This window comes from Paenibacillus whitsoniae (assembly GCF_003955665.1).
In the GTDB taxonomy this organism is placed as follows: Bacteria; Bacillota; Bacilli; order Paenibacillales; family NBRC-103111; genus Paenibacillus_E; species Paenibacillus_E whitsoniae.
The window spans coordinates 1-115,343 of record NZ_RXHU01000056.1 but is presented as its reverse complement, the minus strand read 5'-3'; the positions used below and the strand labels follow the sequence as shown (position 1 = coordinate 115,343).

Below are 115,343 nucleotides of genomic sequence, written 5' to 3'. Positions count from 1 at the left end.
GAGAGAACCAGTTGGAGAATAGCTTTCGGGATGTTGGCAAAAGCTATCGGAGCAAGAAAATACAGGAAGCGGCGAACGCGGCGCAGATGGGGAGGGAAACACATTGATTTGGCTTGCATCATTGCTGCTTTTGTTCATCCTGCAGGCGGCCGCTATTTTGCTCAGCGAGTACAAGAGACCTGCCAAGAGTGTGGCGTGGCTTTCTATTCTATATGTTTTTCCAATTATTGGATTTGTTATGTATTACTTTATGGCACGGGAGTATGTCAGGCGGAAGCGAGTTTACCGGGATCATCGCGGGGAACGCGAGCGGTTTGTGCGTGAGGAAGGGCCGGAGACCTGGCCAGCCAGCATGGATAAAAGGCTCTGCGAGTGGCTGCGGCGGATACCTGGCGCACCGCTGACGGTCCGCAACAGGGTCGCGGTCCTGACGAATGCAGCTGCGACTTATGACGCTTTGCTGGAAGATTTGGAGCTTGCGCAGCGGCATATTCATTTTGAATTTTATACGATTCGCGATGATGAGACGGGGCGGCGGTTCCAGGATGTGCTCATCCGCAAGGCGCGGGAAGGCATTCAGGTACGAGTGATCTACGACGGTATGGGCTCGTACCAGCTGCCCAAGGCCTACGTAGATAAGTTGAGGGCGGCTGGCTGCGAGGTGTATCCGTTCTTGAAACCGCTCATCGCCTTTTTCGAGAAACGGCTGAATTACCGGAATCACCGCAAGATTGTGGTGGTGGATGGCAAGGTTGGTTTTGTCGGCGGCATTAATATTGGTGACGAGTATTTGGGGGGAGACCCGAAGCTCGGCTTCTGGCGGGATACGCATTTGAAAATGGAAGGCGAGGCGGTTGCAGATTTGCAGCGCACGTTTCTGACGGACTGGGCTTTTGTCAGCGGCCGGCAGCTCCGGAATAAAGACCTGTTTCCTAAGCCGGATGTGGAGGAAGAAGCGCATGTGCAGATCTTCTCCAGCGGCCCGGACCGGTACTGGGATACGATTCAGGAGATGTTCTTCACCGGCATGATTGCGGCGCGCAGGCGCATTTATGTGACGACGCCGTATTTCATCCCGGACCCGAGCATTACGATGGCGTTGAAAACCGCAGCGAGCAGCGGCGCAGATGTGCGGGTCATCCTTCCGTACAAGGGCGATTCCCGCATTGTTCGGTATGCCTCACAATCTTATATGCAGGAACTGCTGCAGGCGGGCGTCCGGTTCTATCTGTACCGAAAGGGCTTTATCCATGCCAAGGTCATCTTGTTTGATGACTTCATGGCAACGGCGGGGACCGCAAATATGGATATGCGCAGCTTCTTCAGCAACTTCGAGCTGAATGCGGTCCTCTTCAGCCAGTCGGCGATTCGGCGGCTGGAACAGGATTTTACCATGGACCTGCAGGAGTGCGAAGAAGTGGAGCTAGCCGCTTTCCTGCAAAGGCCGAAGTCCGTCAAATGTAAAGAAGCCATCGCCCGGCTGCTGTCGCCTTTATTCTAGGGCGAGTCTGAATGCTCCTAGCGGACTTACAGTCGGGACAGGATGGCGTCAAGGTTTTGCAGGGGGACTCGCTCAATGAGATCCCCATAGGTGCGCAGACGTGGCATGATCGTCAGCAAATTGAATTCACGTGGGCTGGGACGCTGAGCCACTTCCTTCCAGAGGAGGGGAGTGGAGACGGAGGCGTCCTTTTTGGCACGCGGTGTGTAGGGAGCGGACAGCGTTTTGCCATACCAATGCTGGAGGTAGTCAATGTAGATCTTGTCGCCTCGATTTTTCTTGAAACGCTCGATGGTGAACAGATTCGGATGCTTGTGGACAGCGAATTCCGCAATAAAATGCCCGATCTTTCTCAGCTCTTCAAACGTATATTTCGGCTGAATCGGAATATAGATCTGCACGCCGGTGGCGCCGGACGTCTTGGGCACTGACTGAATCCGGAGCGAATCCAGTACTTCCCCGATGATTTCCGTTGCCTCCATAATGCGAGGCTCCTCTTCCAGCGACGGATCGATGTCGATCACCCACTCCGCTGGTGTCGTCTGCCCGATATGGTGAAAGGAAGGGTGAAACTCCAGACAAGCGAGATTGCCAAGCCAGATGAGCGTTGACAGGGAATCCAAATTCACATAATTAATGCCGTCCAATGGAGCAAGATTTACGAAATCGGGCGTCGGTTCGGGCGCATTTTTCTGATAAAAAGATTTGTCGTCGTACCCATGGGGATACCGGATGGTCGTCAAATGCCGATCGCGGCAATATCGCAGCAAATAGGGAGCCAGCTCACTCAACTTGGTGAGATAGTCGGCTTTCGTAATGCCAAGCTCCGGCCATAGCGGCTTGTTCGGATTCGTAATCGTGAGCTCGTTGCCTTCGATCAGCAGCGTGCCTTTCTCGTGTTTGTATGCCAAATAACCCGCCTCCCGGATTGTACTGTGTAAACGTTCGGTCTAACACAAGTATCACCCGGTAGGGGGATTCTCAAACTTAATGCGGCTTAGGCGACGACATGGAGCCAGAGGTAAAGGCCGATTAGGGTGATCAAAAGCGTAGGCACCGTCAGCACGATACCGGTTTTGAAATAGTCGCCCCACGTGATTTTGACGCCTTTCTTAGCTAGCACATGCAGCCAAATTAACGTGGCGAGCGAGCCGATCGGTGTCATCTTCGGACCGAGGTCCGAGCCGATGACATTCGCATAGACGAGCGCTTCATGGATGATGCCCTCCGCATGCGCCTCATGCACGGCAAGGGAGCCGATCAGGACTGTCGGCAAATTGTTCATAACCGAGGACAGTATAGCGGAGAGGAAGCCCATACCGACGGTCGCAGCGAACAATCCTTGGCTGGCCATCCATGCGATGAAATCCCCGAGGGCATCGGTCAGCCCTGCATTCTTGAGCCCATATACGACAACATACATGCTAATGGAGAAAATCACGATGGTCCAAGGCGCTTCCTTTAAAATTTTCCGTGTGTTGACCGCAGGGCTCGTCCTTGCGGCCAAAAGAAAGCTCAGCGCCGCTGCGCATACGAGGAACGACACCCGAATATGCACAAACCCGCTAGCAATGTAGGCCGCCAGCAAAATGCCGAGAATCCACCACGAGAAGCTAAATAGCTTTCGGTCTTTGATCGCATCGCTCGGATTCATAGCCTGGGCAATATCATACGTCTGAGGAATCTGTTTGCGGTAATACAAGTAAAGGACGAGAAGGCTTGCGCCCAGTGAAACCAGTCCCGTTACGAACATTCGGCTGGCATAGGTGACGAATCCGATTCCGAAGAAATCCGCCGCGATGATATTCACAAGATTGCTGATGACAAAAGGAATCGATGTGGTGTCAGCAATAAAGCCGCTTGCCATAATAAAAGGCAGCACCATCAGTTCCGGCAATTTCAGCGCTCTGACCATCGCCAGGACGATCGGAGTCAGAATCAATGCAGCCCCATCATTGGCGAAAAAGGCGGAAACCGCCGCTCCCAGCAGAATGACGTAGACGAACATGCGCTTGCCGTCGCCTTTGGCGAGGCGGGCCATATGGAGTGCTGACCATTCGAAGAAGCCGATGCTGTCCAGCACGATCGAGATCAGGATGATGCCGATAAAGGCGAGTGTGGCATTCCAGACGATGCCTGTGACTTCGGCGACGTCCCCGAAGGTGACGGCTCCGCAGAGCAGCGCGAGCACCGCGCCAGCCGACGCGGACCAGGCGATATTGAGGCCCTTCGGCTGCCAGATGACGAACGTCATCGTAAGTAAAAAAATCAAGCTTGCGACATAAATCATGATGAATTCCCTCCTGCACCAATTGACAGTATCTCAGATTTTGAAACATCTGTATACGGTTTTGTGCAGAGGTAACACTAGGAAGCAACACTCGTTGAAATGGGAGATTGCAAGCATGGTCTTAGAACCGATCATACCTTTTGAACCGATCCGGTCGGAGAAAATTCCGGCAGGACCGGATTGGATCGCACAGATTAAATGGGACGGCGTTCGCATGCTGACCTACTTCGACGGCCAGTCGACCCGATTGTGGAATCGGCGCCGCAATGAGCGCACGCTCCAGTATCCGGAGCTGCTGGATGTTCGCGCTTACTGCACGGCATCCTCCGTCATTCTGGACGGAGAAGTGATTGCGATGGACGACGCCAAGCCGTCGTTTCATCAGATTATGAAGCGCGAGTCGCTGCGCAAGGAGGCCAACATCGTCAAGGCCCGGCACCAGACGCCGGTCACGTATATGCTGTTCGATCTGCTGATGCTGAACGGCGAGTGGGTGACGGACAAGCCGCTCGCCGAGCGGCAGCGGCTGCTTGAGCGCGTGATTCGTCCGCAGCCTTCGGTTCAGTTGACACCGAGCATGCCTGACGGGCAGCAGCTCTTCGAGGTGATGAAGGCGCATCGAATGGAAGGGATCGTGTGCAAGGATCTGAGGAGCACGTATGCCGTGGGCGGCAAGGATGCCCGTTGGATCAAGCGTAAAATTTTCCACGATCTTTATGCGGTCATCGGCGGCGTAACCTATCGGGCTGGGACGGTGAATGCGATTATGCTCGGATTGTATGATCGCGAAGGACGGTTCGTCTACATCGGCCACGCAGGCACGGGGCTCGTAAGCCGGGAGGAATGGCGGCAGCTCACGGCGCTGGTGGAAGGAATGAAGATACCGCAGCAACCGTTCGTCAATGAGCCGGAGCGCAACAGCAAGGAGTTTGCCTGGCTCGCACCGCAGCTCACGGCGAAAATCCAGTACATGGAATGGACGCCCCACGGCACGATGCGGCACCCGAGCATTCAGGCGTTCGGCGGGGCGGAGCCGGCGGCGTGCACGTTTGCACAGCTGTGAGGGGAGTGCCGGTATTGGCTGCTGCTAGCTTAAAGTAGATCGTCTGTAATCGGACGCAGGCATACAAAAAGCCGGTCTCAAGTGACCGGCTCTTGGGCTTTTTCCTTTTTGGCGCGGGGCTTTGCCGCAGCACGGGGCTTCTTCTCGACCGTGACGGAGGCATCCGGTGCAAGGGTAACTTTCGATTCGTCGCCACCTTTGGTTGCATCGAGGCTTGCCTGCAGCGCAGCCATCAGGTCGATGACGCTCGTCTTTTGAACTTCCGGTGCCGACCGGATCTCTTCGCCAGCCACCTTCTTTTGAATCGCATCGAGCATGCGCGCTCGGTACTCATCCTGGTACTTGTCCGGCTCAAATGGAGTGGACAACTGGCTGATCAGCATTTTCGCCATCTCCATTTCCCGCTCGTTGACGGTCACCTTGTCGGGTAGACCCGGCACTTGCGCGATCGGCCGAATTTCATCGGGATAAAAAATCGTCTCCATCGCCAAGCAATTATCGATCACGCGGATTGCGGCGAGTGAGCTCTTGGAGCGGATCGATACTTTGGAGATGCCGATTTTCCCCGTCTGTCGCATTGCCTCGAGCAGCAAGCTGTAAGCACCGGCGCCGGTTCCGTCAGGCCCTAAGTAATATGTTTTCTGAAAATACACAGGATCAATATCCGTCAAGTTGACAAAATCCAAAATTTTGATTTCCTTGTTGGCCTCGCCTGAAATCGTCTCGAGCTCGTCTTTTTCAAACAAAACAAAACGCCCCGGCTCGTACTCGTAGCCCTTTGCAATTTCCTCCCACTCGACTTCCTTCTCGCAGGTCTGGCACTTGCGGACATAAGACAGCGGCGTGATGCAAGCTTTGTGAATGTAGCGCATGGAGATGTCTTTGTCCTCCGTAGCCGAAAACATTTTGACCGGAACATGGACTAATCCGAAGCTGATGGCACCTTTCCAAACGGTATGCACGGCTGCTCCTCCTCCAAACAAACATAATTGTACTAGTATTCGCGGAAAAGGCTGCCTTTATACGGCGGCGCATGAAAAGAATGGTTCCGCGGTCCGCTGGGGAGATTATAAAAGCAGGCAAGCAGCCTGCCTATTGCGAAGCGAAGGAGGGTTCACGGATGGCAGAGGACTTTTCCCAGGATAACGACCACGAAGGAAAAGACGATCACTTCATGGACATTGACAGGATGATTAATGAAGGCTTGGGGGGCGGCAACGTCACCATGCACAATGGCCTTATCGAAGCCACCACCACCGACACGATGGATCATCCGGAATCCGTCTTGGATGAGCCATGAACGTTCACCGCGCGCAAGAGATTCTGGCCGCCGACGAGAAAATTGAGGTCAGCCTGAATGGCTTGTCGGTCTGGATTGATAGCGTGGACGCCGCCAAATCGATGGTGAAAGTGCATGTGGAGGAGAATCCGTCCGATGCGCGCATCGTGCCGGCGCAAGAGCTGGAAGAGGTTCACTAGCCTTTACCGAGCAAGCCAAGCAGCCCTCTCTGCCACGTGCAGAGAGGGCTGTTTGCCGCTCACGGAGATCCCAGTTGATGCTGCTGCGGGCGAAGACTATAATAGAGGGAGTAAAAAGGAGCAGCGGAGGACGGAAATGAGCGCACAGCAAGTCACTTATACATTTGAATCCCGCAAGGAAGCGGACACGGATCGTCTCGGTCAGCTATTGTCCGGCTACTTGCAGCCCGGCACAGTCATTACGCTCGACGGGGATCTGGGGGCAGGCAAAACGCGGTTCTCGCAAGGCTTCGCCCGTGCCATCGGCATTGCGGAGCACGTCAACTCCCCCACATTCACAATTATCAAGGAATATGAGGGGGATCATCTCCCTTTTTACCATATGGATATGTATCGCATTTCGCAGGAGGAGGCGGACGAGCTCGGGCTGGAGGATTATTTCTACGGCACGGGCGTATCACTCATTGAATGGTCCAGCTTGATTGCGGATTTGCTGCCGCCGGACCGGCTTGCGATTACAATTAGCCTCATGGAGGATCAATCCCGCGTATTTCACCTGACGCCTTACGGCCTGCCGTATGAGATCTGGTGCTTGCAGATGAAGGAGAACGGACACCTACAATGACAGAACGGACAGAGTCAATAACTGAACGGGAACAGACCATGACAAAGGCGGAAAGATTACCGTCAACGGGGCGATGCCTGGCCATCGATACCTCGACATCAGCAATGACCGTGGCGCTGCTCGAAGAGGGCAAGCTGCTGGGGGAGATCAGCTCACATGCGGAGCGCAATCATTCGATTGGGCTTATGCCGCATATTAATGACTTGCTTGCGCGTTTTCAGATGACACCGCGCGATCTTCAGTCGATAGCGGTAGGACAAGGCCCAGGCTCGTATACTGGCGTGCGGATTGCAGTCTCCGTAGGCAAAACGTACGCTTGGGCGCTAGGACTAGATCTGATAGGGGTATCCAGTTTGGAAGCGATGGCTCTTGGTGGTTCTGTACGGAACGACGCCGGATTGAACGGCGGTCTGACATGGGTTGTTCCGCTGATGGATGGGCGGCGCAAGCAGGCCTTTACGGCGGTTTACGGGTTTCAAGGCGCGGGGGCGGAGACTGGCCTTGGCCGTGCCGGTTGGCATGAAGTATTGCCGGATGGCATCCGTGTCATCGGCGGCTGGTTGGAGCAAATCCGCGATCAAGCGGAGCAGACGGGGGTAAAAAGCTTGCTGTTTGTCGGTGAAACGGAAGGATTCGCCCAGGAATTGGAGGAATTTGCAGCGACAATTTCCGCGGGCGTTCTTGTGCGTCCTTATGGGATCGAAGCGGAATTTATCGGTCGGCTGGCTTACCCTCGGCTGCTGCAAGGCGAGAAAGCCGACGTGCATGCGTTCGTGCCGAACTATACGCGTCTGCCGGAAGCGGAGGCGAATTTACTGGCAGGTATCCAGGTGAAGAAAGGGGATCGATGAACGTGGAACAGTGTAACCCTCGTGCGCTCGAAGATCAGCTTGTTTTTCGCTCGATGACCATGGCGGATATTCCGCATATTTGCGAGATTGAGCAGGAAGCCTTTACGACACCTTGGACTCAGGGCGCTTTTGAAAATGAACTGAACAACAATCAGTTTGCGCATTATATGATCATGGACATTGGCGGCGAAGTCGCCGGTTATGGCGGCATGTGGCTCATTATGGAGGAGGCGCATGTCACGAATATTGCCGTCAAGCACTCGTATCGGGGGCGCAAGCTCGGAGAGCGTTTGCTGCGCGAGCTGATGAGAACGTCCGCGTTTCTGGGCGCGATCCGGATGACGCTGGAAGTGCGCACCTCAAATTATGTGGCGCAAAATTTATATGAGAAGCTCGGCTTCCGCGCCGTCGGCGTGCGCCGAGGCTATTATACCGACAATCGGGAGGATGCGGTCGTCATGTGGGCGGACTTGCCCAAGCGCAGAGATCTGGGCAGTGACGGCGGCTTTCGGACAGGGGAATAAGTGTGAGTAGGACAGAAGATCAGCTGGGACAGTTGGACAACGAGACAATGAGCAAGACGACAAGAGATACCTCAGAAGCAGACCAGATCACGACAGGCACCCCGGCAACCAAGCCGGTTTATATTTTGGCCATTGAAACGAGCTGTGACGAAACCTCGGTAGCCATCATCGAAAATGGCACAATCATCCGCTCGAACAAAATCTCCTCGCAGATCGACACGCACCAGCGCTTCGGCGGCGTGGTGCCGGAAGTGGCGTCGCGAAAGCACGTGGAGTCGATTACGCGGATGCTGGAGCAGGCCGTCGACGAGGCAGGCGTCAGCCTGCACGAGCTGTCGGCGATCGCCGTCACGGAAGGCCCCGGTCTGATCGGGGCCCTGCTCGTCGGCGTCGTCGCGGGCAAAGCGCTGGCCAGCGCGCTTGGCCTGCCGCTGATCGGCGTGCATCACATCGCCGGTCATATTTATGCCAACCAGCTCGTGCATGAGCTGGTCTATCCTTGCCTCTCGCTCGTGGTGTCCGGCGGACACACCGAGCTTGTGCTGCTCGAAGGCCCCGGCAGCTTCAAGATCATCGGGCGTACGCGCGATGATGCGGCCGGCGAGGCCTACGACAAAGTCGCCCGGGCGATGGGCCTGCCCTACCCGGGCGGTCCGCACGTGGATCGGCTTGCGCAGGAAGCCGATACCGAAGTGAAGCTGCCTCGGTCCTGGCTCGAGGCGGATTCCTACGACTTCAGCTTCAGCGGATTGAAATCCGCGGTGCTGAACGTCGTCAACCAGAGCAAGATGCGCGGTGAGACCGTCCAGGTCGCGCAGATTGCCAAGGGCTTCCAAGCATCCGTCATCGACGTGCTTGTGGAGAAGGCGAGCCGCGCCGTGCGGGCGTACGGCGCGAAGCAATTGCTGCTCGCGGGCGGGGTCGCCGCGAACAAGGGATTGCGCAGCGCGCTCGCGGTGCGCTGCGAGGAGCTCGGCGTGCCGCTGCTGGTGCCGCCGCACAGCCTTTGCACCGATAACGCAGCGATGATCGGCGCAGCCGCATTCCTCAAGTGGGAACGCGGTGAGTTCGACACAATGGAGCTCAAGGCAGAGGCGCAGCTTGACCTGGAAACGTGGTAGCGCGGCATCTTGCCGGCAAGCTCGGACTGCTTGAACACTCGGTGAGGGAATCCCGGTGCTGACGAGGGGAGCAGCTTGGGCTCCGCGCGCCGCCGGAAAAATTTTTCCACAGCCGGTATTGACTTTGCCAAATTCGCATACTATAATCACAATCAATACTTTCAAACGCATTGAACGGGAGTAGTAAGGCACTTGAAGTTTCGCTCAGAGAGCTGTGCGCTTGGTGAAAGCACAGACGAAACGCAGCCTGAACTCGCCCGGGAGCGGTAAGACTGAAGAATGCTGGATCCGGCATTCGCAGTAGGTCTTGACGGTTGACCCCCGTGATCGGGTACATGAGTGGTTTCGAGCTGTTGACAGCTCGGATCAATGAGAGTGGTACCGCGGAAGGCTACAGCCTGTCGTCTCTTTATATAGAGATGGCAGGCTTTTTTGGTTGTCCGGACAGCCAAAAGACGGAGCTGGAACGCATGAAAAGGCCGCTCGCAATCAGTCATACAATCGAAATGGGGAAGACATGCACGAAGACGCAACGAAGAGTCCCCTGTCCACATAACCATATCGCAAACAACGCAATGAACAAGAATAGTAAGGGCCACCTCAACGGTACAGAAAGCTGCGGGATGCTGCGACGCAGACCTTGAACGCCCCGAACTCGCTTGGAAGCGGCCATCCTGAACAGCCTGCGCTGCTAGGGATGGACGGATAACCTCCGTGATCGGGTGATGCAGCGCGGATCGCCGGTTAAAAGCCGGTCCCCGTCGCTGGATCTGAGGTGGGCTCCCATGCGGAGCCAACAAGAGTGGTACCGCGCCGGGTGAAGACCTGTCGTCTCTTTAATAGAGACGGCGGGTCTTTTTGTTTTGGCTGTGGGTCCAGGCGAGAACCTGCATTTTGTACAGCAAAATGGGCATCTCTTGCGCCATTTGGAGCAAAATCCTGTATTTTATACATGTAAATGGGGGCAAAAAGCCTAAAAACTGCTCTAAATCCGGCAATTCCTCGAAATTTATTGCACGTTTTGCAGGTACTTTCGTGAAATGAACGATTTTGGGCAAATTTGATGTAGTTTTTGCAGGTCTTCGGGGAATTGGTCGACGAAGCAGAGGCCACGGGGGAGTTGCAGTGGTGGGTAGAAGCGGTAGCAGTAGCAGTAGTAGCGAGCAGCGGAGGTAGCCGTAGTACCGTGATAGTGGTGGCAGTAGTGGCAGTAGAATCAGTAAAGGCAGCAGCAACAAAGGCAGAGAGAAATCACACGAGCACTATCAGTAAATTAGCGCTAGACAGCATACATCAAAATGAAACCAATCCAACAACCGGTAAGACCGGTCAATCTAAGGAGGAACCAACCATGGAAAAAAAAGCAAACACAAACCGTCGCATTCGCATTTTTGATACAACACTGCGTGATGGGGAGCAGGCGCCGGGCGCGTCCCTGTACCCGGACGAAAAAATCCGCATCGCCCGCCAACTGGCGAAGATGGGCGTTGACACGATTGAGCCGGGCTTCCCGATCTCAAGCCCTGGCGACTTCCAGGCGGTGCAGCAAATTTCCCGCGAGCTGCAAACCGTGGAAATCTGCGGCTTCGCCCGCGCGGTTCAGGCGGACATCGATGCCGCTGTCAAAGCTACGCAAGATGCGGGCTTCCGCCGGATTCACATGTTCCTGTCCTCGTCGGACATTCACCTGGATTTCCAGCTGCGCAAGTCGCGCCAGCAGGTTGTCGAGATCGCGCGGTCGATGGTCGCCTACGCGAAGCAGTTCGTAGACCGCATCGAATTTTCGCCGATGGATGCGACACGGACCGGCGATGAGTTCCTTTTTGAAGTGCTGGAGGCGGTCATCGCCGAAGGCGCAACGATCCTGAACATCCCGGACACCGTGGGCTATGCGCTTCCGGAAGAGTACGGCGCGATGTTCCGTAGAGTTCGCCAAAACGTGCGCGGCGGCGACACTGTCGAGTACAGCGCGCACTGCCATAACGATCTCGGGCTGGCGGTCGCGAACAGCCTGGCTGCGATTGCCGCGGGCGTTACGCACGTGGAAGTGAGCGTAAACGGTGTGGGCGAACGTGCCGGCAACTGCTCGCTCGAAGAGCTGGTCATGGCGATTGAGACGCGGAAGCATACGATGGGCGTGGAAACGGGCATTGTGACGAGCGAGATTTTCAACACGTCCAAAATGGTCAGCCGCATCATGGGCTTCCCGATCGCGTACAACAAGCCGATTGTCGGCCGCAACGCGTTCCAGCACGAGGCGGGCATTCACCAGGACGGCCTGCTGAAAAACCGCTCCACGTACGAAATCATGGATCCGGAAAAACTGGGCGTGCCGCGCTCGATGATCATTCTCGGCAAACACTCCGGCCGCCATGCGCTGAAGCACCGTGTAGGACAATTCGGCGTCGAACTGACGGGTGAAGAGTTGGAGACGCTGTACACCAAGTTTAAAGAGAAAGCTGACGAGCAAAAGATCGTCACCGACGATCAGCTCATGGAACTGGTCGGATCAACGGTCGACGGTCAGATGGAGCCGTTCTCCCTGGTGCACATGCAAGTGGTTTCGAACAGCGACCAAGATCGCGTCGCTTCGGTTGCCGTGCGCAACAACATCACCGGCGTGGAGGAAGTTTACAGCGGAACCGGCGAAGGACCGATCGAAGCGATTATCCATGGGCTGCAGCAAGCAATGCCGATGGTTGTGGATTTCTCCGACCTGGAGCTGCATTCGTTATCCACAGGTGAAAAAGCGACAGGAGAGGCGGAGGTCACTATTGCGGTGAACGGTGAGACCTATAAAAATACCGCCATCGATCAAGACGTGCTTGTCGCCGTGGCGAAAGCGTTTGTCTCCGCGTGCAACCAGGCAATGCGCATGCAAAACCAAACAGCGGCACCATCCACAGCGACATCCGCGTCGTAAGTTAGGAACGATTCAAGGTTGTGCACAAAATTGTGAGAAAACTTAGATATATACACGCCTTGTGAGCAAGGTTATACACACACCCTGTGTACAATGTGAATAAATAAAGAAAAGATTGTCCCATCAACGTTTTCTAAGCCTGATGAAATCGAATAACTTTTTCACAAGAAAATGTGGATGATGTGGATAATGTGGATAAAATTGTGGAAATCAAAAGAAAATCCAAAAGGGACGCGGGATTCGCGTCTCTTTTTCTGTGGATAAGGATGTGGATAGTGGAGATCGAAAAATGTCGAATCCAGTTAATTGTCTTAACAATTCGAAATTCCTGAAATCTCAGCTCGGTGGACGTTTAGCAACCGGAGTGAATGCGGCGTGTACGGTGCTCATATGAATTTCACCCGTTGTGCCACAAGTGAACCAAACACGACAACAAAAAGCCCGCACAGCGACCTATGCGGGTTTCTTCATCCCTATTTTTAAGCCAAAAGTGTTTCCCATTCTTCATAGCAAGCGGAGAGCGCTTCTTTGCGGTTATCCACTTCCGCGTTCTTCTCTTGCACGAGGACGTAATTGTTATACACAGCCGGATCGGCGAGCTCCGCCTCCAAGGCTGCAATCTCTTCTTCCAGCCGCGCGATGTCCTGCTCGAGCTGCTCGAGTCTGCGCTGGCGGTTGCGCTCCTCGCGCTTCGCCTGCTTGTCGGCTTCATAGCTGCCGCCACCAGATGCATCGGACTTCGCGCCAGCTGAAGCATCAACTTTTCCGCCGGAGCCGCCGGACGCCGCTTTCTTCGCTGCTTCTGCCGCCAGTCGCTGCGCCTCCATCTCGGCGATCTCCGCTTTTTTCTCCATATAATCGTCGTAGTTGCCGAGGTAAGCGGTCAGGCCATCCTTTTGCAAATCGAGCATGCTTTCCGCCATCTTGTTCAAAAAGTAACGGTCATGCGAGATAAACAGCAGCGTGCCTTCGTAATCCATGAGCGCGGACTCCAGCACTTCTTTGCTGTAGAGGTCCAAATGGTTCGTAGGCTCGTCGAGAATAAGCACGTTCGCCTTCTGCAGCATGAGCTTGGCGAGCGCAACGCGAGCTTTTTCGCCGCCGCTGAGAGCTGCGATCTTCTTGAACACTTCTTCCCCGCTAAACAGGAAGTTCCCCAGCACTGTGCGAATCCTCGCCTCCTCGAGATGCGGGTAGGTGTTCCACACCTCTTCGAGGACGGTGTTGTCTTTATTCAGCCCGGTCTGCTCCTGATCGTAATAGCCGATCGTCACGCCGGTGCCCCACTTGAACGAGCCGGCATCGGGTTGGTGTTGGCCGATTAAGGTTTTGAGCAGCGTCGACTTGCCGATTCCGTTCGGCCCGATTAAAGCCGCCGTCTCGGAGCGGCGAAGACCGAAGGACACGCCGTCGAGCAGACGGTTCTTCCCGTCATAGGAGATGCTCAGCCGGTCGACTTGCAGCACTTCTTTGCCAGACGTTTGTTCAATCTCAAAAGAAAACGACGCGCGCTTCAGATCGCCTAACGGCTTGTCCAGGCGGTCCATTTTCTCGAGCTGCTTGCGGCGGGACTGCGCCCGCTTGGTCGTGGAGGCACGCACAATGTTGCGCTGCACGAAATCCTCCAGCTTCGAAATCTCTTCTTGCTGTTTCTCATACTGCTTCAGCTCGATGTCGTAGTTCGCTTCTTTAATCTCGACAAAACGCGTGTAATTGCCGGTATACCGTCTCGAGGCGTGCCGTTCAATTTCATAAATCGCGGTGACCAACGCATCAAGGAAGTAGCGGTCGTGCGATACAACGAGTATCGCGCCGGGATAGCCGCGCAGATAGCCCTCGAGCCACGTGAGTGTAGCGATGTCGAGATGGTTCGTCGGTTCGTCGAGCATGAGCAGATCGGGCTCTTCGAGCAGCATTTTGGCGAGGGCGAGTCTCGTCTTCTGCCCGCCGCTCAGCGTGTTCACCGGCGTGTCCGGCGGAAAACTGCCGAAGCCCATGCCGTGCAGGATGCCGCGGATTTTGGCTTCGATTTCGTAGCCACCCTGCTCGCGGAACCATTCAGAGCGCTGAGCATAGCGGTTCATCGTGGTTTCATATTTTTTCTCATCCTCAATCAGCGCCGGATCGGCCATCTGCGCCTCCAACGCGCGGAGCTCTTTCTCCGCGTCCAGCAAAGAGCTGAACACGCTCAACAGCTCGTCCCAAATTGTTTTATCCGTATGAAGGCCGCTGTTTTGTTTGAGGTAGCCGATCTTCGTTTCTTTGGCCTTGAAAATATCGCCGCTATCGTACGACATCTCGCCCGCGATAATTTGCAGCAGCGTCGATTTGCCTGCGCCGTTGACGCCGACGAGGCCGATGCGCTCCTTATTTTCGATTTGAAGCGTTATATTAGAAAGAACAGAGCGGACTCCGTAGCTTTTCGAAACGTTTGAAACCTGTAATAACATGATTGGAAGGCCTCCTGCGCAGCTGCATTTTAATGAAAGAACCCAGTGAAATTTCACGAATTGACCATTTTCATGATACCATCAATTTATTAGTATACACTAGGAAAGAGCGCAATGCCCTGTTAATTTCCGTGAACGAGGGCGAGCGGCGGGCGCAGTATCGTTTTTTACTTTTTTTATGTTAAAATGGGGGAAACCACTCCTAGGCAGGAAGGGCTGTAACGATGATGAACATTAGAGAGAGGAAAATTGCTCTACGCAAAGAAATGGAACAAAAGCGCGCTTCCATCGTGAACAATGTGCGGGATGAGAAGCAGATACGCATAAATGAACGATTGATCAAGCTGTGTAAGGACAGGCTTCTTAAAGCTGATGAACAGGCGGCGGGCCGTAAGCCCACACTGCTCAGCTATATGCCGTTTCGAACCGAGCCGGACGTTGCGCCGCTGATGGAATGGTGCTGGCAGCAGGGAATTCGGGTGCTCATCCCGAAAGTAGTAGAGAATACGAAAACGATGAATCTGCATATCATCTCCCGGTATGAAGATCTGGAAAGCGGAGCGTACGGGATTCGCGAGCCGCGCGGGGATGTGCCGATCGAGGAGGATCTGTCGACCATTTCGATGATTCTCGTACCCGGACTTGCTTTTGATATGGATTTCGGGCGGCTGGGGTACGGCGGAGGTTTCTATGACCGGTTTATGCAGTTGTTCGCGGCACGAGGGCTGGAACGTCCGTTTGCGATTGCGGCTGCGTTCGATAAGCAGTTGATTCCTTCGGTGCCTTCGTCCTGGCATGATTTTCGGGTGGACGGGATTGTGACCGAGAGTAAGCTGATTTTTAAGAAAGAAACTTAAGACTGGGGAGATTGTATGGCAGAATCGTCACCGCTGACGCATTTTAATGAGCAGGGCCGGGCGCGTATGGTGGATGTTTCGGACAAAAGCGAGACCAAGCGTACCGCAACGGCGCGAGCTGCGCTGATCATGAAGGCAGCAACCTTGACCCTGATCAAGGAAGGCAAAATGAAAAAAGGCGACGTTCTCGCGGTCGCGCAGGTCGCCGGCATTATGGCCGCCAAGAAGACGTCTGACTGGATTCCGATGTGTCATCCGATTGCGCTGACCGGCATTGACATTCAGTTCTCGGACAATGGCGTAAATGAGCTCTACATTGAAGCGACGGTTCGGACAACAGGTCCGACTGGTGTGGAGATGGAGGCGCTGACGGCCGTTTCCGCCGCGGCGCTGACGGTGTACGATATGTGCAAGGCGGCCGAGAAGGATATGATCATTGCCTCGACGATGCTCGTGAGTAAAACGGGCGGGAAAAACGGGGATTTTCATAGGCAAGACGTGTAACCAACGAAGGGGATTCCATTCGGTTCAAAAGGGAGAGGTGACGAAGGATGCACTGGAAAGTTGCGATTCTGACAGCCAGTGACCGCGGTTACCGAGGAGAACGAGAAGATACCAGCGCTCAGGTAATCCGCGAGTTGATTGAAGAGGAAATGCAAGGCGAAATCATTGAGTACCGGGTCGTGCCGGACGAGATGGACGAAATTATGGCGTCTCTCATTGAAATGACCGATTATTATCAAGCCGACTTGATCCTCACGACGGGAGGAACGGGACTCGCGGCGCGGGACGTAACGCCGGAGGCGACGCTGAACGTCATCGACCGGGTCGCGCCGGGTTTCGCGGAAGCGATGCGGATGACGTCGATGCAGAAGACGCGCAAGGCGATGCTTTCGCGGGCGGTTTCCGGCATACGCGGGCGCACACTCATCATTAATTTGCCTGGCAGCCCCAAAGGCGTTCAGGAAAATCTGATGGCCATCATTGATCAGCTTCCGCATGCGCTTGGCATTCTGACCGGCAAAGAAGGCGATCACGGGTGAGCTACAAAGACACGATGCTGCGTGAGGTCAAGGTGGAGGATGCGATCGGCATGATTCTGCCGCATGATTTGACGCAAATATTGCCCGGGGAATTCAAAGGCCGCCTCTTCCGCAAAGGGCATCAGGTCACGGAAGCGGACATCCCGGCGCTGCTGAGCATCGGCAAGGAGCACATCTATGCGATGGAGCTGCAGCCGGGCTATCTCCATGAAGACGAAGCGGCGCTGCGCATGGCGCGCGCAATTGTGGGCGACAGCGCCTCGCTGGAGCTGACCGAGCCGCACGAGGGCAAAGTGAACGTGAAATCGCCGATCCACGGCTTGGTCAAAATCGATAAGGCGTTCGTGGACAGCGTGAACGCGATCGATGAGATCGTGTTGTCGACGATTCGAACCAACACGGTCGTGAAGGCAGGCGCTTCCTTGATCGGCACGCGGGTCATCCCGCTCATTGTGGAGGAAGCGAAGGTTGTGGAGGTCGAGCGCTTGGCGCAGGCTCGTCGTGAAGCGGGCTTCACCTTGCTCGAGGTGAAGCCGTTTCGCTCGCTGCGCGTCGGCGTGATCACGACGGGCAGCGAGGTGTTCAAGGGCCGGATCCAGGATAAATTCGGCCCGGTCGTGAAGGAGAAGCTGGCACAGCTCGGCTCCTCGGTGGTGGAGCAGCGTTTCGCGCCGGACGACAGCGAAACGATTGTAGGCGAGATCCACGCGCTGCAGGCGCTTGGCGTGGATCTGATCCTGGTCACGGGCGGCATGTCCGTGGACCCGGACGACCGCACGCCGGGCGCGATCAAGCTGGCCGGCGCCCGCGTGGTCAGCTACGGCACGCCGATGCTGCCGGGCTCGATGCTCTTGATGGCGTATCTGGGCGATACGCCGATCATGGGGCTGCCGGGTTGTGTGATGCACGACCCGTACACGTCGTTTGATGTGCTGCTGCCGCGTATCTGCGCAGGTGAAGAAATCGTGCGCAGCGACATTACGGAGATGGGGTACGGCGGTTTTTATCAGTGTTAGTCCAAAGGTAAATGGAGTTGAAGTCCATGTTTCAAAATATTGGTTTTTCGGAGCTGCTGCTGATCGCCGTCGTGGCATTGGTCATTTTCGGGCCGCAGAAGCTCCCCGAGATCGGACGTATGCTCGGCAAGACGCTCCGCGAGTTCAAGCAAGTCACGAACGGGTTGCTGCAAGAGGTGAAGCAGCCGATCGAGGAGGCGAAGCCGTCTACGGCTCCTGCGGTGAAGGTGGAGACCGCTGCTCCGGTAGCGGCTTCTGTCGTGAAAGCGGCGGCTGAGACATCAGCGGCTGCAGTCGTTGAGGTGCCGGCTGAAGGTGCCGGCGAGGCTGTGCTACCGGCAACGAATCCGACGCCGATCGTTGTTGCCGCAGCGGAAACCGTGGTGCCCGCGCCTGACCCGGTGACCCCGGTCACGGTGGAAGCGCCAAAGGCGGCTGCGGTCGCTTTTGTCACGAAGAAAAGCGTCGTTCGGGTGCAAGGGGAGGCCGGCGGGGAGGCAAAGCCGACCGTTGCTGCAGCATCATCTTCGCAGCCAGACGAGAGTGCTTCAATCAAGCGTCTGCCGGATTAATTTTTACCATTATCCTCCCGTAAAGTAGGTGTAGCATGTCAACGACCGAAGAAATGTCGCTTGTCGAGCATCTGACCGAGCTGCGCAAGCGAATTATGTGGGTGCTGCTCGTATTGGTCATCGGAATGGTCGCGGGTCTCGTTGCCGCAAGGCCGATCATCCGGTATTTGAAGAGCATCCCCCCGGCGAACGGCATCAGCTGGAACGTGTTCTCACCTTGGGATGCGCTGCGGCTGTATATGAATTTTGGGCTTGCCGTCGGCCTTTTAATTACGCTGCCTGTCATCATGTACCATGTGTGGGCGTTCGTGAAGCCGGGCCTTCGGGAAGAAGAGCAAAGGGCGTCGGTCCTGTATGTGCCGTACGCGTTCGGTCTTTTTATTCTTGGTCTCGCGTTCGGCTATTTTGTCGTATTTCCTATGGCCTTCTACTTCACATCTTCGATCAGCAAGAGCCTCGATATTAATGAGATGTACGGTGCCGCGCAATATTTTACCTTCATGTTCAATATTGTTCTCCCGCTCGCGTGTGTGTTTGAAATGCCGATCGTCGTGATGTTCCTGACGAAAATCCGGCTGTTGAATCCGAAACGGCTGCACAAAATGAGACGTTATGCCTATATGCTAATGGTTATTTTGGCGACGGTCATCACACCACCGGATGCCATCTCGGCGATCCTGGTCTCGATTCCACTGATCATCTTGTATGAGTTCAGCGTCTTCATGTCGAGGCTGATCTATCGCAAGCAGCTGGCGAAGGATGCGGCATGGGAACTGGAATACGGCGCGAAATAAGCGCAGGTTGGGCTAAAATGGTCTGTTCGTTCGAACAGGCTATTTTTTATGCATACGGGAATATTTGCCATTCGTTTGGATAGAATGAGGGGGTGTCCGGAATCAATGAAAATTGTGTAAAAGGACTTGCAAATTACTCCCAGAATGAGTATCATTAGAGATGTTGTTAGCACTAAACACATTCGAGTGCTAATAAAACGAAAATACCCGAACAATTTTCTAAAGGAGGCTATTTTTCCATGATCAGACCGTTAGGTGATCGAGTTATCATTGAAGCCGTTGCGAAAGAGGAGACTACTGCAAGTGGCATCGTGCTGCCAGATACAGCGAAAGAAAAACCACAAGAAGGTAAAGTTGTCGCTGTCGGCTCCGGCGCGTTGAAAGATGGCGTTCGTGTTCCTCTTGAAGTGAAGGAAGGCGACCGCATCATTTTCTCCAAATACGCAGGAACTGAAGTGAAATACGACGGCCGTGAACTGTTGATCTTGCGCGAGAGCGACATCCTCGCTGTTTTAGCCTAATTTTAGAGCAGCATATAGATCGGCAACACATTAACATCATACTTACAGGTTCATATTAGAGGAGGTTTCCTATCATGGCAAAAGAGATTAAATTTAGCGAAGAAGCCCGTCGCTCCATGCTTCGCGGGGTTGACGCTTTGGCGAACGCAGTTAAAGTAACTTTGGGTCCAAAAGGCCGCAACGTTGTTCTTGAGAAAAAATTCGGTTCCCCGTTGATCACAAACGACGGTGTAACCATTGCTAAAGAAATCGAACTGGAAGATGCATTCGAGAACATGGGTGCTCAACTGGTTAAAGAAGTTGCGACTAAAACCAACGATATCGCTGGTGACGGTACGACAACAGCTACAGTGCTTGCTCAAGCGATGATTCGCGAAGGCTTGAAAAACGTAACAGCTGGCGCGAACCCAATGGTTATCCGCAAAGGGATCGAAAAAGCGGTTAAAGCAGCGGTTGAAGAACTGCAAGCGATCGCGAAACCAATCGAAGGCAAACAATCCATCGCTCAAGTTGCGGCTATTTCCGCAGCTGACGAAGAAGTTGGCCAACTGATTGCTGAAGCGATGGAAAAAGTCGGCAAAGACGGCGTTATCACTGTCGAAGAATCCAAAGGCTTCAACACGGACCTTGAAGTTGTAGAAGGTATGCAGTTCGACCGTGGCTACACGTCCCACTACATGGTTACTGACACTGACAAAATGGAAGCTGTCCTTGACAATCCTTACATTTTGATTACAGATAAAAAGATCTCCAACATCCAAGAAATTCTGCCTGTGCTTGAGAAAGTCGTTCAATCCGGCAAACAGCTTCTGATCATCGCAGAAGACGTTGAAGGTGAAGCGCAAGCGACACTGGTACTGAACAAACTTCGCGGTACATTCACTTGCGTAGCGGTTAAAGCTCCTGGCTTCGGCGACCGTCGTAAAGCTATGCTGGGCGACATCGCAGCTCTGACTGGTGGTCAAGTGATCACGGAAGAGCTTGGTTTGGAACTGAAAGGCACAACGCCTGATCAACTGGGCAGCGCGCGTCAAGTTCGCATCACCAAAGAAAACACAATCATCGTTGACGGTGCAGGCAACCCTGCCGACATCAACTCCCGTGTTACCCAAATCCGTGCACAATTGGAAGAAACAACTTCCGATTTCGATAAAGAAAAACTGCAAGAGCGTTTGGCTAAACTGTCCGGCGGCGTAGCGGTTATCAAAGTAGGCGCAGCGACTGAGACTGAGCTGAAAGAGCGCAAGCTTCGCATCGAAGACGCTTTGAACGCAACTCGCGCAGCCGTTGAAGAAGGTATCGTATCCGGTGGCGGTACAGCCCTCGTGAACGTATACAACGCAGTTGCTAAAGTTCAAGCGGCATCCGCTGACGAGCAAACAGGCGTGAACATCATCCTGCGTTCCCTGGAAGAGCCAGTTCGCACCATCGCAGCTAACGCTGGTCAAGAAGGCTCCGTCATCGTTGAGCGCTTGAAAAACGAAGCGATCGGCATCGGCTACAACGCCGCTTCCGGTGAGTGGGTGAACATGTTCGACGCAGGTATCGTTGACCCTGCGAAAGTAACGCGTTCCGCGCTTCAAAACGCAGCTTCCGTAGCAGCAATGTTCCTGACAACTGAAGCGGTAATCGCTGATAAGCCAGAACCAAACAAACCAGGTATGCCTGATATGGGCGGCATGGGTGGTATGGGTGGCATGATGTAAGAGGCTGAAAAGCCTTTAGCATTAAGGTTTCCTGTAAGGGAAACACCGTTTGCCCACATTGTGGCTATATGAATGAAAATAGGCTTCTCATGAGTTCAAGATGAACTCTGTGAGAAGCCTATTTTATTTATTAAGCATTCTGTAGTTCATCAAGCAAATGAGGTTGATGAGAAGGGCAAATCCGAGAAGGGGCTGTACAGATGAGGAAGCTCGATCAGACTAGGGTTATTTAATACGGCGAAGCTCCGCAATGTCGGCTTCTTGTGACACGGAACGATAGGACAGGCGCTCTAGAATCTTTTGTTGCTCTTGCTGGAGATTTTTCATTGTTAGAATATCACTGTGGGTTTCCAACGCGGCTCTCTGTACGAACGGGATTAATGAGGTGTCTTTTTTGATATCGGCAATGTCGGTTTCCATGCGATCGAGTCGCACGCCCATATTTTGTTGCTCGGTTTTAAGTCCAGCAACGTCAGTTTTAAGCTCAGCGACATCAGTTTTAAGCTCAGCAACGTCAGTTTTAAGTCCAACTACTTCCGTTTTAATTTCTTGCAATTCGGAAATAATTTGTTTCAAAAGTTGTTCGCTCACTTTGATTCTCCTTCGTTACGGAATTTGTTTTTCGCTACATCATTATAACCGATCATGGGACAACTGGATACAGATGCTGTGCAAAAATGTCTTAATGCCGGCAAACCGTCGATCCGGTATGGTAAGAGGAGCGATAGCATACAGCGATTTCTTTTACAGGCAGGAGGACAAACAGATGAAGACAGGAGAAGGGAAGCTGCACGAGCGCGTGACGCAAGCTGCTAAGCAGTTGGAATATTTGGACCGCGGACTGGTGGCGGCGTCGACGTCAGAGGGAATTTTTTTGAGTTGGCGGCTGTTGGGGACGGAAGTGACGGGGGCTGCTGCGCACGGAATGGCGGGTGTGGATTTCCATGTGTACCGGGACGACGTTCGGGTTGCGATGGTGGAGGACAGTACGAATTATTTGGATCGCAACGGAAGCTCTGGCTCTGTTTATTATGTCTGTGCGGTTAAGCAGGGGCAGGAGATCGACCGCAGCCCTGAAGTGACGCCCTGGGAGAGCGATTATATCGAGCTTCCGCTGCGCAAGCCGGCTGACGGCGTGACGCCAAGCGGTGAGCGTTACACGTACTCCGCCAACGATATGAGTGTTGGGGATGTGGATGGGGACGGTCAGTATGAGTTTTTTGTCAAGTGGGATCCTTCCAACTCCAAGGATGTTTCGCACGTCGGCTACACGGGGCCGGTATACCTTGATTGCTACAAGCTGGACGGCACGCTGCTGTACCGGATTGACCTCGGGGTCAACATTCGCGCAGGCGCTCATTATACGCAGTTCCTCGTGTATGATTGGGATGGGGACGGGAAAGCCGAAGTTATGCTCAAGACAGCGCCTGGAACGAAAACGATCACTTACGATTCCGATGGCATGATGGTTGCCGAGCGATATATTACGATGCCCGAGGAGGATCTGGCGGTGGGCTGCAGCCATGAGGATGATTATCGGATGAGCAGCTCGGATTATTACGAGCATGTGGTGCAGATGTTCATGGGCTGGCATGCGCATGAGGAAGTAACGGTGGGCCATTGGCCGGCAACGCTGGAGGCCTGTTTTGGCATAGAGCCCGCCTATGCATATCCGCTGTCCCGGGAGGACGCTGTGCGTCTGGCGGATCACTTCTTCGACGTCTATGCGCCAAGCCGAAGCAGCCGAAACAAGCTGCGCGCGTTCGAGGGGTTTATTCTCACGGGGCCGGAATATTTGACGGTGTTCGAGGGGGAAACGGGCGAGGAGCTTCAAACGGTCAGGTATAAGCCGGGACGCCACGACGACGGGCTGATGTGGGGCGATTATGCATGGAACCGCATCGAGCCGGGCAACCGCGTGGATCGGTTCCTCGCGGGCGTTGGCTACCTTGATGGCTGCAAGCCGCATGCGATTTTTGCGCGCGGGTACTACACGCGGGCTGCGGTGGCGGCCTATACGTGGAATGGGGTGCAGGTCCAAGAGATCTGGTACACGGACAGCGGCTGGGTGCCGATGAACAATCCGTTTAACGATACGCTGAAGGGGGAAGATGGACGCAGCGAGCTGTATGGCAGCCTTGCGAAGCAGGGGGCGCATTCCCTCAGCATTGCGGATGTCGATGGGGATGGCTGCGATGAAATCATTTACGGGGCGGCAACGATCGACCACGACGGCACGATCCTGTACAGCTCCAAAGGCGATCTCCCGGAAGGCAGCGCAGCGCCAGGCCGCTCCGCCAAGCTCGGCCACGGCGACGCACTTCATGTCGCGAATATCGACCCGGATCGGCCGGGACTGGAGATTTTTATGGTGCATGAGAGCGGCATCTGGGGCCCTTTCGGATACACGCTGAGGGATGCGGCAACCGGTGAGGTGCTTTTCGGCGGATTCGCCACGGAGGACGTCGGGCGCGGTATGGTCGGTCAGGTAGACCGTGCGCAGCGCGGGCTGCAGGTCTGGGCCAGCGAGAGCTACACGAGCGACGACGCTTTCGGTTTGCTGACGGCCGCAGGGGAACGAATCTCCCGGCAGGTGCCCGGTACGAACATGAGCATCAAATGGTCGGGCGACATGACGACGCAGATCGTCTCAGGCAGCTTCGAGCAGTCTGTGACGATTGCGGATTGGCAGCGCGGCGTTCTGTTGACGGCGGAAGGCACGCGCAGCAATAACGGCACGAAGGGCAATCCGTGCCTTGTTGCCGACGTGTTCGGCGATTGGCGGGAGGAATTGCTGGTTCGCACGGCAGACAGCTCGGCGATTCGCATTTACCTCAGCACGGAGCTGACAGACCGAAAGCTGTATACGCTCATGCACGATGCGCAGTACCGGACGGGAGTCGCCTGGCAAAATGTCGTGTACAATCAGCCGTGTTACACCAGCTTTTATATGGCTTCGGATATGGACTGGTCGAAGGTGCCGATTCCGAAGCTGCATGTACCGCGTGCGAAGGCGTAAGCGGCTTATCAACAAAGAACGACCGGATTCTACTTGCGTAGGATCCGGTCGCTTTGGCATTTTAGCAAAAGCATTCGGGCGTCTTGTCGTGGCCGCTCTTATGTTCTGAACGCTGGAAAGCGGCCAACGCCTGCGCGGCATGGCTCAGTACGGCTCCAGCCCGCGTAGAAGCTGCGACAAGCACGGCCTCCATGATTTCTTCGGGCGTGCCGCCTAAGGCTTTGTACCGCTGCACGTGCGTGTCGATACAGTACGGACAGCCTGTTACATGGGCAACTGCGATGGCAATCAGTTCCTTGGTTTTAAGCGGGACGGTGCCATCTGTGTGATAGATTTCTTTTTCAAAGGCAAAAAAAGAACTTGCCGCCTGTGGAGCTAGCTTGACGAGCTCCGGAATAGCAGCGAGATCTTCACGGCTGTAGTAATGGCTCATTGAACGAGTCCTCCCTTAACGTGTAATTGTATGAACAACTACAGTGTACTGCGAGAGCGGGAGGCTTTCCGTGATAAAGTCACAGAGGGGAGCAATAGCGGTGAAGCTGCGCTTGATCCAGCACGTTGATTTTACCCCGTTGGAGGGAGATCGCGCCTGTTACGGCCATTTCTTTTAAAATGCGGCTGACGACTTCGCGTGCTGTACCGAGCTCCACGGCGAGCTGTTCGTGTGTGACTCGGATTTCTGTGGCACCTTCGCTCTTGGGAAGCCGCTGTAAGAGATACGATGCGACGCGTTCAGGCAAGGAGCCGAAGGCGATCTGCTCGAGCAGGCTTGTGACGCGAATGAAGCGTTCTGTAAACTGGCGATAGATCGAGCGCCGCAAGGAAGGATAAGCATGCATCCACTTCCGGAAAGCCGTCACGGGAAAAAGGAGCACCTCTGTCTCCGTCTCGATCTGCACGGATGCTTCGTATTCCGTTTCCCCCAGAATGCTGGCGATCATGAGCACGCAGCATTCGCCGGGGCCGACGCGATATAAGGTGACTTCCCGGCCGCCAGGGCTGATTTTATAAATACGGACAGAACCGGACACGACAAAAAGCGCATGGCTCAGCCTGTGCCCTTCTGCAATTTCATGCGGAGTTGAGGGGGAGACGCGAACCTTTTGCGCGAGCAGCCAATCTTGCTCGGACAGCTCCCCAAAGCAGGGGAACAGGCTCGTGATGGACGTCATGTCTTGCAAAGGCTGCAGGATGGCGCGGTCGCGGGATACCGGAAGCTTTTTCATACAAACCTCCTTTATCAACGATGCTTATAGTATATCATGCCTGAGTCGGTGGAGCTGCCCTCTAAGCCGAAATAGCATGTGTGCACACCTAAGAGCCTGGCCTTTCTTCAGTGGTGTGGACATCTACCTGCTTGGCCCATCCGCATCCGCCTAATTATTGAGAGAATGGGCGGACGTACACGCTGAGCCCCCTAGTTAAACGTATACTATCTCAAACCTAACGAGGAGTTGACTTCCATAATGGCTTTTCAACCACAACCAACCCAAGGTAAACAATTTCAGTGTCCACCTGCTGATCCCATAATGACGGATCCGGAAAGAGTGGTCAGAGACTTCTATCACCCGCAAAAAGTGCAAGTCATCCACCCGATTCAAATTGTGAATCGTCACCACTGCGTACCGGTGTATGAGCATGTCTATACGTGTACGGAAGTGGATGAGTACTGCGGCACACACCCGCATCCGCACCAAGGCATGATGCGCAAATAAGCGCAGGTGAGCCCCAGACAGCCCCCGGCGAATCGAATGATTCGTTTGGGGCTTTTTAAGTCAAAGTGGAACGCGTGTGCCCATTCTGTATTTTTCTAGTATAATAAGGGAAAGAATTTGTCGAAAGTCAGAGGAACTTGTGTATGCTTGATGTGGAGATCGATTGGCCGCTTTGGAACCGGCGTTTTCGCAGTTATTTTGACAGTACGATTTCGTCCCGAGGTTGGAAGTATTATAAAGAAGGCAGGGTTAGGGACCTCTCGACGGAAGGGGCATCCCTTGTAAAAGCAATGGTGGCCGGGTCCAGCAGCTGGTACCGGGTCACCTTGGATATGCAGAGCTTTCAGCGCAGTACATGCAGTTGTCCCTATGGTCTGGACTGCAAGCACATGGCAGCGGTGCTCTTTGAGTTGGCCGAGCAGTCCGGTGTGGAGCCTGGGGCGCTTCGCGATGGAACCATTGGTGCAGCGAAAGCGGAAAAGCGTCGATCCGCAGCTGCAGGGGCTGCGATTGCCCGTCCGCAGCCATCGGAGCCGAGTGAGAAATGGCAGGCATATTTTGAACAGCAGTACGGGCAGACGAGGATCCTCAGCATGTTCAGCGTGATCGAAGTTTGTGAACGCGCGTGGCGTGAGCTGCATGCCGAAGCGGATAGCTGGCCGCCTGTCGTTCGGGGGCTTTACGATAGTCAGGTGGCTTTGTACATCGTACAGCTGTGCGGCAAGCTGGCCGGTGATCGGGCGAACACCTATGATTACGATTATAATGCCGGTTACTACGTGTACCGGGTGCTGAGTCATGCGCAAAACCAACTGGAAGCTGCGCTGAACGGTCTTGATGTGGAACAGGCGCAAGCTTCGTATCCCGGGCATTTGAAGGCTCTGGCAGCAATGACGGCGGGCTTGTTTGAGAACGGGCCGGAACGATATTGGAAAAGCCGATTTGCTTGCTATAAGCTGGTTTGGTCGCGTTTTTTCATCGTGACAGAACTGGCGGATCTGGAGAGAGAGCGGCTTCGGGCGGCAGCTGCCGCAGCTTCCGAGTCGAGCGCAGCGCAGGCATGGGCGGTACTGGGCCTTGCGCATTTGGACATGCTGGTCGGGGAAGATGAGAATGTATGGGAGCGGATTGAAACTTCGGGGGTTGCCATTGAGCCAGAAGATTGGTTAGAAGACTTAAGCGGGTTCGCCGATGGGGGAGATTGGGACCGTCTGGTGAAATGGCTGAGATGGCTGCTTCCGGAGATGAGGGAGACAGGCGGGAGTTACCTCGACCAATATTTGGATTTATGGGAGGAAGCTGCCCATCATCGGCAGTTAGACCGAGAAATGAATGACATCTACGTGTCGATGCTGCCTGCCAGCTATTCGCATTATGCGGTGTATTTGCTCGATAAACAGGATTATCTGCGATGGGCGGATCTGGCTCTGTTGCTTCGCCTGCTTCCTGATCAGCTCGATGCCAAAGCGATGAAGCAGGTTGAACAGGCGGATGCGAGTGCGCTGCTTCCCATTTATCATCACGCTGTCGAGACGTTGATCCAAGGAAAGAATCGTACCGATTACAAGCAAGCGGTCAAATATCTAAAAAAAATGCAAGCAGCATATAAAAAACAGAGAAAAAATTCTCGTTTTCAAGTTTATCTGGAACAGCTGAATCATCGGTATGCCCGGTATCGAGCCTTCCAGGAAGAATTGCAGAAAGGAAAGTTGATTCAATGATCCAAATTGCCTTTCATACACGTGTGATGCAGTTGCCCGACGGCAGTTTTGCGATCTACGGAGAAACGGAACAGGCCAACAGTGTACCTGAAGCTATGCTGAGAAAAGGGCTGTTTGCTTGGCACGAGCGGTCGTTTTACGGTACCAGATTGGAAGTCGGCACGGCGGACTATTGCCCTGCAATTATTCTGTCGCCGCTGATGGCCGTTGATTATCTGGCCGCTCCCGCTTTTCTTCTGCACAGCAAAATTACGTGGGACGAGCAGGCGCTGGACTTGCAAAAAGGGGCCGGACTGCTCCAGCAAGCCTTGGCGTCCGGGTGGTATATCCCTTCCTATGAGCACTGGCTAGAGGGGAAAAATGGCTGGAAGCTGCGGCTGCCCGAAGACAAGCAGGGGTTGTTCGCGACGCTAAGTGCAGGCGCTTTCCCGGAAAGCTTCTGGCAGGCGTGGTTCAGTGCTGCGCTGAGTGAGCTGCTCGATTCAGGTACAAGCAGCCTTGCTGAGCGTTGGGCAAGCCTCCGGCATACGTATGCGCTGCTTCGCGTAGACGATCCGGATTTTGAAAGAATGAAGCAGGAATGCGCCTGGATGCAAGAGGAGGACTGGCTCCAGGCGATCGGTCTTAGCAGCCGGGATGCGCTTCCTTATCAAATCAGCCTGCAATTGGTTGAACCTTATGCAGAAACCTATCTGGACGGCACAACCCTGGAGCGCGATAACGCGGCAGATTGGCGGCTGCGCTATGTCGTGCAAGATCGGACAGATGCCGGCCGCATCGTCGAATTCACCGCCGGCGGCAAGCTGCTTACAGGCCAGCTGCCTCCTGCTTGGCAAGAGGACATTTATGATAGGCTGCATGCGCAGACACAGCGGATTGTAAGGATGATTCCTGAGTTGGAGAGCGGATTTCAACCGGGAAAACTGAGTGAGGAACTCGGGGACGAGCTGGCGTGGCAGTTCCTATCGGAATGGAGTCTGCGGCTTGTGACGGCAGGGTTTTCCGTGTATTTGCCGCACTGGTGGGAGGACGTCAAGCGCGCGATCCGGCCTCAGCTCAAAGCGAAGCTAAGAAATTCCGTCGGACAGTCGCGCAAGACGATGCTCGGGCTCGATCAGCTGATGCAGTTCGACTGGCGAGTCGCGATCGGAGGTACGGAGCTGTCCGAAGAGGAATTCCAGCAACTGACCGAGCAGAAGAAACGCTTGATTTATCTTCGCGGCAGATGGGTACAACTGGACCCGGCGATGCTGGAGGAGATTCGGGCCGCCATGCAGCAGATCGAGCAAAAGAAAGGGCTGTCGTTCCGGGAGGTGCTGGAGCTTCATTTGAGCGGGACGGAGGAGGATGAGGATGAGGCGGCTGCCGAGGTCAAGGAAGTGCGCGACAACGCGGTACAGGTGCAGGTTGAACTGAATCAGCATCTGCGCGGCGTCATGAAGCAGCTTCAGCATAAAAAATCAATACCTCTTCAATCCGAGTTCCCGGATTTGCACGCCGAGCTTCGCCCCTATCAAGTTGAGGGGACATCTTGGCTGCTCTTTTTGCGCGAGCTTGGGCTGGGCGGCTGTCTGGCGGACGATATGGGGCTGGGCAAAACGATTCAGTTCATCGCCTATTTGCTTCAGGTTAAGGCAGGCCGCGGTGATAGGAGGGAGCGGATTCCTGCAGGAAAGCGTAAGAAGGGAGAAGGTGAGCTGGGCAGGCTGCTCCCTGGCCCTGCATTGCTTATCTGTCCGACATCCGTACTCGGCAACTGGCAAAAGGAGCTCGAGCGCTTTGCACCGTCGCTGCACGTTCATCTGCACTACGGACCCCAGCGTGCCAAAGGGGAGGCGTTTCCCGCCTCCTTGGAGGGTGTGGACGTGGTCTTGACCACGTATACCATCGCGCAGCTGGATGAAGAGGAGTTGGCGGGCGTTTCGTGGCACGCGCTGTGTCTGGACGAGGCGCAAAATATTAAGAACGCCTACACGAAGCAGGCGCAAGCGATTCGCAAACTGACTGCGGATCAGCGCATCGCTTTGACCGGCACGCCGATTGAGAATCGATTGACGGAGTTATGGTCGATCTTTGATTTTATCAATCCCGGGTATCTCGGTTCTCTGCGCCGCTTCACACAGGCTTATGTGGGGCCGATCGAGCGGGGAGGCGAGGGGGCAGTCGAGTTGTCTGCACGGGTGCAGCGGCTGATTCGCCCTTTCCTGCTGCGGCGGGTGAAGAAAGAGCCGGCGATTCAGCTCGATTTGCCTGATAAGTATGAAGGTAAAGCGTTTGTCAAATTGACAGCTGAGCAAGCTGCCTTATACGAGCAAGTAACCCAATCCATGCTTGAAAAAATCGAGGGACTGGACGGTTTCGAGAAAAAGGGCTTGATTCTCGCCACGCTCACCAAGCTCAAGCAGGTGTGCGATCACCCTGCTTTGCTGCTGAAAGAGACGACCCTGGAGGCCGCCGAAGGCGTACGCAAGGTCGGAAGGGGCAGGGCCGCTGCCGCCGGCGACGCGGCGGCTTGGATGCGGCGCTCGGCCAAGCTCGAGCGCTTGGCGGAGATGGTCGACGAACTCCGAAGCGAAGGAGGCAGCTGCCTCCTCTTCACCCAGTTCGTCGAGATGGGCCGCCTGCTGCAAGCTGCGCTAGGGCAGCGGCTCGGTGAGCCCGTGCAGTTCTTGCACGGGGGCCTGGGCAAGGCGGAGCGCGACGCGCTGGTTGCGCGCTTCCAGGATGAAGCGCTCCCTGCGGAGGAGCGCTGCCATGTTTTCGTCCTCTCGCTGAAAGCCGGAGGGACGGGGTTAAACCTGACAGCGGCGAACCACGTGTTCCACTTCGACCGCTGGTGGAATCCGGCCGTGGAGAATCAGGCCACGGACCGGGCTTTCCGCATCGGGCAGACGCGCGATGTGCAGGTGCACAAATTCGTGACGCTCGGCACGCTGGAGGAGCGGATTGACGAGATGATCGAGCGCAAGCAAGGCCTGAGCGATCAGATTGTCGGCAGCGGCGAGAACTGGATTACCGAGCTGTCGACGGGCGAGCTGCGCGAACTTTTTGCCTTGCGTCGGGAATGGATTGAGAAGTAGAGGGGAGAGGTGGATATATCGAACATCGAAGCGAAGGAAGTGGCATCGGGTGAAGCAGTGAAGCCGAAGCGGGGCAGGCCGCCTAAAGCGGAAGCTCTAACCGGCGCGCGAGCGGCAGAAATGCGTGTGAAGAAAGAGACGGCGCCGAAGCTGTCCGGCAAGCCGCTGCCATGGACGGAGAGTCTGCCGGTTGAGTGGCAGGAGCTGTATCTCGCCGTATCCCGTGAGGTGAGCGGCGAATGATGGGCTCACGCATGAAACTCACGCCGCAGGAGCTGCAGGTGTTGCTGGAGCAGGTCCAGCAGTCCTTCTCCTATGATGTGTTAATGAAAGGCTATGAGGCCTATACGCAGCGTTGTGTGACTTATCTTCAGATTACAACTGCTTCCAGGGTGATCGCCGGTTATTCGTCGAACGGCACCCCATATGAGGTGGAGCTGGATATCGATTTTTTGAATATCAGTACTTGCACATGCGGCGGTGCTGGCTTATGCGAGCATCTGGCTGCGGTATTCTTTGAAGTATATCAAATCGGTACGAAGCAATCGGATTCGCTAATGCGAAACTTTGAGAGGGCTGAGCGGGAGCGGCGTGCCCTTGTAGAGGATACGGCGAGGCGAGAAGCATTCAAGCGAAGGAAGCAGGAGGAGATGGAGAAAGAGAGGCTGCATAAGGAGCAGCAGCAGAGCGCTGTCAAGCTTGTCCCTGCTCGCGTTCCTTTACCGAGTGGGGATGCGCCAAAGTCTCCCCCAATCCGGCCATCGAAGCAGCTGTACGAAACGGATACGGTTCAGGACTGGCATGATTTTTGGGCAAAGAAGTATGGATTTAAACCCAATTCCGCAATTGACTTCCCGGAGGTATTCATACTTGTTTCCCAGATATGTAATCAAGCGAGGACTTGGACAGAGCTTCAGCGGCAGCTTCTTGATCTGCACGCCAATTTATTTGCACTCCGCAAAATTAGCGACCACGTAGACAACTTCACCCATTGGTGGAGCTCCTCGCAGAAGAAAATATGCCTCGAGACGGTGGAAAACTGTCTGGAAGAAATCGGAAGCATGCTGGAGGAGATCGACTGGGATGCCGTTCAAAAGATGCACCCAGATCGAATCGACCAAACCTTAAAGTGGTTATCATCGAACTTCTTTACAGAGGAGTCAAGGTGTCCCTGCTCGCTTCCTCTCTATGCGTTGTGCGGACAGCACATCGGCCGAATAGGGCAAAGGCTGGAGAAGGAAGCTGCCAGACTGGAGAAAGAGATTGCGGACAGGAAGGGGGCTCAGCAGCCTGTTTTTGCTCTGCATGCTCGCGCGTGTCTCTATTGGCTGGAAGCGGATGACAGCGCGGCGACGGCTTGCTTGGAGAGACTTGAAGATCTGCAAAGACTGGAGATCTGGGGGCTATTGGAGCTGGCGACCTTTTTATGGCGCGAGGAGCAATGGGAACGGTTGGTGTTCTGGCTGCGATGGTTGATTCTAGTTTTTTCGAATGAAGCGATTGTGGTGGATGAAGAAGAGTTCGAGGACTATATGGATTTATGGTGGGACGTGTTTGAGAATAAACAGATCAGCGAGGAGCAGTGGGGGGAAACGCTTTCGGCATTGTTGCCCAGAAGTGTTGGGGCGTATAGCGAATTCCTTCTGGAACGCAAATCGTATCGGCGCTGGGTGGATGCCATGATAGTCTGTCGCGTTCACCCCTTGTATCTGGATGGTACGGAGATCCGCACTGTGAAGAAAAGTAATCCCGCGCTGCTGCTGCCGCTCTATCACATCACCGTGGATCACTGTCTCCGAAGCAAAAAACAAGACATGTACACGGATGTCGTGGATATGCTGCAGTTGATTAAACAAATCTATACAGATCTCAATCAGCTTGGGCAATGGGAGTCTTATTTCGCACATCTCAGCAAAACATTCTCTCGCTTGCGTCGCTTTCAGCAGTTGCTGAAGGAAGAGGGGCTGCGATGATCAAAAAAACCATGCACGCCCAGAGGCTTGCATGGTTTTTAATCGCTTTAGAACTTCGTTGCAAGAATGGCATCAATGTTTTGCTTTTCCGCCGGATCCTTGGCCACCAGCTTATCAAGCAGCGCTTGATCCTTGCCGCCTTGCTTCTGCACAGCAGCTAGATACCATCTGGTCAGCGTACGATTCATTTGATCGTCCATATTGTCCGTAATATGCGGCTGCAGCTCTGTCGCCGCGGCAGCGTAGTCACCCTTCATGAACTTGATCTGGCCTACGTAGAGCGCCATGCTAGGCGTTACCGCGAATTCGCGGCCTTGGCCTTGCTCTTTCGGCAGATTTTTCAGCGAGTCGATACGCGTAAGCACTTCTTGATACGTCGCTAGCGCGCTATCCAAACGCGTATTGTACTCCTGCGTATTGCCTTTTTCCTTGGCTTGATTTGCCAGGTCGATATTCAAACCGATGCTTTTCTCGTACATATCCGTGTACCACGGATAGTTCGGAATTTGTGCATTCGCCCAGTCGAGCGCTTTTTGCTTATCGCCTTTCAGGAGGAGCATGTTGAGCTGCTGCAGCGCCGCAATTCGGTTGTGCGGCTCTTTCTTGAGGAGCTCGTCCAGCAGCGTCTGCGCCTGCGTCATGAATGGCTCTTGCTTCGTTGGGTCTTCCTTCTGCATTTGATTCGCGACCTGCAGGAGAACGCCAATTCGGCTAACCTGTCCCGTTAACAAATAGTCCGGATGTCCAGGATGCAGGGAGAGTGCTTTGTCTAAAGGAGCGACGATTTGATTGTAATCCTGGCTCTTTTTGATCACGTCGAGCGTTTCTTTATAGTCGCCGTTCGCAGAAAGCACTCTGGCCGAGATAAAAAACATCACCAGACCAAGCAGCGCAATCGCAAGCGGGAAAGACTTGTGAATCGCGAACGAATCCGACTTGATTTTTAGCTCGGTCGAAGACGTATTGCTCAGCATGCCGCCCAGCGCCAGGAACAAAATCGCTCCCAGGTACACATAGCTCAGGTCAAAGTCAATCATACTGTGCGCCAGCAGAGACACCGTTACGATGAAAAAGAGGAAGTGCAGATCGCGCTTCTCTGCCGAGCTTCGGATATAACTTCGAATGTAGAACACAAATATCGCAATGACAAAACCGACAAAAGCGAGGAAGCCCAGCGCACCGGCCTCAACCAGATATTGCAGCGCAAAGTTATGCGCCTGACGGGACGTATACGGGTTGTTCTGGTACTTCTCGTACAGTGCAGCCCAAGCTCCGCCGCCGGCTCCGAGGATCGGGTAATCCTTCCACAGCTTCACAGCGTCTTTGTAAAAAGTTCCACGTTCCAGAACGGAGTGCTGCTGGAAGTTAATATTTTCGACACGCGTTCTGACGTTGTCTGGAAGAATATTTTTGAAACCTGTGTCGCTTAAGATCAGGATTGCACCAATCACACCAATGACAATCGCAGCGACCGGCAAAATGAACGTTGCATACTTCTTCGAGTCGAAGCGGGCGGTGATACGCTCAAGCCATGGTGATGCATATCGCTGAATCACAATGGCTAGGCCGGCATAGATCAGAGAAGTCAGCAGCAAAATCCACCAGCCGTGCCAGGATTCCGCACCGCTTGGCTTGGTTTGTAAGCCGATGCCGATGTCCGTCACCTTTTGCAGGATGATCAGCGAAGCGATAAAAGCCAGTCCGAATTGGAGGAGTGAGACGATTTGCCGACTGATTTTAAAGAAGAACAACATCACCAGAAACACGGCAGGAATCACCACAATCGCGCCGCGGGAGAGCGTCAGCCAGAACGAGATGAGCGTCGGCACCAGCAGGAACGCATTGAGTGCCACGATATACCATTTGTTCGACTTCACGATATAGAATAGAGAAGATAGCGACAGCATGATGAGAAACGCCGCATACGTATTCGCATATTGGAACACCGACGTTAACCGTAAGCCGTTCGAATCCGTCATGATCGCATCGCGGTACAGGTTCGGGTTTGTCGAATCCATTAACGCAAACCAGCCTACCAAGTGGCCGGCAAAGTTGCCATTCCCTAACCAGTACAAAAGTCCGAATGCTACAATGAAGTACCCAGTTACCAAGAAAAGTGTCGAAAGAATTGTCGTGCCAAGCTTGTTTTTTGTCAGAAATACACCTAGAATGAAGAAAGATGCATACAGCATTTGTATGTAAACCATATTTGTTGCCAGATAGTGTGAGGCTGCATTCGACAACGAAATGACATACGTTAATGGCATCATAAAGACCAAAATCGTCAGAATGTCTTTCTTCTCTCGCAGCTTAAACACAAAAAACGCTAGAATCGCGATGAGCACCAAAATGATCGATGACCACAGCGATGCCGAGTAAATCGACCGCTCGAAGTCATAGGTACCGCCATTAAACAGCGCTCGCTGAAAGGGCGCCCAGAACATAAACAAGCCCGTGAACACGATCAGCAGCCAAAACATAACAGAGCTCGTCTCTGTCTTTGTCGCGGTTCCCTTCACTTTGGCACGCGACGCCGCGTAGGCATTTTTACTTGCACTCATTGCAGATTGTCTCCTTCTTTCGCTAAGGTTCGACTTTATTTTAGCATAGATGGGAGCGGGTGGGAAACCTATAGAAGATTTTTCAAAGTTAAGGAGATCTACTGTGAAAAAAGTCTTAATTATCTCACCAGACAGAATTGCACTTTCTATGGCTGGTCCAGGTATTAGGTATTGGAACTTTGCAATTGAATTATCTAGAAGCTGTGACGTAACTCTTTTAGTTAAAAACAGTGATGCTCCTGTTCATACGGATTTTAAAATAGTACTAAAGGGAACAGAAGATAAAAATACTTTTTATTCAAGTTTTGAATGCATAGTAATTCAAGGCCTTACATTATGGGAAATGCCATTTTTGAAGAACTTAAATATTCCAATAGTTGTGGATCTCTACGATCCTTTTATTTTTGAAAATTTAGAAATTAAGTCGGATGAGCAGTTGTCGATTGAAATAGCTAAAAGTAATTTAGAAATTTTAAAAGAACAGATCTACGTTGGAGATTATTTTATTTGTGCTTCCAATAAGCAAAAGGATTTCTGGTTAGGATTATTGGCTGCTACTTTTCGAATCAACCCTGAAACTTATAGGGAAGATCATAGTTTAAATAATCTTCTAGGAGTAGTTCCTTTTGGAATGCCAGAGTATTTACCGGTCAAAAAAGCTAACGTAATAAAGGGAATAATTGAAGGGATACATGTAACCGATAAAGTGGTTTTGTGGTGGGGGGGGATTTGGGACTGGCTTGACCCCATTACGTTAATAAATGCTATGTCCATTATTTGCGAAATTAGGCCGGACATTAAATGTCTAATTATTGGTACCGAGCACCCAGATAAATCTTTTGTGCCTCATAAAATGGTTGACAAAGTGTTAAGTCGCAGTGGTGAACTTGGGCTTACGAACAGAGTTGTGTTTTTCAAAGGTTGGGTCCCATATGAAGATAGAATGGATTATCTGTTGGAAGCTGATGTCGGTGTTAGTCTGCATTATAACAATCTAGAAACCCGATTTGCCTTTAGAACGCGCATATTAGACTATTTATGGTGTGAGTTACCTATGGTAGTGACCTCAGGCGATGTTCTCAGTGAAATTGTCAAAGAGAATCACATTGGTTGTGTCATAGATGCTGAAGATGATCGAGCTTTGGCTGATGCATTAATAGATATGGTTGACCATGGTAAATGTGACTTTAGTAAGGTAAGGCATTCATACCATTGGAATAAAGTAACTGAAGATTTGAGACTGTTTTGCGAAAATCCCCGAAAAGCTGTTGATCATAGCGTCATACGAAAGTATGTTTCTAAACCAACTTCGAGAACAAAGCTCTATCTCCTTAAAGGTATTAAATTGTTAAGAGAAGGGAATGTTAGCGGACTATATCGAAAATTAAAATCGAAGTTTCTCAGTTAGGGAAGGATGAGCAGTTTGAAATACGTGGATTTAGTATTTAATTTGGTTGAAAGAGATTTGAAGCTGAAATACAAGGGATCAATTATAGGGTTCATGTGGTCTTTAGTTAACCCTTTAATTATGCTCATTATTTATACCTGGGTATTTAAAACGATTATGAAAACGAATACCCCGAATTTTTCGATTTTCTTGATGGCAGGGCTTCTTCCGTGGAATTTTTTTGCCTCTACGCTAACAATGTCTGTTGGAGCATTTACTAATAACGCTTCTCTTTTAACTAAAGTAAAATTGCCCAAATACATTCTAGTGTTGTCAAATGTGGTTTTCAACTTCGTTATCTTTTTAATGATGATTGTGCTGATCCTGGGAGCAATGAAAGTTTTTAATGTTCCGTATACTTTGAGTTTGTTATATCTGCCTGTGGCACTAATAGCGCAATTGATTTTTATGATTAGTTTATCGTTAATATTGGCTATAAGTAACGTATTTTTTAGCGATACTTCCCATTTATTGGAAGTGTTTATTATGGCTTGGTTTTGGTTGACTCCTGTCATTTATCAATTTGATTTAATTCCAGAACAGTTTCAATACTATGTTTCGTTGAATCCAATGTCCCTCGTTATTAATCTTTATCAAGCAGCTATTCTAGGAACCCCCATTTACACAAATGTGCTTTCTGGAATAATCATCATTCTTGTGTTCTTGTTCTTATCTATATTTCTTTACAGAAAATACAATAAGAAAATTTCTGAATTGGTTTAGGAGCGAAGAATCATGGAATCGGCAATAACAATGCAAAATGTCACAAAAACGTATGAAATTAATGTAGAAAAGAAATCATTAAAGCAACTATTTATAGATACAGTTAAAGCAAAGGAAAAGTCACAATCAACAAAAATACAAATATTTAAAGACATTTCTTTTGAAATAGCGAAAGGCGAAGTATTTGGGCTAATCGGAGAAAATGGTGCAGGGAAAAGTACGGCACTTAAAATTATGGCGGGAATTATTTCTCCTGATGCTGGTCAAGTTCATGTTCATGGTTCTGTTGCAGCCTTGTTAGAAATTGGGCTAGGATTTCATCCGGATCTGACAGGGACGGAAAATGCCAGATTATATGGGAGTATCTTGGGTATTGATAGGAAGAGCATGAAAGAGTTAATGCCGCAAATCTTTAAATTTGCGGAGCTAGAGGGTTATGAACATGTACCTATTAAACGATATTCTTCAGGTATGCAAGTAAGACTTGCATTCTCTGTAGCGACGAGTATCGACCCTGATATCTTGCTCCTAGATGAAGTTTTTTCCGTAGGTGACAAACGTTTTCAAACGAAATCATTTGAAAAAATTAAAAGCTTCCTAGATCGCAAGAAGACTGTACTATTAGTAACTCATGATTTAAAGATAGCAGAAGAATTATGCACCCGCATTATGTTTATACGAAAAAGAGGAAAAATTGAAATTGGCCCTCCTAGTGAAATGATCGAAAAATACTATGATTCATTGAAAGAAGGTCTTATTCGTGTCTAACGATAAATTCGACAAATCATTATATAACGAAGAGTACTACAATACGAGTTTCGGCGGAATTCCCTATAATAGAGATTCTTACAATGGTCATTGGATTAAATTCTTCTCGAACATTTCCAAACAAATAGAAAATAATTACAAGCCAATAAGGGTTCTTGATGTCGGTTGTGCGAAAGGCTTTGTTGTGGAAGGTTTAAGAGATCTTGGAGTTAACGCATATGGTTTTGATATCTCTGAAACAGCTATAGCTGAAGTCAGACAAGATATCCAGCCTTATTGCAGGACTGGAGCGATTGATGATGCATCAATGTACGATGGTGCTTACGATTTAATTACTTGTATTGAGGTTCTAGAGCATGTTCCAGCAGTGATGGCTGAAGCAGCTATAAAACTGATGTGCGAGCATACAAGCCAAATTGTCTTCTCATCTTCTCCTTCCGATTTTGATGAGCCTACACATATTAATGTACAATCACCTGCGTATTGGGATGAATTATTTGCAAAATACGGTTTTATAAGAGGCGGGGAAGTATGGCCTTCAGAACACATTGCACCACATGCTCTTTTATATAGAAAAAGCAGTGAACAAAGAATAAGAGAATTGAGTAATCGGCAAGATGACTTTAGGATTGAAAATAAATCTCAATTCAAAGAAGTTGTAACTCAAATGAAGTCTCTTTCAAATGAGTTTAATAAAAGTTTTGATTCTACGAAGGAACTCTTCTTCACGCAATTAAAAGAAATAAACGAATACTTAGCCAAAATGAATGGAGAGAAAGTAAGATTAACTGCGTTATTGGATGAGAATATAAAATTAAAAACACAGATTAATGAACTCCATATGTTAAATGAAAGTAATAGGGATCTGATTCAGAATTCACAGAATCAGCTTGTTGATTTGAATAAAAATGAACAAAGTTTGAGAAATCATATTCATTCATTGAATATTCAAATCGCCCAACTAAATGATCAACTTCAAAGAATTCAAACAGGTAAAACATTTAGAGTTTTGAAAAAATATTGGAAACTTAGGGATAATATCCTCCCTCTGCATTCAAGAAGAAGAGAATTCGTTAAAGCAATTGTAAAAAGACGTAAATTCAATAAAATATCTTTGAAACAGCAGATTCAAGAGTCCCCGCAATCTGCTGTTGTTGAGACTAATTTATGGAATGAGGGGAATTTACGTTGGCTTGAATCTTCTCAATATCCATCTTATGATGAATTATCCCATCAAAAACTAGAGTCTGGTAACTTTGATTTAAAACCATTAATTAGCATCTTACTTCCCGTATATAAAATAAAACAGTCGATTTTTAAAGAAACTGTCGATTCTGTTATTAATCAAAGCTATGAAAATTGGGAATTATGCGTAGCTGTTGCGGATTTAGAAGATTTGGAATTAGTACAATACATAAAAAACGTAGAGGTAACGAACGATAGAATAAAGTGTGTATATCTGGAGGAAAACGGTGGTATATCCAAAAATACAAACCAAGCTTTGAATTTAGCAAGTGGCGATTTTATTGCCTTACTTGATCATGACGACATTATCACGCCAGATGCCCTTTATCAAATGGTGAAAACCATTAATGAGTATCCAGAAGTTGATTTTCTTTATTCAGATAAAGATCAAATAAATGAAAATGGATCAGTACGACTTAATCCTCTTTTCAAACACAAATGGTCTTGGGCAACAATGCTCTCTGCCAATTACCCAACTCATTTTTGTTTGATTAGGAGGAATATTTTTAGTTCAATTGGCCTGTTTGATCCTACAACTGATGGGGCCCAAGATTGGGATATCTTCTTAAGAGTTTCCGAACAAGCTAATCGCATTATTCATGTTCCAAAGGTTCTGTACCATTGGAGGATTATTGAAACTTCTGTTGCATCGGGATTGCAAGCAAAGCCTTATGTAGTTGAAGCTCAAAATAGAGCATTAGCTAATTATGTTTACAGAAATCAACTAAACGGAACACTTGTGAGAAACGAAGATCATACCTTTAGAATGGTTTGGAACAAATCGTCGATTAGTTATGATGTTCTAATTTACACGGACAAGGCAACCCGTTTAAAGGATATATTTGCAACGTTAGAGTCAATTAAAGCTCAGCTAGTTAAACCTAGTAGGGTAATTATTTTACAAGAACAAAAAATGGATGCACATTTTGATGCATATGGTGACAACTTTGAAATATGTATTCAATCAGGATCTTATATAGAAGCATTTAATAGTTTTAAAAATGCTCAAGTGTTAATATTGAAAGCTGGAATTTTGTTAACCACAAGTGAAGTTGCATCGGAATTGGCAGCATGGTTAAAAGAAGGTAACTACGCAGCTGCATCTGGAATGATCTTGGATTCTAATGACTTGGTTCTAAATGCAGGGTATGTTTTTAGCGATCGAAATGAAATTATAGAACCATTTAAAGGTATGCCAACTCATGCATATACTACTTATGGTAGCGTGAATTGGTATAGAGACTATAGGGCAGTTTCTGTATTTGCGTTAATGATTAACAAAGAAAACTTCGCAAGCATTATTGAGAATATTGGTTTTGAGAAAACCATGGAGGAATTGTTATTAGAGTCTCAAATTTTAGTGTCAAAAGAAAATACAATTTTATATGACCCCTATTTAAGAATAAAGTTCAATGGGACAACAGTTGAGAATAAATGGTTATTAGCTGATAGTGTAAATGACTTATATTTTAATGGGAATGTATGGGATTGGAATCCAAGCTACATGAAATCCAAGTTCATTCCAAAGGTTTCTAGTGAGAAAAAAGCTGATAATTCTATCTGGTCTGGCTATACTTCAGATGCAATGATCCTTTCTACCTTATATGACTTTACTAAAGAAGATTTAGAGAAAAACCAGCAAATTATCCTTCAATCAGAGAATATCGGAACTCTGGAGACTGCAACATGGTTTCTCCCTCCTTTTTCAACGGCTTTTTATGGAGGAATTCACACGATTTTAAGATTTGCTGAATTCTTAACGTTAAATAGGAAAATACGTAATCAATTTGTTATTGTTGGTATAGATGATGTTCGGAGCGTAAGAGAAGCTATTTTAGCTGCGTTTCCTAGCCTGGAAGACTGTGAAGTAATTGGGTTAACCAGTGATTATAGAATTAATTCTATTCCAAGTTCTGATATTTCTTTTTGTACGTTATGGACAACGGCATATACACAATTAAAGTATAATAAAACTAAGAAAAAGTTTTATTTTCTACAAGATTGGGAACCATTATTCTACCCGGGAGGCTCAACCAGTGCACAGGTTGAAGCTACATATGGATTTGGATATACAGCTATTTGTAACACAATCTCCTTAAAATTAAGTTATGAGGAGTTAGGTGGAAAAGCTTTTCATTTTACACCATGCGTTGACACTTCTGTATTCTATCCTCCTCAATATGAGAGAGCAGAGGAGCCGTATTTAGTATTTCTGTATGGAAGACCAGGTAATCCCCGAAATTGTTTTGAGTTAGCGATTCCAGCTCTGAAGAAAGTGAAAAATTACTTTGGAGATAAAGTAAGAATTGTAAGTGCAGGGGCTGACTGGGATGCCGCGGCTTACGGGGCTGATGGTGTAATTGAACATCTGGGAATGCTGCCGTATAAGTCTACTGGTGACTTGTATCGTCAATGCCATGTTGGATTGGCGATGATGATGACCAGACATCCATCCTACCTACCATTTGAGTTAATGGCATCAGGTTGTTTGGTGGTAGCCAATAAAAATCCATGGAATACTTGGATGTTACAAGATGGAGTGAATTGTAAGGTGGCCGAGGCAAGTGTTTCGTGTATTGCTGAAGCGATTATTGATGCATTGCTAAATTTGGACGAACGTAAGAGGTTAACTAGCCAAGCAACTAAATTAATCATTAATGAGCGTTCCGATTGGAATAAAGAGTTTCAAAAATTATTAAGTGAGGTATTTCAAAGAAATTAATGAGGAATTTACGATGATTAAAATCATGAGACGAAAATTTATAGAACTAGTTCCAATTCCTCTAGTATTAATACTTATATTAGCTCTGCTTAAGGGGATTTTATGGAGCATAATTATACCTCCATTTCAAACCCCGGATGAACCGGGGCATTTCTCTTACGTACAGTATTTGGCAGAACAAAAAGGGTTGCCAGTAAGAGGAAATAATATTGATAATAGTTTTTCACCTGAATTAATACAATTTTATGATTTTGCTAAGACTGAGGATATTATTAATAACAAGAACGCTTTATTTATGATTGATTCTAAGCAAGAAAAGAATACTTTAAGTAGAATAGGAACTGGTAGTAATTATATAACTTCGTATCCACCTTTGTACTATTGGTTAGCTTCTATCTTTTATAAATTCTTTGATAATCTTTCAATTGAATACAGATTTTATTCTGTTAGGCTGTTTTCAGTTTTGTTGAGTCTTATTACAGTTTGGGGATCTTATTATATAGGAAAAAAAATAGTTCCCAGTAATGTTCTTTTCCCGATTACAATATCCTCAATAACATTGCTTCAACCTATGTATTCAATGGTTTCCGCTTCTGTAACTAATGACACATTAATGATTAGTATTTCTGTTCTATTATTGTGTTGGTTATTATCATGCTTGGATGAGTTGGAAAAGATAACTACCAGCAAAGTGCTATTAGGTGGGGTCCTAATGGGGCTAGGATTACTTGTAAAAGCTCAGATACTTTATGTCTCGCTTTTCTGTGGTGCAATATTGTTGCTTTTTTTACTATTGAAAAAAATAGAACTAAAGAGAATTTTCTCTTTAGTTGGGATATTGTTAATACCTGTGGTAGTCCTATATGGTTGGTGGGCAGTTTTTAGCCAAAAACACTACCAATCTGTCTTTGGAGTAATGGGATTTAAACCAATTGGTTTTAATGCGCATGGGAAACTAACTGGATATCTTCATGAAATTTTTCCATCAGTAAGTATAGGATTGGGTAGAATTTATAATATTTGGGTTAGATGGGTCTGGGCGACTTTTGGATGGCTCAATATTACCTTCACTAATGATAAGATTTATAAGATAATTTTTATTCTTATACTATTGAGTTCAATCGGAGTAATTATTAGTTTCATTAGGTATTTTGTATTAAAGCACAAAATAAACTCAGTAAAAATTCATTATGTATTTATACTATGCTTGTTTTGGTTGGGTAATATTGTATTTTTATATATGGTGGAGTTTGTTTATTATAGAAGTAGTCTTGACACTATGCTACAAGGAAGATACATTTTTACAGCCCTTGTGCCAATAGTTGTATTGCTAGTTTTTGGTCTGCAAAGTTTAATTAAGAGAAGATATCATAATGTTATCTATATTATTTCGGTTCTTTCTATTTTGGTACTTCATATTTGCTCTATGTTGCTTTTATTAAAACGATACTATGGGGTAATGATATCTTGAAAAAGAATATTATTAATATTTTAGCAATATGTGCGATTTTTTTTGCGATTGTCATATTTTTTAATTATTTGAAGATATCTACTTATAGTAGAACTAGTGGCTTTGAGCAATCTCCGGCTATGAAGAATTTCGGGCCACTTTTAAAAGGTGGCAGAATTGAACAGGAGTTTAATTCTACTGTTGATTCGTTTTCTAGTATAAATTTATTTATGGCAACGTACCAAAGAAAGAATGATTCACACATAAAGTATAGCTTATATAAAAAAAACAACAATAATTGGGAGGAGGTGGAATCCAGAACTGTATCGGTCATTGATTGGACGGATAATTCATATCATAAATTTGAATTTTCAAAACAAAATAATACATTAGATACACGGTATAAAATAGTTATTACTTCAATTGAATCTAATGAGACCAATTCAATAACAGCATGGTACAGTGAAGAGATGAATCAAGTACAACAAAGTAATCTTAAAGTAGATGTTAAATTTATTTGGAATGGTGAAATTAGTCGTGGTTTTATCCCATTCTTTTTAGAAGGGGAAGAAGTCGAAAGGTTTACAGTAAAATATTTTATAGAACGTACTCATGGAATTATTCCAGCTAAATATTACAATATAATTTTAGTAATATATCTTTCATTTTTATTTTTTACTGTTTCAATTATATATTATTTATTTTACACAGCGTTGATGCAAAAAAGTTATAAGAGAAAAAAGGAAACCAACTTATGACACTTTTAATATTACTAGCTGCTTTAGTATTTAACTTATTAGCGCAAGCTACGTTGAAGAATGGGATCACAGATATAAGGGTTGATTCATTTAATTTTTCCTTGTTATTCAAAGTTATTGCCTCTCCTATGATTTGGGGAGGCGGCATTTTATATGGCTTCAGTTTTTTATTTTATATATTTGCTTTGTCTCGCGGAGAACTAAGTCGTATATCTCCAATATCTCAAGCTCTTACCACAATAGGAGTTGTGCTAATTGCTGTCATTTTCTTTCAAGAACCATTGACTCAAATGAAAATTTTGGGACTACTATTACTTATTGCAGGAACAATAATTATTTCTTTATAAGACGAGAGGTACTGAATGACTGTTGAAAACTACGATTATGTAATATTTGGTGCCGGAATATATGGTATGTATGCAGCCAAAATATTGGCCAAAAGCAATAGAAAAATTGCGTTAATTGAAGTTGACGACAAGCCATTACAACGGGCAAGCTTTATCAATCAAGCACGTGTGCATAATGGATATCATTATCCACGCAGCGTTTCTACTGCAGAAAAATCTGCTCATTTTTATGAAAGATTTAATCGCGATTTTAACTATGCAGTTAATACCCAGTTTAAAAAGGTGTATGCCATTGCTCTATATGATTCACTAACTAACGCTGAGCAATTCAAGAAATTTTGTGATTATGTATCAATTCCTGCTGAAGAAATTAATAGTTCAAAATATTTTAATCAGGGAACGGTCGAGGCTGCATTTGAGACTGATGAGTATACCTATGATGCTAACAAAATTAGAGAGTCCCTCACTGAGGAACTAAAGGGTTTTTTGAATGTTAATATGATCTTCAATGGTCAAATTGAAAAAGTCGAAATAGATGAAGAGAACTTCAAATTAAAGTTAAGTAATGGTGCGGAACTTCAGACGTCTAATGTCTTAAATGCAACATATGCGAGTATAAATCAATTGCTGAATTTGTTCGGTTATTCTTTATTTCAAACCAAATATGAGCTTTGTGAAGTCATACTCACTAAAGTGTCGAGTAATCTTTCGAATACAGGGATAACGGTGATGGATGGTCCCTTTTTCTCATTAATGCCATTCGGATATTCGGGATATCATTCTCTCACGTCAGTTAGCGATACTCCTCATGAAACAAGCAATAATCCATTTCCTAAGTTTTCCTGCCAAACACATAGGAGAGATTGCAATGAGCATATGTTGAGAAATTGTAATACTTGCCAGTTTAGGCCAGATTCGTCATGGAGCAGAATGAGCCAGATTGCTAAGAAGTATCTAAAATCTGATATTTCAGTGCAACATGAATCATCGTTATATGCTGTTAAAACTATACTAAGTACCGCAGAAATAGATGACTCAAGGCCAACCGTCATTAGACAGTCATCCCAACAACCTAATTTTATTTCGGTTTTCTCAGGCAAATTCAATACAATTTATGATCTGGAGGAGGTATTGCTGTGAAGGAACAGGTCTTTGTCTCTGCAGTTGTTTATGTGCGAAATGAAGGGACTCGAGTGTTAGCTGGGATTGAGCAGTTAAATGCCGCCCTCGCTTCAATTTTCAAACATTATGAGATTATATTAATAAATGATGCAAGTAGTGATAATACTTTAGAGAATGCTAGGAAAGCGTATGAAGTTCTTCTTGGTAATATGACGATAATTAATTTATCGAGAAAACATGGTATAGAACAAGCCATGAATGCAGGTTTGGTTAAGTCTATAGGTGATTTTATTTTTGAAATTGAAAATATTAATTTTGAATATCCATTAGAAATAATACAATCACTATATAAAACTGCAGTTTCAGGCTACGATATTGTTGCTGCATCTCCTAATACAGGTTTAAAGATAACTTCTAAATTGTTTTATAAAGTAATAAATTATTTTTCTCATTTAAATTTAGATTTAAAAACGGAATCAATTAGACTTGTTTCCCGCCGCGCGCTCAATTCCATGTTAAATTTAAAAGAAAAGGTTCGCTATCGCAAGGCATTATATGCTTATACCGGATTTAAAAAACAGTTTATTTCGTATTCTCCAATTGCTAAGCTGAGTTCTCCTAGATCGAAACTCAATCGAGAAAATGTAAGTACTGCTCTTGATGTGATTGTATCTTTTTCCAATATAGGTCTTAAAGCGTCACATTATTTGTCTATTGCATTCTTTCTTTTTAGTATTTCTATGGCAATTTATGCTTTTTATAATTATTTTTTCAATAAGAATATTGTTGAGGGTTGGACAACCCTTATGATACTAATTAGTTTTGGTTTCACCGGCCTTTTCTTTATTGTCGGCATGTTAGGAGAATATATATCTAGATTGTTAATTGAGATTCAGAATAGACCCTTCTATACTACAAGTTCGGTTGAGCTATATAAGCCTAAAAAATATAAAAATGATGTGGATTATCATAGCGACAGAGAGGTTGCTGCAACAAAAGAATAAGGGGAGGCTATCATCTATGAGTACTGCACTCATCGGATATACGGGTTTTGTTGGGAGTTCTTTACTTAAACAAACTAGCTTTGATGAACTCTATAACTCAAAAAATATTCAAGAAATCGATGGAATGAAATTTTCTTTAGTTATATGTGCTGGAGCACCGGCTGTAAAATGGAAGGCTAATCAAGAGCCTGAGCAAGATTTTGCAAACATCCAGAAATTAACTGAACACCTAAAAAAAATAGATGCTGAAGAATTTATTCTTATATCAACTGTGGATGTCTACAAATATCCTAAGGAAGTTGATGAAAATACTCAAATAAATGCCGCGGAGTTAGAACCATATGGCAAACATAGATATTATCTTGAACAATTTGTACAAGAAAACTTCAAAAAATTTACTATTATTCGTTTACCTGGATTGTTTGGTGCAGGTTTAAAGAAAAATATCATTTTTGATTTAATGAACAACAACTGTCTTCACTTGACACATCACCAAAGTGTGTTCCAATTTTATGATATGTCGAGACTTTGGAATGATATCCAAACTGTACGTCATGAAAATTTAAGTTTAATCAATTTTGCTACTGAACCTGTTTCTGCACATGAGATTGCTCAAAGTTGTTTCGGAATAGATTTCAAGACTATAACTGATAAAACTCCTGTGAACTATAATATGAAAAGTATATATTCGTATTTCTTTAACAAAGACAGCGAATACATGATAACAAAAGACCAGGTTTTTGGAGGCATAAGAAGCTTTACAAGATTGGAGAATGAAAATAGTGAAACTAGCAATTTCTAATATTGCTTGGGATAGTCGTTTAAATGAAGAAATAACTACCCTTTTAAAGATTAATAATGTTGAAGGTCTAGAGGTTGCTCCTACAAAGGTTATTTCTGATCCAGAAATAGTGGAAAAAGCTGTTATTTCAAAGTATAAGTCTTTTTGGGAGAACGAAGGGTTCAAACTGATTGCAATGCAATCCTTATTATTTGGAAAGCCACACCTTTCTATTTTTGGTGATAGGATATCGCAGAAGCACACGCTAGACTATCTCCAAAAAATAATTAACATGGCTTCAATGATGGGCACCAATGTACTTGTTTTTGGCTCACCTAAAAATAGGTATATTAAAGACATTAGTGATAATGAAGCCTATAATCAAGCTCTTGAGTTTTTCCATATTCTTGGGGAAATGGCCAGAAAGAAAAGTGTATCCTTTTGTATTGAAGCTAATCCAGTGGCATATGGATGTAATTTTTTGACAGGTACGTTGGAGACTCTTGAATTCGTTAAAGAGCTCAATCATCCTTCAATAAAATTGCAAATTGATACAGGAACAATTTTTATTAATAATGAGAGCCCGCATGACATATTGGAAAAAAGCTACCCGTATATCGGACATTTTCATATCAGTGAACCTTTCCTAAATCTCATTGGTAAGGAAAATCATTCCAAAGTTGCAGCTTGTCTGAGAGAGATGCATTATGATGGGTGGCTCTCTATTGAAATGAAAAATAATTTATTAGAGTCTGATGTAGTAGCAGTTAAACAGGCTCTAGAATTCGTTGCTAATACTTATTTTGATATAAAAAGGGGGGATCAGTAATGAAGTTTGATCCAGATTGGGAAGTGCCTAAATATGAGCTTACAGAATTCAAGCCGAGAATTCATAAATATTGCGTATGTATTCCTGTCATTAATGAGGGAGAGAAGATCCAAAAAGAATTAAAACGTCTTAGTAAACTAGGGGACCTCATTGATATAATCATTTTAGATGGGGGAAGCACGGATGGATCGTTACAGGACGAATTTTTAATATCTAATGGTGTCAGAGCAGTTTTGACCAAGCAAGATACTGGGAAGTTAAGTGCGCAGTTAAGGATGGGGTTCTCGTATGCGTTATCACAAGGTTACGAAGGTATAATTACAGTTGATGGTAATAACAAGGATAGTGTGGAATCGATCCCCTTATTTATTGGTGAACTAGATAATAAAGTAGATTTTGTACAAGGTTCTCGTTATGTACCTGGTGGTAAGGAAATTAATACCCCGTTCTCGCGTAAGCTAGCAATTAAATTAATTCATGCCCCATTTATTTCATTGTTGTCAGGGTTTAAATACACGGATACAACGAACGGATTTCGTGCTCATTCAAAAAAGTTTTTGTTAGATAACAAATTAAAACCATTTCGTCATTTGTTCAGTACGTATGAATTACTTGCTTATGTTTCAGTAAAGGCACCACGATTAGGCTACAAAGTTAAGGAAATCCCAGTAACGAGAGAGTATCCAATAGGAAAAATTCCAACGAAAATAAGTCCACTTCGGGGTAATTTATTGTTGTTAAGAATTTTAGTAGGTCTATTGATAGGTAAATATAATCCAAGGAGTGACTAATTAATGAAGGGAATTATTTTAGCAGGCGGAACAGGTTCGAGGCTATACCCACTCACTAAAGTAACAAATAAGCATTTGTTACCTGTGGGTAAGTACCCAATGATTTTTCATGCTGTCGCAAAATTAAAGCAAGCCGACATCCAAGACATCCTTATTGTAACGGGAAAAGATCACATGGGAGATGTTGTGAATCTTTTAGGAAGCGGAAAGGAAATGGGAGTTACTTTTACATATAAGGTTCAGGATGAGGCGGGGGGGATTGCACAAGCCCTTGATCTTGCTGAGCACTTCGTGGGGAAAGACCAGATGGTGGTCATTCTTGGGGATAATGTTTTTGAAGAAAGTATTGTTCCATTTGTACAAAATTTCAAGGATCAGCATGTAGGAGCAAAAATTCTGATTCAGGAAGTACAAGATCCTCAAAGATACGGCGTTCCGGAATTGGCAGGAGAACAAATCAGATCTATTGAGGAAAAGCCTACACACCCTAAAAGTAATTATGCAGTAACTGGAATATACATGTATGATAGCACGGTGTTTGATATTGTAAAAACGTTACGTCCATCAGGTCGGGGGGAGCTCGAGATTACTGATGTCAATAACGAGTATATTAAGCGAGAGCAACTTACCTATGATGTTCTAAATGGTTGGTGGACAGATGCGGGTACTCACGCATCACTAGCAAGAGCTAATGAATTAGCAAAAGATATGTATTACGGTGAAGACTTTGGAAAATTAAAATTATAGGAGAAAACTTCAATGAGAATATTAAATACTAAACTAGAGGGAGTACATATTGTAGAGCCGGATGTTCATGGAGATAATCGGGGCTTTTTCATGGAAAGCTATAATAGTGTAAAATTCTCTATTCATGGTATAGAACATGCTTTTGTTCAAGACAATCAGTCACTTTCGGTCGAGGCTGGTGTATTGAGGGGACTTCATTATCAATTGAACCCTAAAGCTCAAACTAAACTTGTTAGGGCAGTTACAGGAGCTATTTATGATGTGGTAGTTGATATTCGTAAAAATTCAACTACATATGGACAATGGGTAGGAGTAATTCTAAGTGACACTAATAAGAGGCAATTGCTAGTTCCAAAAGGATTTGCACATGGATTTTGTACAATTGTACCTAATACTCAGGTACTGTATAAGGTTGATGAGTATTATTCACCTGAACAAGATAGAGGGATTTTGTGGAATGATCCGGATATTGGGATTGAATGGCCAACTGCCAATCCGATTCTTTCAGCGAAGGATGAGAAACACCCTCTGTTACGAGATGCAGAGATAAATTTTTATTAATTTTCATTTGAATTCAGTTAGTTGAAAAATTGATTTGGGGGAGAATATGCGTATTAAAAAAGCCATTATTCCAGCGGCTGGTCTTGGGACTAGATTTCTCCCTGCTACTAAAGCAATGCCAAAAGAAATGCTTCCAATTGTAGATAAGCCGACGATTCAATATATAGTTGAAGAGGCCGTGGCTTCTGGCATAGAGGATATTATAATAGTTACTGGTCGAGGGAAGAGAGCTATCGAGGATCATTTTGATAACTATTTTGAATTAGAACAGAATCTATTAAATAAGGGAAAATTGGAACTTTTAGATGAAGTTCAAAAGCCTTCGAGATTGGTAGATATTCATTATATACGACAAAAAGAACCAAAGGGCCTTGGTCATGCAATTTGGTGTGCACGAAAGTTTATTGGGGATGAGCCGTTTGCTGTACTCCTTGGTGATGACATTGTGGTTTCCGAGACACCGTGTTTAAAACAAATGATAGATCTCTATAGCATGTATAACTCATCAATAATTGGTGTCAAACAAGTGCGTGATGAGGATCGCTCACGTTATGGAATTATTGAGGCTGTGAAATCAAGTGAGAAGGTTTATAAGACACTGAAGTTATTTGAAAAGCCAACCAATAATATCACTAACTCCAACCTTGGAATTATGGGGAGATACATTTTAACACCTAAAATTTTTGACATTTTGGAAGTTACTCAAGCAGGACGTGGCGGAGAGATTCAACTAACAGATGCAATTGCTATACTTAATGAAACTGAAAGTGTGTATGCTTACGATTTTGATGGAATTAGATATGATGTAGGTGAAAAGCTAGGTTTTATCAAAACTACAGTTGACTTTGCGCTAGGACGCTGGGAACTTAAGGAAGAATTATTGAATTACTTGAAGGACGTTATTGCAAAAAACTAAGGGAGGAAAGAAAATGAAAGTTCTCATCACCGGCGGAGCCGGCTTCATCGGCAGTAATTTTGTACATTACATGCTTGATCGTTACCCGGGTTATCATTTTATTAATTTAGATGCTCTAACCTACGCGGGCAATCTGGAGAACCTTAAGGCAATTCAAAGCAATGAGAATTATACGTTTGTAAAAGGCAGTATTACGGATTCAAAGTTAGTAGACAGTTTATTTGAACAAGGCGTTCAAGCCGTTGTCCATTTCGCCGCGGAGTCGCATGTGGATCGAAGTATTCTGGAACCGGATGTTTTTGTTAAGACGAATGTCCTAGGAACTCAGGTGCTGCTTGACGCGGCTCGTAAATATAGTGTGCAAAAATTCGTTCATGTCTCGACGGATGAAGTATATGGCTCGTTAGGTGAAACGGGTCTGTTTACAGAAGAGACACCGTTAGCACCGAATAGTCCGTATTCTGCGAGCAAGGCAGGGTCTGATTTGTTGGCTCGGGCATATTTTGAAACGTTCGGTTTGCCTGTAAATATTACACGTTGCTCCAACAATTACGGGCCGTATCAGTTCCCGGAGAAGCTGATTCCACTAATCATTGCAAACGCGCTTAACGATAGGCCTCTTCCGGTATATGGCGATGGATTGAACATCCGAGATTGGCTGTATGTCGAGGATCACTGCAGTGCAATTGATTTAGTGATGCATCAGGGTGTAAACGGTGAAGTCTATAATATTGGCGGAAATAATGAGAGAACAAATATTCATATTGTAAAAGCGATTCTTGAACAGTTGGGCAAGCCTGAAATCCTGATTCAGTTTGTGAAAGATCGTCCGGGGCATGATCGGAGATACGGTATTGATCCGACAAAAATTACGAAAGAGCTTGGATGGCAGCCGAAGCATAATTTTGAAACGGGGATTGAAGCTACCATTCGTTGGTATTTAAATAATCAGGATTGGTGGAAACGAATACAGTCTGGTGAATATCAAGCCTATTTTCAGGAGCAGTATAGTTCACGGCTGGGTGCTCAATAAGATGAAAATTCTTGTAACTGGTGCCAACGGCCAACTTGGTCAAGAAGTTGTTAAGTTGCTTCGGGCAAAGCACAAAGTATTTGGGCTAGGTCGGGAACAACTTGATATTACGAACGCACAACAATGTCTGTTTGTTCTTGATGAGCATCAACCCGATGTGGTGATTCACAGCGCTGCTTACACGGCCGTGGATTCGGCAGAGTCGGAGGAGGAGAAGGCTTTTCTCGTTAATGGGGAAGGCACAAAAAGCCTCGCAATCGCAGCTGAGCGCGTTGGAGCGAAGTTTTGCTATATCAGCACGGACTATGTATTTGACGGCACCGCAACACAAGCTTATCGAGAAGATGATGAAACGAATCCACAGAGTGTCTATGGAAAGTCGAAAAGGGCAGGCGAACTGCATGTTCGATCCCTTTCCAGTAGAGCGTTTATCGTGCGTACTTCTTGGGTGTACGGGAGGTATGGCGGGAATTTTGTAAAAACGATGTTATCTCTTGCCAAAACAAGAGATTCCCTCAAAGTGGTTCACGATCAGTTTGGGTCTCCGACTTACACGCTGGATTTAGCCTTATTCTTGGAACAATTAATTCAAACCGAAAAATATGGCACGTATCACGCATCCAATTCAGGCGTCTGCACTTGGTATGAGTTCGCTTGTGCGATTTTTGAAGAGAGCGGTATTGGGATTAGAGTTGAACCCTGTACGACTGAAGAGTTTCCAAGGCCAGCGCCGAGGCCAAAGTATTCCGTGATGGAGCATGGGGCGATTCTGGCGAATGGTTTTGAGGACATGCGGCCATGGCGTGACGGCTTGAGAGCGTTTCTTAACGAACTAAAGGAAGAATGATAACTTGGAAACGATTCCTATTCCGCAAGATGTGGAAAGGAATCGTTTTTTGTGTGTATAATATAGTATGTTTTCGACATTGTTGATGGTACTGCGGACAACTTCATTGGAAGTTAGAGAGAAAGAAATGGCGGAATGGGCTATTAAAATTAGAAGTTCGGAATTCCGAGAATCGTTGCAACAAAAGATATAAAAAACCATAGAAATGTGATGTTATTTTTAGCTCAGAAAATAAACTGACAAGAGGAAGAATGAAGGAATGAACAAAGCTATCATAATCTTAGGCATGCATAGAAGTGGAACTTCGATGTTAATGAGAACATTAAATAATCTAGGAGTGTATATTGGACGAGAAGAAGATTTACTAGCTATTAACGAAGATAATCCTGAAGGTTTTTGGGAACATAGTGGTATAGTGGAAATACATGAGAATATTTTAACCGAATTAAATCACCGATGGGATAGTCTTGCTCCTTTACCAATTGATTGGCTAGATAATTCTAAAGTACAAAAATATAAATTAGAATTAATTAACTTAGTTAAACGGGAGTTTGGTAGTATGTCAGTTTGGGGGTTCAAAGATCCCCGTACTTGTATTTTACTACCACTCTGGAAAGAAATTTTCGAAAATTTGGGTATAGAAGCTAGTTATATTATTACTTTGAGAAATCCACTTGATGTTGCTGAGTCATTATACAAGAGAAATGGAATTAATTTGAAAAGTGGCATTACCTTATGGTACTACCACATGATTAATGTTACTGAAAATTTGAAAGGGTGTAACAAGTTAGTATTGTACTATGACTCTATAGTTGAGGAAACATTGGAAAGCGCAGAGAAAATCGCCACATTCACAGGTTTTGAACTTAACAATGAGATAGAAATCAAGATTAGAGAAAGTATAAAAACAGAGCTTAGACATAGTAAGTCGTCGGTTGCCGAATTAAGTCTTCTTTCCGAAGAAAAAATTGCTTATTTGTATACAAATTTCGTGGAAGTCTTGGAGTCTCAAAGAAGTGAGATGCATAACATTGAAAGTTATAACTTCTACTATAAATTATTTCAAATAGAGGAGTTAAATAATCAAGATCAATTAAATAAGCAAGAAATAGAAGAGTTATTTAATCGGATACAACAAAATAAGCACTCCATGGAAGAGTTGCTAGAGCTAAATCAAGAAAATAGCCAGTTGGTACAAGACCTGCTCAAGCAAGATCAATTAAATAAACAAACAATAGCAGAGCTTTCCAATAAAGATCAATCTAATAAGCAACTAATAGATGATTTAATTAAAGAAAATCTAGAAAATAGGCAATTGATACAAGATTTAAACAAGTCACTTACTGAGGCATCTCAAAGCATGGATCAAGCAATGGTCCAATCCATTGCTCTTGCTCACACTAAATTATTTAAATGTGTGCATTTCATATATAGGTTGAAGCATCAACTCTTTAAAGGAAACTTTAAAACTCAAAGAAACTTTTTTGACTGGATTTATAGAAAATTGATTAGACGAGAACCTAATCATGATCATCGGTATAACCCTATTTTTCAAATCATTAATATATTAGAAAAAAAGAAAAAAACGGAACCAGACTTCTTAATTATTGGAGCACAGAAAGCCGGAACAACATCATTGTACCATTATTTAGTTCAACATCCACTGATTGATTCCGCTGTAACAAAGGAAGTTCATTTTTTCGATGTGAATTATGATAAGGGAGTGCAATGGTATCGAGATCAATTTCCTTCGTTTCAAACGAAGAGTGATCATTTGACGGGAGAGGCAACACCATATTACATTTTTCACCCGAATGTTCCCAAAAGAATTTACGAAATGATGCCTAGAACTAAGATTATTATTCTTCTAAGAAATCCAATCGACAGAGCTTATTCTCATTATCACCATGCAGTACGCAACCTTGGTGAGGTAGTGGGCTTTGAGGAAGCGATACACATGGAAGAGGAAAGACTTGCAGGTGAATTTGAACGGTTTCAAAGTAATTCCAATTATAATAGTGAAATTTTCCAACATTATTCCTACTTAAAAAGGGGGATATATGTTGATCAATTGAAATTATGGTTTGATTTATTTCCTAAGCATCAAATATTAATATTGAATTATGAAAGTTTCTTCGGTGATCTTCCCAAATCTATGAAAGCTATAACCGATTTTCTTGGAGTACCTGAGTTTGAGTTTCAGTATGAATCACTAAATAAAGGTGAATATGAACCGATGAATCCCAAGACAAGGGAGCATTTGCGGAAATATTTTTATCCACATAATCAAAAATTGTTTAGATTGTTAGGACAAAGATACGATTGGGATTGATTTGACTATTGTCACCACTTACAACTTAACTCCATGAGGGTATAAACATGATGAAAATCAATTCCACAAATGTTACTTGGCACAATGCCAAAGTGACGAAGACGGACCGGCAAAAATTAAATAATCATAAAAGTTGTGTGCTTTGGCTTACTGGGCTTTCGGGTGCAGGTAAATCCACGCTGGCAATTGAAGTAGAACGGGAATTGTATAAGTATGGCGTACGATCTTATGTATTAGATGGAGATAATGTTAGACACGGATTAAATAAAGATCTTGGTTTTAGCCCTGATGATCGGAAAGAAAATATCCGACGAATTGGTGAGGTTGCCAAGTTATTTGTTGACAGTGGTTTGGTTGTTATTGCTTCTTTCATATCTCCATATAAAGCAGATCGTGATCTCGTTAGAAGTATCTATCCCGATGGAGATTTCATTGAAGTCTACGTCAAATGTTTGATAGATATTTGCGAACAAAGAGATCCTAAAGGTTTGTATAAGATGGCAAGAGCGGGGAAATTAAAAGATTTTACTGGAATTTCAGCGCCTTACGAAGAACCGATTGAACCTGAGTTAGTTATTAATTCAGCCAATCAAGATATAAATTCTTCTGTAGAACAGGTGATTACCTATCTCAAGCAACATAAATATATTGAATGATTCATGTTTAAGAATTATCTCTTACTAGAAGTAAGCCAAGCGATGAAGAAAGCAGAAGATTGTCGTATGTTCGAGCGCCATCAGGTTTTTTTTATATTTGCATGGAACTTATGCAGAAGAAATTGCTCTTACGAAAGGGGTGGGCATTCAGCCTTGCAATTGAACCATTCTCCAAGCGCCAGTTAGTTTAAAGACTCTAACTCAGACTATTGTAAGCTCAGTTTTTTATGACAAATGGAGTAAGGCAAGCAAGACCAACAGGCGAATAAAAGCAGTGGCCGAGCGAACTTGATAGATTAGAAGCCCAGATTACTCTTGGACTGGCGAAAATTGATCTCAATCGGCCAAAGTTTGGCGTAGTAAGTTGAAATGGTTTCCGTCTCCAAAGAAACATAGGTAGATAAGAAAGCGTTGAGCACTTTCGATTCCAAACACTTGCTCTTGCCAGCACAGCAGGACAACAGCATCATCGATTTCGTTCAACGCTCCTTCGTACCGATACGTACAGTAAGAAGATCCGTTCATGGCCAGGAGGCGAACGTCTTTTTTGCGGAAGTGAGCGACAAGTCCTGAAACGAAATGCGGATACCTTGAGGGTAGAGGATTCGATTGGTCTTCAAGGCTCCGATCAGGTGATATCCCACCGCTGCGTAGCTGTCGATGATACGAGAGCTGGTAAACCGTGAATCGACCAGCATTCTTAAAGAAAGTGCTTTATCAGGGTTTTAACAGACAGTTATTTTATGCAGGAACTTGAAATACGAGATTTAGAACTAGCTTCTTCTCGAGAAGAACTGGAAATAATCTATAGTTCAAATGGCTGAGAATTTTATTGAAATGTTACCAACTACGTGATACCATAAGGCGCATCATACGCATGTAATAATATTGGCTAAGATATGACAGCTTGGTTTGATAAAGTTTAATACCTAGGAAGTGCTTCCTGTGCTATTCAATTCACCCCAGTTTATATTTATTTTTCTGCCAATTGTATTTGTAGGGTATTTTGTATTTAGTACATTTACCCCCTTGTTTGTTTCGAGAACTTGGCTAGCTTTATGCTCGCTATTTTTTTACGGATGGTGGAATCCAAGATACCTACTATTAATTTTAACATCAATCATTATTAATTTTATAATTGGAAAATTGCTGTTAACTCAAAAGAAGAGGCAGTTTTTAATTATAGGTATTATTTTTAATTTAGGTCTATTGGGCTACTATAAATATTTTGACTTTTTTCTGAGCAATATTAATGCTGTGTTTAAAACGGATATTTCTTTATTGCACGTTGTTTTGCCTTTAGCCATTAGCTTCTTCACTTTTCAGCAAATAACATACATTGTGGATTGTTATAAAGGTAAGATTGAGAACTATAGCTTTATAAACTATGTATTATTTGTTACTTTTTTTCCCCATTTAATTGCAGGACCTATTGTACATCATAGTGTTATGATGCCACAATTTCAAAATGTAAAGAATCAAAAGATAAATTTTGAAAACATCTCGCTAGGTTTTTTTGTTTTTTCAATCGGATTGTTTAAAAAAGTTATTTTGGCGGATCATTTTTCAACCACTGTCGTAGATGGAATGCAATACATAGATTCAATCACATTTTTTGACGCTTGGACGGTTATGTTGTCGTATACGTTACAATTATACTTCGATTTTAGCGGATATTCGGATATGGCAATTGGCCTAGCACTTCTATTTAATATCAAGCTTCCAATTAATTTTAGTTCCCCCTATAAAGCTACCAACTTCCAAGAGCTTATTTCCAGGTGGCATATTACTTTAACAAAGTTTTTGTATGAATATGTCTATTATCCGATGAATCATTATTTGTTTAAAAAAGCTTTGCCTACCTTAAAAATTAAAATAGGCACAAATGCTAAAACGAACATTAATGTTATACTTCTTTTTATTTTAAGTGGAATATGGCACGGTGCAGGCTGGAATTTTATTATTTGGGGTTTTCTATTTGGTTTAGGCATCGTTGTTTATAGATTTTGGAGCAGGCTTAAATTTAAGTTGCCATTAATTCTAGCGTGGTTTGTAACATTTGCTTATTTAAATCTGGTGCTCGTCTTTTTTAAAGTGGCTGAATTAAAACAAGCGTTTAAATTACTAGGCGCAATGCTTGGATATAATGGATTTATTTTACCTATGCAATTAGATGCTTGGCTACATCCGCTTACCAATATAGGTTTTAAATTTACTAGCACACCATTGAGAGATAAATATCAGGCTTTAGGTTTAATTTTGATCGGATTGATTATTGTTTTAGCTTTTAAAAATACTTCTGAAAAGATGCAATCCTTTAAGCCAAAGATTACATATACGATATTTGTGGTCGTACTTATTATTATATCGGTCATAAACTTGGCTAAAATTTCTGAATTTTTATATTTTAAATTTTAAGGTGGATCCGGTGAGAGAATATAAAATATGGGTAATAAATACACTTTCCATCACGGTATTGATTCTAGTGGTTATAGCGGTATTCAATTTTTGCGTTGACCCATACGGCTACTACAGGTTTTCTACCGGAATGTTTAACTATCAGAAGAGCAAATTCAGTGATCCGTATCAGTTTAAAGCTTATCAATTAAAAGAAGATGATCCTGAGGCTATCGTTCTCGGGACTTCAAGAGCTATGAGACTAAACCCACCACGTATTCGTGCTTTATCAGGAGAAACAGCGTATAATTTAGGTCTGTCGGGTTCATCTCCGTACATTGAGTTGAAATATTTAGAATATGCAATTAAAGTTGATAAGAATTTAAAGACGGTATATCTTGGCCTTGATTTTGAAGTATTCGATAAAAAGTATCTTAACCATGCAAGCTTTGATGAGAGAAGATTACGCAGTTCTTTTTATTTACAAGATATGTTTCTAACATTACTTTCTAGCACAACGATGAAAGAGAGTTTGCATGTACTGCAAGACAATATCAGACGAACTACACAATATACAGAGAACAGATATCTGCCAGACGGCAGTTTTGACGAGACTTTAAATTTTCCAAAAGATAATAATCGCAGCACATTACAAATGATATCAACTACATTTAGCTTGTCGACGGCAAGTATGGATGACATCAATAAAGTGAGGGAGATTTGCGATCAGAATCATCTTAAGTTGTATGTGTATATTAGTCCTGTTCATGCTATACTTCTTGAGACCTTTTGGCAGAGCAATTTGTGGGGAGAATACGAAAATTGGAAGCGGAAACTTGTTGAAATTATGCCTGTCTGGGACTTTTCGGGCTATCATGAAATATCAATGAGTTCATTACAAAATCACGAAAATTATAATAATCTTTCTCACTTTTCAAAAAAAGTGGGGGATTTCATCCTTTTTCGTATGTTGAATAAGGAAACGGATAAAGTACCCAATTATTTTGGGGTATTACTTACGAAAGATAATATAGAGCATCATCTTGAAGAACTTCGAATCGACAGGAACCAGTGGCCCGACCGAGACAAAAATATGTATGAAATAATGCCGGATAATAATTAGCGATAGGGAGGGGGAAAGTATTGCAAATAAGCCACAGCTTACCTACAGTCAGTGTACATATTGTAACCTATAATAGTGTTGACCACATTGATGATTGCTTGTGGGCTATTAAGAATCAAAGTAATCCAATTCACCAAATTATAATTGTTGATAATAACTCTCTAGATGATACATTGCAGAATATTAAACAATGGAAAAGGTTGGATTCTTGTAGGATTCTAATGAATAAAGTGAATATCGGCTTCGCCGGCGCCCACAACCAATCAATCCGCATGACGGATACGGATTACTGTCTCATTTTAAATCCGGACGTCGTGCTTGACAAAGATTATGTCAAACGGACAATTGAGGCTCTGGAGCGCAACCCTGAGGCCGGGAGTGCGACCGGTAAGCTCCTGTTCAAGTCAGATCCTTCGCAGATCGATAGTACGGGGCTTACAATCAATAAAGCACGGCGGGCGTTTGACCGCGGTGCTCATGAGCCGAGCGAGCGGTATGTGCAAGCGGAGGAGGTTTTTGGTGTCCCCGGTGCCGCGGCGATGTACAAGCGGGAGATGATCAATGAGATTAGTATCAATGGCGAGTTTTTTGATGAAGACTTTTTTGCCTACAAAGAAGACGTGGATGTAGCTTGGCGGGCGCAATTGATGGGATGGAAGGCGATTTATGAGCCAACTGCGATTGCGTATCATGAACGGGGCTGGAAGGAAGGCGGGAGAAAGAGCAAGCCGCTTTTTGTTCGGAGGTTGTCGTATATTAACCGTTATAAAATGATGCTTAAAAATGATAGCATAGTCTCGTTGCTTAAGCATATTGTTCCTTTTCTAACCTATGAATGTCTCAGTCTCGGGTATTCGATTTTAAGAGAGCCGAAGCTGCTTGGGGCATGGAACAGTTTCTTCAATAAATACGCGGAGCTGCGTGCCAAGCGGGCACAGATCCAAAGCAAGCAAAAAGTTCCCTCCCGAGAACTTCAAAAATGGTTCAAATGAAGGTTGGCTGCTAAGCTAATCTTCTTTTTTAGGCCAATTTTAATATTCACATGGTATAATAAGCCCATCAGATCACAAAAAGCGAGGTCCCCCCTTGGATTTATCTATCATTATCGTCAACTACCGCACGCGAGAGCTGACGCTTGCCTGTATCGCTTCAGTCTACGCGTCGCTAACTTCATACACCAAAGAAATCATTCTCGTAGACAACGCCTCGAACGATGGCATGATCGCCGCGGCGAACGAGCAATTCCCCCAAGTCATTACCATCGCCAACAAAGAGAATGTCGGTTTCTCCCGTGCGAACAACCAGGGCATTCGTATCGCGCAGGGGCGTTATGTGTTGCTCCTGAACAGCGACACCATTGTGCAGCCGGAAACGCTCGATGTGATGCTGCGCTTCATGGACGAGCACTCTGAAGTAGGCGCGAGCGGGTGTAAGATCGTGCTCCCGGACGGGTCGCTTGATAAGGCATGCAAGCGCGGCTTTCCGACGCCGTCGGCGTCTTTTTATTACGCGTTCGGGTTTTCGAAGCTTTTTCCTAAGGTGCCGCGATTTAATCAGTATCAGCTGGGGTATTTGAGCCCGGATGAGGCATATCCGATTGATTCACTTGTTGGCGCTTTTATGCTGATTCGGCGTGAGGCGATTGCACAGGTGGGCATGTTGGATGAGGCATTTTTTATGTATGGCGAAGATATCGATTGGTGTTATAGAATAAAAGAAGCTGGATGGGTCAACTATTATTACCCGCGCACGCATATTGTACATTATAAGGGGGCAAGCAGCCGCCGGAAGCCGTACAAGATTATTTATGAGTTTCATCGGGCGATGATTCTGTTTCACAACAAGCATTATCGTAAAAAGTATTCGTGGCTGACGAATGGTCTGGTCTACATAGGGGTTGGCGTGAAGTTTGCGCTGTCGCTAGTACGAAATAAATTACGTCCCGTGAGGTGAGTTGGTTTGATTCGGCAGAGTCAAGGCTTTTTGACGCAGCTCTATGCGATCGCGGATTTTATAGCCATTCAGTTGATGTTCTTGCTGTCGTGGTGGCTGAAGTTCCGGAGCGGCTGGATTCCGTTCGATTCCCCGCTGCCGTTCAAGCACTACGTGATGTGGAGCGTGGCCTATGCGTTCATAGCGGTTGCGGTCAGTTATTTGGTAAATTTTTATACGCCGAAGAGGAGGAAACGGTTTTCTTTTGAAATTTTGAAAATCGTTCAAGTGCACGTACTCAGCTTGCTGATGCTGCTTAGCTTATTGTTTATTTTAAAAGAAGTCGATGTTTCCCGTTCTTATCTCTTATTATTCCTTGTGAACAATATTTTGTTCATCAGTTTTTACCGGTATATGATCAAGGTGTCGCTTAAGCGCGTGCGCCGCAAAGGGTACAATAAGCAGTTCATTCTCATTCTTGGCGCGGGTTCGCTGGGGCGTCAGTTCTATACGAGACTCAAGCAGCATCCGGAGCTTGGCTATGAGGTGGTTGGGTTTCTTGACGATTTTCAGGAGAAGCATGACACTGCGTACCAGAATTATAAGCCGATCATTGGGAAGATCGATGATTTGGAAACGATTTTGAATGAGGTCATTGTGGATGAGGTTATTATCGCGCTTCCGCTTGATGCTCATCGCAAGTTCGGCAGCATCATTAATACGTGCGAGAAGATCGGGGTCAAAACGCTGATTATTCCGGACTTTTTTGACTTTTTGCCGTCGCGGCCGTATTTCGATAATTTCGCGGATATGCCGCTAATTAATGTGCGGGACATTCCGCTTGATGAGCTGCGTAATCGACTGTTTAAGCGCGCATTCGACATTGCGTTTGCATTGGTGGCGATTGTGCTCACGATGCCGGTGATGCTCGCCGCGGTGATTGCGATTAAGCTTTCTTCGCCGGGGCCGATCATTTTTAAACAGGAGCGGGTAGGACTTAATCGTCGGACGTTTATGATGTATAAGTTCCGCAGCATGAAGGTGCTGCCGGAAAGTGCGTCGAACACGGAATGGACGGTGGAAAATGATCCGCGGCGAACGAAAGTCGGGACATTTCTACGCAAGACGAGTTTGGATGAGCTGCCACAGTTTTTTAATGTGCTTTTCGGGCATATGAGTGTTGTTGGGCCTCGGCCGGAGCGGCCCTATTTCGTGGAACAATTTAAGGAAGAGATTCCGAAGTATATGGTGAAGCATCACATCCGTCCTGGCATTACGGGATGGGCACAGAGCAATGGGCTCCGCGGCGATACGTCGATTGAAGAGCGCATCCAGCATGATATTTTTTATATTGAGAATTGGACTTTTCTGTTCGATATTAAAATTATTTGGCGTACGGTGATTAACGGATTTATAAATAAAAATGCTTATTAAAAGTTTTTTTCTAAAAAGCGCATGATTCGCCAGTATCTTCCCCATACTAACGCATATACTGTAAAGTAGCGGGGAGGGATGGCTATGTTTGATCATGAAGACGCTTACCAGGATGAACAGATGTCGATGGGCAGAGGGTTGCTTGTCGGTGTGGTGTTCGGCGCTCTGATGTGGGCGGCCATTATCGCCGGGATTGTGTATATGTGGTAATATAGGGAGATAGCGAAGGGACTGACGAGCGGGAATCGCTTGGTTCAGTCTCTTTTTTGTGTCATGTAGGCAGAGGCGGTTCGCGTGGACAGGAAGTTGCCGGGCCGCATAAGATAGGTTGAGGTGAAACGAGATGAAAGTGAGTACGACCAAGCTGGAAGGCGTGTTGATCATTGAACCGGATGTGTTCGGGGATCATCGGGGATTTTTTATGGAAAGTTATCATCAGGCCAAATGGGCGGAACACGGCGTGGGGATGACGTTTGTGCAGGATAACCACTCTTTGTCGGAGGAGGTTGGCGTGCTGCGTGGGCTGCACTATCAGCTGCCGCCGTATGCCCAGACGAAGCTTGTGCGGGTGGTGACTGGTGCGATTTATGACGTGGCGGTGGATATTCGGCCTGCCTCGCCCACGTTTGGGCAGTGGGTAGGGGTTGAGCTTAGCGAGGCGAATAAAAGGCAGCTGCTGGTGCCTCAGGGCTTTGCACACGGCTTCTGTACGCTGGCTCCGCATACGCAGGTGCTTTATAAGGTGGATGCGTACTACTCGAAGGAGCATGACCGTGGCATCATGTGGAACGATCCGGAGATTGGGATTACGTGGCCGACGGTGAACCCGATTTTGTCGGAGAAGGATGGGAAGCATCCGCTTTTGCGGGATGCGGAGGTGTAGGATTTGGAGGAAATGTCAAAACGGGAAATGCTGGAAGCAATTTTAGAAGGCTTGAATAAAATGGGTGCGACGGTTAAAGAAATACTCGAGCGCTTGGATCATATAAATAAAAAAATCGAGAAATTGGAAGTCGGAACTGAAAAAGTATGATTTATCGAAAGTAAGTTCCTATAAATAAAGAGCAGGATGAAGTTTCCTTCATTCCTGCTCTTTATTTAATTTGCAAACGCTCATAAAAAAGGCAAGAAATATCCTTTAACGCATTGCATATTTCGGACGCATATCTGTATGTGATTTTTGTCTCTGAATCCGGCGTTAGGGTACAGTTCATCACCTTCAATAAACATTCCCCTTACACTATCATATGATCGCCGCTCTTCTTTCTGATCGTTATAAGCATGTATGGATTGAATGACGGCGCAATCGAGATCCCTTACTAATAAATCGTTTGAATCCCGGCCTTTTCTATTTTTAGGCAATTCTTTTCCAGAAGCTATGCTTGTTTCTTTTAATAGTTCATAATGATTTCTAATTATCTCTAAAGACGATGCTTCAATTGCATTTAAACAGTGACCTAAATCAATGATGGCCCCAATTACTGATGGTTCATTAATTGGAGTTGCCCCTTCTTTAATACGTTCTGGATGTTCTTTTAGATATTTTGCAAAGTTTAACGCGCGATAAGGGTCATTTTCCCAAAAATAAATGCCATGACCGAGCCAGTCATAGGCATTTTCACTTTTTTTAAGTTGTTCTTTATGATTTATGATTTGATCGGTGACAGATTTGTCACATCCATGAAAACCAAGCACGAAGCTAGGGAGATTTGCGTACATCTAATTTCATTCCCCCGCATATTGAGGTGAAAGCTCACCATTTTCATCAAGAATTCCAGCTGACTTTAAGAAATCGAGAGATTTTTCTTTGGAACTAGTAACTTCTTTTTTAAATGCATTAAGCTCATTGAGGTATTCGTTTAGTTCTTTCTCTGACATGCCGAACACATCCTTTCCTCCTTGCTTATTGACATAAGTATATCATTATACTTGAAGGTTTACTATCCATCGCTTGATTCTAATAAGAGTTTAGTTTAATGTATGTGGGTTTGAACGAAAATACACAGCTATAGTTGATGATTTGGAATATTATTCCGATAACACAAACTCTCCCTCCAACTCTTTTTCCCAGCTTGTCAAGCTTGGCTGCATAATCGGCCAAGTCCCCTCATATGCATGTACTATGTTGATGTTAATCATGAGTGAGGGGATGATCGAATGCGCCGGGTCACATGGGTATTGGCCGTGGTAATGTGCGTAACATTGATTCTCGCAGGATGCGGGATGGGCAAGAAGGATGCAGCTTCTATCGTCAAGGATTTGGATCGTGTGGTCGGCAAGGCGAGCAGCTACCAGGCAACAGGCAGCATGATTTTGAATACGGGGCAGCAGCCGCAGGAGTATTCGGTGGAGGTGGCGTTCTCGCCGGATCATTTTTACCGGATTGCGCTGACAAATGCAACGAAGGATGTTACGCAAATTGTGCTTCGCAATGAAGAGGGCGTTTTCGTTTTGACGCCGCACCTCAAGAAGAGCTTCCGTTTCCAAAGCGACTGGCCGGAAAATCAAGGCCAAGTGTATTTGTTCCAATCGCTCGCGAAGAGCATTATCGCGGATCAAGATCGCCAGTTTACAACGGACAAGGATGCCTATGTGTTCGATGTGGCGGCGAATTATCAAAATGAGCAATTGGCCCGCCAAAAAATTTGGCTGAATAAGAAGACGTTGGCGCCTACGCAGGTGCAAGTGTCGGATGCGAATCAGAATGTGCTGGTTCAAGTGAACTTTACGCATTTTGAATTTGATGCAAACTTTGACAAGGATTATTTCCAAATGGAACGTAATATGACTAGCTACAATATGGAGCAAAGTATGGCGACAATGGGCGATGTGGCAGTGACAGACGCCAATCATCCAGCAGATGGCAAATCGGTGACGGATAAAAACCTGACGGCAACCGGCGGTCAATCCGATCAAGGCAAAACAGGTCAAACTGCAACCGGCACAGCCTCAGGCACAGCGGCAGGGACAAAGGCAGGTGCTACAACGGATTCGAAAGCATCCGCTGCGACAGGCAATACGTCCAAAACAGCACCGACTGCAACGAAAGCGCAAAGCTTTGGCAGCATTGTTGAGCCGTTCTACCTGCCGAAGGATGTGGTTAAGCAGGACATTACGGATGTGAAGCTCGGTGAAGATGCCGCGGTGCTGCTTCGCTATAAGGGCAAATACTCTTTTAACATCGTAGAAGTCAGACCGCAAGCGAAATCTGTTGCGCTGCAGCCTGGCGACATCGTAGACCTCGGCTTTACGATTGGTGTGTTGACGGGAGCCGTGGATGGGAAAACAGAGGGTATCAAGACGCTCACATGGACGAACGACGGTGTTGAATACCGGATGTCCACAGGGGATATGCCGACGAATGAAATGATTCAGGTGGCGATTTCCACGGAAGGCCAATCCGGAAAATAAAACTGAAATCAGGGAACAGGCACTCGCATTCGGCGGGTGCTTTTCTCTTTTTCTCTCAATTTTCTACTAAATTGTGCGCAAGAAGATTTACCCAACTCCCACGAACGGGCGTTTTTTTGGTATAATGCAACTTTAGAGCGAATAGATAAAATGGAGTGTCTTGGATGAAACTTGAAACTTTTGAGCAACAAACAGCTTTTTGGGAAAAGGAAGCGGCCTTGTTCGGCAAGTATCTTGCGGAGGAAGGCAAGTTAAAAGAAGAAACGATTGCGAAGCATGTGAGCCGTGTAAATGATTTTGCGGAGATTTATTTGGTCCGGTACGGGATCGGGTATGACGAGTTGACGAGTGAAACGGTCGGGGATTTTGTAGGCCGCTTTGCGATCAGCCATATTTTGAACAGCACGAAAACAGACATTGCGAATTATATAACAGCTTTTAAGAAGTGGTTGCCGTACCTGAGACAAGTTGGTAAAATCTCGAATGAGCAGTATACGGCGATGATGGACGTCCTTAAAGAGAAGGATTACTTCTTGGCCCGTCTTGACCAATACATGCAGGCAGAAACGGAAAAAGAAATGATGGACTGGCATAACGCCAATCTAGTGGATTTGGATGGAGAAGAAAGAGACACCCCACAAGCAATGCCGCTGGTTGTCGATGAGAAGCTGAAACAGCTCTGGATCGACGGGCAAAAGGCGGTTCCTTCGGTTGTGGCGGATTTTCGCGCGTTCTTGGCAGCAGTCGGCACAGGTAAAAATGTGAAGCTGACATCTGCGCGCAAGCATCTGCCCCGCAAGTTCTGGCACGAGCTGGATGCACAGCTTGGTTGGCAGCTGATCCGCAAGCCGACGTTAAATCAAAATCAGGAGCCGTTGTTCCAGTTTTTCTATGCTGCAGCTGACATCCTGGGGCTTATCGATGTAACGGGAGCAAATGGTGTTGTAACGCCGAAAGTGGAAGCGTATCTTTCCTTAACAGAGCAAGAGCAGGCCGTTGTCCTGTTGGATACGCTATGGAACCATGTGCCATGGGAGAAACTCACTGAGGATAGTGGCGAGTTCTGGCATGATCTTTCCACGCCTACAGCGTGTGCGGCCATTGCCAGAGTGCTCGCAAGCTGGCCGGTTGGGCAAGCGCTGGATGTCGATCCGGCCTGGAAGCAGGCGAAAGCCAACAACGAGTTTGATGAGGCTACCCTGGTAACGAGTGTATTCCTGTTCTCCGTTGCGACGTTGCTGAAGCGATTTGAACTTGTTCGCGCGGAGTTCCCGTTGGAATCGGATATCAAATACGAATTTGATCGCACACCTTTGTCGATGGCGATTGAGCCGGCAGGGCATGCTGTTTTCCGTTATTGGTCGAAGGAAGAGCCTGCGGCTCCGCGCACACCTGTTGTAAGCGGACCGAAGGTTGGACGCAACGATCCGTGCCCATGCGGAAGCGGCAAAAAATATAAGAAGTGCTGCCTGTAGTCAGGCAGCGCGGCAGGATGTATACAGGACAGAAGAGGTGAAACCGGTGGATGCTTTTTATCGGCCCACGTGGGTTGAAATTTCGTTAGATGCGCTGCGCAGCAACATAGAGCAATTTCAGAAAGTACTGCCCTCGGGCATGAAGCAGATGGCGGTCGTTAAAGCAGATGCTTACGGACACGGGGCTGTGGAAGTAGCCAAAGAGGTGCTCGCCGCGGGTGTTGATTATTTGGGCGTAGCATTCTTCGATGAAGCGCTGGAGCTTCGCAACGCCGGCATTACGGCGCCGATTCTTGTGCTCGGTTACACGCCGCCGGAAGGCATCGCCCGTGCCCAGGAGATGGACGTCACGATCGCGGTGTACAGCCGGGACGTGCTGGAGGCGCTTCGGGAGCAGAGCCAGCAGGCAAAACAAGCCAAGCGGAAGCTGAAAATCCACATTAAGCTGGATACAGGGATGGGCCGGCTGGGACTGCATACGGAAGCGGATGCGATTCCTTTCATTGAGGAAGCGCTGAAGCTGCCGAATGTGGTTGTGGAAGGCTTGTTTACCCATTATGCGAGCGCGGATGAAAGCGATAAAAGCTATACGATGGAGCAATACCGCCGCTTTGCGCGGATTGTGAGCCATTTTACCGATCTAGGGGTGGAATTCCCTTATATTCATGCAGGCAACAGCGCTGCAGCGATTGATTTGCCAGGCTTTACGTATTCTATGGTTCGTCTCGGCATATCTATGTATGGACTCTATCCTTCCGAAGAGGTTAATCAATCGGTTGTTACGCTTAAGCCGGTCATGAGCCTCAAAACGGGAATTGTTCATCTTAAAACGCTGCCGCCGGGCTCCGGCGTGAGCTATGGCACGATCTACCGTACGAAAGGTGAGGAGCGGATCGCGACATTGCCGATCGGTTACGCAGACGGCTATTCCCGCATGCTTTCGACGAAAGCGGAGGTGCTCGTCCGAGGGCGCAGGGTGCCGATTGTCGGCCGCATCTGCATGGATCAGTGCATGATTAACGTGACGGACGTACCGGACGTGGAAGCGCTGGACGAAGTTGTGTTGATCGGGGAGCAGGGCGGTGAACGCATTACGGCGGAGGACCTTGCCGACCTGTTGGGAACCGTGAACTATGAAGTCATCTGCATGATTTCCCATCGCGTGGCCCGCGTGTATGTGCGCGGAGGCGAACGCGTCGAGGCGTTAAACCCGCTGATGCGGCATCGTTATTAACGTTGAAAGTGGTTTCATGAATTTACCATGCAAATTTTGCAGGTATTGGAGAGGATTTTCGACGGTAGCGGCGAATTGTAGTAAAGCACAATCTTATATCTGTGAGTGTAACATAATTGATATACCGGAGGCATATAAGTATTGTATAATTTGGTTTTGGGAATGACATACTGGTAATATTGTCTTTGTATCGTTTCTGGGGGTGCGAGAGTGTGAGCAATGCGCATAATACGAAAAGGATCATGATTAGCTTGCCTGACAATCTGTTGCAGGAAGTGGACGGGATTGTCGAGAAGGAGAACTCCAACCGGAGCGAATTTATCCGTCAGGCAATGAAGCTGTATTTAATTGAACGCAAAAAGCGCAGTCTACGCGAATCCATGCAGCGTGGGTATATGGAAATGGCAAAAATAAATCTCAGCATGGCATCTGAAGCTTTTCAAGCGGAGGAAGAAGCGGACGGTACGCTTGATCGCTTAGTAAGCGGGGTGTAGGTTAGTGATTGTGAAACGTGGCGATGTTTTTTTCGCAGATCTTTCGCCGGTCGTCGGATCGGAGCAGGGAGGCGTTCGTCCTGTTCTAGTGATCCAAAATGATATCGGCAACCGCTTTAGCCCGACGGTGATTGTTGCTGCGATTACGGCGCAAATCCAGAAGGCCAAACTTCCTACGCACGTGGAAATCGATGCGGAAACGCATGGCTTCGACCGGGATTCGGTGATTTTGCTCGAACAGATCCGAACGATCGATAAGCAGCGGCTTACGGATAAGATCACGCATTTGGATGAAGAAACGATGCGAAAGGTTGACGACGCTTTGCAAATTAGTGTGGGCCTGATAGAATTTTGAATAGGAGCTGGAACGGACGAGGGCGTGTGATTACCCTCGTTTTTTGGTTTGTGCATACATAGGCTTATGAATGATGGAGGGGAATGCGGGTGGCGAATGTAGAAGAGCAGCAAAAAACGAGAGAATTGGACGAGCCGCGCGAAAAGGTGCAGCTCTCTGAGGAGAAGAAGGCGGAGATTCAGGAACGGATCCTGAAAACGATCTCCGCCGAGCTGGGGCTGCCTGCCGGCAAAGTGAAAACGACGATGGGGCTGCTCGATGAGGGCAATACGATCCCATTTATCGCCCGGTACCGGAAAGAAATGACGGGGGAGCTGGACGAGAACCAGCTGCGGGATATTGAGGAGCGCTTGCAGTACCTGCGCAATCTGGAGGACCGCAAGCTCGAGGTCGTTCGTCTGATTGACGAGCAGGGCAAACTGACGGACGAGCTTCGCAACGCGATCGAGGGCGCTGTGAAGCTGCAGGAGATCGAGGATTTGTACCGGCCGTATCGCCAAAAGCGGAAGACGAGAGCCAGCGTGGCCAAGGAGCGGGGGCTGGAGCCGCTCGCGATGTGGATCTGGAAGCAGCCTCGTCAAGGCTCGCTGGAAGCCGAGGCGGAGCGTTACGTGAACGCCGACAAAGGTGTTGGCAGCGCCGCCGAGGCCATTCAAGGCGCGATGGATATTCTGGCGGAGAATATCGCGGATGACGCCAAAATCCGGGCGTGGGTGCGCCGGTATACGCACGACCAAGGTGTGATTCGCACGGAGGCGAAAGACGCCAAGGCGGAATCGGTGTACGAGATGTACTATGCGTACCAGGAGCCTGTGAAGCGGCTGCCGCCGCACCGGATTCTCGCGATTAATCGCGGAGAGCGGGAGGATGTGCTCAAGGTTAGCCTTGATGTGCAGGCGGACAAAATTCACGAGTACATGCTTCGTCAGATCGTTCGGGGTGACTCGGTTGTTCGTGATGTCCTTCGAGCGATTGTCGAGGACAGCTATAAGCGATTGATCGCACCATCCATTGAGCGCGAGGTGCGCGGTGAGATGACCGAAGCCGGCGAAGAGCAGGCGATTAAGATTTTCGCGGAAAATCTGCGAAATCTTCTGCTCCAGGCGCCCGTGAAGGGCCATGTGGTGCTCGGTGTCGATCCTGCGTATCGGACAGGCTGTAAGCTGGCCGTCGTCGACGACACCGGGAAAATGCTTGAAATTGCCGTGACGTACCCGACACCGCCGAATAACAAGGTGGCGGAAGCGAAGGCGAAGTTCAAGCAGTTGATCAGCAAGTACGGGGTGGAGCTGATCGTCATTGGGAATGGGACGGCGTCCCGTGAAACGGAGCAGTTTGTTGCGGAGCTGATCGGCGAGATCAAGGAGCGCGAGCTGAAGTACTTGATCGTCAGCGAAGCGGGGGCGAGCGTGTACTCGGCGTCGAAGCTGGCGCAGACGGAGTTCCCGGAGCTCGACGTCGCTGAGCGAAGCGCGATCTCGATCGCGCGACGGCTGCAGGACCCGCTCGCGGAGCTTGTCAAGATCGAGCCGAAGGCGATCGGCGTCGGGCAGTACCAGCATGACGTGTCGCAGAAACGTCTGGATGAGAATCTGAAGGCCGTCGTCGAGTCGGCCGTGAACCATGTCGGCGTGGACCTGAACACGGCGTCCCCGTCTTTGCTCTCGTACGTGTCGGGCGTGAACGCGACGCTGGCCAAAAACATCGTGAAGTATCGCGAGGAGAACGGCAAATTCAGCTCCCGGCAGGAGCTGGCGAAGGTGCCGCGGCTCGGGGCGAAGTCCTTCGAGCAGTGCGTGGGCTTTATGCGGATTCCGGGCGGCCGTAATCCGCTCGACAACACCCCGATCCATCCGGAGTCGTACGACGTGGTGGATCGGCTGTTCAAGGAGCTGCGCCTGGAGCTGGCGCAGCTGGGCTCTCAGCAGCTGCTCGAGCTGCTGAAGACGGTGGAGCCGGCTGAGCTGGCTCCAAAGCTGGGCGTAGGTGTCCCGACGCTGCGGGACATCCTGGACAGCCTGCAGCGCCCGGGGCGCGATCCGCGGGACGAAGTCCCGGCGCCGATCTTCCGCACGGATGTGCTGCAGCTCGAGGACCTCGTGCCGGGCATGGAGCTGACCGGCACGGTGCGCAACGTCATCGACTTCGGCGCGTTCGTCGATATCGGTATCAAAAACGACGGGCTGGTACACATTTCCCAGCTTAAGAACGGATTCGTGAAGCATCCGATGGACGTGGTGTCCGTCGGCGATATTGTGAAGGTCTGGGTGCTGAACGTCGACCAGAAGAAAGGCCGCGTCGGTTTGACGATGAAGAAGCCGCAGCAGTAAGGATGGAGCAGGTGAAGCCGGAGGGCTTGCCTGCTTTTTCTTGTTATGGGGAGACATAAGGTGAATTACCTGATCTCCACAGCTCAACCCCCGGGTTCCGTGAGCGGATCCACCTCCTTCAGCGCATACACCTTAAGGCGGTGCCCTTCTGTCACAAGCGCGAGCCGGCCTTCGGTCGCTAGTCGTCCCAGCCAGTCCGCCGCCGTGCGAATGTGCACGTTGCATTCGGTGGCGACGTCACGCAGTCTGACGCGGCCGCCTAGCCGTGTGGCGAGCTGCAGGACCATATGCCGCCGCAAATCCCAGAGGTCCTCCTCTATAAAGCGGCGAGGCGCATCCTTGCGTATGAAAGGCACAACCTTGCGGCCTGCAGCGTGACGGGCGCGGCGGGTTTTGGCACGAACGGACAGTTCATGCAGGATCTTGGCGGCAAATACGATGCGCAAGTTCCTCATTCGCTCGGCGCTACCGGAAGCCATCGGAACGGCAGGAGCAGGCCCCCCTTCCAGCTTGCGCAAGCCTAGCTCGCGCAGTTGTTTCAAAAATCCGTGTGGTTTTCGATGTGGCATATGACCTCTCCTTTAGAAATGGATACGAAAAAAAGCACACCCGGCCTGGCAGAACGATCTTCTGCGCAGAACGAGTGTGCTTCACTCTGAATTACAATTATTTACAGTATAGCGAGTATGTTTGAGGATTGTCAACAGTTTTTTACAAATGTTTACAAGATATGAGGCGAAACGCTAAAATTTCCGTTTCCCGGGTCCATCGGACTGTGAATCCGGCCATTCCTCTTGCGAGCGGCGTGTGCGGTAAAAGAACCAACTTTCATTGAGCAGACGGATTTGTCTGCGATTTTTGCTCTGGAAGGCACGCATTAATTGATTACAAAGCCATTGAGGCATATGCCCATCCCCTTCTTCACCATATCTTACAGCATATGAAGGAGAGCGGCTTTGGGTGCAGGTCCCTCTGCCGGCAGAGGAGCCTACGCCTCAAATTCCTCTTCGTACCATTGCTCAAGCTGCGCTTGGAGCGCACGAATTTCGGTCAGAAGGGAAACCAGCGGATACGATTTCTCCTGGATGGCAGCGAAGCTTTGCTCCAAGCGGTTCAAATAATCGAGTCCCTGAATCAGTGTATACGTCGTCCCGACCAGTTCGAGATCGTCGCATTCGGCGATAACGCGTGGCAGTTGCGGGATGTGATCGGCTGTAAGCTTGTCGACTTCTTTGTGCAGACGTTGATTGAGGGCGGTAAGCTGATAAGAATAAGAAGAAGGCATTGCCACAAATTCAAGCTGGTTATCGAGCTGTAGAATTGCATAGCGCATTTTTGGCATAAGAGGAGGTCAGATCCTTTCTTTCGTTGTCTTTCGAGCATCTTTTCTACTTGACAGTATAGCGGTACATACGGTACAAATTCAAGTGAGAACTTCTTGGGGCGGGAGTGTAAGGTGAATGGATGATGCAGAACTGCAAGCATGGATTGAGCAGGTTTCGCTCGCGTCGTTTGGCAGACCGTTCGTTCATCGGGCGCGGTTTAATCGAAGGTTGACGTCGACGGGCGGGCGTTATTTTATGAAATCCCATGACATCGAAATTTCCTGGCTGCAATGGGAGACGTACGGTCGCGAGGAAACGGAGAAAATCATTAAGCACGAGCTGTGCCATTACCATTTGCATCTGCTGAAGCGGGGATACAAGCATCGGGATCCCGATTTTAAAACATTACTGGCCCGGGTCGGAGGCTCCCGGTACTGTCAATCCTTACCGCAGGCGAGGCCGAAGCAAGCTTATAAGTACAAGCTGGTATGCGCAGACTGCCGGACCGAATATTTGCGCAAAAGAAAGGTCGATGTCCGCAAATATGCGTGTGGCAAATGCAGGGGGAAACTGAAATCGTATCCACTTGACTTCACGAAGCCTTCATAATACAATAAAACTTGTCCATTCCCTGATAGCTCAGTTGGTAGAGCACTCGACTGTTAATCGAGTTGTCACAGGTTCGAGTCCTGTTCGGGGAGCCAATATGGAGAGATACCCAAGTGGCTCAAGGGGACCCTCTGCTAAGGGGTTAGACTGCGTAAGCGGTGCGAGGGTTCGAATCCCTCTCTCTCCGTTAGTGAAATAAGTTCAACGGCATATTGCCGTTGGGCTTATTTTTTTTGTAGGTTATTAGAGAAAACTTCTAAAATTTACATAAAAGTTTTCTAATAAAATTCTAACAACGATTAAATGATTGTCCGATATATTGAAAATAAAACATCTATATGGGGGAACTCGCTGTGGCTCAATTGTTATCCGTACGCCTGCGCTTGATTTTATTGCTTTTAATTCCATCTTTGATGTATGTGTTCACAAGTGTGTATATGCTTCAAATGAATCATTCCACAGCGGAGTCTTTAACGTCTTCGTTGTATGAAACCTCGGATCGCAGCACTTCCCTGATCCTGAACGCGGATCGCGACATGTATCAAGCTTTAACGGCTTACCAGCTGTTGGTGTCGGGCACGCTAAATGCCGAGGAGAAAGCGGCCCAGTTAAAAGCGCTGCAAGAAAACATCGAACAAACGAATACAAGGGTTGGGCAGGCTGTTGCGATTTTGAAAGAAAAGCAGCTGCTGCAGACAGCTCACGCGGAGACGAACACGACGATTAAGCAAAATGCGGCTGACTTTCAGGTTTCTTTTGACCAGTGGGTGAAGGGAGCGACCAGCGTCGTACAAAGCGGTGCGGTTGGCAAAGGAGTTGTGAATGATCCTAAGCTTATGGACGTTTTCGAAAAAGGGCGCGCCCCTCTGAACCGGATCGGCGAAATTCTGGATGCGGATGCACACCGCAGCATAACGGATGTTGAGGCCAAAAACCGCCAATCAGCCCGCGGTGTTTATATCGGTGTTGCCATTGTACTTATTAGTCTGCTGCTGCTCGGCGGAATAGTCATTCGTAAAATCATGCAGACCGTCAGACGTATTCTAGATGTTACAGGTAAAATTGCCGCAGGCGATTTGTGCATCCAGCCGCAGCAAACATATGCTCGAGACGAATTCGGTAAAATCGCCCAAGCGATCGATCTCATGCTGAACAATATGAAAAGCTTGATCGGAACGATTGCCCAACATACGCAGTATGTGCATGATGCTTCGAATGATTTGTCCGACAGCTCGAAGGAATCTGCGCGGGCGGCAGAGCATGTTGCTTTGAATATTCAGGAGATGGCGCAGGAGGTTGAAGTGCAGGCAAGAAGCAGCGAGGAGACGAGCCGCGCGATTGAGGAGATGGCGATCGGCATTCAGCGCGTTGCGGAAAATGCCAGCATCATGTCGGATCACTCAACGCATACATCGGAGCACGCGGGGCTTGGTCATACGATGCTGGTGAAGCTCCAGGAGCAGATCGTGCATATGCTGAATGCGGTCGAGCAATTGTCCGGCACCGTGCAGTCGCTTACACGCAAATCCGATCAGATTGGCGAGATTGCCTCGAGTATTACGTCATTTGCGAATCAGACAAATATTCTTTCGCTGAATGCCTCGATTGAAGCGGCAAGAGCCGGGGAGCATGGCAAAGGGTTCAGCGTCGTGGCGAACGAGATTCGCAAGCTGGCTTCTCAGTCGCTGGCCTCGGCAGATACGATTAATCAACTGATTGACGAGACGCGGGTGGAAATCGCCAGTGTGTCGACGTCGATGGCTCAGACGCGGCAGGAAGCGAGCGAAGGCTCACGATTGATGGCGGAAGTGAATCAGAGCTTCGACACCATCCACAGCTCGGTTACGCAGATCGTGACACAAATTCATGAGACGTCCGCGATTACGCAGCAGATGTCGGCGAGCTCCGAGGAGATCTCGGCGACGATGGACCATGCGGCAGCCAGTTCTTCGCAGATGATGACGAAGTCGCAAGCCGTAGCGGCGGCAACGGAAGAACAGCTGGCGATGATGGAGAACATTGCTGCGGCGTCCGAGCAGTTGCGCACGGTTGTGGATGCGCTGACTGGGGCTGTGGCGGTATTTAAAATCAAGTAACGGTTGGCTTAGGTAGGTGTACCTGCTGCTAATCTTGGTCATGCAGATGCAGGGGCTGTTCGTCGGTCCCTGCCCATATTTTTTTGATCCGAAGGGTTGTCATTTTCTTATAAATGCAGTATAATCATTTTTGTCGTCCAAGCGGGCTAACATCTTTAAGTTGATATTATGGCCCGTTGGTCAAGTGGTTAAGACACCTCCCTTTCACGGAGGTAACAGGGGTTCGAGTCCCCTACGGGTCACTTTATTTCTCTCTTTGCGGTCGTGGTGGAACGGCAGACACACCATCTTGAGGGGGTGGCGCTCACAAGGCGTGAGGGTTCAAATCCCTCCGACCGCATCCCAACGAAAACCCTTGTTTATCAAGGGTTTTTTGTTATTTTTAGAGTAGAATTCTAACCATACAAGGTTGGCCCGCCGGTTCTTGCCCAACTAGGCAGACTAGCGGAACTACACGCCGCTATTACGATGAATTTCGCAGTGTTCAGCTAGGAAGCGGAACGTGGAGACCTTAATCTGGCTCTGGGACGTCAATTTCGCTCAAAATAGCACAAGTAAGGTCGTCTCGTTCCCCTAAGGAAACAACACCGTCGGATTTTTGAAAATAGCGTCGTTACGATCCTCTTCTCCAAGAGAAATATATCGATTATCTCGAGCTGCTGTTCACGCCGGAGCAGGCGGCGGCTTACTGGAAGAAGATGACCGGCAGCGGCGGCATCGTTGAGATTGACCGCAAGCTGGCGCAGCCGAATGCGGACGGCGGCAGCATCTTGGAGTGGGGGGAACTCGACAGCCAAGCTGCTGAAGGATGGCGAAGGAACGAAGACCTTCCGGTAAACCGTGCCCAATGGTGGGGAGGATCTGAACATCGATTGGCGGTATGTCGACGATAAAGGCTGGCGCATCGACGAACCCGTCGACACCATCAGATAGTTCGGATCCGTGAAGAAGTGTCTCAATCGACGAGCAAGGCGCTCGCCGTGCGCATCAGTCAGATTGATCGAACACTTGAGGAGATCACATATTATCTCTTGCGGCAGATCGTGACGCCCGATTCGCAATTCGCCTATTTGGCAATGGCGGCGCTGCCGGAAACGAGCCTGGTGAACTTTGTTCACCGGGCTTTTTGGCTGTATTGCCGGGGGGGTCAAGCTAGCGTTTTGACAATATGGTTGCATTGAACCTGCATTTCCTACATTGCGAAAGTGGCAAATTTCCCTGAGTGATTAGGGGTTAGAGGAGAGGGGGCTTCAGCGAGTTTTGCTGCTCGGGATCACTCTCGCTCGAAAATAAACAGAGATGATGCCTCGTAGACATCATCTCGTAAAAGGTACACTATTTGATGGGATTAGGTTAATTGATGGAATCCAGCAAAGTTTTCACATCAGGATTCAGGTTTAGTGTTTTTAATATGACCGTCAAAGCTTCAGCGCGGGTAGACTGTGCTTTCGGAACGAACAAACTGTCGCCAATACCGTCGATGATTCCGGTTTCAGCCGCATTTTTTATAGCGTCGGATGCGTAGGAATCTTTCAGGTCAGAAAAGTTACCCTTAGATGTATCTTTCGATACCCCATTCATATTGATGAGGCGGGATAGGATGACGACCATCTCTTCGCGCGTGATTGTCTTATCAGGGCGGAAGGACAAATCCTCGTAGCCGCTAATGACTCCTGCTTGAGCAAGGGTCATAATCGATTGATATGCCCAGTGGTCGCTAACGTCGGAGAATGACGCATTGGACTTAGAGCCGCCCGTGATGCCAAATATTCGGGTAATGATCGTCACGAACTCAGCACGTGTAATTGGAGCATCCGGCTTCGCGGAGCCATCTTCATACCCCTTAATTACACCAAGCTTTTCGAATGTATTGATCGTCATTTCTGCCCAGTGACCCTTGATATCTGAAGGCTCAACAACCGAAGTAGAGCTCAAGTGGGAAACCTTGGCCGCGGCTACCTTCTCCTTGATCGAATCTACCACGTTCTTATCCGTTCTCACGACGTCCGAGTTAAAAATTGAAGTAGTAGTCGGAATCGGAGTCGGTGTTGGGGTTTGAGTCGATGTAGGTGTTGAATCCGGTTCAGATGTTCCGCTGTTATTCTGTGGAACTGTTACCGTAATTGGAGCCGTAGCTGTAACTTGAATGTTGACCGATTGACCGCCATAGGTAGCCGTCAGCACCGTGTTACCTACATTTACGCCGTTAAGCTCGTCATTGACGATGGAAGCTACACCCGGTGCTCCGAAAGTCCAAGTAATATCGGAAGGTGCGATGATCGCTGTGGATTGATCGCTGTATACTGCCGTTACTACCGGAAGCGAAGCAGATTGACCTGCTATGATGGACACGCTCGATGGATTCGCCGTCAGGGACGAAACCACCGCGGGATTTACCAGAAGAGTTCCAGTTGTAGTTGCCCCGTTATAGTTAGCATCACCACTGTAAGTATATACAAACGTATGATCACCGGGGGGCAAATTAGATGTTACAAAACTCCCCACTCCGTTTGATAGCGCAGTCGTTTGAGATGAGCCATTGTCAATTGTAAGAGTAACTGTTCCAGTTGCTGCAGCAGTTACTTGAGGGTCATTCGAAGTGATGGTTACCGAACTGTTGATCACATGACCAAAGACTTCATTAGCTACAAGAGATTTAATCAAATTTACATTTGCCTTCACCGCATCTTGACCGTGGTAAGATGCTTCAGTGAAAAAATCCGTGTAGTTTGCCCCGCCAAGGTTGATTACTGCGGCTTGGCCATTTCCTGCGCTGATCAGCTTGATTGTGGTTGAATTGAGTACTGAAGCGCTGACATCTACATTAGCGTTATTGAGGGCTGCATTTACATCTGTCACAATCCCACCGATGCCAGACGGGGTATAGTCAGCAGTCAAGTTTATTGTTGCCGTATCATTGTCCATGTCGGCTATTGTGAATGTCTTGTTTTTAATCCCACTGGTACCTATAGCTGATGTGGTGGTGAATAAATAACTTGCCATAGCATCACCGAGTGTCAAAGTTGCCGAAGAACCAGTTGCAGTGGACTCGATTACGAATCTGTCGGGGTTGTCTGGATTTTCAACGTAGGCCCTTGCCGCCGTGGCCCCCATGTTGGCGTTAATCCAATCTACCAATACAATAATGCTATTATTGCCGGTCGTGGAGATTACTGAAGTATGATTGTTACTATCTGTAATCGAAAGCAATCCTACAGCGCTAATCGGATCAATACCACTCTTACTCACCAACTTTGCTGGTGTTGCCGATTGATTCGAGAAATCCAAATCAGTGATGTTTTTACTGTCTGCAACTGCTGGTGTGGCAGGTGTAGCCGCAAAGGACACGGAGACAAATGCGGAGAATGCAAGTGCAGATGCGAAAATAATTGCCATGATGCGCCGAGACTTACTGGAATGCATGAAGAAACCTCCTGACTGATGAATTGAATGGAAAATAAATCTATTGTGAAAATTCGACAAAAAACATCTTTATCCTGCATATCTCTACAGCATCAGGATACCTTCATCAACACAGCGTAAGAGTCTGTGTCAAGATGCAAGAGAAGGTGGCTGCCACGGCAGCCCCTTTCCTTTTTCCGGTAATGTCGGTCGGATAATCCCGCATTTCGATAATATGATGAAAAAGAATTGACAATCGTTATCAATACAAATAAAATAAATATTAAATTATAATTATTATAAATAAGTATTTATTTTAATTTTGAAAGCGAGGCTTTTTCCATGACACATAACCCGAATTATTTAACGACGAACCAAGGCGCGCCGGTGGGCGACAATCAGAACTCCCGAACGGCCGGCCAACGGGGGCCGACGTTGTTGGAGGATTATCACCTGCTGGAGAAGCTGGCGCATTTTGACCGGGAGCGCATTCCGGAGCGGGTCGTACATGCGAGAGGCGCAGGCGCTTTCGGTATGTTCAAGGTGGAGAATGCGATGAATCGCTACACCAAAGCCGATTTTCTTGGCGAAGCCGGCAAAGAGACGCCGGTGTTTGTTCGGTTCTCGACGGTCATCCATGGCCAAGGATCGCCGGAAACAGCGCGCGACCCACGCGGCTTTGCGGTCAAATTTTACACAGAGGAAGGCAATTACGATTTGGTCGGCAATCATTTGCCTGTGTTTTTCATCCGGGATGCGATGAAGTTCCCTGATATGGTGCATTCCTTGAAGCCGGCGCCGGATACGAATGTGCAGACGCCTGATCGGTACTGGGACTTCATGTCACTTTCGCCGGAATCGACGCATATGCTGACTTGGGTGTTTTCGGACTATGGTACGCCTGCGAACTACCGGGAGATGAACGGGTTCGGGGTGCATGCTTTTAAATGGGTGAATGCCGTCGGCAACTTCGTTTACGTGAAATACCACTGGAAACCGCATCAAGGCGTGCGGAACTTGAACAAATCGGAAGTCGCAGAGGTGCAGGGACGGGATTTCAACCATGCGACGCGGGATTTGTATGAAGCTATCGCTCGCGGCGACTTCCCGAAATGGGATCTCTACGTGCAACTGCTCCAGCCGGAGGATTTGGATGCCTACGATTTCGACCCGCTGGACCCAACGAAAATATGGCCGGAAGATCAGCTTCCGCTGCACAAAGTCGGTACGATGACGCTCGATCGGAATCCGCAAAACTTTTTCGCGGATGTGGAGCAGGCGGCATTCGCGCCAAGCGTGCTCGTCAGCGGCATAGAGCCGTCCGAGGATAAGCTGCTGCAAGGCCGCTTGTTCTCTTATCCGGATACGCAGCGGTACCGCCTCGGGGCGAACTACCTGCAAATTCCGGTGAACTGCCCGTACGCGGCGGTGCGCAACAATCAGCGCGACGGCGCGATGCAGATGAAGCCGCAGGTCGGCAGCGTCAACTATGAACCGACGCGCCACGTGGATGCGCCGAAGGAAGCGCTGGCGTATCGGGAAAGCTCCGCGCCGCTGCAAGGCGAGGTCGTTCGGCAGCGGATTGCCAAGACGAACGATTTTGGGCAAGCCGGTGAGACGTTCCGCAGCTTTAGCGAGCAGGAGCAGTCGAATCTGATTGACAATTTGGTCGGCGACCTGGCCACGGTGCATGAACAGTCAAAGCTGCTCGCGATTTGCAATTTCTACCGCGCGGATGCCCAGTTCGGCGAGCGGCTTGCCGCTGGCCTGAACGTCGATATTTCCCCTTATGTACGGCGAGGAGGTGCCCAGGATGGCAGCCACACATGATTTGAACGGGGCACTGCAGCGGATGCGTGCGAAGAATATCCATTTGACGCCGCATCGGTACGCGTTACTGGAGTTTTTGTATACGCAGACCGGAGGTACGAGCGTTAAAGAAATTTGCGAGGCGCTGCGCGCCAAATATCCGGCAATCACGGCAATGACGGTGAACAGCAACCTGCATGTGTTTGAGAAGCTGGGGCTGGTGAATGAGCTCGCCTTGCGCGGCAGCTCGAATTCCGTGCGGTACGAAGCGGCGATTGGTTCGTAAGTCATAGAACACTTCCAAGTGAGTTCTCTATCTTCGGATAGGAAATCGGCTTGGAGGTGTTTTTTTTGCTTGCATCTATGGCACATCCTTTACGCTGTCCAAAATCATCGGGCTAAAGAGTCACAAGTGGATGATCGTTCCCGTGTGTCTGATATTGGGTATATTCGGAACGTGGACTTAATGAAAACTTAACCTAGTCTATCGAAAATTCGTTTTTATTCGACAATAAACGATTATTTACGACTATAATTGACTATTTTTCTAGGACCATTGTGGAAATATAGTTATTTGGAACTATACAAAACATAGACAAGTCATGGTAAAACGGTAGTATCAGGATATTTTTCCTAGTTACTAGTAATTAAAACCAATTTCCAAGGGCAAATCCGACGAAAGTCGGGGACGCAAAGTCATGGGTCTAAGTCTCCCGGATCGGGGAGATATGGCTGCCAGACCGCCGAATGTTTAGGTTCTTAACCTTCTTGCACAGGTTGGATAGGACTCATCGGTTGTGATGGGCGATCCTGTACTTGGCGCGGGAAGGTTTTTTGTTGAGGTTTCGTGCGGGAGTTCAAACGATGAGAAAAGGACGTGTACGTGCGTGGTAACCTATTATAACAGGCTTAGCTCCAAAATGCTTACTTATACCATGCTGATCTTAATTGGAGTGTCAATTCCCATTTATTATGTCTCCGCTTCGCTGCAGATGATTCCGAGCGATTTATACCAGAAGCATATGCTGTATGTCGTTCCGCATGCGTTCATTTTATATGGGCTGTACAGGCTGACGCATGAAAAGGAGATCGGCAAATATCTGATTTCCGCTTACCTTTTTATCATTGAATTCACATCGCTGTGGTTCATTCCATCCTCGAATGCCGGCTTTCTTGTGTTGGTGTATGTGACGCTGTCGCTGATCTATTTGAATCTTCGGGTTACGCTGCTCGCTTCGCTGTACGGTTTGATCGTCTTATGCATCCATCACTCGCTGAACCCCTACCTTCATTTGAATTCGGTTAATGTGATCGTATTGTATACGATTTTTGGCATGTGTTGTTTGGCTTGTATCAGCATTTGCATCATTGGCAAAAGATTTTACGCCGACCTTCATCGCAGCGAGCGGGCAGCGCTGGATAACGAGTCCCGCTATCGGCATATTTTCGATCTGGCGCCGGAGGCCAATCTCGTGCATCGCGGGGATCAGGTGCTGTTTGTGAATCAAGCGGGGCTGGCCATGTTCGGGGCCGCGCGCATGGAAGATGTAATCGAGTTGAACGTTTCCTCTTTCGTCCTGCCGCAGTACCAGCCGCTGCTCGCCCATCGGTTGACGCTTTTGAAGGAGGGCAAGAAGCTGGAGCGTATGGAGCTGCAAATTTACAATTACCAAGGCGAAATCATGGATGTGGAAGTGAATTCCATTTTACTGCATTTTAACGGGCAACCCGCCGTCCTTACAAGTATTCGCGACATTACCCAAGTGAAAATGTCCCGTGATTGGATGGACTATATGAAGTACCATGATCTGCTCACGGATCTTCCAAACCGAAATTGTCTGCTCAAGCGCCTCGAAAAAGAAATTCAAAGCGCCGAAGCGGGGATGAGCGGGCTGGCTGTGATGCTGATTGATCTGGATCGGTTTAAAATGATTAACGACACGTTCGGCCATACCGCAGGTGATTTTCTACTCAAAAGCTTCGCTCAGCGTCTGCGGACGCTGCTGCCGAAATACGGCTTCGTCGCACGGCTTGACGGCGATCAATTTGTTGCGCTGCTGCCGGACGCGACGAACCGGGACGCCGAACAGCTGATTGCCAAGCTGATGGACGAGTTGATCTATCCGTTCCATACGGACGGATTAGAAGTGATTATAACGGCAAGCGTTGGCCTTGCTATGTATCCGAAGGACGGCCGCAGCGCTGAACTGCTTATCAAGCATGCGGACATGGCCATGTGTTCGGCAAAAGAGCAGGGAATCAGCCATTATGTGCGCTATGACGACCAGATGAGCGAAGAAAACAGCCGCAAATTGCGGATGGAGCATGATTTGCGCCGAGCGCTGGATCAGCGGGAGCTTCATCTGGTGTATCAGCGCAAAGAGAACATCCAGACGGGGCAGTTGATCGGTCTTGAATCGCTGCTGCGCTGGAACCATCCCAAGCTGGGGATGATATCTCCTGCTGAATTTATTCCGCTGGCCGAAGAAAACGGGCTCATTATTCCGATTGGCGAGTGGGTCGTGCGCAGCGTGTGCGAGCAGATCAACGCTTGGCAGCAGCTCGGTCTTGCGGTGCCGCCGGTGGCCATTAATTTGTCGGTGCGTCAATTCAAGCAAGACGATCTGGCCGAGAGATTGGCCCAGATTTTAGAAGAAAACGGCATCGCTCCGGGCCATATTGAACTGGAAATTACCGAATCGGTGGCTTCTTCCAACAATGAAGAGGAATTGATTCGCAAACTGTATGAGATCAAGCGGCTTGGGGTCTTGATTTCGCTCGATGACTTTGGCACGGGGTACTCCTCGTTCAGCTGCCTGAGGAAATTCCCGATCGATACGCTCAAAATCGATAAATCGTTCATGAAAGACATCGCACAGAAGCAGGAGGATATGGCGATCGTCTCCGCCATTATCGGCATGGCGCACAGCCTCCAGCTTCAGGTGCTGGCCGAAGGCGTCGAGAGCGGCGCGCAGCTCGAGCTCTTGAAGCAGCACAAATGCGATGCGGTGCAAGGGTATTTTCACGGCTATCCGGCTCCACCGGAGGAGATAGCCGGCCTGCTGGCTTTAGCGCAAGAGACGAAAGACAATTCGCGTGTATCATAAGGGAACGGCATCCTACGGGTGCCGTTTTCTTGCTGCGATGAGGAAGTTGACACACCTCTCACACAGGGCTATTATGGCAACAAACGGACAGGAGGTTCTACGCATGGCAAATCATCAACGAAAGAGGCTTACGGAGGTAAGTCGAACACTGGCCAAGGTGGCGTTGGGGGAACTGCCGGCCGAGTTGGTCATTCGAGACGGCACGCTGGTCAACGTCTATACAGGCGAGCTGCTGCCGGGCACCGATGTGGCGATCGCCGCAGGGCGAATCGCGTTGATCGGCGATGCGGAGCATACGATCGGACCGCAGACTGTCGTACGGGACGCAGCAGGGATGCATCTGGTGCCGGGGTTGCTTGATGGGCATATGCACGTGGAGAGCACGATGCTCTCGGTTACGGAGTTTGCCAAAGCGGCGCTGGCGAAAGGCACGACCGGCATTTTCATGGATCCGCATGAAATTGCCAATGTCTTCGGCTCGGAAGGCGTACGGCTCATGCACGAAGAAGGGCAAGGACTGCCGCTGAAGGTATTCACGACGTTCCCGTCCTGTGTGCCGGCGACGAACGATCTGGAGGATGCGGGCGCAAGCCTTGACGTGGCGGACATTGAAACGGGATTGGACTGGGAGGGCGTGATCGGACTCGGCGAAGTCATGAATTTTCCGGGCGTCGTCTACGGCGATCCGAAGATGTTCGGCGAGATTGAAGCGACCGTTGCTAGAGGGAAGGCGGTTACAGGTCATTTTCCAAGCGATGATGACCGTATGCTGCAAGCGTATTTGGCTTCCGGCGTAACGTCAGATCATGAGACGGTGACGCGGGAGCAGGGACTGCATAAGCTGCGCATGGGCATGCATCTAATGATTCGCGAAGGCTCGGCATGGCACGATGTCAAAGAAGTGATCAAGGTGGTGACGGAGGACAAGGTTGACACCTCGAACATCTCGCTTGTGACCGATGACGTCTCCCCGCAGACGCTTGTAGACAAAGGGCACCTTAATCACGTCGTGCGCCGCGCGATCGAAGAAGGCGTCGATCCGGTGACCGCGATTCAAATGGTGACGATCAACGTGGCGCGGTATTTCCGCCTTGAGCAGGATGTCGGGAGCATCGCCCCGGGCAAGTGCGCGGACATTGTACTCATCGAGGATTTGCGCCGGATGGAGCCGTCGACGGTAATCACAGACGGCCAGGTGATTTACGACGAGGAGCAGCTTTGCGTGGATTTCCCTGTGTACGTGTACCCGGACCGTGTTCTGAATTCCATGCATGTGAAAAGGCCGCTGACGCCGGAGGATTTCCGTCTGGCGAGCCGCGAACCTGCAGCGTCCGTGACGCGGGTGAATGTGGTGGGTGCGATTGAGAACAGCGCGCGCACGGAGAAGCGAACGGCGGAGCTGCCGGTTCTTCACGGCGTCATTCAGCCTGATCCGGCGCAGGATGTCATCAGACTCGCCTGCATCGATCGGCACCACGGTTCAGGGCAGATTTCGCTCGCATTTACACACGGTTTTCAGGTGAAAACCGGAGCGGTTGCTTCGACGGTGGCACACGACAGCCACAACCTGATCGTGATGGGGGTCAGTGAGGCGGATATGGCATTTGCCGCGAATGAACTGATTAAGCTCGGCGGCGGCACGATTGTGGTCGATGGGGGCAAGGTGCTGGCGCAGGTGCCGCTTCGCATCGCCGGCCTCATGTCTGATAAATCGCTGCCGGAGGTCGTCCGGGAAGTGACGGAGCTGGATGCTGCGTGGAAGGCGATCGGCTGCCCGCTGAACGCGCCGTTCATGACATTTTCGCTGATTGCCCTTCCGGTCATACCCGAAATTCGTATCTCCAACCGCGGGTTGGTGGATGTGACGGCGTTCAAGCTGATAGACGTCGAAATTTGAACTTTATCGCAATGAGATCAAGTTGGACCGCTTCCCAGAGGCGGTCTTTTTATTTGCGAAAATTTGATGGAGATGTTGTAAGTTTTACCATACGAATCCATTGTAAAGAAGACCATTCATTTGTATCGTTAATTACAACGAAGGAATAAAATATCAAACTTAAGGGGACAATCGTCGTTTGATGAAACCACTACAATGGGATTGTGATTTTTTTGATGCCATACTATTCGGGCGCTATGTGATGGTGCTCCGGGAGGGACGAATGGTCGGCGGCGGCATGGTGGCGGAGTTCAGGGATCAGGATGTGGTGGTTGGTCGCAAGCGCTTTCCGCGTGACGGCACGCATGCGTTTTACTTTGCGCCGCCTCCGCAATGCGAGATTCCAGAGAACTAATACCTGCAGCGGTTCAGGCAGAGCTTCTTTGCGCAAGTTTTGCGCTTGGAGCAGGACAAGACCGAGCTGTTGGATCGCGGGGCGGATGATTATGTCACGAAGCCGTTCGGCATGTGTGAACTTCTCCGAGATCGGCTATCGGTTTGCCTGGCAGGATTGGCGGATATGGACTTGGTCTGAACTCGGACTGCATTCGGACTTAGGAAGCCCTGCATCCTAACGTTTATGCCGCACCTCCGCATGACTGCATCAGCAAAAACCCCTCCCGAATACGCGAGAGGGGTTTTTGTTCTGCTTTTTAGCAAGTAAACGCATCGATGTTGCGCAGATCCACGCCGAAGTACATCCACGAGAATCCCGTCCAGCGGTAGCCGGCGATGGAGTGGCGTCCGACAAAAATCGGGTAGTACCAGAACTGCTGGCCGTTCGTCAGCCACACGTAGGTGAAGCGGAACATACAGCGTGCGATGCCGCCTGGGTCCACGGCGAATGTGCCTGGCGCTTTATGCGGCTTATGCGGCGTAAAGGTTGGCGGCGCCGAGGTTGGCGCTTGCCCTGCGCCCGGTGCTCCGGGAACGCCGGAACCGCCTGGGAATGGCGGAGGCGGGAACCCGCCAGGGTTGCCAGGGAATCCGCCAGGTGCCCCCGGGAACCCGCCAGGGCTGCCAGGGAATCCGCCGCCAGGGAAGCCGGGCAGTCCCAGATTGCGCGGATCGTAAGCCGATACCCAGCCGTAAGCTGCAGGGACCGGATAGCCGTATGCGTACGGAACCGGTTCCGGATAATAAGCGGGATAAGCCGATTCCGGCGAATTATCGATGTCCGAAGTAATCTCGAGATCGCGAAGTTCTTGCTGCTTTTTATTGTTCGAAGCCATTCTTGAAGTCCTCCTTAGGTAGAAGCGGATTGTCGATACTTACTATATGCAGGGCGTTAGACGAATGTCACGGGTGGATGGTTTGTTTTGTAAGGATGCATTCATCTGCCCATTTTGGTAATTTTATCCTACATGAGATAGTAATAATTTAGGTGATATCTCCCATTCCTTTGTTGTAATTTGTCGTTTATAATAGAAAAATGGTACAATTTTCAATTAAATGGAGCGATAACTCGTGAGAGAATTAGTAGGCAAAGTGCTAAAGTATGACGTTACGACGAGTTATGGGTTAGTTTTGGTTCCAAGTCAGACGATCGTGCTAGAAGAACATCTGGAGTTGTTCCGCCAACATCGCATTGACGTACTGGATATTGTAACCGTCAACATGCCGGATAATGGGCAAGAAGCAGCTGAGAACCAGGATTCTTCACAGCGACTCGTTCAAAAAGCGGCGCAGTATGCCAAAGATATTTTCGAACGCATTCAAACGCAGAAGAAAATTCCGCTGTTGGAAATAAAGAACGAATTGATCCCAATCGTTTCACAGGCTGCCGAGAATCCGGATTTGTTCCAGCTTTTTCAGGCGGTCAAGGCGAAGGATGAATATACACATCAGCATAATATCGGAGTTGGCGTCCTTTCCACATTGATCGGCAAGTGGATGAACCTGGAGGATACGGAAGTCGCTCTGCTCTCTCTGGCGGCAACCATGCACGATGTCGGCAAAATCAAAATTTCCCAAGAAATATTGATGAAACCCGGCAAGCTGACAACGGAAGAATATGATGAAATCAAGAAACATACGATTCTGGGCTACAACATGCTCAGGGAAACGGTCGGCATTAATTATCGGGTGGCGCTTGTGGCGCTGCAGCATCACGAACGGGCGGACGGCAAGGGGTATCCGCTGCAGCTCCAGGACAGTCAACTGGATAAAATGAGCCGGATCGTTGCCGTTGCGGATGTGTTTCATGCGATGTCGTCGAAGCGGCCGTATCATGAAATGATGCCTTTTTATGAAGTTGTCAGCCGGCTTAGAAAAGGTTTTTTCGGCGAGCTGGATCCGCACATCGTTTCAGTTTTTCTGAATAATATGATCAAAAATTTAATCGGACGGCAAGTTCTGCTCACGGACGGCCGCTGGGGTGAAGTGGTGTATATCAACCCGTCGGATGATACGAAGCCATTGGTAAAAATCGAAAATTCTTTCCTGGACCTTAGCCGTGAAAGGAATATACATATAAAGGAAGTTGTCATATGAATCAGCAAATATCCTACGAGCAAGAGGTTTTGCAGCATTTTTACGCGAACTACGGGCTGACGCAGCGGGAGACGGAAATTCTGGGCCTGCTGGCTACGCATGGATATACGAATAAAGAGATTGCGGAGAGCTGCTGCATCAGCGAGAAAACGGTAAAGATTCATCTTGCCAACATTATGGGCAAAATTGGCATCAGCTCCATGCGCAAGCTGTCGGCGATGCTGCTGCAGCAAGCGTTGAACGTGTCGAAGCTCGGGTCGAACGAGCCGACAAGGGTTGCATCGGCGGGGATGTAAGAAGCAAAGAACATACAAAAAGGTCAACCGAAGCTCGGTTGACCTTTTTTGGCATAGCGGCGCCTAGATTACATGGCAGCCGGCCTGGCAAGGGAGGCTTTTAAATAAGGAAACAGCGGCATCTCTAGCATGAGTTTCAGATAAGGTGTTCCCGAAGTTTGACCGGAAGTTCCGGGCGCATCGCCAATCATGGCTTTTACAATCTGATAATGCGTAACTTTCCAGGTGACAAAGGTGGAGTCGAGCGCTTGCATGCCTGCAATCATCGGCTGGAGGATATCCTGCGCCGGGCAGCTGCCAGGAAGGAGGGGCATCACGACGTCCTGGAGATTTGCAAAAGCCGGCTGGAGATATTCGCGCGTTACCCGCGGCACGGAATCGAAGGAAGGCGAGCGAAAGCGCCCTGGGTCGGGATGGGCGGCGTAAAGCTCGATTTTTTTATAATTTTCGGATTGAAGGGCGCTGGCCCCTCGCATATATTCGCGAAACCCGTTGAACGTGGCGCTGGTCATCGTGGAGAGGATCCGGAAGATCGCAGGACTTAGCCGAAGCACGTTATTGAGCAGATGAAAGCGCTCGGCGGCTACCGAGTAGGATTCGGCGGCGATTAGGCCAATGCATTCGTTGAGGCCTTCCGCCACAATAAGAAATAACATTTCGAAGGCCTGCAAAACGCGTAAAAACAAATATTCGTCATGCGCCACATAGACGGGAATTAAAGACAAGTCCATCAAAAGGCCCAGCTTTGGATCCAATTGCGCGAAGATGCCGTCAGTCAACGCCAGCGTCTCCTCGGCCAGATAGCTGGAGATGGCGCGATCCTCCTGTCGGGTCTCTTCTTGCCACAGCCCGATGAGATGATCGATATGTGCCGGCAGCATCAGGTGCTCGTCGAACGCGCTGCAGCTGACGATGGCGCGAATGGCGACATAGATGCGCTGTCTCAGTTTGCGAGGAGCGGGCAGGTGCTGCTGCATCCGTGCTTCTTCGCCGAGCAAGGTGCGGAGCTCGAAACGAATCAGGTCGCAGATGAGGGCAATGACAATGTCAGCCTGAGTGCGGAGCAGGATGTCGAAGCTGCGGTGATCCTGAAACAGCTCGAAGATCGGCATCGCGGTGTAGGTCAGATGGTCGTAGGATTGGTTGTGTTTATCCAAAAAGCTGCGCATCAGCGCTTGTGTCAGTCGGTAGGCACCGGATTCTTCTTCCGCGTGAAAGGCTGACAAGCCTTGATGGATCCGGACGAGTTCTGCGAGGAGCGCCGGGTCCCCGAAGTGTTTGCCTGAATTAAAAAACAGGCGGATGACCGCTTCAGCGGGAAATCCAAGCTGCTCCCAATCGGAGAAAGCAAGATCTTCGTTCTCCAAGCGGAATCGCCAGTTTTGAATCGTACTGAATGCATTTGTTTGAAGCCCTTCACCATACAATGTCCAATCCATACGATGCGCCCCCATCATAAAATGTGCCCCAATTGATACTAATTGTATCTCTCGTTTTCTATTTTGTAAACAATATGTATCAGGCTTTATTCACAATTTTTCATACAATTTTTTATTGTGTTTGATACGAAAAGTAACTATAACTATTTCCTAAATGAAAGCGTGTTTAGGCCTAATGCAACGATGGAAACCGCGAAAAATTGCGAAAAACCAAGGAAAATAGGGAAAAAATTTAGTTTCATCAAAATGTAAATAACCCATTGACCTAATTTTAGTTGTCATATAGAATAAGACTTGATACGAAATGTATCTTTTATTTCAACTATTTTTATCATGTGATATTGGGGGCTGTGAAAGGGATGCATTCACAATTGAACAGTTCGGCATTGCGAAGAAATGAAGCAAAAATCGAAAAGTGGCCGCTAACTTCCGAGCAGAAGGATCAATGGCTGCTGGAGCAGCTGTATTCTGACAATTCGACACATAACCTGGTCTGCTTATATAAACTCAAGGGCAGCTTCAACTTCGAGGCATTAGAGAAGAGCTTGAACGAGATCGTTCGACGACATGATGTTTTGCGAGCTGGCTTTCCTTTGGTGGCGGAAGAGCCCGTTCAAGTGATTCGGGCCTATGAAACGGTTCGTTTGAACGTGCTGGATATAAGCCACCTATCCGAAACGAATCGTGAGGAGGAGCAGGACAAGTATTTGCATGTTATGACGCAGACTTCCTTTGATTTAACCTCGGACCGGCTGTTCCGTGTTGGACTTCTCAAATGCTCAGCGAAGGAATACCTGTTTGTTGCCGCCTTTCACCCGATTGTCTTCGACGGTTGGTCCAGGCAACTGTTCCAGCGGGAACTCAAGCTGCATTACAAGCATTTTGCAGAAAATATGCCCGAGACCTTGCCTCCGCTTCCCCTTCAATATACGGCGTATGCCGGCAAGCAAGAGCCCGCGAGCAGCCACGAGCTGCTCGAGAGCGATATGGCGTTCTGGAGGAAGCAACTGGGCGGTGAGCTGCCGGAGCTGAATCTCCCTTTCGATTACACCAAGTCGGCTCGTCCCTCCATCCTTAGCGGCGAGTATTCGATTGCGATCCAGGATCGCTCGCTTGCAGCCGTCCAAGCGTTCTGCCGACAAGAACAAACGACGACGTTTCTTCTATTCCTGACGGTGCTCAATGTCATGCTTCATCGCTATACGGGGCAAGAGGATCTTCTCGTCGGATGCCCAGTATTCGGCCGTAGAGAGGAAGAGCTTAAGCCGATGCTCGGTTTGTTTGAAAAGACGCTCGTCATTCGCACGCAGCTTTCCGAGGATATGTCCGCCCGCGCAGCACTGCAATTGGTTCAACATATTTTCCGCACATCGTCTCAGCATCAGCATGTGCCGTTCAATAGGCTCGTCTCCGAACTGGCGCCAACCCGCAGCTCCCAACCTTTCTTTCAAGTTAGGATGAATAGGATCGATCTGACTAACAAGCAGGACAATCTTCACATTCAAGGCCTTCATTGGGAAGAATTCCCCTGCGACTCCAGCACGGCGACGGCCGACCTCACCTTGAAGATGATTGAACGTCATGGGGAATTGCATTGTTCTTTTGTCTACAATAAGGATCTATTTAAACCGGAAACAGTTGCAAGAATGGCCGGCCACTTTAACGTCCTGCTCCACAGTTTTATCGAACAGCCTGAACAAGCGATCTCTCTCCTCCCGATTCTGCCCGAAGACGAAAAGAATAAGATGCTCTACACCTGGAACGCCGCCACCAGAGCGGTACCGCCGCAGTCCTCCATCCATGAACTCTTTGAAGCCCGTGTTCTCCAACATCCCGACCGAATTGCCCTTAGCTGCGGCAGCACGCATATAACCTATGACGAGCTTAATCGGCGCGCCAATCGAATTGCCGCCTATTTGAGACAGCAGAAGCTGCCGAATGAAGGTCTGGTCGGCATGTACCTGGACCGTTCGCCGGAAGCGGTAGCTGCCATTCTGGGGATCATGAAAGCAGGCGGCGCTTATGTGCCGATTGACTCCAGTTACCCGGCTGAGCGCGTTGCATTCATGCTGCAGGACGCGAAGGTGCACAGCTTCATTACCATCTCACGCTTAGCGAAGCAGTTGCCCTCGCTGGAAGCAAATATACTGGAGCTCGACCTGGATGAGAAGAAGCTCCTCGCCCAGCCTGATGTGAATCTGCCAAGCATCAGCGGACCACATAGTCTGGCTTATGTGCTCTATACCTCCGGTTCCACCGGCAAGCCCAAAGGGGTTGCGGTTCCTCATCTTGGCATGGTCCGACTTGTACTCGATTCCGGGTTCTTGGATATGGGGCCTGATGAAACGTTCCTGCACGTTACCTCACTCAGCTTCGATCCCTCTGGCCTGGAAATTTACGGCGCACTCCTTCATGGCGGCAGGCTGGCGATTGTTAGCGCCAATCAGCCGACGCTTAAGCACATTGCCGAGACGATTCGCGATCAGGGCGTGACGCTGTATACGTCTAATCCGGATATGGTGAATCTGCTGATCGAGGATTACAGCGAATATATGCAGGGGCTTAAGCAGGTGCTTAGCGGTGGGGACATTCTTCCCGTGTGGCTGGCTCGCAAATTTCAGACGAGACTGCCCAACACCCAATTTATTAACGTGTACGGCCCGACGGAGAATTCCGTCATTACGACGGCGTACACCATTCCGGCAATCACCGATGAAGTCTCCATCTCCATCGGACAGCCGATTGCCAACGATGAAGTGTATATTCTCGACAAGCACTTGCAGCCAGTGCCGATCGGGGTTGTCGGCGAGCTGTATCTCGGGGGGGATGGTGTTGCCAGATGTTATTTACATAACGAGGCGATGTCCAAGGAGAAATTCATCCCGAATCCGTTCAGCTCGGTACCAGGTAGAATGCTCTACAAAACGGGAGATCTGGCACGCTTCAAGGCGGACCAGAGTGTCGATTTTCTTGGCCGCATGGATTATCAAGTCAAAATCCGGGGCTGCCGCATCGAATTAGGCGAAGTCGAAGTTGTGCTCAACGCGTATCCGGGTGTGCAAATGGCGATCGCCAGCGCCTGGAAAGGCGAGACAGGCGGGCAAAAGCTCGTCGCCTACATCGTGATGCAGGAAGGTGTTCAACTGGATCAGCAGCATTTGCGGTCTTTCGTACAGGAACGATTGCCTCAATACATGGTGCCGACTTTTATTGTGGAAATGGATCAAATCCCGATGACGTCCGTCGGCAAAATCGATCGGAAGAAGCTGCCCGCACCCGTTGTCACAGCTGCGGGAGCGGCGACGGTTGCACCTCGCAACAGCGTGGAGCGCAAGCTGGCCGCGATTTGGGAGCGGCTGCTGAAGGTGAGTTCGATCAGCGTCCAAGACGATTTCTTCGACCTTGGCGGCCATTCTTTGCTGGCGATGCAATTGTTCTCTGAAATCGATACAGCGTTCAATAAGAAATTGCCGGTATCCATTATTTTCCATAAAAATACGATTGAAAAGCAAGCCAGATTGCTTCAGGCTGGCGATCCGGACAAGGAAGACGCTTCTTCGGTCGTAGCGATTCAGCGAAGCGGCAGCAAGCCGCCGATCTTCTGCATTCACGAATTGTCCGGCGAGGTGCTCCTGTACTGGAATCTGGCGCAGCGTCTGGGCAGCGATCAGCCGGTCTACGGTCTGCGCTATGCGACACCGGATGACGCTTCGAAGATTACGACGGAGGATCTGGCCGCCAGATACATCCGCGATATCAAGCAAATCCAACCGGAAGGGCCGTACTATTTGCTCGGCTTCTCCTTGGGCGGCCTCATCGCGTATGAAATGGCGCAGCAGCTGCATAACATGCAGGAAGACGTGCCGCTGCTTGCGATTCTGGATGCCCGGAACCCGACAAGCTACCCGAGCAGCAAGCACGATATTGTTAAACGGATTAGGGACAATATGCGCATTTTCTTTAAAATCCCCCATGGACGGAAAGCGCGCTTCATGGCCGAGAAGGTCCGGAATGCGCTGAAGCCGCAAGACCTGCTGTTCAATTCGCCGGGGCCGGAGGCCGAGAAGCGGGCGCGCAGCTTCCTTCGCTTGCCGCGTATCTATGTTACGCGTCCGTATCCGGGGAAGATCGCCTTTTTCCGGGCGCAGCACGACTACAGCAACTACATTCTGGACGCGAAGAACGGCTGGGAAAGCACAGGAGACGGCGAGATTCATGTGCACAATATTCCGAGCGATCACGCGACGATGCTGAACGAGCCATGCGCCGGCTATATTGCGGAGGCGCTCAAGACGTATTTATAGGCCAGCCGAAGGAGGACGTACTTATGCGCATCTTGTATATTCAACCGTATGCCAGTCAAGTGGGCGGGGTCGATACGGTCTTGCTGCAGCTTGTGCAAGGCTTGGATTCATCCATTCATCAAGCGTATGTGCTGCTGCCGTCTTGGAGTCCCTATGTCGAGAAATACCGGGAGGCCGGAGCAGAAGTTCTGTTTGGGACGATTGCCGTATTCGGCAAGCCGACGGATAGCGGATACTATTTTAGAAATATGAAAAATCTGATATCTTCCATGCGCGAGATTAAGAAGCTCGTCAAGCAGCATGGTATTGATCTCATCCATTCCCACAAAATGGAGGTCATTGGCGGCAATATCGTCGGGAAGCTGCTAGGCATTCCGACTGTGCAAACCGTGCACGAGCTGCCGAGAAGACCGCTGGCGGCGTACCAGTTCGTGGGGCTGCTCAACCACTTGTTTAATGACAAAGTCATCGTGCTCTGTGAGCGGAGCAAGATTATGTTTAAGTGGGGGCCTTGGCGTTCGGGCAAGCTCATCAAGATTTATAACGGCATTCGTCTTCCGGAGCGGAGTCCGGTTCCTGCGGCGGCTGGCGTTCGCAATTTGCGCGAGGAACTGGCGCTGCCGTCGGACAGCAAAATTATGATTACGGTCGCCCGCCTGAACCCGATGAAAGGGATTGAATATGTGATCGAGGCGGCCCGGCAGCTTAAGCAGGAGAGAACCGATGTGGCCTTTGTTATCGTGGGCGATGTGGCGTTTGACGCGGAAAAAGGATACAAAGACGAGCTGCTCGCGCTGGCCCGGCAGGCAGGTGTCGATCACATGGTGCACTTCCTCGGTCTGCGACGGGATGTTCCGGCGCTGTTGGCGCAGTCCGATGTGTTTGTGCTTCCTTCCGTCTACGACATCTTTCCGACGGTGATCCTGGAGGCGATGAGCGCAGGGCTGCCGGTTGTCGCGACCGATGTCGGCGGCGTACCCGAGATGGTCACGGCCGAGGTGGGGCTCCTTGTGCCTGCGCAGCAGGCTTCAGCCCTGAAAGCGGGGATCGCGGCAATGCTCCAGTGCGACGGCAAGGCAATCGGCGAGCGCGGTCGAGCGCGGGTTGCAGCGTATTTTAGCCAAACGACTTATGTCAGCCATACGGTTGCGTTGTATGAATCGCTGATGAATGCCAAACGGCCTTTGTCGGCGGCGAACAAGAAAGAAGTGACGTCCCAATAGCAGGGAGGTCGGATTGGTGGGAGATTGAATTGACTGTGGAAACGACGGAGAAAAGAAATTCCGCTAATCACATGAGCCTTTCGGCAATCTGGTTGTTCGGTGCGATTGTGATCGGGCGCATGCTGGGCTTCATCCGAGAGTCCGCCCTCGCTTATGTGTTCGGGGCAAGTCCGGAGGTCGACGCGTTCATCGTCGCTCAGACGATTACGTTCCTGCTGTTCAGCTTTCTTGGGCCGGCCATTTGGAACGCTGGGATTCCAGTGCTCACCGATCTGTTCGCAAAAGATCAGTCCAGACATCGCAGGCAGTACCGCAACACGGTATGGAGCTTTTTCCATCTCATCGTCATCGTAACCGGCTTGTTTATGGTGATCGGGTATTTCATTACACCTGCCTTGATACATTTGGTAGCACCTGGCTTTGACAGCTATCGCGATCAGATGGCGATTCATTTGACGCGCGCGATGCTGCCGGTCATCCTGTTCTTCGGATTGGCCGGTTGGGCGTCGCTGGTGCTGCAATCGCAGAATCGCTTCGGCTCTTATGCCATGAGCTATTTGCCGAACAATTTGATTTCGATTGCGGGCATCTTGATGTCCGCCTTCACAGGCAACATTCTGCTCGTCGCGGTCGCTACGATGCTGGGCATCGCCGGGCAGTTCCTTGTGCAGCTTCCGGGCTTGTTCTCTACGAAATACAAGCTATCGTTCAACTTGAAAAACGCCGAGTTCGTCAAAATTATGAAGCTGGCGCCGTCAACGATTTTCACGGAGATGGGCAATCAACTGAATACGGTGTTCGACCGCATCTTCGGTTCGGGATTGCAGGCCGGCAGTATCGCCTCGTTAGGCTACGGCCAGCGGGCGTTCAATCTGGTGACAGGCGTCATCCAAATGCCGATCATCATCGTGTTGTTCCCGAAGCTGTCCGCGCAAAGCGCCACCGGCGACAACAACGGCTTTGTGCGCCTGCTCGGCAAAGGGCTGGGGCTGCTTTCGTACCTGATGATTCCGGCTGCTGCGGGGCTGATGATGCTGTCCGTTCCGATCACACAGCTGCTCTTCGAGCGGGGAGCTTTCGAATCGTCGGCAACACTGGTGACGGCTTCGATCGTGTTTTTCTATGCGATTTCGCTGCCCTTCTTATCTTGGCGGGACCTCTTGATTCGTTCCTTCTATGCGATGAAGGACTCGAAAACGCCGGTGACGAGTACGATTGTAATGGTCGTCGCGAACGTGGGGCTGAATTTCCTCATCGTCCCTTTGTGGGGTGTGAAAGCGTTAGCGATTTCCTCGACGTTCGGCGTGGTCGTCAGCACGCTTTTCAGCTATGCGGTCATTCGTTTCCGATTCAAAATGTACATGGCGCATATCCGCATTTTCTACGAAGCGATTGTGAAATCGGTCCTGGCTACGGCCGGCATGGTCGGGGTTGTCTACCTGACGTCGGAGTTCAGCGGCATCCGTTTTACAGGCAGGGAGGACATGTCGAGTTTGAGGCTTGCGCTCTCTGTCGTCATGGTCATTGCGCTCGCGGCGATCTCGTACGTGGCGTTCTCGTTTCTGCTGCGATCGAAAGAGAATATGTACTGCTTCTCGGTTGTCAGAGGCTATCTGGATAAAGTGCTAAGCAGGCTCACGAGAAAAATGAACATCCTGCAGACCAAACGGTCGGGTGAGGTTGAGGCCAGTGATCACTAGAAAGCGTCGACACTCCCGGAGGGGAGCGATCTTGGGGTTCGTGTTGGTAGCGTGCCTGGTCTATGTCGGGTATCGGCTGTTTTTCCCGCATGGCGGCGTCGCCCGGACCGAGCTGTACGCTTCGCCGCTTGGGGAGGGCGGCGCCTGCACGCTGGAGGCCCCTTGTTCCCTGACGGATGCGCGGGACAAGGCTAGAGGGCTGGATAAGCGCGTGAAGCGCGACATTATCGTAAATCTGCGAGAGGGAACCTATGAACTGGATTCCCCTTTTGTGCTTATACCGGAGGATTCCGGCTCTGCGCACGCACGGGTCGTGTATCAGCCGTACGGGCAGGAGTCCGTGCTGATCAGCGGAGGCCGGCACATTGGCGGCTGGCAGCTCTATGATCGCGCCCGCAACATTTATGTGGCGAAGGTCGATCCCGCTTGGCAGTCCCGGCAGCTATTCGTTAACGGAACGAGAGCGGTGCGGGCGAGAAGCGAGGAGAACCCTGAGGGATTTGCCAAGACCGCTCAGGGCTATCGGACTACATCCCCGCTGTATGCTAATTTGGGTTCCTGGGCGTATCCGAAGGATCTGGAGTTTGTCGGCATGACGAATTGGCGCAGCTATCGCTGCGGGGTGCAAAGCATTCAGCGGACGGACGTTCGGCTGAATTCGCTGTGCTGGACGAAGACGCAGCATTCCGAAGAGATGAATGAGCCGGCCTGGTTTGAGAACGCCTACGAGCTGCTCGATCAGGAAGGCGAGTGGTACGGGGATTGGCATAAGGGGAACGTCTATTATAAGCCCCGCGCTGGAGAAAATATACAGGATGCTGAGGCGGTTCTCCCTGTGCTGGATGCGCTTATCGTCGGGGCGGGTAAGCCGGATCAGCCGGTCAGCCACTTGACGATTCGCGGCCTGTCGTTTGCGTACGGCACGTGGCATCTGCCGATCGCCGATGTCGGCTATGTGCCGATGCAGGCAGGCTTTGCCTATATGGACCCGCAGGACCGAGATGCCGTCATAAGCACGCCGGCGCAGCTTACGTTTCAATGGGCATCGGATGTCACGCTGGAACGCAATCAGTTCGTGCATATGGGCTCCGCGGCGGTGTCGTTTGACCGGGGAAGCCAGCGCAACCAGGTCATTGGCAACCGTTTCGAAGATCTATCCTCCCATGCGATCCAGATCGGCAACGTGGCCGATAGTCGGGTATCCGGGGCGGCGATCGTGCAGGATAACCAGGTGCGCAACAATTACATTTCGCTCATCGGGCAGGAGTATTTTGATGCGGTCGGGATCTTTGTTGGGTATGCCTCGGGGACGGTCATTGATCACAACGAAATCGCCAATGTGCCGTACACGGGCATCTCCGTCGGGTGGGGCTGGACGGACAAGGCGTATGCCAGCTTGACCCATAACCGGATCACCAACAACCGGATTCACGACTACATGCTGACCTTAAATGACGGCGGCGGTATTTATACGTTGAGCCGGCAGGACAATTCAGAAATCAGCGGAAACTATTTGTATAATAACCACCATGATTATGGCAGCATTTATCTGGATTTGGGCTCGCAAGGGTTCAAAATTACGTCGAACGTCATATCAGATCCCAAGCGTGTAACGAATTGGATCTTTATCCAAGATTCGGTGCCTCCCTACTCGACGAACAATACCGTCAGCGGCAATTTCACGGATACGAGCAAGGTGAGAATCTATCCGCATAACTTTACAAGCGATAACCTGCTGGTCCGCGCAAGCAGTTGGCCGGACGCGGCCGCAACGATTATGCGCAACAGCGGATTGCAAAAAGCCTTTCAGGACATTAAGTCCTGAAAGGCTTTTGTCTTGAAACTTTATATAACGGAGCGGGCGCTAGCGCATGAGCGGTCTTGAATCTCGAAGTGAAGAAGAAGGCGAGCGCCAGAAAGACGGAGAGGTAGGTGAACGCATTTTGCAGATCTCCGCGCAGCAGGAAGATTTGGAAGGCAGACAGAAACGGCACCAAAATTTGCGATAATGTGATATCGCTTTTCATTTTGCTGGCGATGTACCGGTTCTGCAGATGAGCCGTCACGTAGCCAAGCAGGATGAACACGACAATGACGCCGATGTAGCCAAAGTTGATGTAGCTTTCCGCCCAGAGCGGGCAGGACAGATTCGTAAATTTATAGCCGATCGCTTCGCCGATTTCCTGGCCGCTGCTATAGGGCTTACTGGTCCAAATGCTTCGCGGAATCCAGAAGAAGAGCGTACTGAGGAACTGTCTGCCGGGCAGGATGCCGACAATGTCGACATACCGGGAGCTGTTCAGAATCATCTGGAAGGCGTCGTAGTCGCCCTTCTGCATCATAATATCCGTAGCACTCTGAATTTCGAGCGAGGCGTCGAGTTTGTAGCGAAACAAATCGGTATACGGGAACACGACCAGGAACAGGCTGAGATAGGCGTAGCTCCATCGGCCGATACCAAGCTTTTTCCAGGGCACGATCAGCACAACGAGGGAGAGCACGACGGCGCCGAACCAATATCTCGCATTGGAAATCGGATTGCTGAGTATAAGATTAGTGAGGAACAGCAGGACGACGGTGATATAGCTGTACCAGCGGTTCAGCTTCTTTTTCTTCCACATCCAAATGCCGATGATCAGGCAAACGAACAGCGGAACTTTGGCAAATTGATCGGTCAGGAGGGCCAGTGTCTTATTCTCCATGTGGCCCGCGGCTTCGATCCGGGGAAGAAACAGCGCGCTGAAGCCGCTGCCCAGGTTAACGAGAAACAGAGAGGCGAACAGGGCGAGATAAGCTGTACGGACAAATTTGTTGGTAGTCAATTGAGACGTCGGTTCCTGGATGTTCAATTTCTCGGGATGATGTCTGCCTTTGACAAGCAGCATGCCGAATTGATAGCAGAGGATGCCTAACATTACGAGGAAAAGGCACTTGGTAATATCCGCGTCGGAATAGGCACCGGCCCATGGGAAATGTCCGCCGGTCAGCTGAATGAGCGGGCAGATGCCCAGAAATACGTAGGTGAAGATCCAGAAAGTCAGCTCTAGCACACGTTCCTGATTGCGCAGCATGAGCCCGGACAATTGGAAGGCGACATAGGCGACGATCAGCCAGGCCAGAAAAATATTTCGGTTAAAAACAAGCTGCTGAACATCTACATAGAAGAAGAGCGGAACGGCGAGTGCCAAGAGAATAAAGGAAAGCGTTGCTAAATAATGGCGTCCCAGGCTAATTTTCATAATGAACGAGCCTCCTATCGGGGGATTAGAAGATGAGCTGCAATTGACCAAGTGCTTCTTTCAATCCCTGTTGAACCATAAATACCCCGCTGGGTGATGGAAGAAAGTCGAACAAATTGTACTGCACGTTTTGTGGAGGCGTGTATCTTGTCGGCACCGCCAGCACGCTGACGCCTTCCTGTTGGAACAGGGCGACGGAGCGAGGTATATGGGGAGCGGTTGTCACCAGGATAGGAGAGGTTAACCCTCTTTGTTTTAAAATGGCTGCGGTGAACTGGGCATTTTCTTGTGTCGTTCGACTGCGATCTTCGGTGATAATCATGTCTTCCGGAACTTGCATTTGCAAAAGATCGCGTTTGGACAGCTGGGCTTCGTTCTGCTCATTTCTCGCGTTCAGGCTGCTTCCGCCTGACACGATGATCGGCACTTGCAGCCGGTTGTACAACTTGAGCGCCGCAATGACATTCAGGGCAAGATCTCCGGTCAACTCGCCCGGACCATCCACGGTTGGGCCTGGGGAGGTGCCTTCACCAAGCACGACGATACTGTCCCCTGCGATGGAATCAGGAAACGCATATTCATTTTCCAAAGAGTTTATCATGGCATAACCGAGGAATGTGCAGGTGGAAAGATAGGAAATTATCGATACGAGCGCTAGTAGAATGGAGAGAATCATCTTCTTTTTGTGGATGAAGTACGCCGTTAAAGCAAATAGGACAAGGATGTAAATTCCGGGAGGGAAAAGGAATAAATATACAATTTTAATCAAATAAGTCATAAGAACTCCCATCTAAGCAAAAGGTCCTATGACAATGATACATTATGTATCTAAAAAAGGCAAGATAATGATACAAATTGCTACCTACACGCCCTTTTTTTAGCACGGGCCAACCCTTCCTACATAAGATGATAGCAGAAACTCAATTTTGCATCTGAGAGGAAAGGAGACTTGAAGACTATGCCATTTGTAATGAGCAGCATCGCTGATTTGAAGAAAATGACCGCACCGGACGTCAATTCGCTTTACTATGTGACGGACAGCGGTCGGGACGGGTTCTTCCGGTATGACCCCACGGACACGACATCTGCGAACAACGACGCGACGATTATTGTGTCTGCGTCCAGAGGTCGTTTTAAGCGTACGATGATGGACGACGGGGTCAACGTGCAGTGGTTCGGTGCAAAAGGGGACGGCTCGGACGCCAGCGACGCTTTTATCGCAGCGCTGCGATTTGCCGAATCCATGGTGAAAAATCATCGCGGCAAAGTGAAGCTCCTCATTCCCTCTGGAACGTATTCCATTTCAAAATCGGAGGCTCTGCTGGGCGGCACGTATACGAATTCCGCTGTCGGTTATGTCATTCAGGGTGCTGGCAAGGGCGTTACGCAAATTGCGTACACGAACCAAGCGGCGTCGAACAACTACCTGTTGTACAACAACGATGCCTGGCAGCACATCCATATCCAGGATATTGAGTTCACCGGAAGCAGCCCCAATGCAATCTTCATGTATTCTTATGCGGCGAACAGCGCCCAGAACTACACCTTTGAGCGCTGCATGTGGAATGGTACGTGGAAGAACGTATTCCAATTGGAAGGCGGCAACTTGAACAGCGAGATGACCTGGTTCCACTGCAATTTCAACGGATCCATGGAAAATGCGATCTACGTGCCGTATTCCACGAACAAAAGCGTGGAGCCGAATACGATGGCGATTCGCAGCGGCGGCTCGGACCAGTTCCTGAACTACAATCTGTTCGCCTGTCAGTTCGAAGTAACGAAGGGGAACTACTTGAACTTCCAGTACGGCGGCAATATCAATGTGTGGGGCGGCAGTCTCATACACATCGGGACCGGCACGGGGGCGAACGGTGTGCCTACCGGCCCTGGGGGAACGTTCTTCAAGCTTGGCAAAACAAACTACCTGCAAAACGGCTCCTATAACAACCCGGACCCCGGACATGCCGGCGGCGCAGTTCGCTTCCTGTGTATCGGGCCGAGGATTGAGCACCGTGTACAAACGAGCAAGCTGATCGAATGCAATTGGTATGACGGATCGATTACGTTCCTCAGTGTCGATAATGCGTCTATGGACTTCTCCGTACCAAGCTACGTCAATGCATTGTTCGATGTGAGCAACGGGACGCCGACGGTCAAATTTGACGGCTGCCGTCTGGCAGGCAAGCACAGCTTCCTTGTGAACTACGGCTCGTATAACCATAACAATGATAAAATCGTTTACGAGAACACGCGCTTCACGCAAGCGGCCAAAGCTGACGATTTCCTAGCGATCGTTGACAACACGAACGGCTACTCGCTTGGCGGACGCCCGCCGGTCACATTCCGCAATTGCAGCGGCAGCGGCAGCACAAGTGCCGACGCCTTCTTCGACTCCGATCAAAATTATTTGCTAGCCAATCGTTCGCAGCTCACGACGAAAATGGTCAGCATCCGCAACGTAACTGGCAAGCTCCCGGCAGCAGGTCAGGTGGAAGCGTTTGATTTGCCGCTGAATGCGTTGATTCTGAATGTCATCTTCTTCAGTCCTGCGGGAGCAGTGACAAGCAAGAATGCGGCGACGTACACGATTCAGACGACGGACAAAACGCCGGTTGTGGTAGCAACGTATACGTCGGCCAACATGTCGCTGGGCTACCGCCAGACGGTTTCTCCGCTGTTCTACTGCGATACGGAAGAAAGACGCAATTTACAGCTGGTTCCGGGATCGACGGTGAATGTAGAAAATCCGAAAGGCGTCATTCTGATTGAATATATCGGCTGATTTGTAAGGGTTGTCTGTTCAGCGGGGGAGCTGCAGATAACCCTATTTATTTGAAGTTTCTGCGCTATGTTTCGGTGAAAGCTGTAGAAAGTGTTGTCTGCATCACATTTTGATGATACAATACGTATCATTAAAAGATTCAAAACGTATCGAACATCATGAAGAAAAGGGAAGTGGAGTCCGCGTGAGAAGATGGATTGCTTATTCGGCAGGAGCCGTCGTCGTAAGCCTTCTCCTATCTGCCGCCTATGTGGCGAAAATTTCAAATCCGGAGAGTCATTTTCAAAAGCGTCAACTGCCTGTTTTAGTGATGCCTGCCGGAGCCAACGCATATGTCCGGAGTGGATCTTTTCCGGTCTTGAGTTGGATTCGCAAGACTGGGGCAGCGCCGGCTTCCGCGATTCCCTCACCGGCTTCTCCAACCGCTCCGGCAACTGACCGTATCGCTCAACCTGCCCAAGCCGTGCAGAAGAAGCAGGACAACTTCAACATGCTCATCGTTGGCACGGATGCCAGAGAGAATGAACTGTCGCGTGCGGATGTCATCATGGTCGTGCATGTGATTCCATCGGAAAAACGGGTCAATGTGCTTTCCATTCCCCGGGATACGATGGTTTACATAAAAGGCACCGGTTACACGAAAGTGAACCATGCCCACATCCTTGGCGAAATGAAAGGGGGGAACCGCGAAGGGACGGAGACGCTGCTGCAGACGGTCAGCAATTTCTTGCAGGTCCCGATCAATTACTATGTCAAGACTAACTTCCAAGGCTTCAAAGATCTCATCGATGCCATCGGCGGTGTGGATGTCCCCATCGAGAACCCAATCTTTCTGCGCAGTATAGGAGAGAATTTGCCTGCGGGCCTACAGCATTTTAACGGTGATTTGGCTTTAGGGCTTGTTAGGGAAAGGTGGGCGTTTCCGGAAGGAGATTTCGGCCGGCAGAAGGAGCAGAATAAAATCCTGAAAGGGATCGCCAAGAAGGTTTTGGCTCCGGAGCATGTGGTGGAATTGGCGTCGACGCTGGCGAAGGTGAAAAAGGATTTGATCGATACGAATCTAACTGACAGCGACATGTTGAGCTTGGCCAGGTTGTTTACAGGTTTGACGGACGAGGGTTTTACTTATTTGCAGGTTCAAGGGGAAAGCGTCGTTCAGGAGGACCCCTTGGTGCATGCGCCGCTCTATTATTGGAAACCTGATGCGGAGCAGGTGAAGGGTCTTATGCAGACTTATTTTGATCAATAAACCAATACACTGTACTTAAGGAGCTGAGTGGTTCATGCAGGTCGTTCAACCGATTCGCGATCAACTTAAGATCGAGGAAATTCAGGAAATACTAAAAAAACAATCCGCCAGGGATTGGTTGCTGTTTACGATCGGCATTAATTCCGGCATTCATTTAAGCGATCTGCTGACGCTTCGGGTTCGGGATCTGGCCGGCAAAAGCAGAGTGACCATTGAGGAGGGTAAGACGAAGAAGAACAAAACGTTTTTCATCAATGCGCAGCTCCAGGAATGGATTCAAGATTATGTCCAGTATATGGATGAAAACGATTTCATGTTTCCGTCTCAGCGAACCGGCAAGCCGATTAAGCGGATCCGGGTGTATCGCATATTGAATCAGGCGGCGAAGCAAGCGGGGCTCTTCGATATTGGCACGCATACGCTGCGGAAAACGTTCGGTTATCACTATTATCAAAAGACGAGAAATGTCTCCATGCTGCGCGATCTCTTCAATCATTCGGCGCCTTCCGTAACGCTGCGCTATATCGGCGTCCAATCGGAAGCCAGGGAATGAACGGGGTCGACGGTTGCATACACTGAGAAGAAATCGGCAATTTATTTGAGGGATCTTTCGGCGCGGATAAAGGCGATGAAACGCTTGGCTTCTTCGATGGTCAATTTGTTGCCGTCAACGGTGAGTGCGAACTTCTCCAGAATGCTCTCATCGGAAAGTTCCAAGTAATCGACGAAGTCTCTGACATTGTTGTCCAGCGTTTGTTCGGCGTTATCCGTGCGCCCAAGCAAGTAGTCGGTCGAAACCTTGAAGAAGGAAGCGATCTTGTTGATCGTATCGTAGTGAGGTTCCCGGCGCGAATTCTCGTAATGGGAAAGTGAAGCGCGGGAGATGCCAAGCTTAGCGGCTAATTCCTCCTGGGTCATGAAATGCTTCTCGCGAAGCTGGGAGATCCGATCTCCGTATTTGGTCATGGTTATTCCTCGCATTCCGTAAATTGTCATAACAGGCTGGCCCATTGATTAGATTTATTATACCAGTCTTGAAGGAGATAAGAAACTAAATAAACACCCTTGACACGATACGTTTTGTATCATAAAATGAAATTCATAAAGATACTAAATGTATCAAGCCTGATGGTAATGGAGGTCTTTTATGGAACTTGAGCTCAGAGAGTATGTGCAATTAATCTTGCGCCGATGGTGGATCATAGCCACGGTTGTTGCACTTGTGACCCTTTCAACCGGAATCGTGAGCTACGTTTTTCTCAAGCCGGTGTACGCCGCCAACGCCAAGATCATTGTCAACAAACTGAATGATAACTCCGGTGTTCAGATTATTGACTCCAGCACGATTAACGCCAGCATTTTGCTGGTCAATACGTATAAAGAAATCGTCAAAACGCCCGCGATTTTGGAAAAGGTGCTAGCACGATTTCCGGAAAGCAAATTAACCATTGAAGAGTTAGCCAAGAAAATTTCCGTCAACTCGACGAATGATACTCAAGTGATCACATTGGCGGCCAGCGACGAGTCATTCGCCGAGGCGCAGAGACTCGTCAACGCGGTGGTCGATGTGTTCAAACAAGAAATTCCGACAATTATGAACGTGGATAACGTCAACATCCTCTACAAAGCGATGGAGCAGTCGAATCCGCGTCCCGTCAAAAACATCCCCGAATTTAACATCGCCATCTCCTTCCTGGTCTCACTCATCATCGCCATTGGCCTCGTCATTCTCTGGGAATATTTGAACGAAACGATCCGCACGGAGAAGGATGTCGAACTGTTTCTCGAGGTTCCGATGCTGGCGGCTGTATCCAAAATCCGCTCCAAAGATTTGAAAGTAAACCGCAGGCAAATGAGCCAAATCAGTCTCGGAGAGGCGGTGAATGTCAATGTTGCTCAAACCGAAGCGAGATCTCGTTAGTAATCTCAAACCGATGTCGCGCGTATCCGAGGCATACCGCTCGCTGCGAACGAAGATTTTGTTCCTTGCAGCGAATGAATCCATCAAGACCATCGTGCTCACTTCTTCCAACACGAAAGAGGGCAAGACGCTTACGGCTGCTAACCTCGCCGTCGCATTTGCGCAAGAAAACAAGCGTGTCCTCCTGATTGATGCCGACATCCGGAATCCCGGCATTCATCAAATGTTTCATAAAAGCAACTTCACCGGCCTCACGAATATCCTTTCCAATAAAGCGAAAGTGCTGGAAGCCATCGTACGCACGGATGTACCGAATTTGTCGATCCTCACTTCCGGCTCGTCGCCGACGCTTCCCTCCGAATTGCTGACATTTTCGAAGATGAGCGCTCTGATCGAGCAAGTGGCGGACCTGTACGATTTTATTTTGATCGACTCGCCTCCTGCCTTTGCTGCAGCGGACTCCCAAATTCTGGCCTCGCTCAGCGATGGGATTGTCTTTGTGGTCAGGCAGGGCAAGGTGAAGCGGCAAATTATTCGCAAAGATATTCAAACACTAAGACAGCTAGGCGGGCAAGTGCTGGGCGTCGTTCTCAACAATGCCAAACTGGGCCGAAGCAATTCTTCCAACTACTACAGATGTTGACCTCGAATTCATAGATAACTGGAGTGATGAGAAGATGACCCGAGTAAGAAAAGCCATTATTCCAGCCGCAGGCCTGGGAACAAGATTTTTGCCTGCCACCAAGGCCATGCCGAAAGAAATGCTGCCGATTGTCGATAAACCGACGATTCAGTACATCGTAGAGGAAGCGATCGAGTCCGGGATCGAGGACATCATCATCGTCACGGGCAAAGGCAAGCGCGCCATCGAAGATCATTTTGACAACGCGTTTGAGCTGGAATCCCGGCTGCTGGAGAGCAACAAGCTGGAGCTGCTAGAGCAGGTGCAGCGTTCGTCGAAGATGGTAGACATCCACTACATCCGGCAAAAAGAGCCCCGGGGCCTCGGTCACGCTGTCTGGTGCGCGCGCAAATTCATCGGCGATGAGCCGTTCGCCGTCCTGTTGGGCGACGACATCGTACGCGCCGAGACGCCGTGCTTGCAACAGTTGATCAAGCAATTCGAGCTGACCGGCAAATCGGTCATCGGGGTGCAGCATGTCCCGGACGATGAAACGCATCGTTACGGCATCGTGGACCCCTTGGAAAAATACGGCCGCTTGTATCAAATCAACAACCTCGTGGAGAAGCCGAAGCATAGGGCGCCTTCCAATCTCGCGATCATGGGACGCTACATCTTGACGCCGGGCATTTTCGAACTGCTGGAGCATCAAGAGGCAGGAGCCGGCGGGGAAATTCAGCTGACGGATGCCATCCAGACGTTGAATACGCTGGAGAAAGTGTATGCCTACCATTTCGAAGGCACCCGGTACGATGTCGGCGAGAAACTGGGCTTTATTCTGACGATCCTGGATTTTGCGCTGATGAATAAAGAGCTGGGAGCCCCTCTAATTGCCGCACTGGAGAAAATTGTGGCTAGAACCAATACCCATGTAGGTTAGGAGAATGTGTGATGGGGTTATCCGATATGGACATATCCGTGAAAGGAAGCAAATCCTACCCGCAAACGCCGGCGGTTCTGCCCAAAGAATACGGGCTGTATGCGGTGGGAAAAAGGTCGATCGATCTGGTATTCTCGCTGGGCGGGCTTATTTTTTTGACTCCATTGATACTAATTGTATCATTGTTGATCAAGCTTGAGGATCCGAAAGGCAGTATTTTCTTCAAGCAAGTTCGCGTAGGCAAAGACGGTAAGGAATTCAACATGTACAAGTTCCGCTCCATGGTTCATAACGCTGAGGAATTGCTGGCAGGGCTTCTGGATCAAAATGAAGTCAGCGGCGCGATGTTCAAGCTGAAAAACGATCCCCGCGTTACGAAGATCGGGCGTGTCATTCGTAAGACGAGCATCGACGAGCTCCCGCAGCTCCTCAACGTGCTGAAGGGCGAAATGAGCCTCGTTGGGCCAAGACCGGCGCTGCCGAGAGAAGTGGAAGCGTACACCGTCTACGACAGACAGCGGCTGATCGTGATCCCGGGCTGCACAGGCCTCTGGCAAGTGAGCGGGCGAAGCAGTGTCGGCTTCAAGGAAATGGTTGAGCTCGATCTGGCCTACATCGCGAAGCGCAGTCTTTTCTATGATTTGAAAATTATGATGAAAACGATAGTGGTGCTGCTGGGCTCGAAAGACGCCTTTTAGCGGCCGCGCGACGGGGGGAAGTCAAGATGGAACTGAATGCCAAAATCTTTGTAGCCGGGCACCGCGGACTGGTCGGTTCGGCCATTCTGCGAAGTTTGCAAGCGAGAGGCTATACGAATCTTGTGTACAGAACGAGCAAAGAGCTCGATCTGCGGGATTACGACAAGGTGCTGTCCTTCTTTCTGATGGAACAGTTCGATTATGTTTTTCTGGCGGCCGCCAAGGTCGGCGGCATCGTCGCCAACAGTGCGTATCCGGCGGATTTCATCCGAGACAACTTGCAGATTCAAACGAATGTTATCGACGCCGCGTATCAATCCGAAGTCGGCAAACTCCTGTTCCTGGGCTCCACCTGCATCTATCCGAAGCTGGCGCCGCAGCCGCTCAAAGAGGAATACTTGCTGACCGCGCCGCTTGAAAAGAGCAATGAAGCCTACGCAGTTGCCAAAATCGCGGGCATCACGATGTGCCAAGCGTACAACAAGCAGTACGGCACGCGGTACATTTCCGTCATGCCGACGAATCTGTACGGCCCGAACGATAACTTCGATCTTGAGACGTCGCATGTGCTGCCGGCGATGATGCGGAAGTTCCATGAAGCCAAGCTGGTGCAGACGCCGGAGGTCGAAATCTGGGGCACCGGGACGCCGCGTCGGGAGTTTCTGCATGCGGACGATCTGGCGGATGCGTGCCTGTTTTTGATGGATCATTACGAGGGCAGCGAGATTGTGAACGTCGGGGTTGGCAAAGACATCTCCATCCGGGAGCTGGCGGAGCTGATTCAGGGTATCGTCGGCTATGAAGGGGAGCTTCGCTTTAATACGGATCGGCCGGACGGCACGCCGCGCAAATTGGTCGATGTGTCCAAAATCGCGGGACTTGGCTGGCAAGCTTCCACACCGCTTGAAGCCGGTATCCGCAATGTGTACCAGTGGTTTCTGGCATCCCAAGTACAGATGAGCAAATAAAGATGAGATAAAATCGGAGGGTTTACGATGAAGCGAGCGTTAATTACAGGGGTTACGGGCCAGGACGGGTCTTATTTAGCGGAGTTTTTGCTGGAAAAAGGTTATCAGGTATACGGCCTTCGCCGCCGCACGAGCACGCCGAACTATGAGAACTGCGAAAGCTTCAAGGATCGCATCGAATGGCTGTCCGGCGATTTGAACGATCTCGCCTCCTTGATCGAGGCGGTGCGCGTTTCCCAGCCGGATGAGGTGTATAACCTGGCTGCGCAATCGTACGTCGCGGCTTCCTGGCCGCAGCCGCTGGCGACCGGACAGATGACGGCGCTGGCCGTCACGAACATGCTGGAGGCGGTGCGCATCGCGAAGCCGGATGCGAAGTTCTACCAAGCCTCCAGCAGCGAGATGTTCGGCAAAGTCGTGGAGACGCCGCAAAAGGAAACGACGCCGTTTTATCCGCGCAGCCCTTACGGGGTCGCCAAAGTATACGGGCATTGGATTACCGTCAATTATCGCGAAAGCTTCGATATGTTCGCCTGCTCCGGCATTCTCTTCAATCATGAATCTCCGCGCCGCGGCGTCGAATTTGTGACGCGCAAGGTCACGGATGCGGTCGCCCGCATCAAAATGGGCTTGCAGTTGGAGCTGCGGATGGGCAATCTCGACTCTCTGCGCGACTGGGGCTTCGCCGGTGACTATGTCAAAGCGATGTGGCTGATGCTGCAGCAGGAGACGCCGGACGATTATGTCATTGCCACTGGAGAAATGCACTCCGTCCGCGAGCTGCTGGAGGTTGCATTCTCCCATGTCGGACTCGATTACCGCAATTACGTCGTGATTGACCAGGCCTTCGTACGTCCGGCAGAAGTGGACCTGCTGCTCGGCGACTGCACGAAGGCGAAGGAGAAGCTGGGCTGGAAGCTCGAAGTCGGCTTCCAAGAGCTGATCCACATGATGGTGGACGAAGATTTGAAGCGGGTCAAGAATAGGCTCCGCGCAAGCCGCGACGATATGTACAGCCTTGTGAACCTGGGCTGAGAAGGAGGACGAGATGATCAATCGCATTCGGCTCGATGCTTACGACCAGTCCCATTACTCCAGGGGTCGCAGCAATGCGGTCGTTCTCCTGTGGTGGTTTATTCAAGGCACGCTGTTTCGTTTCTCGATCCATAACATGTATGGCTGGAGGCGATTTCTGCTCAAGCTGTTCGGCGCGAAAATCGGCAGCAGGGTACAGATTCGCCCAACCGTCAAGTTTACGTATCCGTGGAATGTGGAGATTGGGGACTATTCCTGGATCGGCGATCATGTTGAACTGTACAGCCTTGACCGGATTGTGATCGGCCAGCATTGTATCGTCTCGCAGAATTCGTATTTGTGCACGGGCAGCCATGAGTTGCAAGATCCCAGATTCAGTTTGATTACGAAGCCGATCGTCATTCGAGACGGCGCTTGGGTTGCGAGCGATGTGTTTGTTTACCCTGGTGTCGTTATGCACGAAATGGCTGTCGCCGGTGCGCGAAGCACGGTGATGCGCAACATTCCGGCGAATGAAGTTCATGCGGGAACGCCCGCACAGTTTATTCGGTATCGATTTCAGGAGGAGGCGGCAGAGCATGAAGAAGAAAATCGTGTTTGTCATTAACTATTTCTACCCCGACTTCGCTTCGACGGGACAGTTGATGACAGAGCTGTGCCTGCACCTGCAGCATGATTTCGATGTAACGGTCATTGCGGCCATGCCGGAGAACATGAAGGGATCGAAACAGCGCTTGTTTACCGAGGATAAGCTGGAGCAGATCCGCATCGTGCGCATTTATTTGCCTGAGGTGGATAAAAGCAGCAAGTGGAGCAGGCTGAGGTACATCTCCGCCTATTTCTTCTCTGCGCTGTGGGCAACGCTCCGCGAGCGGAAGACCGACATCATTTACACGATCTCGACCCCCCCGGTGCTCGGCGGACTGCTTGGCACACTGGGCAAGCTGTTCAAAGGCGCGAAGCACATTTATAACATCCAGGATTTCAATCCCGAGCAGGCGGAAGTCGTGAAATATACGAAGGGTAAGACCATTTTTCGCATAGCCCGCATGCTGGATAAGCTGAATTGCCGGTGCGCGGATCATGTCGTAACGGTCGGCATGGACATGCAGGAAACGCTCATTCGCCGGTTCGGCGAAAAGCCGGTGCCGCGCAACTCTGTCATTAACAATTGGACGGATGAAGCGGACATTGTGCCTTTAAGCAAGGAGCATCCGAAAGTAAAAGCGTTTTTGGAAAAGCACGGTCTCTTGAACAAGTTCATCATAATGTACTCCGGGAACCTCGGTCTGTATTACGATCTGGTCAACCTCATGGGCGTTACGCTTCCTTTCAAGCAGCGGGACGATCTGGCGTTCGTTTTCATCGGCGAAGGTGCGGTGAAGAAGGAGATGGTGGCTTTCGCTGAGGCGCATGCTGTCCGGAACTGCTATTTTCTCCCTTTTGAGCCCAAGGACAGTATCAAATACTCGCTTAACGCTGCGGATGTTCATTTGGTCGTGAATCAGAAAGGCATCAAGGGCGTATCGGTACCGAGCAAAATCTATGGGGTGATGGCGGCCGGCAAGCCTGTGCTTGGCGTTCTGGAGCAGGGCAGCGAGGCGCATCGGCTGATTGCGGAGAGTCGTTGCGGCGTTGTGTGCGAGCCCGGCGCGTATGATGACATTGTTGAACAGATTGATCGGATGCTGGGCATGAATTCATCGGCTCTTGCCGAACAGGGAATGAACGGACGCGTCTATCTGGAGCAGCATCTGGGCCGAGCTGCGTCCATGAATAAATACAAGCATTTGTTGAAGCAACTCACCGTGCAGGCGTGAGAATCGGTTGGGAAAAGGAGCGGGAAACGTGAGGATCGTACTGCTGTCCGGCGGGTCCGGGAAACGACTGTGGCCGTTGTCGAATGATTCGAGGTCGAAGCAATTTTTGAAGGTGCTGGAAAATGAGGAGAGGACGCTGGAATCGATGGTTCAGCGTGTATGGCGGCAGCTCGCGCAGGCCGGTCTGCGCGAAGCTTCCTACATCGCCACAGGCAAAAGCCAGCTGGACATGATCTACAGCCAGCTTGGCACAGATGCTCCGGTCATTGTGGAACCTGAGCGGCGCGATACGTTTCCCGCGATCGCCTTGGCGGCGACGTACCTGTATTCCATCGTCGGCGTGGGCCTTCAGGAAGTGGTTGCCGTGCTGCCGGTTGACCCTTATGTAGAACAAGGCTTCTTCGAGACGATCAAGCAGCTCGAAGGCCATCTGCTGGACGCTTCCGCAGACCTCGCGCTGATCGGCGCCAGACCGACGTATCCTTCTTCGAAATACGGTTATCTCGTGCCCGGGGAGGAGGCGAGCGGACAAGTGCATTTCCAGATCGCTCATTTCGTCGAGAAGCCGCAGGAGGACGATGCGCAGGCGCTGATTGAACAGAACGCGCTGTGGAACTGCGGGGTATTCGCTTTTAAACTTGACTATCTCATTAATCTGCTGATCGAGAAGGGGTATCCGATCCAGTACGACGAGCTTTTGAAGCATTACGGCAAATTGCGCAAGATTTCTTTTGACTATGAGATTGTGGAGCGCGCCAAACGGATTATTGCAACCCGATACGATGGTGATTGGAAGGATTTGGGTACTTGGAATACGTTGACGGAGGAAGTTGCGGATCATGTGATCGGCAAAGGCATCATCAGCGAGGATTCTGTGAATTCGCATGTGCTTAATGAACTGGACATCCCGGTGACCGTGATCGGCCTTTCCAATGTCATCGTAGCCGCGAGCCCTGATGGCATTCTCGTCTCCGAGAAAAGTTCCTCGCCGCGGATTAAGGAAATCATGCAGCATATCGAGCAGCGTCCGATGTATGAAGAGCGCCGCTGGGGTTGGTATAAGGTGTTGGATTACAGCAAGCTGGCGCCTGAACGCTATGTGCTGACGAAACGGATCTGCATCCACAGCGGACGGAATTCCAGCTATCAGCTGCATCACAAGCGAAGCGAGACGTGGACCATCATTTCGGGGGAAGGCGAACTGGTGCTGAATGAGAAGCTCATTCAAGTGAAGGCCGGCGACGTCATCCAGATTCCGATTCGCGCCAGACACAGCATCAGGGCGGTGACGGATTTGGAATTCATCGAAGTTCAGACGGGGAGCGAGCTCGTTGAGGAGGACAATGTTCGTTTGTTTATGAGTTGGGAAGAGATTGCGGCGTGTGTAGTCTAGTTGTATCGGAGCGGAAAGAAATTACGCTTGTAAAGATACAAAATGTATCGTATAATGGGCTTAACGATCCGAAACGTATCCTGTGTCGCGATACCGGGAAATCCATTATAAGGTGGTTATACGATGGTGAAAGAAATGCCAACCATGATTTTTTGCTTGGGATGCAGCAGCTACAAGTCCCAGATGGAAGCGAAAATTATTTTTAAAACCGGCTTCTATAAAACGACGATTCCTCTGGGGTACTGCACGGCTTGCTCGGCAGCGGAGC

The 115,343-nt window shown here is 49.0% G+C and carries 100 protein-coding genes, 4 tRNA genes, 2 pseudogenes, 1 riboswitch and 2 other annotated features; of the genes and pseudogenes, 86 read left to right on the top strand and 20 right to left on the bottom strand.

Translation table 11 applies throughout. From position 1 onward, the window contains the following. Positions 1–103: 103 nt before the first annotated feature. On the top strand, positions 104–1,501 hold the full coding sequence (gene cls / locus EJQ19_RS19080; protein ID WP_126142831.1) for a cardiolipin synthase: 1,398 nt from the start codon (positions 104–106) through the stop codon (positions 1,499–1,501). A 26-nt stretch (positions 1,502–1,527) separates the two neighbouring features. Here the strand turns inward: cls and ligD are convergent, their stop codons facing one another. Both ligD and EJQ19_RS19070 read right to left on the bottom strand, forming a co-directional pair. After that, complete coding sequence (gene ligD / locus EJQ19_RS19075) at positions 1,528–2,412, bottom strand: non-homologous end-joining DNA ligase (RefSeq protein WP_126142830.1); 885 nt, start codon at positions 2,410–2,412, stop codon at positions 1,528–1,530. A gap of 86 nt (positions 2,413–2,498) precedes the next feature. Continuing rightward, positions 2,499–3,791, bottom strand: a complete 1,293-nt coding sequence (locus EJQ19_RS19070) for an arsenic transporter (protein WP_126142829.1) — start codon at positions 3,789–3,791, stop codon at positions 2,499–2,501. 115 nt (positions 3,792–3,906) lie between these two features. Between EJQ19_RS19070 and EJQ19_RS19065 the strand changes: the two genes are divergently transcribed. Next, positions 3,907–4,854, top strand: a complete 948-nt coding sequence (locus EJQ19_RS19065; RefSeq protein ID WP_126142828.1) for an ATP-dependent DNA ligase — start codon at positions 3,907–3,909, stop codon at positions 4,852–4,854. Positions 4,855–4,931: 77 nt separating this feature from the next. Here EJQ19_RS19065 and ku read toward each other — a convergent pair whose 3' ends face one another. Next, a complete protein-coding gene (ku, locus tag EJQ19_RS19060; RefSeq protein WP_126142827.1) occupies positions 4,932–5,816 on the bottom strand; it encodes a non-homologous end joining protein Ku in 885 nt (294 codons plus the stop codon). A gap of 158 nt (positions 5,817–5,974) precedes the next feature. Between ku and EJQ19_RS19055 the strand changes: the two genes are divergently transcribed. The 7 genes from EJQ19_RS19055 (at position 5,975) to EJQ19_RS19025 (ending at position 12,377) form a co-directional block, all read left to right on the top strand. Beyond that, on the top strand, positions 5,975–6,154 hold the full coding sequence (locus EJQ19_RS19055) for a hypothetical protein (RefSeq protein WP_126142826.1): 180 nt from the start codon (positions 5,975–5,977) through the stop codon (positions 6,152–6,154). Beyond that, positions 6,151–6,333 (top strand): H-type small acid-soluble spore protein, encoded by a 183-nt coding sequence (locus tag EJQ19_RS19050; protein WP_126142825.1) that lies wholly within the window; start codon positions 6,151–6,153, stop codon positions 6,331–6,333. Before EJQ19_RS19055 ends, EJQ19_RS19050 begins: the two co-directional genes overlap by 4 nt. Before the next feature lie 136 nt (positions 6,334–6,469). Beyond that, on the top strand, positions 6,470–6,958 hold the full coding sequence (tsaE, locus tag EJQ19_RS19045) for a tRNA (adenosine(37)-N6)-threonylcarbamoyltransferase complex ATPase subunit type 1 TsaE (RefSeq protein WP_126142824.1): 489 nt from the start codon (positions 6,470–6,472) through the stop codon (positions 6,956–6,958). Then, the gene (gene tsaB / locus EJQ19_RS19040) at positions 6,955–7,809 is read left to right on the top strand and encodes a tRNA (adenosine(37)-N6)-threonylcarbamoyltransferase complex dimerization subunit type 1 TsaB (protein WP_126142823.1); all 855 of its coding nucleotides are present in this window, start codon (positions 6,955–6,957) and stop codon (positions 7,807–7,809) included. The genes tsaE and tsaB overlap by 4 nt, the downstream gene beginning before the upstream one ends. Continuing rightward, complete coding sequence (gene rimI / locus EJQ19_RS19035; protein WP_126142822.1) at positions 7,806–8,333, top strand: ribosomal protein S18-alanine N-acetyltransferase; 528 nt, start codon at positions 7,806–7,808, stop codon at positions 8,331–8,333. Before tsaB ends, rimI begins: the two co-directional genes overlap by 4 nt. Before the next feature lie 47 nt (positions 8,334–8,380). Further along, entirely contained in the window at positions 8,381–9,454 is a 1,074-nt protein-coding gene (gene tsaD / locus EJQ19_RS19030; RefSeq protein WP_126142821.1) for a tRNA (adenosine(37)-N6)-threonylcarbamoyltransferase complex transferase subunit TsaD, read from the top strand. 161 nt (positions 9,455–9,615) lie between these two features. Beyond that, positions 9,616–9,866 (top strand) — a binding site (T-box leader). A 154-nt stretch (positions 9,867–10,020) separates the two neighbouring features. Continuing rightward, positions 10,021–10,293, top strand: a binding site (T-box leader). Positions 10,294–10,805: 512 nt separating this feature from the next. After that, positions 10,806–12,377, top strand: a complete 1,572-nt coding sequence (locus EJQ19_RS19025) for a 2-isopropylmalate synthase (protein ID WP_126142820.1) — start codon at positions 10,806–10,808, stop codon at positions 12,375–12,377. A 479-nt stretch (positions 12,378–12,856) separates the two neighbouring features. Here EJQ19_RS19025 and EJQ19_RS19020 read toward each other — a convergent pair whose 3' ends face one another. Beyond that, complete coding sequence (locus EJQ19_RS19020) at positions 12,857–14,827, bottom strand: ABC-F family ATP-binding cassette domain-containing protein (protein ID WP_126142819.1); 1,971 nt, start codon at positions 14,825–14,827, stop codon at positions 12,857–12,859. Between the two features lie 224 nt (positions 14,828–15,051). Here EJQ19_RS19020 and EJQ19_RS19015 point away from each other — a divergent pair, with 224 nt between their 5' ends. The 8 genes from EJQ19_RS19015 to groL all read left to right on the top strand — a co-directional run bounded on the left by EJQ19_RS19015 (position 15,052) and on the right by groL (position 21,336). Further along, positions 15,052–15,684, top strand: a complete 633-nt coding sequence (locus tag EJQ19_RS19015) for a 5-formyltetrahydrofolate cyclo-ligase (protein ID WP_126142818.1) — start codon at positions 15,052–15,054, stop codon at positions 15,682–15,684. 15 nt (positions 15,685–15,699) lie between these two features. After that, the gene (gene moaC, locus EJQ19_RS19010) at positions 15,700–16,188 is read left to right on the top strand and encodes a cyclic pyranopterin monophosphate synthase MoaC (protein WP_126142817.1); all 489 of its coding nucleotides are present in this window, start codon (positions 15,700–15,702) and stop codon (positions 16,186–16,188) included. Between the two features lie 47 nt (positions 16,189–16,235). Beyond that, positions 16,236–16,727, top strand: a complete 492-nt coding sequence (locus tag EJQ19_RS19005) for a MogA/MoaB family molybdenum cofactor biosynthesis protein (protein ID WP_126142816.1) — start codon at positions 16,236–16,238, stop codon at positions 16,725–16,727. Positions 16,728–16,741: 14 nt separating this feature from the next. Beyond that, the gene (locus tag EJQ19_RS19000) at positions 16,742–17,743 is read left to right on the top strand and encodes a molybdopterin-binding protein (protein WP_126142842.1); all 1,002 of its coding nucleotides are present in this window, start codon (positions 16,742–16,744) and stop codon (positions 17,741–17,743) included. A gap of 26 nt (positions 17,744–17,769) precedes the next feature. Beyond that, positions 17,770–18,315, top strand: a complete 546-nt coding sequence (gene tatA / locus EJQ19_RS32890; protein ID WP_126142815.1) for a twin-arginine translocase TatA/TatE family subunit — start codon at positions 17,770–17,772, stop codon at positions 18,313–18,315. Between the two features lie 35 nt (positions 18,316–18,350). Next, positions 18,351–19,109, top strand: a complete 759-nt coding sequence (tatC, locus tag EJQ19_RS18990) for a twin-arginine translocase subunit TatC (protein ID WP_126142814.1) — start codon at positions 18,351–18,353, stop codon at positions 19,107–19,109. A 239-nt stretch (positions 19,110–19,348) separates the two neighbouring features. Continuing rightward, entirely contained in the window at positions 19,349–19,630 is a 282-nt protein-coding gene (groES, locus tag EJQ19_RS18985; RefSeq protein ID WP_126142813.1) for a co-chaperone GroES, read from the top strand. 74 nt (positions 19,631–19,704) lie between these two features. Further along, positions 19,705–21,336, top strand: a complete 1,632-nt coding sequence (groL, locus tag EJQ19_RS18980; RefSeq protein WP_126142812.1) for a chaperonin GroEL — start codon at positions 19,705–19,707, stop codon at positions 21,334–21,336. 225 nt (positions 21,337–21,561) lie between these two features. On the opposite strand, the gene EJQ19_RS18975 is transcribed toward groL, so the two are convergent. After that, positions 21,562–21,927 (bottom strand): hypothetical protein, encoded by a 366-nt coding sequence (locus EJQ19_RS18975; protein ID WP_126142811.1) that lies wholly within the window; start codon positions 21,925–21,927, stop codon positions 21,562–21,564. 175 nt (positions 21,928–22,102) lie between these two features. Between EJQ19_RS18975 and EJQ19_RS18970 the strand changes: the two genes are divergently transcribed. Further along, entirely contained in the window at positions 22,103–24,355 is a 2,253-nt protein-coding gene (locus tag EJQ19_RS18970; protein WP_126142810.1) for a rhamnogalacturonan lyase, read from the top strand. 61 nt (positions 24,356–24,416) lie between these two features. On the opposite strand, the gene EJQ19_RS18965 is transcribed toward EJQ19_RS18970, so the two are convergent. Together EJQ19_RS18965 and EJQ19_RS18960 are read right to left on the bottom strand one after the other, a co-directional pair. Then, entirely contained in the window at positions 24,417–24,788 is a 372-nt protein-coding gene (locus tag EJQ19_RS18965; protein ID WP_126142809.1) for a carboxymuconolactone decarboxylase family protein, read from the bottom strand. 79 nt (positions 24,789–24,867) lie between these two features. Then, a complete protein-coding gene (locus EJQ19_RS18960) occupies positions 24,868–25,581 on the bottom strand; it encodes a Crp/Fnr family transcriptional regulator (RefSeq protein ID WP_126142808.1) in 714 nt (237 codons plus the stop codon). A gap of 240 nt (positions 25,582–25,821) precedes the next feature. Here EJQ19_RS18960 and EJQ19_RS18955 point away from each other — a divergent pair, with 240 nt between their 5' ends. The 5 genes from EJQ19_RS18955 to EJQ19_RS18935 all read left to right on the top strand — a co-directional run bounded on the left by EJQ19_RS18955 (position 25,822) and on the right by EJQ19_RS18935 (position 32,844). Continuing rightward, positions 25,822–26,070: a hypothetical protein gene (locus EJQ19_RS18955; RefSeq protein ID WP_126142807.1), complete on the top strand. Its 249-nt coding sequence runs from the start codon at positions 25,822–25,824 to the stop codon at positions 26,068–26,070. Positions 26,071–26,213: 143 nt separating this feature from the next. After that, positions 26,214–27,791: an SWIM zinc finger family protein gene (locus tag EJQ19_RS18950; protein WP_126142806.1), complete on the top strand. Its 1,578-nt coding sequence runs from the start codon at positions 26,214–26,216 to the stop codon at positions 27,789–27,791. Further along, complete coding sequence (locus EJQ19_RS18945) at positions 27,788–30,871, top strand: DEAD/DEAH box helicase (RefSeq protein WP_126142805.1); 3,084 nt, start codon at positions 27,788–27,790, stop codon at positions 30,869–30,871. The genes EJQ19_RS18950 and EJQ19_RS18945 overlap by 4 nt, the downstream gene beginning before the upstream one ends. A gap of 9 nt (positions 30,872–30,880) precedes the next feature. After that, on the top strand, positions 30,881–31,114 hold the full coding sequence (locus EJQ19_RS18940) for a hypothetical protein (protein ID WP_126142804.1): 234 nt from the start codon (positions 30,881–30,883) through the stop codon (positions 31,112–31,114). After that, the gene (locus EJQ19_RS18935) at positions 31,111–32,844 is read left to right on the top strand and encodes an SWIM zinc finger family protein (RefSeq protein WP_126142803.1); all 1,734 of its coding nucleotides are present in this window, start codon (positions 31,111–31,113) and stop codon (positions 32,842–32,844) included. Before EJQ19_RS18940 ends, EJQ19_RS18935 begins: the two co-directional genes overlap by 4 nt. 47 nt (positions 32,845–32,891) lie before the next feature. On the opposite strand, the gene EJQ19_RS18930 is transcribed toward EJQ19_RS18935, so the two are convergent. Beyond that, the gene (locus tag EJQ19_RS18930; RefSeq protein ID WP_126142802.1) at positions 32,892–35,405 is read right to left on the bottom strand and encodes an O-antigen ligase family protein; all 2,514 of its coding nucleotides are present in this window, start codon (positions 35,403–35,405) and stop codon (positions 32,892–32,894) included. 103 nt (positions 35,406–35,508) lie between these two features. Between EJQ19_RS18930 and EJQ19_RS18925 the strand changes: the two genes are divergently transcribed. The 19 genes from EJQ19_RS18925 to cysC all read left to right on the top strand — a co-directional run bounded on the left by EJQ19_RS18925 (position 35,509) and on the right by cysC (position 56,484). Further along, a complete protein-coding gene (locus EJQ19_RS18925; protein WP_164716625.1) occupies positions 35,509–36,813 on the top strand; it encodes a glycosyltransferase family 4 protein in 1,305 nt (434 codons plus the stop codon). A 24-nt stretch (positions 36,814–36,837) separates the two neighbouring features. Next, positions 36,838–37,575, top strand: coding sequence for an ABC transporter permease (locus tag EJQ19_RS18920; protein WP_241242985.1), 738 nt, complete (start codon positions 36,838–36,840; stop codon positions 37,573–37,575). Between the two features lie 12 nt (positions 37,576–37,587). Continuing rightward, entirely contained in the window at positions 37,588–38,343 is a 756-nt protein-coding gene (locus EJQ19_RS18915; RefSeq protein ID WP_126142799.1) for an ABC transporter ATP-binding protein, read from the top strand. Beyond that, on the top strand, positions 38,336–42,310 hold the full coding sequence (locus EJQ19_RS18910; RefSeq protein WP_126142798.1) for a rhamnosyltransferase WsaF family glycosyltransferase: 3,975 nt from the start codon (positions 38,336–38,338) through the stop codon (positions 42,308–42,310). The genes EJQ19_RS18915 and EJQ19_RS18910 overlap by 8 nt, the downstream gene beginning before the upstream one ends. Before the next feature lie 13 nt (positions 42,311–42,323). Then, entirely contained in the window at positions 42,324–43,781 is a 1,458-nt protein-coding gene (locus EJQ19_RS18905; RefSeq protein ID WP_126142797.1) for a DUF2142 domain-containing protein, read from the top strand. Beyond that, on the top strand, positions 43,778–44,518 hold the full coding sequence (locus tag EJQ19_RS18900) for a hypothetical protein (protein ID WP_126142796.1): 741 nt from the start codon (positions 43,778–43,780) through the stop codon (positions 44,516–44,518). The genes EJQ19_RS18905 and EJQ19_RS18900 overlap by 4 nt, the downstream gene beginning before the upstream one ends. After that, on the top strand, positions 44,515–44,865 hold the full coding sequence (locus EJQ19_RS18895; protein ID WP_126142795.1) for an EamA family transporter: 351 nt from the start codon (positions 44,515–44,517) through the stop codon (positions 44,863–44,865). The genes EJQ19_RS18900 and EJQ19_RS18895 overlap by 4 nt, the downstream gene beginning before the upstream one ends. Positions 44,866–44,880: 15 nt before the next feature. After that, the gene (locus tag EJQ19_RS18890; protein ID WP_126142794.1) at positions 44,881–46,005 is read left to right on the top strand and encodes an FAD-dependent oxidoreductase; all 1,125 of its coding nucleotides are present in this window, start codon (positions 44,881–44,883) and stop codon (positions 46,003–46,005) included. Further along, positions 46,002–46,991 carry a glycosyltransferase gene (locus EJQ19_RS18885; protein WP_164716623.1) on the top strand — a complete coding sequence of 330 codons (990 nt, stop codon included), beginning with the start codon at positions 46,002–46,004 and terminating at the stop codon, positions 46,989–46,991. The genes EJQ19_RS18890 and EJQ19_RS18885 overlap by 4 nt, the downstream gene beginning before the upstream one ends. Positions 46,992–47,007: 16 nt before the next feature. Further along, the gene (locus EJQ19_RS18880) at positions 47,008–47,793 is read left to right on the top strand and encodes an NAD-dependent epimerase/dehydratase family protein (RefSeq protein WP_126142792.1); all 786 of its coding nucleotides are present in this window, start codon (positions 47,008–47,010) and stop codon (positions 47,791–47,793) included. Then, positions 47,774–48,601 carry a sugar phosphate isomerase/epimerase family protein gene (locus EJQ19_RS18875; protein WP_164716622.1) on the top strand — a complete coding sequence of 276 codons (828 nt, stop codon included), beginning with the start codon at positions 47,774–47,776 and terminating at the stop codon, positions 48,599–48,601. Before EJQ19_RS18880 ends, EJQ19_RS18875 begins: the two co-directional genes overlap by 20 nt. Further along, positions 48,601–49,392: a glycosyltransferase family 2 protein gene (locus EJQ19_RS18870; protein WP_126142790.1), complete on the top strand. Its 792-nt coding sequence runs from the start codon at positions 48,601–48,603 to the stop codon at positions 49,390–49,392. The genes EJQ19_RS18875 and EJQ19_RS18870 overlap by 1 nt, the downstream gene beginning before the upstream one ends. 3 nt (positions 49,393–49,395) lie before the next feature. Further along, positions 49,396–50,139 (top strand): sugar phosphate nucleotidyltransferase, encoded by a 744-nt coding sequence (locus EJQ19_RS18865; RefSeq protein ID WP_126142789.1) that lies wholly within the window; start codon positions 49,396–49,398, stop codon positions 50,137–50,139. A gap of 12 nt (positions 50,140–50,151) precedes the next feature. Next, positions 50,152–50,700: a dTDP-4-dehydrorhamnose 3,5-epimerase gene (gene rfbC / locus EJQ19_RS18860; RefSeq protein ID WP_126142788.1), complete on the top strand. Its 549-nt coding sequence runs from the start codon at positions 50,152–50,154 to the stop codon at positions 50,698–50,700. A gap of 46 nt (positions 50,701–50,746) precedes the next feature. Next, positions 50,747–51,616 (top strand): UTP--glucose-1-phosphate uridylyltransferase GalU, encoded by an 870-nt coding sequence (gene galU, locus EJQ19_RS18855; RefSeq protein WP_126142787.1) that lies wholly within the window; start codon positions 50,747–50,749, stop codon positions 51,614–51,616. A gap of 13 nt (positions 51,617–51,629) precedes the next feature. Further along, positions 51,630–52,649 carry a dTDP-glucose 4,6-dehydratase gene (gene rfbB / locus EJQ19_RS18850; protein ID WP_126142786.1) on the top strand — a complete coding sequence of 340 codons (1,020 nt, stop codon included), beginning with the start codon at positions 51,630–51,632 and terminating at the stop codon, positions 52,647–52,649. Position 52,650: 1 nt separating this feature from the next. Then, entirely contained in the window at positions 52,651–53,496 is an 846-nt protein-coding gene (gene rfbD / locus EJQ19_RS18845; RefSeq protein ID WP_126142785.1) for a dTDP-4-dehydrorhamnose reductase, read from the top strand. 259 nt (positions 53,497–53,755) lie between these two features. Continuing rightward, positions 53,756–55,828, top strand: a complete 2,073-nt coding sequence (locus EJQ19_RS18840) for a sulfotransferase domain-containing protein (RefSeq protein ID WP_126142784.1) — start codon at positions 53,756–53,758, stop codon at positions 55,826–55,828. A 47-nt stretch (positions 55,829–55,875) separates the two neighbouring features. Further along, positions 55,876–56,484 (top strand): adenylyl-sulfate kinase, encoded by a 609-nt coding sequence (gene cysC / locus EJQ19_RS18835; RefSeq protein WP_126142783.1) that lies wholly within the window; start codon positions 55,876–55,878, stop codon positions 56,482–56,484. Between the two features lie 231 nt (positions 56,485–56,715). Here cysC and EJQ19_RS32625 read toward each other — a convergent pair. Further along, a pseudogene (locus EJQ19_RS32625) lies at positions 56,716–57,179 on the bottom strand (transposase family protein); the annotation flags it as partial. Positions 57,180–57,429: 250 nt separating this feature from the next. On the opposite strand from EJQ19_RS32625, the gene EJQ19_RS18830 reads away from it, so the two are divergent. The 8 genes from EJQ19_RS18830 (at position 57,430) to EJQ19_RS31905 (ending at position 64,403) form a co-directional block, all read left to right on the top strand. Continuing rightward, the gene (locus EJQ19_RS18830) at positions 57,430–58,902 is read left to right on the top strand and encodes an MBOAT family O-acyltransferase (RefSeq protein ID WP_126142782.1); all 1,473 of its coding nucleotides are present in this window, start codon (positions 57,430–57,432) and stop codon (positions 58,900–58,902) included. Positions 58,903–58,912: 10 nt separating this feature from the next. After that, the gene (locus EJQ19_RS18825) at positions 58,913–60,004 is read left to right on the top strand and encodes a hypothetical protein (RefSeq protein ID WP_126142781.1); all 1,092 of its coding nucleotides are present in this window, start codon (positions 58,913–58,915) and stop codon (positions 60,002–60,004) included. A gap of 20 nt (positions 60,005–60,024) precedes the next feature. Then, the gene (locus EJQ19_RS18820; RefSeq protein WP_338143339.1) at positions 60,025–60,996 is read left to right on the top strand and encodes a glycosyltransferase family 2 protein; all 972 of its coding nucleotides are present in this window, start codon (positions 60,025–60,027) and stop codon (positions 60,994–60,996) included. Positions 60,997–61,090: 94 nt separating this feature from the next. After that, positions 61,091–61,957: a glycosyltransferase family 2 protein gene (locus tag EJQ19_RS18815; protein ID WP_126142780.1), complete on the top strand. Its 867-nt coding sequence runs from the start codon at positions 61,091–61,093 to the stop codon at positions 61,955–61,957. Positions 61,958–61,963: 6 nt separating this feature from the next. After that, on the top strand, positions 61,964–63,370 hold the full coding sequence (locus EJQ19_RS18810) for an undecaprenyl-phosphate glucose phosphotransferase (protein ID WP_126142779.1): 1,407 nt from the start codon (positions 61,964–61,966) through the stop codon (positions 63,368–63,370). Between the two features lie 84 nt (positions 63,371–63,454). Beyond that, positions 63,455–63,580 carry a hypothetical protein gene (locus EJQ19_RS32885; protein WP_277600963.1) on the top strand — a complete coding sequence of 42 codons (126 nt, stop codon included), beginning with the start codon at positions 63,455–63,457 and terminating at the stop codon, positions 63,578–63,580. A gap of 133 nt (positions 63,581–63,713) precedes the next feature. Next, positions 63,714–64,253: a dTDP-4-dehydrorhamnose 3,5-epimerase gene (gene rfbC, locus EJQ19_RS18805; protein WP_126142778.1), complete on the top strand. Its 540-nt coding sequence runs from the start codon at positions 63,714–63,716 to the stop codon at positions 64,251–64,253. A 12-nt stretch (positions 64,254–64,265) separates the two neighbouring features. Then, the gene (locus EJQ19_RS31905) at positions 64,266–64,403 is read left to right on the top strand and encodes a hypothetical protein (RefSeq protein WP_206438446.1); all 138 of its coding nucleotides are present in this window, start codon (positions 64,266–64,268) and stop codon (positions 64,401–64,403) included. An 80-nt stretch (positions 64,404–64,483) separates the two neighbouring features. Here EJQ19_RS31905 and EJQ19_RS18800 read toward each other — a convergent pair whose 3' ends face one another. Continuing rightward, a complete protein-coding gene (locus tag EJQ19_RS18800) occupies positions 64,484–65,089 on the bottom strand; it encodes a hypothetical protein (protein WP_126142777.1) in 606 nt (201 codons plus the stop codon). Positions 65,090–65,095: 6 nt separating this feature from the next. Further along, a complete protein-coding gene (locus tag EJQ19_RS31900; RefSeq protein ID WP_164716620.1) occupies positions 65,096–65,248 on the bottom strand; it encodes a hypothetical protein in 153 nt (50 codons plus the stop codon). 279 nt (positions 65,249–65,527) lie between these two features. Between EJQ19_RS31900 and EJQ19_RS18795 the strand changes: the two genes are divergently transcribed. The 6 genes and pseudogenes from EJQ19_RS18795 to EJQ19_RS18770 all read left to right on the top strand — a co-directional run bounded on the left by EJQ19_RS18795 (position 65,528) and on the right by EJQ19_RS18770 (position 72,669). Then, complete coding sequence (locus tag EJQ19_RS18795; RefSeq protein ID WP_126142776.1) at positions 65,528–66,781, top strand: LolA family protein; 1,254 nt, start codon at positions 65,528–65,530, stop codon at positions 66,779–66,781. Positions 66,782–68,172: 1,391 nt separating this feature from the next. Continuing rightward, positions 68,173–68,256: pseudogene (locus tag EJQ19_RS33085) on the top strand (SEC-C metal-binding domain-containing protein); the annotation flags it as partial. Positions 68,257–68,302: 46 nt separating this feature from the next. After that, entirely contained in the window at positions 68,303–69,490 is a 1,188-nt protein-coding gene (gene alr / locus EJQ19_RS18785) for an alanine racemase (RefSeq protein ID WP_126142775.1), read from the top strand. Between the two features lie 212 nt (positions 69,491–69,702). Continuing rightward, complete coding sequence (locus EJQ19_RS18780; RefSeq protein WP_028553892.1) at positions 69,703–69,984, top strand: CopG family ribbon-helix-helix protein; 282 nt, start codon at positions 69,703–69,705, stop codon at positions 69,982–69,984. A gap of 4 nt (positions 69,985–69,988) precedes the next feature. Beyond that, a complete protein-coding gene (locus tag EJQ19_RS18775) occupies positions 69,989–70,339 on the top strand; it encodes a type II toxin-antitoxin system PemK/MazF family toxin (RefSeq protein ID WP_028553893.1) in 351 nt (116 codons plus the stop codon). Positions 70,340–70,464: 125 nt separating this feature from the next. Next, positions 70,465–72,669 carry a Tex family protein gene (locus EJQ19_RS18770; protein WP_277600964.1) on the top strand — a complete coding sequence of 735 codons (2,205 nt, stop codon included), beginning with the start codon at positions 70,465–70,467 and terminating at the stop codon, positions 72,667–72,669. 83 nt (positions 72,670–72,752) lie between these two features. Here the strand turns inward: EJQ19_RS18770 and EJQ19_RS18765 are convergent, their stop codons facing one another. From EJQ19_RS18765 to EJQ19_RS18755, 3 genes are all read right to left on the bottom strand, one after another. Then, positions 72,753–73,238 (bottom strand): hypothetical protein, encoded by a 486-nt coding sequence (locus EJQ19_RS18765; RefSeq protein WP_126142773.1) that lies wholly within the window; start codon positions 73,236–73,238, stop codon positions 72,753–72,755. A gap of 174 nt (positions 73,239–73,412) precedes the next feature. Next, positions 73,413–73,574, bottom strand: coding sequence for a cortex morphogenetic protein CmpA (gene cmpA, locus EJQ19_RS18760; RefSeq protein ID WP_126142772.1), 162 nt, complete (start codon positions 73,572–73,574; stop codon positions 73,413–73,415). Positions 73,575–73,657: 83 nt separating this feature from the next. Further along, positions 73,658–74,011 (bottom strand): hydrolase/acyltransferase, encoded by a 354-nt coding sequence (locus EJQ19_RS18755; protein ID WP_126142771.1) that lies wholly within the window; start codon positions 74,009–74,011, stop codon positions 73,658–73,660. A 118-nt stretch (positions 74,012–74,129) separates the two neighbouring features. Between EJQ19_RS18755 and EJQ19_RS18750 the strand changes: the two genes are divergently transcribed. From EJQ19_RS18750 to EJQ19_RS18720, 7 genes are all read left to right on the top strand, one after another. Then, on the top strand, positions 74,130–74,603 hold the full coding sequence (locus tag EJQ19_RS18750; protein ID WP_126142770.1) for a SprT family protein: 474 nt from the start codon (positions 74,130–74,132) through the stop codon (positions 74,601–74,603). A 19-nt stretch (positions 74,604–74,622) separates the two neighbouring features. Further along, positions 74,623–74,698, top strand: a tRNA-Asn gene (locus EJQ19_RS18745). Between the two features lie 4 nt (positions 74,699–74,702). After that, a tRNA-Ser gene (locus EJQ19_RS18740) sits at positions 74,703–74,790 on the top strand. Between the two features lie 166 nt (positions 74,791–74,956). Continuing rightward, on the top strand, positions 74,957–76,699 hold the full coding sequence (locus tag EJQ19_RS18735; protein ID WP_164716619.1) for a methyl-accepting chemotaxis protein: 1,743 nt from the start codon (positions 74,957–74,959) through the stop codon (positions 76,697–76,699). Between the two features lie 170 nt (positions 76,700–76,869). Then, positions 76,870–76,941 (top strand) — tRNA-Glu (locus EJQ19_RS18730). A gap of 16 nt (positions 76,942–76,957) precedes the next feature. Then, positions 76,958–77,039: transfer RNA gene (locus EJQ19_RS18725), tRNA-Leu, on the top strand. Positions 77,040–77,649: 610 nt separating this feature from the next. Further along, on the top strand, positions 77,650–77,880 hold the full coding sequence (locus tag EJQ19_RS18720; protein WP_126142768.1) for a hypothetical protein: 231 nt from the start codon (positions 77,650–77,652) through the stop codon (positions 77,878–77,880). 172 nt (positions 77,881–78,052) lie between these two features. Here the strand turns inward: EJQ19_RS18720 and EJQ19_RS18715 are convergent, their stop codons facing one another. Further along, the gene (locus tag EJQ19_RS18715; protein ID WP_126142767.1) at positions 78,053–80,122 is read right to left on the bottom strand and encodes an S-layer homology domain-containing protein; all 2,070 of its coding nucleotides are present in this window, start codon (positions 80,120–80,122) and stop codon (positions 78,053–78,055) included. Positions 80,123–80,443: 321 nt separating this feature from the next. Here EJQ19_RS18715 and EJQ19_RS18710 point away from each other — a divergent pair, with 321 nt between their 5' ends. From EJQ19_RS18710 to EJQ19_RS18690, 5 genes are all read left to right on the top strand, one after another. Further along, positions 80,444–81,931, top strand: coding sequence for a catalase (locus EJQ19_RS18710; RefSeq protein ID WP_126142766.1), 1,488 nt, complete (start codon positions 80,444–80,446; stop codon positions 81,929–81,931). After that, positions 81,915–82,196 (top strand): transcriptional repressor, encoded by a 282-nt coding sequence (locus EJQ19_RS18705; protein WP_164716618.1) that lies wholly within the window; start codon positions 81,915–81,917, stop codon positions 82,194–82,196. Before EJQ19_RS18710 ends, EJQ19_RS18705 begins: the two co-directional genes overlap by 17 nt. 369 nt (positions 82,197–82,565) lie before the next feature. After that, positions 82,566–82,658: riboswitch (cyclic di-GMP riboswitch) on the top strand. A 139-nt stretch (positions 82,659–82,797) separates the two neighbouring features. After that, entirely contained in the window at positions 82,798–85,017 is a 2,220-nt protein-coding gene (locus EJQ19_RS18700) for a putative bifunctional diguanylate cyclase/phosphodiesterase (RefSeq protein WP_164716617.1), read from the top strand. Between the two features lie 103 nt (positions 85,018–85,120). Continuing rightward, positions 85,121–86,914, top strand: coding sequence for an adenine deaminase (gene ade / locus EJQ19_RS18695; RefSeq protein WP_126142763.1), 1,794 nt, complete (start codon positions 85,121–85,123; stop codon positions 86,912–86,914). Between the two features lie 178 nt (positions 86,915–87,092). Next, on the top strand, positions 87,093–87,308 hold the full coding sequence (locus tag EJQ19_RS18690) for a hypothetical protein (RefSeq protein WP_126142762.1): 216 nt from the start codon (positions 87,093–87,095) through the stop codon (positions 87,306–87,308). Between the two features lie 298 nt (positions 87,309–87,606). On the opposite strand, the gene EJQ19_RS31890 is transcribed toward EJQ19_RS18690, so the two are convergent. Then, entirely contained in the window at positions 87,607–88,185 is a 579-nt protein-coding gene (locus EJQ19_RS31890; protein WP_164716616.1) for a hypothetical protein, read from the bottom strand. 235 nt (positions 88,186–88,420) lie between these two features. Between EJQ19_RS31890 and EJQ19_RS18675 the strand changes: the two genes are divergently transcribed. Together EJQ19_RS18675 and EJQ19_RS18670 are read left to right on the top strand one after the other, a co-directional pair. After that, positions 88,421–89,446: an HD-GYP domain-containing protein gene (locus EJQ19_RS18675; protein WP_126142759.1), complete on the top strand. Its 1,026-nt coding sequence runs from the start codon at positions 88,421–88,423 to the stop codon at positions 89,444–89,446. Then, positions 89,443–89,742, top strand: coding sequence for a response regulator transcription factor (locus EJQ19_RS18670; protein WP_126142758.1), 300 nt, complete (start codon positions 89,443–89,445; stop codon positions 89,740–89,742). Before EJQ19_RS18675 ends, EJQ19_RS18670 begins: the two co-directional genes overlap by 4 nt. Before the next feature lie 68 nt (positions 89,743–89,810). Here the strand turns inward: EJQ19_RS18670 and EJQ19_RS18665 are convergent, their stop codons facing one another. Further along, positions 89,811–91,181 carry a tryptophan 2,3-dioxygenase family protein gene (locus EJQ19_RS18665; RefSeq protein ID WP_164716615.1) on the bottom strand — a complete coding sequence of 457 codons (1,371 nt, stop codon included), beginning with the start codon at positions 91,179–91,181 and terminating at the stop codon, positions 89,811–89,813. 359 nt (positions 91,182–91,540) lie between these two features. On the opposite strand from EJQ19_RS18665, the gene EJQ19_RS18660 reads away from it, so the two are divergent. The 4 genes from EJQ19_RS18660 to EJQ19_RS18645 are packed head-to-tail and all read left to right on the top strand — an operon-like array spanning position 91,541 to position 100,233. After that, a complete protein-coding gene (locus EJQ19_RS18660) occupies positions 91,541–95,485 on the top strand; it encodes a non-ribosomal peptide synthetase (RefSeq protein ID WP_126142756.1) in 3,945 nt (1,314 codons plus the stop codon). 23 nt (positions 95,486–95,508) lie between these two features. After that, on the top strand, positions 95,509–96,708 hold the full coding sequence (locus EJQ19_RS18655; RefSeq protein ID WP_241242980.1) for a glycosyltransferase family 4 protein: 1,200 nt from the start codon (positions 95,509–95,511) through the stop codon (positions 96,706–96,708). Between the two features lie 35 nt (positions 96,709–96,743). Then, positions 96,744–98,408, top strand: a complete 1,665-nt coding sequence (gene murJ / locus EJQ19_RS18650; protein WP_126142754.1) for a murein biosynthesis integral membrane protein MurJ — start codon at positions 96,744–96,746, stop codon at positions 98,406–98,408. A gap of 40 nt (positions 98,409–98,448) precedes the next feature. Next, positions 98,449–100,233, top strand: a complete 1,785-nt coding sequence (locus tag EJQ19_RS18645) for a right-handed parallel beta-helix repeat-containing protein (protein ID WP_241242983.1) — start codon at positions 98,449–98,451, stop codon at positions 100,231–100,233. Here the strand turns inward: EJQ19_RS18645 and EJQ19_RS18640 are convergent. Both EJQ19_RS18640 and EJQ19_RS18635 read right to left on the bottom strand, forming a co-directional pair. Further along, positions 100,223–101,647, bottom strand: coding sequence for an O-antigen polymerase (locus tag EJQ19_RS18640; protein ID WP_126142752.1), 1,425 nt, complete (start codon positions 101,645–101,647; stop codon positions 100,223–100,225). The genes EJQ19_RS18645 and EJQ19_RS18640 overlap by 11 nt on opposite strands. 25 nt (positions 101,648–101,672) lie before the next feature. Further along, positions 101,673–102,236 carry a YdcF family protein gene (locus EJQ19_RS18635; RefSeq protein WP_164716614.1) on the bottom strand — a complete coding sequence of 188 codons (564 nt, stop codon included), beginning with the start codon at positions 102,234–102,236 and terminating at the stop codon, positions 101,673–101,675. Between the two features lie 369 nt (positions 102,237–102,605). On the opposite strand from EJQ19_RS18635, the gene EJQ19_RS18630 reads away from it, so the two are divergent. From EJQ19_RS18630 to EJQ19_RS18620, 3 genes are all read left to right on the top strand, one after another. After that, on the top strand, positions 102,606–104,429 hold the full coding sequence (locus tag EJQ19_RS18630; RefSeq protein WP_126142750.1) for a hypothetical protein: 1,824 nt from the start codon (positions 102,606–102,608) through the stop codon (positions 104,427–104,429). 184 nt (positions 104,430–104,613) lie between these two features. Then, a complete protein-coding gene (locus EJQ19_RS18625; RefSeq protein ID WP_241242979.1) occupies positions 104,614–105,678 on the top strand; it encodes an LCP family protein in 1,065 nt (354 codons plus the stop codon). Positions 105,679–105,712: 34 nt separating this feature from the next. After that, positions 105,713–106,231: a site-specific integrase gene (locus tag EJQ19_RS18620; protein ID WP_126142749.1), complete on the top strand. Its 519-nt coding sequence runs from the start codon at positions 105,713–105,715 to the stop codon at positions 106,229–106,231. A 41-nt stretch (positions 106,232–106,272) separates the two neighbouring features. On the opposite strand, the gene EJQ19_RS18615 is transcribed toward EJQ19_RS18620, so the two are convergent. Beyond that, the gene (locus EJQ19_RS18615; protein WP_126142748.1) at positions 106,273–106,644 is read right to left on the bottom strand and encodes a helix-turn-helix domain-containing protein; all 372 of its coding nucleotides are present in this window, start codon (positions 106,642–106,644) and stop codon (positions 106,273–106,275) included. Between the two features lie 181 nt (positions 106,645–106,825). Here EJQ19_RS18615 and EJQ19_RS18610 point away from each other — a divergent pair, with 181 nt between their 5' ends. Genes EJQ19_RS18610 through EJQ19_RS18570 form a run of 9 tightly spaced genes read left to right on the top strand, consistent with a single transcriptional unit; the run spans position 106,826 to position 115,075 of the window. Further along, positions 106,826–107,599, top strand: a complete 774-nt coding sequence (locus EJQ19_RS18610; protein WP_126142747.1) for a YveK family protein — start codon at positions 106,826–106,828, stop codon at positions 107,597–107,599. After that, complete coding sequence (locus EJQ19_RS18605; RefSeq protein WP_126142746.1) at positions 107,562–108,242, top strand: CpsD/CapB family tyrosine-protein kinase; 681 nt, start codon at positions 107,562–107,564, stop codon at positions 108,240–108,242. The genes EJQ19_RS18610 and EJQ19_RS18605 overlap by 38 nt, the downstream gene beginning before the upstream one ends. Positions 108,243–108,276: 34 nt before the next feature. Further along, a complete protein-coding gene (gene galU / locus EJQ19_RS18600; RefSeq protein WP_126142745.1) occupies positions 108,277–109,161 on the top strand; it encodes a UTP--glucose-1-phosphate uridylyltransferase GalU in 885 nt (294 codons plus the stop codon). Between the two features lie 11 nt (positions 109,162–109,172). Continuing rightward, entirely contained in the window at positions 109,173–109,859 is a 687-nt protein-coding gene (locus EJQ19_RS18595; protein ID WP_420901690.1) for a sugar transferase, read from the top strand. A gap of 26 nt (positions 109,860–109,885) precedes the next feature. Then, positions 109,886–110,827 (top strand): GDP-L-fucose synthase family protein, encoded by a 942-nt coding sequence (locus EJQ19_RS18590; RefSeq protein ID WP_126142744.1) that lies wholly within the window; start codon positions 109,886–109,888, stop codon positions 110,825–110,827. 27 nt (positions 110,828–110,854) lie between these two features. After that, a complete protein-coding gene (gmd, locus tag EJQ19_RS18585; RefSeq protein WP_126142743.1) occupies positions 110,855–111,862 on the top strand; it encodes a GDP-mannose 4,6-dehydratase in 1,008 nt (335 codons plus the stop codon). 13 nt (positions 111,863–111,875) lie between these two features. Continuing rightward, positions 111,876–112,469 carry a WcaF family extracellular polysaccharide biosynthesis acetyltransferase gene (locus tag EJQ19_RS18580; RefSeq protein WP_126142742.1) on the top strand — a complete coding sequence of 198 codons (594 nt, stop codon included), beginning with the start codon at positions 111,876–111,878 and terminating at the stop codon, positions 112,467–112,469. Next, on the top strand, positions 112,441–113,682 hold the full coding sequence (locus EJQ19_RS18575) for a glycosyltransferase family 4 protein (protein WP_126142741.1): 1,242 nt from the start codon (positions 112,441–112,443) through the stop codon (positions 113,680–113,682). The genes EJQ19_RS18580 and EJQ19_RS18575 overlap by 29 nt, the downstream gene beginning before the upstream one ends. A 28-nt stretch (positions 113,683–113,710) precedes the next feature. Then, a complete protein-coding gene (locus EJQ19_RS18570) occupies positions 113,711–115,075 on the top strand; it encodes a sugar phosphate nucleotidyltransferase (protein WP_126142740.1) in 1,365 nt (454 codons plus the stop codon). The last annotated feature ends 268 nt before the right edge of the window (positions 115,076–115,343 follow it).

Bases quoted from the DNA above. Each gene is read 5' to 3' on its own strand.
- EJQ19_RS18965 (WP_126142809.1), bottom strand. From the start codon at position 24,788: ATGAGCCATTACTACAGCCGTGAAGATCTCGCTGCTATTCCGGAGCTC.
- EJQ19_RS18755 (WP_126142771.1), bottom strand. From the start codon at position 74,011: ATGCCAAAAATGCGCTATGCAATTCTACAGCTCGATAACCAGCTTGAA.
- EJQ19_RS18960 (WP_126142808.1), bottom strand. From the start codon at position 25,581: ATGAAAAAGCTTCCGGTATCCCGCGACCGCGCCATCCTGCAGCCTTTG.
- EJQ19_RS18795 (WP_126142776.1), top strand. From the start codon at position 65,528: ATGCGCCGGGTCACATGGGTATTGGCCGTGGTAATGTGCGTAACATTG.
- EJQ19_RS18665 (WP_164716615.1), bottom strand. From the start codon at position 91,181: ATGGATTGGACATTGTATGGTGAAGGGCTTCAAACAAATGCATTCAGT.
- EJQ19_RS18705 (WP_164716618.1), top strand. From the start codon at position 81,915: ATGGCAGCCACACATGATTTGAACGGGGCACTGCAGCGGATGCGTGCG.
- tatC (WP_126142814.1), top strand. From the start codon at position 18,351: ATGTCAACGACCGAAGAAATGTCGCTTGTCGAGCATCTGACCGAGCTG.
- rfbD (WP_126142785.1), top strand. From the start codon at position 52,651: ATGAAAATTCTTGTAACTGGTGCCAACGGCCAACTTGGTCAAGAAGTT.
- tsaD (WP_126142821.1), top strand. From the start codon at position 8,381: ATGAGCAAGACGACAAGAGATACCTCAGAAGCAGACCAGATCACGACA.
- gmd (WP_126142743.1), top strand. From the start codon at position 110,855: ATGAAGCGAGCGTTAATTACAGGGGTTACGGGCCAGGACGGGTCTTAT.
- EJQ19_RS31890 (WP_164716616.1), bottom strand. From the start codon at position 88,185: ATGGCTTCGAACAATAAAAAGCAGCAAGAACTTCGCGATCTCGAGATT.
- EJQ19_RS18640 (WP_126142752.1), bottom strand. From the start codon at position 101,647: ATGAAAATTAGCCTGGGACGCCATTATTTAGCAACGCTTTCCTTTATT.
- EJQ19_RS18950 (WP_126142806.1), top strand. From the start codon at position 26,214: ATGCTTGATGTGGAGATCGATTGGCCGCTTTGGAACCGGCGTTTTCGC.
- EJQ19_RS19005 (WP_126142816.1), top strand. From the start codon at position 16,236: ATGCACTGGAAAGTTGCGATTCTGACAGCCAGTGACCGCGGTTACCGA.
- EJQ19_RS31905 (WP_206438446.1), top strand. From the start codon at position 64,266: ATGTCAAAACGGGAAATGCTGGAAGCAATTTTAGAAGGCTTGAATAAA.
- EJQ19_RS18865 (WP_126142789.1), top strand. From the start codon at position 49,396: ATGAAGGGAATTATTTTAGCAGGCGGAACAGGTTCGAGGCTATACCCA.
- cmpA (WP_126142772.1), bottom strand. From the start codon at position 73,574: ATGCCTCAATGGCTTTGTAATCAATTAATGCGTGCCTTCCAGAGCAAA.
- rfbB (WP_126142786.1), top strand. From the start codon at position 51,630: ATGAAAGTTCTCATCACCGGCGGAGCCGGCTTCATCGGCAGTAATTTT.
- galU (WP_126142787.1), top strand. From the start codon at position 50,747: ATGCGTATTAAAAAAGCCATTATTCCAGCGGCTGGTCTTGGGACTAGA.
- EJQ19_RS18580 (WP_126142742.1), top strand. From the start codon at position 111,876: ATGATCAATCGCATTCGGCTCGATGCTTACGACCAGTCCCATTACTCC.
- EJQ19_RS18715 (WP_126142767.1), bottom strand. From the start codon at position 80,122: ATGCATTCCAGTAAGTCTCGGCGCATCATGGCAATTATTTTCGCATCT.
- EJQ19_RS18595 (WP_420901690.1), top strand. From the start codon at position 109,173: ATGGGGTTATCCGATATGGACATATCCGTGAAAGGAAGCAAATCCTAC.
- EJQ19_RS18575 (WP_126142741.1), top strand. From the start codon at position 112,441: ATGAAGAAGAAAATCGTGTTTGTCATTAACTATTTCTACCCCGACTTC.
- tsaB (WP_126142823.1), top strand. From the start codon at position 6,955: ATGACAGAACGGACAGAGTCAATAACTGAACGGGAACAGACCATGACA.
- EJQ19_RS19025 (WP_126142820.1), top strand. From the start codon at position 10,806: ATGGAAAAAAAAGCAAACACAAACCGTCGCATTCGCATTTTTGATACA.
- tatA (WP_126142815.1), top strand. From the start codon at position 17,770: ATGTTTCAAAATATTGGTTTTTCGGAGCTGCTGCTGATCGCCGTCGTG.
- groL (WP_126142812.1), top strand. From the start codon at position 19,705: ATGGCAAAAGAGATTAAATTTAGCGAAGAAGCCCGTCGCTCCATGCTT.
- EJQ19_RS18890 (WP_126142794.1), top strand. From the start codon at position 44,881: ATGACTGTTGAAAACTACGATTATGTAATATTTGGTGCCGGAATATAT.
- EJQ19_RS18970 (WP_126142810.1), top strand. From the start codon at position 22,103: ATGAAGACAGGAGAAGGGAAGCTGCACGAGCGCGTGACGCAAGCTGCT.
- EJQ19_RS19070 (WP_126142829.1), bottom strand. From the start codon at position 3,791: ATGATTTATGTCGCAAGCTTGATTTTTTTACTTACGATGACGTTCGTC.
- EJQ19_RS18710 (WP_126142766.1), top strand. From the start codon at position 80,444: ATGACACATAACCCGAATTATTTAACGACGAACCAAGGCGCGCCGGTG.
- EJQ19_RS18800 (WP_126142777.1), bottom strand. From the start codon at position 65,089: ATGTACGCAAATCTCCCTAGCTTCGTGCTTGGTTTTCATGGATGTGAC.
- galU (WP_126142745.1), top strand. From the start codon at position 108,277: ATGACCCGAGTAAGAAAAGCCATTATTCCAGCCGCAGGCCTGGGAACA.
- rfbC (WP_126142778.1), top strand. From the start codon at position 63,714: ATGAAAGTGAGTACGACCAAGCTGGAAGGCGTGTTGATCATTGAACCG.
- EJQ19_RS18655 (WP_241242980.1), top strand. From the start codon at position 95,509: ATGCGCATCTTGTATATTCAACCGTATGCCAGTCAAGTGGGCGGGGTC.
- EJQ19_RS18750 (WP_126142770.1), top strand. From the start codon at position 74,130: ATGGATGATGCAGAACTGCAAGCATGGATTGAGCAGGTTTCGCTCGCG.
- EJQ19_RS19020 (WP_126142819.1), bottom strand. From the start codon at position 14,827: ATGTTATTACAGGTTTCAAACGTTTCGAAAAGCTACGGAGTCCGCTCT.
- EJQ19_RS32885 (WP_277600963.1), top strand. From the start codon at position 63,455: ATGTTTGATCATGAAGACGCTTACCAGGATGAACAGATGTCGATGGGC.
- tsaE (WP_126142824.1), top strand. From the start codon at position 6,470: ATGAGCGCACAGCAAGTCACTTATACATTTGAATCCCGCAAGGAAGCG.
- EJQ19_RS18895 (WP_126142795.1), top strand. From the start codon at position 44,515: ATGACACTTTTAATATTACTAGCTGCTTTAGTATTTAACTTATTAGCG.
- cysC (WP_126142783.1), top strand. From the start codon at position 55,876: ATGATGAAAATCAATTCCACAAATGTTACTTGGCACAATGCCAAAGTG.
- EJQ19_RS19050 (WP_126142825.1), top strand. From the start codon at position 6,151: ATGAACGTTCACCGCGCGCAAGAGATTCTGGCCGCCGACGAGAAAATT.
- EJQ19_RS18915 (WP_126142799.1), top strand. From the start codon at position 37,588: ATGGAATCGGCAATAACAATGCAAAATGTCACAAAAACGTATGAAATT.
- rfbC (WP_126142788.1), top strand. From the start codon at position 50,152: ATGAGAATATTAAATACTAAACTAGAGGGAGTACATATTGTAGAGCCG.
- EJQ19_RS18630 (WP_126142750.1), top strand. From the start codon at position 102,606: ATGCCATTTGTAATGAGCAGCATCGCTGATTTGAAGAAAATGACCGCA.
- EJQ19_RS18610 (WP_126142747.1), top strand. From the start codon at position 106,826: ATGGAACTTGAGCTCAGAGAGTATGTGCAATTAATCTTGCGCCGATGG.
- EJQ19_RS18660 (WP_126142756.1), top strand. From the start codon at position 91,541: ATGCATTCACAATTGAACAGTTCGGCATTGCGAAGAAATGAAGCAAAA.
- EJQ19_RS18615 (WP_126142748.1), bottom strand. From the start codon at position 106,644: ATGACCAAATACGGAGATCGGATCTCCCAGCTTCGCGAGAAGCATTTC.
- EJQ19_RS18945 (WP_126142805.1), top strand. From the start codon at position 27,788: ATGATCCAAATTGCCTTTCATACACGTGTGATGCAGTTGCCCGACGGC.
- EJQ19_RS18605 (WP_126142746.1), top strand. From the start codon at position 107,562: ATGTCAATGTTGCTCAAACCGAAGCGAGATCTCGTTAGTAATCTCAAA.
- EJQ19_RS18870 (WP_126142790.1), top strand. From the start codon at position 48,601: ATGAAGTTTGATCCAGATTGGGAAGTGCCTAAATATGAGCTTACAGAA.
- EJQ19_RS19000 (WP_126142842.1), top strand. From the start codon at position 16,742: ATGCTGCGTGAGGTCAAGGTGGAGGATGCGATCGGCATGATTCTGCCG.
- EJQ19_RS19065 (WP_126142828.1), top strand. From the start codon at position 3,907: ATGGTCTTAGAACCGATCATACCTTTTGAACCGATCCGGTCGGAGAAA.
- EJQ19_RS18765 (WP_126142773.1), bottom strand. From the start codon at position 73,238: ATGCCACATCGAAAACCACACGGATTTTTGAAACAACTGCGCGAGCTA.
- EJQ19_RS18670 (WP_126142758.1), top strand. From the start codon at position 89,443: ATGAATCAGCAAATATCCTACGAGCAAGAGGTTTTGCAGCATTTTTAC.
- EJQ19_RS18620 (WP_126142749.1), top strand. From the start codon at position 105,713: ATGCAGGTCGTTCAACCGATTCGCGATCAACTTAAGATCGAGGAAATT.
- EJQ19_RS18930 (WP_126142802.1), bottom strand. From the start codon at position 35,405: ATGAGTGCAAGTAAAAATGCCTACGCGGCGTCGCGTGCCAAAGTGAAG.
- EJQ19_RS31900 (WP_164716620.1), bottom strand. From the start codon at position 65,248: ATGTCAGAGAAAGAACTAAACGAATACCTCAATGAGCTTAATGCATTT.
- rimI (WP_126142822.1), top strand. From the start codon at position 7,806: ATGAACGTGGAACAGTGTAACCCTCGTGCGCTCGAAGATCAGCTTGTT.
- moaC (WP_126142817.1), top strand. From the start codon at position 15,700: ATGGCAGAATCGTCACCGCTGACGCATTTTAATGAGCAGGGCCGGGCG.
- EJQ19_RS18935 (WP_126142803.1), top strand. From the start codon at position 31,111: ATGATGGGCTCACGCATGAAACTCACGCCGCAGGAGCTGCAGGTGTTG.
- EJQ19_RS19055 (WP_126142826.1), top strand. From the start codon at position 5,975: ATGGCAGAGGACTTTTCCCAGGATAACGACCACGAAGGAAAAGACGAT.
- EJQ19_RS18590 (WP_126142744.1), top strand. From the start codon at position 109,886: ATGGAACTGAATGCCAAAATCTTTGTAGCCGGGCACCGCGGACTGGTC.
- EJQ19_RS18880 (WP_126142792.1), top strand. From the start codon at position 47,008: ATGAGTACTGCACTCATCGGATATACGGGTTTTGTTGGGAGTTCTTTA.
- EJQ19_RS18840 (WP_126142784.1), top strand. From the start codon at position 53,756: ATGAACAAAGCTATCATAATCTTAGGCATGCATAGAAGTGGAACTTCG.
- groES (WP_126142813.1), top strand. From the start codon at position 19,349: ATGATCAGACCGTTAGGTGATCGAGTTATCATTGAAGCCGTTGCGAAA.
- EJQ19_RS18905 (WP_126142797.1), top strand. From the start codon at position 42,324: ATGATTAAAATCATGAGACGAAAATTTATAGAACTAGTTCCAATTCCT.
- EJQ19_RS19015 (WP_126142818.1), top strand. From the start codon at position 15,052: ATGATGAACATTAGAGAGAGGAAAATTGCTCTACGCAAAGAAATGGAA.
- EJQ19_RS18955 (WP_126142807.1), top strand. From the start codon at position 25,822: ATGGCTTTTCAACCACAACCAACCCAAGGTAAACAATTTCAGTGTCCA.
- ade (WP_126142763.1), top strand. From the start codon at position 85,121: ATGGCAAATCATCAACGAAAGAGGCTTACGGAGGTAAGTCGAACACTG.